We start from the raw sequence: 111,743 nt of genomic DNA, 5'->3' as shown, positions 1-111,743 counted from the left end.
AAGAATTCAATGGCATCGGCCAGGCCGTGCAGCAGAACCCGCAATTGAAGCAGCGGGTAATGAACTTGAGCCAGGGCGCGCCCAAGCAGTAAGGCTGGACCGGGGATTGTCCGGCCTGCGCCACGCGCCCCTGGGGTACGTGGCGCTTTTTATTGCCCGCGCCGTCCGTTCGTGCGCAGCGTGATCACAATTTTTATTGCCTGCGCCGCCTGTTCGTGCGTGGCGTGATCGCAGTATGCTGGCTGCGGTTCTCACCCCGAACACACCTTCAAGGAGCGCGGTATCTTGACCCCGGACCTTACCCTGTACGACTTGGCGGGCGCAGATGCGTCCCTACGTTTCAGCCCGCATTGCTGGAAGACGCATATGGCCTTGGCCCACAAAGGGCTGTCCGCCAAGACGGTGCCGTGGCGCTTCACTGAAAAGGAAGCCATTGATTTTTCCGGGCAGAAGCTCGTGCCGGTGCTGGTGCATGACACGCATGTCGTCAGCGATTCCTGGCAGATTGCCTGCTATCTGGAAGACACGTTCCCAGAACGCCCGTCGCTGTTTGGCGGCGTGGGCGGACGCGCGGTGAGCCTGTTTGCGAACAGCTGGGCCGACACCACGCTGGTGCCGGTGCTGGCGCGCCTGCTGCTGCCCGCCATCCATGGCCTGATCCACGAGAAAGATCAGGACTACTTCCGCGCCTCGCGCGAGAAGCGCTTTGGCAAGCTGGAAGACCTGCCCGCGGGTTACGCCGACCAGGTCGCCGCGTTGCGCGCCGCCCTGTTGCCGCTGCGTCACCTGCTGGGCAAGCAGCCGTACCTGTCGGGCAGCCAGCATGCCTATGCCGACTACGCGGTGTTTGGCATGTTCATGTGGGCGCGCTGCACGAGCCCCCTGGAACTGCTGGCGGAAGACGACCCGGTGTACGCGTGGCGCGAACGGCTGCTGGATGCCTTTGACGGCCTCGCGCGCCGCGCGCCCACCGCGGCCGCATGAACAGGTCAACCCGATCAATCAGCGCAATCAGGATGAACAGATCAACCCGATCAATCAGCGCACTCAGGTCTTCAGGCGATAACCCGTCTTGAAGATCCAGCGCACGCCGATCAAGCATGCCAGCAGGAACACGAGCGTCATGCCCACGCTGACCCCGACGCTCACGTCCGACACGCCGTAGAACGCCCACCGGAAACCGCTGACCAGATAGACCACCGGGTTGAACAACGTGGCGGTCTGCCAGAACGGCGGCAGCATCTTGATGGAATAGAAGGTGCCGCCCAGAAAGGTCAGCGGCGTGATGATCATCAGCGGAATGATTTGCAGCTTCTCAAAGCCATCGGCCCACACGCCGATGATGAAGCCGAAAAGACTGAACGTGACGGCGGTCAGCACCAAGAAACCCAGCATCCAGATCGGGTGCGCGATCTCGAACGACACGAACAACCGCGCCGTCGCCAGCATGATCAGCCCCAAAATGATGGACTTGCTGGCGGCCGCGCCCACATAGCCCATGACGATCTCTACGTAGGAAATCGGCGCGGAGTGGATTTCGTAGATGGTGCCCGAGAATCTTGGCATGTAGATGCCGAACGACGCATTGGCGATGCTCTGCGTCAACAGCGACAGCATGATCATGCCCGGCACAATGAACGCGCCGTAGCTCACGCCGTCGATCTCGACCATGTGCGAGCCAATGGCCGAACCAAACACCACGAAGTACAGCGACGTGGAAATGACGGGCGACAACACGCTTTGCATCAGCGTGCGCCAGGCGCGGGCCATTTCAAACAGGTAGATAGCGCGGATGGCGTAGAAGTTCATGATTGACCGTGTACCAGGCTGACAAAAATATCCTCAAGCGAGCTTTCCGATGAATTCAAGTCGGTGAATTCAATCTGGAGCCGGCTAAGGTCGTGCAGCAGCTGGGAAATCTGGCCGCCGCCCTGGTTGTCGTAGGTGTAGACCAGCTTGTAGCCGTCGGCCGACAAGTCCAGCTGATAGGCGTCAAGCGCGGTGGGAATGCCTGGCAGCGGCGCGGTCAGCGTCAGGCTCAGCTGGCGCTTGCCCAGCTTGGCCATCAGCGCGTCTTTTTCTTCGACCAGAATGATCTCGCCTTTGCGGATCACGCCGATACGGTCGGCCATTTCCTGGGCTTCTTCGATGTAGTGCGTCGTCAGGATGATGGTGACGCCGCTCTCGCGCAGGCGCCGCACCATTTCCCACATGCCGCGCCGCAGTTCGACGTCCACGCCTGCCGTGGGTTCGTCCAGGAACAGAATGGCCGGCTCGTGGGACAACGCCTTGGCGATCATCACGCGGCGCTTCATGCCGCCCGACAGCGCCATGATGCGGCTGTCTTTCTTGTCCCACAGCGACAAGTCGCGCAGCACCTTTTCGATATACGCGGGATTGGCCGGTTTGCCGAACAAGCCACGGCTGAACGTCACCGTGTTCCAGACGCTTTCAAAGGCGTCGGTGGAAATCTCTTGCGGCACCAGGCCGATCTTGGACCGCGCGGCGCGAAAGTCCGACACGATGTCGTGGCCATCGGCCAGCACCCGGCCGTCGCTGGGGTTGACGATGCCGCAGATGATGCTGATCAGCGTCGTCTTGCCCGCGCCGTTCGGCCCGAGCAAGGCGAAGATCTCACCGCGTTGAATTTCCAGGTTGACGCTTTTCAGCGCCTGGAATCCCGAGGCATACCGTTTAGATAAACCCTGAACTGAAATGACAGGCTGCACACGCGCCCCCAACTTGATCGATAGTCAGGGATTTTACCCGCCACGACGGGGGCCGCTTGGTCGGCGTGGCGGAACGCTGTGTTCGCGATTCGGGAATTACCGGCCCCAGCGCAGCACCAGCGGGTCCAGCCGGCGGGCGGTTTCCAACAGGCCCTGGCGGACTTCGTCGCGCATGGCGGGGAACGGATGGCGGGGCGCGTCGCACGCGATCACCCCGCCCGCCTGCATCAAGGCCTTGGCCGTCAGGATGCCGCCCTGGCGGTTCTCGTAGTTGATCAGCGGCAGCCAGCGCTCGTACAGGCGGTAGGCCTCGTCGCGCTGGCCCGCCCGGTGCGCCTGGATGATGGGGCGGATGCCGTCGGCAAAGCCGCCCCCCGTCATCGAGCCCGTGGCGCCTGCATCCAGGTCCGGCAGCAGGGTAATGGCCTCTTCGCCGTCCCACGGCCCTTCCACCGCCGCGCCGCCCAGCGCAATCAGGTCACGCAGCTTGGACGCCGCGCCCGCCGTCTCAATCTTGAAATACGACACCTGTTCGATCTCACGCGCCATTTTCGCCAGCAGCGCGGCCGACAGCGGCGTGCCCGCCACCGGCGCGTCCTGGATCATGATGGGAATATCGACCGCGTCCGACACCTGCTGAAAGAAGGCTTCGACCTGCGCTTCCGGCACGCGGATGGTGGCGCCGTGATACGGCGGCATGATCATCAGCATGGCCGCGCCCTGGTCCTGCGCGCGCCGGCTGCGCGCGGCGCACACGCGGGTGCTGAAATGCGTGGTCGTCACAATCACCGGCACGCGGCCCGCCACGTGTTCCAGAATGGCGCGCGTCAGCACTTCACGTTCGTCGTCCGACAGCACGAACTGCTCGGAGAAGTTGGCCAGAATGCACAGCCCGTCCACGCCCGAGTCAATCATGAAGTCCACCGCGCGTTTCTGGCTGGGCAGATCCAGCTCGCCTGACTCGGTGAACGGCGTGGGCACCACCGGGAAAATGCCCCGGTAGCGCGGCGTGGGGGTGGTCGTCGGGGTCGAGGTCGTGGTCGAGGTCATCGGCGTCGTCATGGCGGGCCTATTCGATGATGTTGAAATCGTTCAGGTACTCGGTCTTCAAGGTCAGGCCCAGGCCCGGCTTGTTGTCGTCCAGGTCGATAAAGCCTTCCTTGGCGACGGGCTCACCGTCGAAGATGTAGTAGAACAGCTCGTTGCCCACTTCCACGTCAAACATCGGGAAGTACTCGCTCATGGGCGAGGCCAGCGTGCTCATCGTCAGATGGTAGTTGTGCATCTGCCCCGCGTGCGGAATGACCGGCACGCTATAGGCCTCGCACAGCGCGTTGATCTTGTGCGCCGCCGTGATGCCGCCCACGCGGTTGGTGTCGTACTGCACGACGGACACGGCCTTGCGGTCCAGCAGCTGTTTGAACCCATACAAAGAAAACTCGTGCTCGCCGCCCGAAATTGGAATCGACGTCAGCTGATTCAATTCGGCATAGCCGTCGATATCGTCAGCGATGACGGGTTCTTCAAGCCAGCGCGGTTCGAATTTTTCCAGTTTGGGCAGAATGCGCTTGGCGTATTCCAGGTTCCAGCCCATATAGCATTCCAGCATCAGATCAGTGTCGTAGCCGATGACTTCGCGCACCGCCTCCACTGACTTCAAGTTTTCGGACACGCCCTTTTGCAAATGCGCCGGCCCGTAGCCAAAGCGCATCTTGAACGCGGTGAAGCCCTGGTCCAGATACGTCTGCGCCTCGTCCTGCATGGCCTTTAAGTCCGTGCGGTAGAGCTTGGAGTAATAGACCGGAATCTTTTCCTTCGTGCGCCCGCCCAGCAGCTTGAAGACGGGCTTGTTCACGGACTTGCCCAAGATGTCCCAGATGGCCAGGTCCACGCCCGAAATCGCCGCCATCGTCACGCCCTTGCGGCCCCAGGCGTGGGTGGCGCGGTACATGCGCTGCCAAAGGTATTCGTAGTCCCAGGGGTCTTGGCCCACCACCAGCGGCGCCAGGTATTGGTCGATGATGGCCTTGGCCACGCGCGGGGCCAGCGCCACATTGCCCAGGCCCACGATGCCGTCGTCTGTTTCCACTTCCACCACCGTCCAGCCGTGAAAGCGGAAGGTGCTCATGGTTTCCTGCTTGGAATACAGCAGGTCCATGGCGTTGGAGCAAAAATTGCCTTGCGGCGGCACGGTCTTGCCGGTCCATTCGAAGACGCGGGCGCGGACGGATTTGATCTTCATGGGGAATCCAACCTTATTGGGAAAGGGAACGATGCGACCGGCCCATGCGGCAGGCGATCAGAAAGGCTTGCCACGTGGCGTCCACATTCGCGCGGCCCTGGCCCGCGATGTCGTACGCCGTGCCGTGCGCGGGCGTGGTGATGGGTATGGGCAGGCCGCCCTGCACGGTCACACCGCGCGAAAAGCCCAGCAGCTTGATGGCGATCTGCCCCTGGTCGTGATACATGGTGACAATCGCCTGGAACTCGCCGGCCTGCGCCTTCAGAAAAATCGTGTCGGCCGGGAACGGGCCTTGAACCGCCAAGCCTTCAGCATTCAGCTCGCGCACGGCGGGCGCGATGATGTCGACCTCTTCGCGGCCGCACGTGCCGCCGTCGCCGCCATGCGGGTTGAACGCCGCCACCGCCACGCGGGGCGCGTCGATGCCGTTGGCTTGCAATGACCGGTAGATCAGCCTTGTGGCCGCCTTGATGCCGTCGATGCTGAGCGCGGCCGCCGCGTCCTTCAGCGGAATGTGCGACGACACGCGAGACGTCCACAGATCGCCCAAGGTATTGAATTCACAGAAATAGCCGGTGACGCCCAGGTACTGCGCAAAGTGGTGCAGCTCGTCGTCGTGCTTCAAGCCGCCCTGCTTCATGGCGTACTTGTTCAGCGGCGCGAAACAAATCGCGTCGACATGGCCGTCGCGCGCGGCGTCCATGCAGGCGTTCAGCACGCGCAGCACTGAGGCGCCGCCGGGCGCCTGCGCCTGGCCCACGGTGACCTGATCGGGCCGCACCGTGTCCATCGACAGCCAGGCGGGCAGATGGGTATCTGCGCGGTGGCGCACGGCGTCCAGGCTATCCACCGCTTGGGTCGCGACGGTCACGCCCGCCACGCGCTGGCCTGCTTTCCACAGCCACGCATCGCCCACCAGCACGATGTTGGCGTGCTCGCAGGCGTCGGGGCGCGCCAGCAGGCGGGCGATCAGTTCGGCGCCGATGCCGGCGGGGTCACCCAGGGTCAGGGCAATTACGGGGAGTTGCTGCGGCGTCATGCTGGTGTCATTCCACGGAAATGTTGTTCTTCTTGATGATGCCGGCGTAGCGCTGGTTCTCGCTCTTGTGGAACTGCGCAAACTGTTCCTGGCTCATCGGGCTAATGTCGGCGCCAATCGCCAGCAAGCGCGTCTGCGTTTCGGGCAGCGCCAGGATCTGGTTGACGTCGTCATGAATGCGTTTCTGGATGTCGGCAGGCGTGGCGCTGGGCATATAGATGCCGTACCAGGCGCTCATTTCCACGCCGGGCACGCCGGCTTCGGCCATCGTCGGCACGTCGGGCAACTGCGCATTGCGGCGTGCGCTCAGCACGGCCAGCGCGCGCACCTTGCCGCTCTTGATATGGGGGATGACCGACGACGCGGTTTCGAAGGCGATCTGCACCTGCCCGCCCATCAGGTCGACCATGGCGGGGCCGCTGCCGCGATACGGGATGTGCGTCATCTGCACGCCGGTGGCGTCCTTGAACAGTTCGGCCGCGATGTGCTGCGTGCTGCCCGAGCCGCTGCTGGCGAAGTTGTATTCGCCCGGCTTGCTCTTTAACAGCGCGATCAATTCCTGCACGGTCTTGGCGGGCACCTGGTTGTTCACGACCAGGATGTTGGGCACCGCGCCCACGAACACCACGGGGGTCAGGTCGCGGTCGTTGTCGTAGCCCAGCTTCAGCAGATGCGGCGCGATGGCGTGCGCGGTAGACACGCCCATCACCATCGTGTGGTTGTCGGCAGACTTCGCGGCCAGATCAGCCGCCAGCGTGTTCGACGCGCCGGGCTTGTTCTCGACGACCACGGTCTGTTTCAGCATCGGCCCCAGCCGGTCGGCCACGGCGCGCGCCATGGCATCCGTGCCGCCGCCAGGCGCCGAGCCCACCAACAGACGCAAAGGTTTCGTGGGCCAGCCGGCAGCTGGGGTTTGGGCGACGGCTGGGGCCGACGCCATTGCCGACAGGCACAGGGCGCCCGCCGCCATCGCGGCCAATACGCGGATCTTCATGGTTGTCTCCTTGGGGTTTTCTTTGCCACTGACGGGCATTTCTTATGGGTTCATCTTAGGGATTCGATTCGTTTCCGTAAAATGAAACTTTTGCACCAACCGTTCACTACAGGCGATCAATCATGGAACGCACCCTGAACGTCCCCGCGCTGTTGTCACGCTTGCGCATGCGGCAGATCGTGCTGCTGCTGGCCATTGACGAACGCGGCACGCTGCGCGCGGCCGCCACCCAGCTGAACATGACCCAATCGGCCGCCAGCAAAATGCTGCACGAGCTTGAGCTGGCGCTGGGCCAGCCGCTGTTTGAACGCGTGGGCCGCGGGCTGGCGCTGACGCCGGCCGGCGATTGCGTCATGGGCTATTTCCGCGGCATGCGCGGCACGGTGTCATCGCTGGCGCGAGAACTGGACGAGCTGCGGCTGGGCAGCGCAGGCAAGCTGTTCATTGGCAGCATCATGGCGGCGTCGCCCGGCCATCTGACCGACGCGCTTTTGCGGTTAAAGCAAACCTATCCGCTGCTGGCCGTGGAAATTTCCACCGGCACCAGCGATCTGCTGATCGCGCAACTGAACGAGGGCAAGCTGGATGTGGTGATTGGGCGCATGCTGACCGCGTCCGACCGCAACTACGTGTTCCGCCCGATCGGCGACGAAGCGCTGTCCGTGATCGCGGCGGTGGATCACCCGCTGGCTGGCCAGAAGCGCGTGAGCTTCGAAGCCATGCAGGACTATTCCTGGATTCTGCAACCGCAGGGGAGCCCCATGCGGGACGTGATCGAACAGGAGTTCCGGTCGCACAGCATTGCCCTGCCGCCGGGGCTGATTGAATCCGCGTCCATCCTCACGACGACCAACCTGGCGATGAAGTCACAGATGCTGGGCGTGATTCCGGAATCCGTCGCCAGCCGCTATGCGCGCCACGGCCTGCTGGCCATCCTGCCGTATCAGATCCAGCAGTCACTGACCGCGTTTGGCAGCATCGTTTCGCGCGACCGCCCACTTACCGCAGCCGGACAGCATTTTGTCGACTTGCTGCATGAAGATAAGCGATGATAAATGCGCGTTCGGCGCATTTTTGCCTGCCTGGCGCAGTACAATCGCCGATTGCGCTTTTTGCGTTGTTACCTTGAGGTCTATCCGTGAGTGCTCTGCCCGCCTGTCCGAAGTGCCAATCTGAATTCACCTACGAAGATGGCAGCACGTATGTCTGCCCGGAATGCGCGCATGAATGGTCGGCCCAAGACGCCGCGCCCGCCGACGACGATGCCCGCGTCTACCGCGACTCGGCCGGCAACGTGCTGCAAGACGGCGACACCGTCACCGTCATCAAAGACTTGAAGCTCAAGGGCTCGGGCGGCGTGGTGAAGATGGGCACGAAGGTCAAAAGCATCCGCCTGGTGGATAGCGACCACGACATCGACTGCAAGATCGACGGCTTCGGACAAATGAGCCTGAAGTCGGAATTCGTCAAAAAGGTCTGACGCGGCGCCGCCCGCTTTGCCGGTGCTGCCCCGCTCGCCTTGCGCCACGCGTGCAAGTTGCGCAACTTGCCCGGCATGAAAACCGGGCAAGCGCGCGCCACACCGCAATCACACGTCTTCGTCTTCTTCCTGCTTGGGCATCAAGTACGCCGTCAGCGTGCTGGACAGCCCCGCCATCACCCACAGCACGAAAAACGACACGGTGTAAAAGCCCACGCGCCCCGTGGGCACATGCCCGAAAATCGCCACATCCAAGGGGTCGATCAGCGCGAAGATCAACGCGCTGCCCATCGCGGCCGCCAGGAACGACGGCCACAAAATCCACATCAATGAACGCAGGCCCATCTGTGCTCTCCCTGCTTTACGGGTTGGCTTGCGCGGCGCGCGCGCCCTCGCTCGCCTTGGGTGCGGCCTGCTCGATCACCAGGCCGCGCTTGACCACGCCTTCCTGAATTGGCTCGTGGGTGAAGTTGCTGTACGCGAAGTAGATCGTGATGAAGCAGCCAATCATGGCGGCGGCAGGGCCCGCCATCAGAATCCAGGGCCAGGGCTCCTGGTACCAGGGCTTGGGCGACGGTGCGGTTTGGGCGAGGGTCATGGGAGTGTCCTTCAGGCTTAATCAGGGACGTAAAAACTGGCGGCTTCATCGGTCTCGATGGACCGGTTTTCGCCATCGTGGCCGCGCGCGCGCAGCGTGATGGAATGCGCACCGGGCTCAGCGCCTGCCGGCGCGCGAATCACCATCGGCACAAGCTTGTTGGAGGCGGCTTCCACTTCGACGGTGTCCGAGCCTTGGCGGCCAGCCATCACCGCCAGCCCAGGCATGCCGTCGGCCGACAGGCGCAGCCGCATCGGAGTGTCTGACGTGTTGATGATCTGCAAGCGGTAGACGTTTTCGATCTGCCCGCCCGCCACTTCACGGCCCAGCGCACCACGGTCACGAATGACGTCAACGCGCAGCGGGTTGCGCATCGCCAGCGACGCCACGAACGCCACGGCCAGAATCAGGATCAGCGTGCCGTAGATCAGCACGCGCGGACGCAGCAGATGCGAGCGCGCGCTTTGCGTGCTCAAGCCGTCGAGCATGGCGCGGTCTGACGTGTAGCGGATCAGGCCGGGCTCGTACTGCATCTTGTCCATGACCTGTTCGCAAGCGTCGATACAGGCGCCGCAGCCGATGCACATGTATTGCAGGCCTTCGCGGATATCAATGCCGGTGGGGCAGACTTGCACGCACAGGCTGCAATCCACGCAATCGCCCATGCCGGCGGCCTTGTGGTCCACCTTGCGCGAACGGCCGCCGCGGGGATCACCCCGCCGCTTGTCGTAGGTGACGACGAAGGTGTCCGGGTCCACCATCACGCTTTGGAATCGCGCGTACGGGCACATGTACTTGCACACGGATTCGCGCATGAAGCCCGCGTTGCCCCACGTGGCAAAACCATAGAACAACATCCAGAACCATTGCCACGGCCCCAGTTGCAGCGTGAAGAGTTCATGGCCCAGTTCACGGATGGGCGCGAAATAGCCGATGAAGGTCGAACCCGTCCACCATGCCAGCGCAATCCACAGCACATGCTTGGTGACTTTCAGGCGCGCCTTGCGCAGCGTCCACGGCGCTTCGTCCAGGCGGATGCGCGCAATGCGGTCGCCTTCAACCTTGCGCTCGATCCACATGAAGATTTCGGTGTAGACCGTTTGCGGACAGGCGTAGCCGCAGAACAAGCGCCCCGCCACTGCGGTGAACAGGAACAGCGCCAGCGCGGATATCACCAGCAGCACCGCCAGGTACACCACGTCTTGCGGCCACAACACCAGGCCAAACAAATAGAATTTACGCGCGCCCAGGTCGAACAGCACGGCCTGCCGGCCGTTCCATTGCAGCCACGGAAGGCCGTAGAAAATCAGCTGGGTGATAAACACGAACGCGATGCGCCAGCGGGCGAAATTGCCACTGACGGATCGCGGATAGATCTTGCTGCGCACCCCGGCCAGTGTCTGCTCCAGGGTTTCGGCCCCGGGGCGTGGCGGACGCGTATGCGGGCGCCAGGGCGGCGGGTCGCCGCCAGGCGGCGTGCCGACGCTTGCGGTTGACCCATCTTCCATATGCTGCTCCGTCCTGTAAGTCCGATGATGTGGGAGGCGCGCAAGGCGTCCTCCCACTTAAGTCCTGCTGACTGCGCGTTACTTGGCCACTGCCGCCGTGCTGGCCGCGGCCGTATCCACCACCGCCGCTTGCGCGCCGCCTTCCGGTTTGTTCGACAAGCCCCAGACCCAGGCCGTCAGCACCTTGATCTGCTCAGGATTCAGCACATGTTCCTGCGCCGGCATGCGGTTGTCGCGGCCATCCAGAATGGTCTTGACGATCGATGCTTCGGAACTGCCATACAGCCAGACGTCATCGGTCAGGTTGGGCGCGCCCACCAGCTGGTTGCCCTTGCCATCCACACCGTGACAGGCCACGCAGAAGTTGCCGAATTCGCGCTTGCCGCGGAACACGCGCACCGGGTCCGACGTCAGCCCGGACAACGACCGCACGTACTGCGCGATGTCGCCGGCCATCTTGGCGTCGATGGCGGCCTTCCAGGGCGGCATCACGCCATGGCGGCCCTTCTTGATGGTCTCCATGATGATTTCCGGCGTGCCGCCGTGCAGCCAGTCGCCATCCGTCAGGTTCGGAAAGCTGGGGCCGCCCTTGGCGTCAGAGCCGTGGCATTGCGCGCAGTTGTTCAGGAACAGGCGTTGGCCGATTTCACGGGCGCCCGGGTCCTGCGCAATCTGCGGCACCGTCATGGTTTCAAAGCGCGCGTAGATCGGGCGCACGGCCTCGGCCATCTTGGCCTGATGCTGCGCCACTTCTTCGGTGCTGCTGTAGCCCAGCTGGCCCTTGTACGAACCCAGGCCCGGCATGAAGAACAGGTAGCCCAGCGCGAACAAGCACGCCAGCAAGTACATCCATGTCCACCAGGTGGGGACCGGGTTGTTGAGCTCGGTCAGGTCGCCGTCCCAGACGTGGCCGGTGTCTTCGACCTGGCCGCTGGCGGGCTTGGCGCCCAGCCAGCGGCGCTGCGTGTACAGCAGCCACAGGCACCAGACCACGCCGCCCACGGCGACGACCGAGATGAAATATCCCCAGAAGCCATTAACGAAATCGCTCATGACCGATTCGCTCCATCTTGTTGTGCCTGGCCGAACTCATCGGGCAGGGCGAACGGCAGCATGGCCGATTCGCGGTTGGCGCTCTGGCGCCCGCGTGAGCAGGCCCACCAGACAATGCCGAAAAAGGTCGCCATCGAAATGGCGGTAACGATTGCGCTCAAGTAACCCAGCATGATCAGCCTCCCGTGGCCGCTTGCGCGGCAGGTTGCAAGGCGGACTGCGCGGTCGGCGCCGTCGCGGCCGGTGCGGTGGTGTCAGCGGCCTGCTTGGCTTCTGCAGCCTGCTTGGCCTTGCGGACACCGACGCCCAAGCTTTGCAGGTACTCGACCAGCGCGTCCTCTTCCGTCTTGCCTTCAATGGCCTTGGGCGCGTCGGCGATCTGCTGATCCGTGTACGGCACGCCCAGCATTCGCAGCGCACGCATGCGCTCGGCCACGTTCTCGCCGGTGATCACCGTCTTTTGCAGCCACGGATAGGCAGGCATGTTCGACTCGGGCACCAGCTTGCGCGGATCGCGCAAGTGGATGCGGTGCCAGTCGTCGGAGTAACGCTCGCCCACGCGCGCCAGATCGGGGCCGGTACGCTTCGAACCCCACAGGAACGGATGATCGAAGACCGATTCCGCCGCCGTCGAGTACGGCCCGTAGCGCTGCACTTCCGCAGCCAGCACGCGCACCTGCTGCGAGTGGCAGCCGACGCAGCCTTCGCGGATGTACACGTCGCGGCCCATCAGCCGCAGCGGGCTGTAGGGTTCAACGCCCGCGACCGGCTGGGTCGTGCTGTGCTGGAAGAACAGCGGAACGATCTGGACCAGGCCCGCAAAGGACACCACCAGGATGCTCGCGATGATCATCCAGCCAATGTTCTTCTCAAGCGTCTGGTGAGAAAAGAAGCCAGTTTTCTTGTTGGCCATGATGTCCTCTCGTCAAACAGTGGCCGGCACGGCGGGCGCGTCAACGACGGCGACCGGCGGGCGAGCGGCATGGGGATCGTCCAGCGGAATGGCGGGGTTGACCGGCTGCGCACCGCGCACCGTCTTCCACACGTTCCAGGCCATGACGAACACCCCCGACAGGAACAACGTGCCACCAAGCAAGCGGATCAGGTAGTACGGAACGCGCGTCTTCAGTTCTTCGACGAAGCTGTAGACCAGGGTGCCGTCGGGTGCGGTGTCGCGCCACATCAGGCCCTGCTGCACGCCGGCGATCCACATGGCGGCGATGTACAGCACCACGCCGATGGTCGCAATCCAGAAGTGCAGTTCGATGGCGCGCACGCTGTACATCTTCTCGCGGCCATACAGGCGCGGAATCAGGTAGTAGAGCGATCCAAACGAGATCATCGCGACCCAGCCCAGCGCGCCGGAGTGCACGTGGCCGATGGTCCAGTCCGTGTAGTGCGACAGCGCGTTGACGGTGCGGATCGACATCATCGACCCTTCGAACGTGGACATGCCGTAGAACGACAGCGCCGTCACCATGAACTTCAGGATCGGGTCGGTGCGCAGCTTGTACCAGGCGCCTTGCAGCGTCATGATGCCGTTGATCATCCCGCCCCACGACGGCGCCAGCAGAATCAGCGAAAACGTCATGCCCAGCGATTGCGTCCAGTCAGGCAGCGACGTATACAGCAGATGGTGCGGACCCGCCCACATGTACGTGAAGGCCAGCGCCCAGAAGTGGACGATGGACAGGCGGTACGAATAGATCGGGCGGCCAGCCTGCTTGGGCACGAAGTAATACATCATGCCCAGGAAGCTCGTCGTCAGGAAAAAGCCCACCGCGTTGTGGCCATACCACCACTGCACCATTGCGTCCTGCACGCCGGCGTAGGCCGAGTACGACTTCCACATCGACACCGGCATTTCGATGTTGTTGAAGATGTGGAGAATGGCGATGGTGAGGATGTACGAGCCGAAGAACCAGTTGGCTACGTAGATGTGTTTGGACCGGCGCTTGATGATCGTGCCGAAGAACACGATGGCGTAGGCCACCCAGACCAGTGTGATCAGGATGTCGATGGGCCATTCGAGTTCGGCGTATTCCTTGCTGCTGGTGAACCCCATCGGCAAGGTGATCGCGGCGGCGACGATGACGACCTGCCAGCCCCAGAACGTGAAGGCGGCAAGCTTGTCCGAGAACAGCCGCGCCTGACAGGTGCGTTGCACGACGTAGTACGACGTCGTGAACAGCGCGCTGCCGCCGAACGCGAAGATCACCGCGTTGGTGTGCAGCGGGCGCAGGCGGCCGTAGCTGAGCCATGCGGTGTCGAAATTCAACTGAGGCCAAATCAGCTGCGCGGCGATAAAAACGCCCACAGCCATGCCGACAATGCCCCACACCACCGTCATGAGCGCGAACTGCCTCACGATCTTGTAGTTGAAGGTATCGGCCTTGCTTGCGATTGCGGCGCAATCGTTCATCACCCTTCCCCTAAAGTAACAAATAGCTCCAGGCTTGAATGATGGGACACGTCACAGGAGTCGGCGTTGATATGGATCAAGCGCCAGAGGGCGCACGCGGGAACGCAGCGCGGGCACAACGAACCAAGGCCGCTTTCAAGAAAATTCCGTTGTTGCTCGGGCATGCCGCGCCAGTCCGCGCGCAGCGAACAGGCCGAACGCAATCGTGCTTAGCCGCGGCTGGCGGGGCCGCTGTCGTCGTCGCGCAAGATGGCGGTGCCGGCGCTGTCGGTGTCGTCGTACTGGCCATTGAAAACGGCCCACCAGAGCGACACGCCTATCACCAGCACAAACAGCAGCGACAAGGGCAAGAGCAGGTAGAGGATGGTCATGGCGCGGCGTCCAGCGCAGCGGGCGAAGCGGGCGAAGCGATCGCGCCCGACCAGTCGCGGCGGCACAAGCGCCACGAGTTATAGGCCACGGCCAATGACGACACCAGCATCGTAATGGCGGCCAGCCACGGCTGCACCCAGCCCATCAGCGCAAGCGGCGTCATGAGCAGGTGCCAGATCAGCGAGCCATACAGGTTCTGCCGCGCCTTGTGGCGCGCCTGTTGCAAGAGTTCGTCCAGCGCCGAATCGGGCATCGAGGKATGCGCGGCCAGCGCGGAGTGCGCGGACGCCATCGCGGTGGGCACCGCCATCGACATTGCGCAAGGGCAGCTCATGACCAGCAGCGCAACCATCACCGGAATGCTGTGCGCCGGGTCGATGTATGCCCAGCCGGCAGCGGCCGCCAAGGCCAGCGCCACCTGGATCATGACGAAGCGTGAAGCCAGCCGATCAGCGCGTGCGCCAAGGTCCAGCCGCTGCGCCTCGACGCGTTGATGGCGCTGCCCGCCCGCCGCACCGCCAAACGATTGGCGGGCGCACAGTTCCAGGTAGCGGGCGGTCAACAGAAAGGCCACGAACATCGTGACGGAATCAAAATAGACTTCGCCGCGCCCCGTCCAGGTGGCATGAACGCTGGGGATGAACGCGGCGACGATGCCCAGCGCCACCGGCACGTCCATGCCGGCGCGCCCGTGGCGCAGGTTGTCTCCAGCATGACGCCAGATCGGCCACGCTGAATACAGCACCACGGGGATGGTCAGCGCAAAGCTGGCCCAGTTCATCAGCACGATGGCCCAGTCCAGCGTTTCCAACGCATCGGCGGGCATGCTGTCGTGGCGCAGGTAGCCGGGCCACGCGAACATCATCACCTGCATCATCGCCAGCCAGGCCAGCGACAAGCGCACCAGGGCATGGCGGCGCTGCTGGCGGTCGGTATCTGACAGGCAGGCCGGGACGGCGAAGATCGATTTTGCTCGCATGCGCCGATGGTAACGAGCGCCCCCGCCCCCCGCCTTGATCTGGATCAAGCCGCTTTTTATGGCTTGCCTATGAACCGGATCAGGGGCGTTGCTGACGCAGCACGGCCACGACGGCGCGGATCAGCGTGGCCAGTTCGTCGTCTGTGATCGTCAGCGCGGGCGTCAGGTACACGACGTTGCCGAAGGGGCGCACCCAGACCCCGGCTTCGACCAGCCGCCGCTTCAAGGCTTCGCGGTCGGTGATGCCATCCAGCTCCACCACGCCAATCGCGCCCAGCACGCGCACATCGCGCACCCAGGGCAAGTCGCGGCACGGTTCCAGGCCGGCCGCCAATGCCTGGGACAGCGCCTGCGCCTGCGCCAGCCGGGGTTCGGATTCGAACAGATCCAGCGACGCATTGGCCGCCGCGCAGGCCAGCGCATTGCCCATGAACGTGGGGCCGTGCATCAGCGCGTGCGCCGGGTTGTCGGACCAGAAGGCGTCGAACACCCGGTTGCTGGCCACCGTGGCAGCCAGCGGCAGCGTGCCGCCCGTCAGCGCTTTGGACAAGGTGATGATGTCGGGCTTGATGCCGGCCTGCTCAAACGCGAACATCGAGCCCGTGCGCCCGAAGCCGGTGAAGATTTCGTCAAAGATCAGCAGCAGGCCGTGGCGGTCGGCCAGGCGGCGCAAGCGGCGCAGCACTTCCGGGTCATGCAGCAGCATGCCGCCCGCGCCCTGCACCAGCGGTTCGACGAGGATGCCCGCCAGTTGCGGCCCGCGCGTTTCCAGGAACTGGTCCAGCGCCGCCAGGGCGGCGTCATCGCGCGGCAGGTCCACGATGTCGTGCTCGGCCAGCATGCCGCGGTACAGGCTGTGCATGCCATCGTCGGGATCGCACACAGCCATGGTGCCGAACGTGTCACCGTGATAGCCGCCCCGAAACGCCAGAAAGCGGCTGCGGCCGCGCTCGCCCTGGTTCAACCAGAACTGCACCGCCATCTTCATGGCGACTTCCACCGCCACCGACCCCGAGTCGGTATAGAAGACGCGGTCCAGCCCCGGCCCCAGCAACCCGGCCAACCGGCGCGCCAGCGTCAGCGCGGGCTCGTGAGTCAGGCCGCCGAACATCACATGCGGCATGGCGTCCAACTGCGCGCGCACGGCCTGGGCAATGTGCGGGTGGTTGTAACCGTGACAGGCCGTCCACCAGGACGCCACGCCATCGATCAGGCTGCGCCCGTCGGCCAGTTCCAGCCGGCTGCCATGGCTGCGCACGACGGGCAGCGGTGGCGTCACCGTTTTCATTTGGGCATAGGGGAGCCAGATGTGGGGCTGGCCCTGGGCCACCCAGTCGGGCGTGTGCATGTTTGAGCTCCGAAAAAGCAGGCGCCGCCGCAGGCATTCCCGGCGCCGTGGACGCCGGAAAGCGCCGGGCGCGCCTCCACTACAATGGCCCGCATTCTACGGCTTGGCGCGGGCATTGCCCTGGCCCGGCCGCTGCCGGAACGATTGATGTCTAAGCTGGATTCCCTGTTTTTCTCTGAGTTGGCCGCCGCCGACACCCGCCGCGTACGCCGCCGCCTGCGCACCGCCACGGCTGCGCCGCCCGGGCGCATCGTGCTCAATGGCGCCCCCGTGCTGAACTTTTCCAGCAACGATTATCTGGGGCTGTCCAAGCACCCGCTGCTGATCGAGCGTGCGCGCGAATGGGCGGCCCGCCATGGTGCGGGCGCGCAAGCGTCGCGGCTCGTGTGCGGCAACCTGGATTTGCACGAACAGGTGGAAGCCAAGCTGGCCCGCCTGAAAGGCACCGAGGCCGCGCTGCTGCTGGCTTCGGGCTGGCAGGCCAACGCCGCAGTGCTGCCCGCCCTGCTGCGCGCCGCCGCAAGCCAGGGCGACATCGAGCTCTATGCCGACAAGCTCAACCACGCCAGCCTGCATCAAGGGTGCCAGGCGGCCGGGGTCAAGCAGATCCGGTTCCGGCACAACGACCTGGACCATCTGGAAAGCCTGCTCGCCGCCAAGGTGAAAGCGGGCGCGGGCACCGGCGTGGGCACCGGCGTGGGCACCGGCGTGGGCACCGGCGTGGGCACCGGCGCGGGCACCGGCGCGGGTACCGGCGCGGGCAGGGGCAAGCCCGTGTCGCGCTTCATCGTCACCGAAAGCGTGTTCAGCATGGACGGCGACCGCACCGACGTCGCCCGCCTGGCGGACCTGGCCGACCGCTACCAAGCCTTTGTCTACCTGGACGAAGCGCACGCGACCGGCGTGCTGGGACCCGGCGGCATGGGGCTGGCAGGGCTGGCCCCCGGGCGCATCGATCTGGCGATGGGCACGTTCAGCAAGGCGCTGGGCGGGTTCGGCGCGTATGTGGCCGGGTCGCGCGCGCTGTGCGACTACCTGATCAACACGTGCTCCGGCTTCATCTACACCACGGCATTGCCGCCCGCCGTGCTGGGCGCGATGGACGCCGCGCTCGACCTTGTGCCGACCCTGGACGCCGAACGCGCCCGGCTGGGTGCGAACGGTGACCGGCTGCGCGCCGCGCTGCAAGACATGGGTTTGGACACCGGCGATTCCTCCACGCAGATCGTGCCGGCCATCGTGGGCGACGAAGCGCGCGCGCTGGACATGGCGGCCAGCCTGGAACGCCGTGGCCTGCTGGCCGTGGCCATCCGCCCGCCCACCGTGCCGGCCGGCACCAGCCGCTTGCGCCTGACGCTCAGCGCGGCGCATCGCGACGCCGATGTCGCGCAGTTGATCGACGGCATCAAGGCGGTGCTGTCATGAGTACCCTGCGCCCCACCCTGCTCTTCGTTCACGGCTGGGCGTTCGACGCGTCCGTCTGGACGCCGCTGCGCGCCGCGCTTGCCGACTGGCCGCATGCTGTGGCCGACGCCGGTTACTTCGGCGCTACGCCCGCAGTGATTGATCCCGTGACTGGCCCCGTCATCGCCATTGGCCATTCGCTGGGCGTGATGCGCCTGTTGCGAAGCCTGCCGTCCAATTGCGTAGGCGTGGTGTCGATCAACGGCTTCCCGCGCTTTAGCGCCGCGCCAGACTTTGAGGCCGGCGTGCCGCGCCGCATGCTCGACCGCATGATGAAACGCTTGTCGGCCGACCCAGCCGCCGTCGTGCAAGACTTTCGCGAACGTTGCGCAGAGGCATCCGTATTAGGTGAACCGCGCCTGGAACCGCTCGCCCGCGACCTGGAAGCCTTGCGTGACGAAGACCAGCGCGACGCCTTGGCGGCGCTGCCCGTTCCGCTGCTGATCCTGGCCGGGGAAGACGACCCCATCGTTCCCGCCGCCATGACGCAAGCCGCGTTCGGCGGCCGCGTGGGTGACGAACGGCACGATCTGGAACACGGCGGCCATTTGCTGCCGGTGTCGGACGCCCCCTGGTGCGCGCGCCATATCGCCGGCTTCATCGCCCGCGTGGCGCCAGCGGCTTGATGCAAGTCACCCAACGCAATGCAGGGGTCGGCGCCCGCTTCGGCGCCGCCGCCCACCGCTATGAAGCGCATGCGCCCATCCAGCGCATCACCGCCGAACGGCTGGCCAGCGATATCGCCCGCTTGAACTTGCCCGCGCGCCCTCGCATCCTGGAAATCGGTTGCGGCACCGGGTTGCTGACCCAGGCCCTGGCGCGCCAGTTGGGTGCGGCAGACTGGACCATCACCGACATCTCGCCCGCCATGCTCGCCACCGCCCGAAGCGGCCCGGCGTTACCTGGCACCGCGCGCTACCGGGTGCTGGATGGCGAAAACCCCCAGGCGCTGGATGGCGAGTACGACCTGATCTGCTCCAGCCTGGCCGTGCAATGGTTCACGGACCTGAACGCGGGCCTTGGCCGACTCGCCGCGCGGCTGGCGCCCGGCGGCTATCTGGCCGTGGCCACGTTGGCGGCAGGCACGTTCGCCGAATGGCAGGACGCGCATCTGGCGGCGGGTTTCGTTGCCGGCACGCCACCCTACCCGCCGTGCCAGCTCATCCGTCCCGCCATGAGCAATCTGGCCGGTGGCGTGCGCAGCGAACGGCTGATACAAAATCATCCTGATGGCCTCGCTTTTCTGAAGGGCTTGAAAGGCATAGGCGCCACCACGCCCGCGCCCGGACGCCCGCCGCTCTCTGCGGCGGCGCTGCGCCGGGTGTTGGCGGCGTTTGACGAACAAGGAGCCACGGTGACGTATCACCTGGCCTACGGTATGTGGAAAAAATCGACGCATCGCCCCGCCGGGGTTTTCGTGACCGGCACTGACACCGGCATCGGCAAGACGCTGGTGTCCGCCATCCTGGCGCGCGCCTGGAACGCCGACTACTGGAAGCCGGTGCAGACTGGCGTCTCCGAAGACCCGGGCGACACCGACACCGTCGCCCAACTGGCGCAACTCCCGCCCGAACGCCTGCACCTGCCCGCCTACGTGCTGCAAGCGCCGCTATCCCCGTGGGCCGCGGCCACGCTGGAAGACACCGTCGTCGACGCCACCTCCATCGTGCCCCCCGCCACCACCGCCCCGCTGATCGTGGAAGGCGCGGGCGGCCTGTACGTGCCGATCGACGACACGCACATGATGATCGACCTGATCGCCCGCCTGGACATGCCCGTGGTGCTGGCCGCGCGCAGCGGGCTGGGCACCATCAATCACACATTGCTCAGCGTGGAAGCGCTGAAACGCCGCGGCATCCCAATTCTGGGCGTGGTAATGAGCGGCCCGCTGTCCGCCGGCAACAAGGAAGCCATCGAACGCTTTGGCGACGTCCGCGTACTGGCCGAGATCCCGCCCCTGGCGCACGTCGACGCGGCAGCCGTCGCAAAACTGGCGCAAAGCATCCCGCCACTGGACGAATGCCTGGCCGCGATAGGCGGCGCGCCGGCGGTGGCGGATTAAGGGGGACTACATCACCCCAGCGCCCCCCCTACCCGTAACGCCTCCGCCCTTTCCGGGGATATCCCTGCTTCCGCCAGCACGGCCCCGCTGTGTTCTCCGAACGCGGGCGCGGCGCTTGGGGTGCCGGGCGCGGTGCGGCCGAACTTGATGGCTTGGGCGAAGCCCTGGTAGCTGCCGACGACCGGGTGGGTGAAGGTCGAGATCATGTTTTCGGCTTGCACCTGCGGGAAGTCGAACATGTCTTCGACACCACGCGCGGCGGCGCAGGGGACGGCTTCGCCGAACCACGCTTCCCATTCCAGCGCGCTGCGGGCGCGCAACGCCTCGTGCAGGCGCGGCACGATTTCGTCGCGGTGTTCGGCGCGCTTGCGCACCGAGTCGTAGCGCGCGTTTGCGGCCAGGTCGGACAAGCCGGTTTTCTCGCACAGGGCTTGCCAGAAATGCGGCGTGTTCGCAGAAATGTACAGATAGCCCTCGCCCGTTGGATGAATGCCGGTGATGCCACCTGAGCGCATGTCGCGCCCGATGTTGCGCGGTTCGCCTTCGGCCCAGATCAGTCTTGCCGATTGCAGCGCCAGCGCGCTGCGCAGCAACGACACACCCACGAACTGGCCACGCCCGCTGCGTTCACGTTCGTAGAGCGCCGACKCCACGCCCGCCGCCACCATCGACGACGCGTAGTAATCCACGATTGATCCGTACAGGATCTCGGGCGGGCCATCGGCCTTGCCCTGCAACGCGCACATGCCCGTCATCGTTTGCAGCACCTGGTCGTAGCCGGCCTTGTCCTTCAAGGGGCCCTGCTCGCCATAGCCCGACACCGCGCAATAGATCAGGCGCGGGTTCAGCTCGGCCAGTTGCTCGTAGGCGATGCCCAGACGCGCGGGCACGCTGGGCCGGAAGTTGTGGACCAGCACATCCGCCTGCCGGGCGAGTTCATGCAGCACAGCCAGCGCGTCGGGATTTTTCAGATCCAGCACCAGGCCGCGCTTGCCCCGGTTCACGCCCAGAAAGGCGCGGCTTTCGGCGTCGAGCGTGGACGGATATTTGCGCAGGTTGTCGCCCGTGGGCGGCTCGACTTTGATGACGTCTGCGCCCTGGTCCGCCAGCAAGGTGCAGCCATAAGGGCCGGCGATGTAGGCGCTAAGGTCCAGCACGCGCACGCCCGCCAAGGGGCCGCCGGTGCTCTGCGCCGCAGTGGTTGCTGCGCCCGGCATCATTGCGCCTCCGCGGCGTTGACCAGACCCAGCCCCGACGCCGCACGCAAAATCGCTTCGGCGCGGCGCAGGAAGGGGCCATCGATCATGCGGCCGTCCACGACGAACGCTGCAACGCCCTTTGCAGAGGCCTCGCGCGCCGCCAGCACCACTCGGCCCGCGTGTGCGATTTCTTCGTCTGTGGGGCGAAATGCCGCATTGGCCAGCGCCACTTGTTTGGGATGAATGCAGCTCTTGCCCAGAAAGCCAAAGCTACGCGCCAACGCCGCTTCGGCGCGATAGCCCGCTTCGTCTTCGATATTGGCGAATGCCGAGTCATAGGCGAACACGCCCGCCTCCGCCGCGGCCATGCGCAAGGCGAACATGGCTTGCTGCACGGCGGCAGGTTCGCGGCGGCCAATGCCAGCCGGCTCGAACAAGTCGCCCAAGCCCAATTGCAAACCGGCCACGCTGGGGTGCGCCGCCGCCAAACTCGCCGCCCGCCGCAACGCGCGCGGCGACTCGATGTTCAGCAGCAAGCCCACCGCGTCATGCACGCCATTGGCGATTCGCGCCTGCTCGATCGCGCTGGCGGCCGCCACCACATCTTCTTCGCGTTCTGCCTTCGGCAGGTTCACCAGATGCAGCCCCGGCCGCACGACCGCCTGCACGTCCGCATGAAAGTGTCCGGAGTCCAGCGCGTTGACGCGCACGATCAGCGTCTTGCCCGACGCCGCCGCTTCCGGCCCCGCGAGCATACGGGCCAGATGGCCGCGCGCTTCGTCCTTGCGCGAGTCGGCCACGGCGTCTTCCAGGTCGAACGACAGGGCATCGGCGTCGCCATTGAAGGCCTTGGCGAACAACTCGGGACGCGATCCCGGAACGAACAGTTTGCTTCTCATGCTTGCACTCTTTGGGGAATGGGAATCGGGACCGATGACGCGCTTACTGGATGGAGATGTTGCGGTCGCTCGCCACCTGTTTCCACTTGGCCGCATCGGCCCGGACCAGGTCTGCGAATTGCGGCACGGTCAGTTCGGCCGGCACCGCGCTTTCCTCGGCGAACATGGCGCGCATCTTCTGGTCGTTCACGATGCCGCGGATTTCGGCGTTCAGCTTGTCCACCAGGGGCGCAGGCGTGCCTGCCGGGGCCAGCACGCCCCACCAGAGTTCCACCGCGTAGCCGGGCTGGCCTTCGCCTATCGTGGGCAGCGCCGGATAGAACTGCGAACGCTCAGGCGACGTCACGGCCAGCACGCGCAGCTTGCCGCCCTTGAGCAGCGACGCCGTGGACGCAAAGCTGCCAATCACAAAATCCACGCGCCCACCCGCCAGATCATTCAGCGCATGCGACATGCCCTTGTAGGGCACATGCGTGAAGGAGGTTTTCTCGCCGCCGGCCAGAATTTCGCTGGCCATCTGGTTGACCGAACCCAAGCCGGCGCTGCCGTAGGTCAGCTTGCCGGGTTCCTTGCGGCCTGCGGCCAGCAGATCGGCCATGGACTGATACGGCGAATCCTTGCCCACCACCAGCGCCATCGGGCTGCGCGCCAGCATCGCCACGGGCGCAAAACTGCGCACCACGTCGTACTTCAGATTGGTCTGCACGGCGGCGTTGGTCGTCAACGTGGACGACGACAGCATCAGCACCGACCCATCCTTGGGCGCGCGCGCCACGTATTCCGCGCCAATTGCGCCGCCCGCGCCGGGGCGGTTTTCGACGATGACGGTGGTGGACAGCTTGGCGCCCAGCTTCTCGGCCAGCACGCGGGCGAAGACGTCGTTGCTGCCGCCTGGCGGAAACGGCACCACCATCGTGATCGTGGCCGGCACGGCGGGTGCAGCTTGCGCCACGGACACGCCCGGCGCGCCCAGCGCCACGGTCAACGCCAACGCGGGCAATAAGGCGGCGCGTGCGCCGGCCAGGATCTTGTTCATGCGGTGTCTCCTCGGTTGCGGTCTGGCCGGCGTGGAATGCCTGGCGTTCAGCCGCTTGTCGTTGTGGTTGAAGCCGATACTAGGACGCCGCTCTGGTGATATAAAGCGAGGATTCTTAAAACACTACGTGAGGATTTCTGATGAAGATCGAGTCTTTCCGTACGCTTAACGCCGTGCTGCGCGGCGGCAGCTTTGCGGCGGGTGCGGCGGACATGAACCTGTCGCCCAGCGCGGTCAGCCTGCAAATGAAGCAGATGGAGGAATACTTCGGCCAGCCGCTGTTTGACCGTTCGGCGCTACAGGTGCGGCCCAACGCGTTTGCGGCCGAGGTGGATGCGGTGTTGCAAGAGGCGCTGTCGCGTCTGGACGAATTGCGCCGGCGCAGCACGCCCGCCGTTGAGGGCCGCGTCCGCCTGGGCACGATCGAACCGTTGCAGGTCACGCTGCTGCCCCCGCTGCTGCGCAAGCTGCGCGAACGCTATCCGCTGCTGGACGTGCGGCTGGTGCGCGGCCGCGCCACGGAGCTGACAGAAAAATTGAAGCAAGGCGAGATCGACGCGGCCATCATCACCCAGCCGGAAACGGGCGGCTCGCGCCGGCTGGCGTGGACGCCGCTGTTTCGTGAAACGCTGGTGCTGATTGCACCGCCCGATTCGCGTGAGACGCGCGTGGCGGAATTGTTCCAGCAGTACGAGTGGATTCGTTTCGACAAGACCACCATCGGCGGGCGCCTGGCCGCGCGTTATGTGGCGCAACACGCCCCGCACGCGCGTTGCCGCATCGAAATGCAATCGCTGGCCGCGTTGACGGCGCTGGTGTCCGCCGGGCTGGGCGTGTGCGTGTTGCCGGAACCCGGGGCCAACTTGCTGGACGTGCACCCGGTGCGCGTGCTGCCGCTGGGCAAGCACGCCCCTTATCGCCAGATTTCATTCGTCTGCCGCCAGACCGACCAGGACAACCGCCTGGTGCAAGCGCTGCTGGAAGGCGCAAGGCCGTAGCACATCGGCCTTGGACACCGGACTTGGACACCGGGCTTGGACACAGGCCTTGGACACCGCCCTCGTTTCCCGATGGCCCATCGCCGCTGCGCCCCTGAGGGTCTGCGTCCTACGCCTCGCCTTCCACCTTGGCCATGTCGATGAACGCCCGCAACGCCGACGACACGCGCCGTTGCCGCGGGTAATACAGCATGAAGCCGGGAATGGACGGGCACCAATCTTCCAGCAGCCGCACGAGCTTGCCGGCGGCCAGCAATTCCGTGACGTAGGTTTCCGGCACGCTGCCAATGCCGATGCCGTCCACCGCGGCGCGCACCTCGGCGTGCACATCGCTCAGCGAAATGCGGCCCGCCACATCCAGCTCGATCGCCACGCCGTCCTTTTCGAATTCCCATTTATAGAATCGCCCGCTGGCAAAGCGATAGCGCACGCATTCGTGCTGCATCAAATCATTGGGATGCCGGGGCGGTTCACGCCCTTGAAGATACGCGGGCGACGCCACGACCGCCACGCGCAGGCGCGGGCCGATCTGCACGGCCACCATGTCTTCGGGAACGGCCTCCAGCAAGCGCACCCCCGCATCAAAGCCCGAGGCCACGATATCGACAAAGTTATCGTCTTCACCGATTTCCAGCCGGATATCCGGGTACGCCGCTAAAAAGCGCGCCGCAAACGGCATCAACAACAGGTAGGACGCCGCGCGCGAGGTGTTGATGCGCAGGGTGCCCGACGCCGACCCGCGAAACTGGTTCATTTCTTCGAGCGCATCGCCCAGGTCATGCAGCACGGGCAGCATGCGCTCGGCCAGCCGTTGGCCCGCGTCGGTCAACGCCACGCTGCGCGTCGTGCGGTTGAACAGGTTCACGCCCAGCCGCTCTTCCAGGCTGCGGATGGCGTAGCTGACGGCGGAGGTCGACAAGCCCAGTTCTTCGCCCGCGCGGCGAAAACTACAGTGACGGGCGACGGCGGCGAACGCGGCCAGGTGGGATAGGTTATCGGGCAGCATGATTGTGCTATTTCATCGAACAAAGCATGCGGAAATTCTAGCTTGATCCCGGGTTTCCACAGGAATATTGTGAACGCCTGCTTAACAAATTCTGTCGAGATACCCCATGATTCAAGCCCGTGGCTACGCCGCCCACAGCACCGATACCCCCCTCGTCCCGTTCAGCTTCACCCGCCGCGAGCCGGGCGACGACGACGTGCTGATCGACATTCTGTACAGCGGCATCTGCCATTCCGACTTGCATCAGGCGCGTGGCGACTGGGGCAACTCCGTCTACCCGATGGTGCCGGGCCACGAAATTGTGGGCCGCGTCACCCAGGTCGGCAAGAACGTCAGCAAGTTCAAGACGGGCGACTACGCCGGCGTGGGCTGCATGGTGGACTCCTGCCTGCACTGCAAGGCTTGCCGCCTGAACCTGGAGCAATACTGCGAGGAAGGCGCAACGCTGACCTACAACGACAAGGAACGCGGCAGCGACCAGCTGACCTTCGGCGGTTACTCCGACCGCATCGTCGTGAAGGAACACTTTGCGGTGAAGGTGTCCGACAAGCTCGACCTGAAGGCCGTGGCCCCGCTGCTGTGCGCGGGCATCACGACCTATTCCCCGCTGCGCCACTGGAAGGTCGGCCCGGGGCAGAAGGTGGGCGTCATCGGCCTGGGCGGCCTGGGCCACATGGGCGTGAAGTTCGCCCACGCAATGGGCGCGCATGTCGTCATGATCACCACGTCCGCCGACAAGGGGCGCGACGCCAAGCGGCTGGGCGCCGACGACGTGCTGGTGTCGCGCGATGCCGACGCGATGGCAGCGCACGCCGGCACCTTCGACTTCCTGCTGAACACCGTGCCCGTCAGCCATGACGTGAACCCGTACCTGGCGCTGCTGGGCTTGAACGGCACCATGGCGCTGGTCGGCGCGCTGACGCCGCTGGACCCCATCCCCGGCGCCAACCTGATCATGGGCCGCAAGTCGATTGCGGGCTCGGCCATCGGCGGCATGGAAGAAACGCAAGAGATGATGGACTTCTGCGCCGAACACGGCATCGTCAGCGATGTGGAAATGGTGCCGATCCAGTCCGTCAACGAGGCCTACGAACGCTTGATCAAGAACGATGTGAAGTACCGCTTCGTGATTGACATGGCTTCGCTGGCGGCTGAACAGCCGCTGGCCGCATAGGGCAGCGTAGCGCGGCATAGGGCAGCGTAGCGCGGCATAGGGCAGCGTAGCGCGGCATCGAGCCTGCGCTGCCGAGGCCGGCGGCGCACAAGGGGCCGCGCGCCGCAGGCCGACGCTTCAGGGTGAAAAAAAAGGGTGCCCGAAGGCACCCTGAATCCACCCTACAACAGCACCTACAACTGCAAAGCAACCCCTTCAATCATGTGCGGAAGGCTGCTTTAAGCCACCTTCTGCGTCTTGCCGTGTTCAAACTGGGCCTCTTCCGTCGAGCCGGTCAGCGCGGTGGTGGAAGACTGGCCGCCTTCGATCGTCTGCGTGACGGCGTCGAAGTAGCCGGTGCCCACTTCGCGCTGGTGCTTCACGGCGGTGAAGCCCAGGTCGGCGGCGGCGAATTCCTTCTGCTGCAATTCCACGAAGGCGCTCATCTGGCGGCGGGCATAGCCGTGGGCCAGTTCGAACATGCCGTAGTTCAGCGCATGGAAGCCGGCCAGCGTGATGAACTGGAACTTGTAGCCCATGGCGCCCAGCTCGCGCTGGAACTTGGCGATGGTGCCGTCGTCCAGGTTCTTCTTCCAGTTGAACGAGGGCGAGCAGTTGTACGCCAGCAGCTTGCCCGGGAATTGGCGATGGATGGCGTCCGCGAACTTGCGGGCGTATTCCAGGTTGGGCGTGGACGTTTCGCACCAGATCAGGTCGGCGTACGGCGCATAGGCCAGACCACGCGAGATGGCCTGGTCGATACCGGCCTTGGTGCGGAAGAAGCCTTCCACAGTGCGCTCGCCAGTGATGAACGGGCGGTCGTTTTCGTCGACGTCGCTGGTCACGAGATCCGCCGCGTCGGCGTCAGTACGGGCCAGCAGCACGGTGGGCGTGCCCATCGTGTCGGCGGCGAGACGGGCGGACACCAGCTTGGCCACGGCCTCGCGGGTGGGCACCAGCACCTTGCCGCCCATGTGGCCGCACTTCTTCACGGAAGCCAGCTGGTCTTCAAAGTGCACGCCCGAGGCGCCGGCGTCGATCATGGCCTTCATCAGTTCGAAGGCGTTCAGCACGCCGCCGAAACCGGCTTCGGCATCCGCCACGATGGGCGCGAAGTAATCGATGTAGCCTTCGTCGCCCGGGTTCTTGCCTTCCATCCACTGGATCTGGTCGCAGCGGGCCAGCGAATTATTGATGCGGCGAACCACTTGCGGCACCGAGTTGGCGGGGTACAGCGACTGGTCGGGATACATTTCGCCGGCCAGGTTGGCGTCACCGGCAACTTGCCAGCCAGACAGGTAAATCGCCTTCAGGCCGGCCTTGACCTGCTGCATGGCCTGGTTGCCCGTCAATGCGCCCAGCGAATTCACGAAAGGCTCGCTATGCAGTTGCTCCCACAGACGGGTCGCGCCACGCTGGGCCAGCGTGTGCTGCACGCTGATGGAACCGCGCAGGCGGATGACATCTTCGGCGCTGTAGTCGCGCTTGATGCCCTGCCACCGGCTGTTCTCGGCCCAGTCTTTCTGCAGATTGCGGATTTCGGTTTCGCGATTGCTCATGGTGATGCTCCTGGTCAGTGATGAGAAGACTTCAAAAGATTCGCGTCTTGCATTGCGTGAATCGTTGGACAAAGTCTATGCCTCTGCTGCGGAGCAATGCGGGCTTATGTCTTATAGAAGATGAAAAATGTTTTGCTTATAAATCATTAACTTATAAGTGAGGTTTCGCATTGCGAAACGATATTGTCATCTGTGAAATGCGCCCTCGTTGCATAGCAGCAGGAACTTTCACATGACGAGACTTACATTTCATAATGCGAAAAAATGCCGGTTTTTGAAGCGCCTACAATGCCTCCATTCCGATGATTTCCATGGTTTCGCTATGACCCTGTCTCACGGCCCGCTGGGCCAGAGCGTGGCCTACGCCTCGCAATACGACCCGTCCCTGCTCTTTCCCATTGCGCGTTCGCACAACCGCGCGGCGCTGAATCTCACCGCCGGCAGCCTGCCCTTTACGGGCGTGGACTTGTGGAACGCCTATGAGCTGTCGTGGCTGGACGCCAAAGGCAAGCCGCGCGTCGCCATGGCGACGTTCTCGGTGCCGGCCGACAGCCCCAACATCATCGAGTCCAAGTCGTTCAAGCTCTATCTGAATTCGTTCAACCAGACGCGCCTGGTGAATTCGGCCGCGTTGCGCGGGCGACTGGAACGTGACCTGAGCGCCGCCGCGGGCGCGCCCGTGGGCCTGGATTTTTTCCTGCCGCAGCGCTTTTCTGAATTGCAGATGGGTGAGATGGACGGCATCTACATCGACAAGCTGGATATCGAAATCGATACCTATGAGCCCGCGCCCGAGGTGCTGCGCACGCGGCCCGGCTATGTGGTCGAGGAAACGCTGGCCTCGCGCTTGTTGAAGTCGAACTGCCCGGTCACCGGGCAACCTGATTGGGCCAGCGTGCAAATCCGTTATCGCGGCGCGCCCATCGACCGCGAATCGCTGCTGCGCTATGTGGTGTCGTTCCGCCAGCACGCTGAATTCCACGAGCACTGCGTGGAACGCATCTTCAGCGACATCATGCAAGCCTGCGCCCCCGAACAACTGACCGTCTACGCGCGCTATACGCGCCGGGGCGGGCTGGACATCAACCCGTGGCGCAGCAACTTCGAAAGCGCGCCCCCGGCCGACGTCCGCACCGTCCGCCAGTAAGCACGCGTTGCCCGGCCCGGCCCGGGTGAACGTGGCGGCCTCACCGTCATGAAAGAACGGACACAGCGTCGGCTCGCCCTGAGCCGGCACCGTTGATCTGCGGCAAATCGTGCCGCCGACAGCGGCTTGCTGACAAGCAGTTACAGAACGCCTGCTTCGAATCGATATCGTTTATTGTTGCCCCGGCATCCAGGCGGGCCTTCGGGCCCGCCGCCACATCCGAACCGCAGTCATTCAACTCCCCACAGGAGGCCGTAATGCAAGTCCGTGATTGGTTTGTCGAGCGTCAACCCGAATTTGCCCAGTGGCGGCAAGACATCCATGCCCACCCCGAATTAGGGTTCCAGGAACACCGCACCGCGGAAGTCGTGGCGTCCAAGCTGGCGCGATGGGGGCTGGAGGTGCATCGCGGCGTAGGCCGCACCGGCGTGGTGGGCGTGCTGCGTGGCGAACGCGCAGGCAAGCGCAGCATCGGCCTGCGCGCCGACATGGACGCGCTGCCCATGCAGGAGAAAACCACGCTGCCCTACCGTTCCACGCACGAAGGCAACTTCCATGGCTGCGGACACGACGGGCACACGGCCACGCTGCTGGCCGTGGCGCTGCACCTGTCGCAGAACCGCGATTTCGCGGGCACCGTCAACTTCATCTTCCAGCCCGCTGAAGAAACCCTGGCCGGCGGCGCGGCGATGCTTGAAGACGGCCTTTTCACCCGCTTTCCCTGCGACGAAATCTACGGCCTGCACAACAATCCCATGGTCGGCAAAGGGCGCGTCGCCGTACGCGAAGGCGCGTTGCTGGCGGCCTGTGACGGCTTCACCATCCGCGTGCATGGTGTGGGATGCCACGGCGGCATGCCGCAGCAAGGCAACGACCCAGTCGTCATCGCCAGCCAATTGGTGGGCATGCTGCAAACCGTGGTCAGCCGTTCGCTGGACCCCTTGGTGGCGGGAGTGCTCAGCGTGGGCATGATGAACGGCGGCACCGCGCGCAACGTCATCCCCGACCTGATGGAGCTGCAAGGCACGGTGCGCACGCTGAGCATTTCCGCGCGCGAAACCGCCTTGCGCCGCGTGCGTGAAATCTGCGACGGCCTGGCGGCCAGCCACGCCACCCGCATCGATTGCGAATTCGACCTGGGCTGCCCGCCCACCATCAACGCGCCCGGCCCCACCGCCACGGTGGCCGCCGCCGCCGCGCGCGTGGTCGGCCAAGACCTGGTTGACGCGCAGATCACGCCGCTGATGGCGTCCGAAGACTTTTCGTATCTGCTTCAGGCGTGTCCTGGCGCGTACTTCTTTGTCGGCCAGGACGGCCACTTCTGCCACCACCCCGAGTACGACTTCGACGACGACATTCTGCCCATCGGCGCAAGCGTCTTCGTTGAGATCGTGCGCGACCGGCTGAGCTGACCCGCTCCCGCCTTTTTCGCGTCTCGGGTCTGGGCTGACCGCCCTTCCCCCCTTTTTTGAATCCCCGGAGCGTGGCGCTCAAGCGCCGCGCTCTGTGCCCCCTTGCGCCTTCGCCGCGCCTGCAGGAGTCCCTGATGACGTCTGTTTCCGCTTCCTCTTACACCGTTTCCGCCAGCATGCGCCGCCGCGTGGTCATCGCGTCGGTGCTGGGCAATGCCTTCGAATGGTTCGACTTCGCCATCTACGGCATGTTCGCCACGATCATCGCAAAGCTGTACTTCCCCACCGGCGACAACGAAACGTCGCTGCTGCTGGGGCTGGCCACGTTTGGCGTGGCGTTCGCCGTGCGTCCGATCGGCGGTTTGGTGCTGGGTTTGTATGCCGACCGCTACGGACGGCGCCGCGCGCTGTCTTTGATGATCTTGATGATGGCGGGCGGCACCGCCATGATCGGCGTGCTGCCCACTTACGCGTCCATCGGCGTGGCCGCCAGCGTGCTGATGTTGGTGGCGCGGCTGATCCAGGGCTTTTCGGTAGGCGGCGAATACGCCAGCGCCAGCGCCATGCTGGTGGAATTCGCCCCAAAAGGACGCCGCGGCCTGTATGGCAGTTTTCAGATGTGCTCGCAGTCGTTGGCGTTTTCAATTGGCGCGGGCGTGGTGCATCTGCTGTCGTCGAACCTGTCGACGGCGGACCTGGAAAGCTGGGGCTGGCGCATCCCATTCCTGTTTGGCGTGCTGATCGGCCCCATCGGCTATTACCTGCGCACGCAGGTGGATGAAACGCCCGAGTTCCGGCGCTTTCAGGACCAGCGCGTCAAACCCCAACAAACCACGTTCCGCACCTTGTTCTCGCGCTACCCGCGCGAGCTCATCGGATCGTTCTGTATCGTGGTGACCGGCACGGCGTCCAACTACGTCATGTTGCTGTACCTGCCCATCTTCGCCGTGCGGGAATTGGGCCTGACGATGGGCGACGCGCAACTCAGCAGTGCGCTGGCCGGGGCCTTGCTGCTGGTGCTGTGCCCCTTGTCGGGCGCATTGTCTGACCGGCTCTCGCGCCGTGCGCTGATGCTGCCGGCCACGCTGGCCTTTGGCATCGCCACCTGGATCATGATGGCGCGCGTGCTGCACAACCCGTCCTTCGCCACGCTCGTGCAAGCGCAATTGCTAGCGGCGGCGTGCATGGGATTCATGTGGGGGCCGACGCCCGCGCTGATGACCGAAATCCTGCCCGTCAACCTGCGGTCCACGGGCGTATCGCTGTCATACAACCTGGCGGTGATGTTGTTCGGGGGCCTGGCGCCGTTCATCAATACGGCGGTGATCCAGTACACCGGCAACCGGATGGTGCCGGCATATTACGTGGGCTTGTGCGTGGTCATCGGACTGGCGGGCTTGTTGTTGCTGGGACGGCGAGGCGCCCCGCCCGCCGACAATTTGATGCCGCTGATGCAAACGCGCTAGTCAGGACTCGTCAGGATTGGACGCCGCCACGTCAAACGCGGCAGCGGGCATAGAGAAACGGCGCACCCTCGGGTGCGCCGTTTTGGCTTTCAGGCAAGGCGGGACGTATCAGGAACGCGCCACCGCGCCGCCCGCCGTCATCGGCTCGGCGCGACGCGCCTGCACCGCGATCCATTGCGCCAGGAAGGCCGCAGCCGTGAACGCCACGCCAGCGCCCACCCACGGACCCTGCCGCATGCCGGCGTCCAGCAGCAAACCAAACGCCAGCGGCCCCAGCGCCGAGCCCACGTCCATGCCCGAATACACCAAGCCGTAAACAGAACCCGTCGACCCCTTGGGCGTGACGCGGCGGATCAGCATGTCGCGCGACGGCGCGGCCACGCCCGAGCAGAAGCCGGCCAGCGCGACCACCGGCGCGGCAAACGCGGCCGGCACCAGACCCAGCGCCAGCACCACGAGCGTCAGGCCCGCCAGAATCAACGCCACCATCACCGTGCGTTCGGTGCGCGGGTTGGCCGACACCAGGAAGCCGCCCGCCGCCATGCCCACGGCCGACGCCACCATGTAGCCGGACAAGGCCGAACTGGCGGCCACCTTGGACAAGTCGTACAGCTGGCCCAACAGCGGAATCGTGTAGTTCTGCACCGACGACAGCGCAATCGACGTGCACGCAAAGAACAGGAACGCGCCCCACAACGCCGGCTTGGACAGCAAAGTGCTCAACGTGGTCAGCACACCTTCCTGCGGTTTGGCGGCGGCCGGCTTGGCGGATTTGGCGTCCGGCTGAACCTCCAGCGGCGACGGGCCGCCGATGAGATTACGGCCGATCACCGTCAGCAGCAGCACCGCCGCCACCAGGCCCGCCGCGCTATAGGCCGCCACACGCCAGTCAGCCAGCAAAGTGATGGTGGTGATGAAGACCGGCGTCAGCGCCCAGCCCAGGTTGCCCGTCAGCCCGTGCGCCGAAAACGCATGGCCCAGACGCGGCGCGGTAATCCGATGGTTGATGATGGAATAGTCTGCCGGATGGAACACCGAATTGCCGATGCCGCCCACCACGGCCGCGGCCACCAGCATCGTGTAGCCCGTGGCCGACCCGATCAGCAGGCCCGACACCACAAAGCACGCCAGCCCGAACCACAGCACCGGCCGCGCGCCGATGCGGTCCACCACAAAACCCGATGACGCCTGGCCGATGCCCGACACCACATAGAACGTGGACACCAGCAAGCCCAGCCGGGCGAAGTCCAGCCCGAACTCGTTGCCCAGCGATACGTACAGGGAAGGCAAGACCAATTGGAAGAAATGCGACGAGGCGTGTGCAACGCCAATCAGCAGGATGATTTTCCAGTCGCGCCGGCGGACGTCGGCATCCGAAGGCATAGGGGTGGCAGCGGTGTTCATTGCAGAAGGCCGCGGGCAGCGGCGGAAGGCGCCCGCCAAAGGCGGTGCAAGGTTGTCTCCGGCAACGTCCGGAAGAACCGGGCGTTGTGTGCTTGGCGACGTGGTCCGGCAGGCCGGCCGATCGCTCTTGGAATATCTCGGCGGCCGTGTTGCGCGAGCCGGGCCGCCGGGGTGTTGCAAAACCAAGGGTGTTGCAAAACAAACATGGCCAGTACTTTCGTACCAGCCATGGAGATGCATTTACAGCGCTTTCTCGCGGATGGCGGGCCAGGCGCGTTGCAGGTAATACAGCATTGACCAGACCGTCAGCACCGCCGCCACGATGATCAGCACATCACCCAACAGCTTGGTGCTGATGCCGTAGACCGGCTGGTTGTACAGCAGGCACGGAATCGCCACCATCTGGGCGGCGGTTTTGAATTTGCCCAGGCGGTGCACGGCCACGCTGGCGCTGGCGCCGATCTTGGCCATCCATTCGCGCAACGCCGAAATGGTGATTTCGCGGCCGATGATGATCAGCGAAATGAAGGCGTCGACGCGGCTCAAGTCCAGCAGGACGATCAGCGCCGCGCACACCATCAGCTTGTCGGCAACCGGGTCCAGGAACGCGCCAAAGGCCGAGGTCTGGTTCCAGCGGCGGGCCAGCCAGCCGTCGAACCAGTCGGTCAGCGCCGCGATGATGAATGCCCAAGCGGCAAAGCTGTCACGCGTGGGAACCGACATCCAGCTCTCGGGCAGGTAGAACAGCCCGACCACCAGAGGAATCATGGCGATGCGCAGCCATGTCAGGATAATGGGTACGTTAATTGGCATAGTGTCCGTATGCTACATCAGCCGGGTGACACTGGCTGTATCGAAGCCTTGGCATGACCGCCCGCTGGCCGCATGGGCGAATCGGGCTACCCACGCAGCGCCTCGTAAATGCGTTCGGCCAAATCCTGGGAAATGCCATCCACCGAGGCCAGATCTTCGATGCTGGCCGAGGCCACGCCCGAAAATCCGCCGAAACGGGCCAACAAACGTTGACGCCGCCGCGCGCCCACGCCTTCAATTTCCTCCAGCCGCGACACATTGCGCGTCTTGGCGCGCCGTGCCCGCATGCCGGTGATGGCGAAACGGTGGGCTTCGTCGCGCACCTGGGCGATCAGCATCAGCGCGGCAGACTCGCCGCCCAGCGCCACCGGGGGCCTTTCGTCGGCGAACACCAGCGTTTCCAGGCCTACCTTGCGCCCTTCTCCCTTAGCCACGCCCACCAGCGTCTGGATGTCCAGCCCCAACTCCACGAACACCTTGCGGGCCACTTCGACCTGGCCCTTGCCGCCATCGATCAGCACCAGGCCCGGCATTGGCGCGTCACCATCCGCCACCTTGGCGAAACGGCGCGTCAGCACCTGGCGCATGGCGGCGTAGTCGTCGCCCGGGGTGATGCCGGCAATGTTGTAACGGCGGTACAGGGATGGCTGCATGTCGTGGTGTTCGAACACCACACAGGATGCCTGCGTCGCTTCGCCCGCCGTATGGCTGATGTCGAAACATTCGATGCGCAACGCGTCCAGCGCGGCTTCATCGGTATCCAGGTCCAGCGCCTCGGCCAGCGCCAAGGTGCGGCCGGCGCGGGCGCCCGATTCGGTCAAGGCGCGGGCCAGCGCCATTTCGGCATTCTTGCCCGCCTGTTCTAGCCACGACCGGCGCGCGCCCTGAGGACGCGTCAACAAGCGCGACGGGCGGCCGCCCGCCTGTTCGACCAGCAGACCGATCAGGTCAGGGTCGGGCAAGGCGTGGGAACAGACCAGCACGGGCGGCATGGCGTTGTCGGTGTAATGCTGCGCCACGAAGGCTTCCAGCACTTGCGGCGCAGCCTCGCCCTCGGCGTGCGTCGGAAAGAAGGGCTTGTCGCCCAAGTGGCGGCCGCCGCGCACCATCGCCAGGTTGACGCAGACTTTGCCGCCCGCCACCGCCACGGCAATGATGTCGGTGTCTTCGCCGCTGGTGTTCTCCATGGTCTGCTGATGCAGCACGCGCGCCAGCGATCCCATCTGGTCTCGCAGCGCCGCGGCTTCTTCAAAGCGGAGTTCACCGGCCGCCTGCTGCATGCGGGCTTCGATTTCGCCCATGACTTCCTTGGCCTCGCCATTCAGAAAGCGCACGGCGCGCTGCACGTCGCGTTCGTACTCGGCGGCCTCGATGGCGCCCACGCACGGTGCCGAGCAACGCCCGATCTGATGCAGCAGACAGGGCCGCGAGCGGTTGGCGAAGACGGTGTCTTCGCAGGTGCGCAGCCGGAAGACCTTTTGCAGGATCTGGATGGTTTCGCGCACCGCCCAGGCGTTGGGAAACGGGCCGAAATACTGGCCGCGCTTGTTCGTTGCGCCCCGGTAGTAGGCAATGCGCGGCCATTCGTGGCCGGTGATCAGCAGGTAGGGATAAGACTTGTCGTCGCGAAACAGGATGTTGTAGCGCGGCTTCAGGCTCTTGATGAGGTTGTTTTCCAGGATCAGCGCTTCGGCTTCCGAGCGCGTGACGGTGACCTCCAGCCGCGCCACCTTCGACACCATCTGGGCGATACGGGGGCTGGCCAGGTTCTTCTGGAAATACGACGAGACGCGCTTCTTCAGGTCGCGCGCCTTGCCGACATACATGACTTCACCGGCCGCATCCAGGTGCCGGTAGACACCTGGAAGATGCGGCAGATCAGCCAGGAACGATTTGAGATTGAAGTCGTCGGGCATTCTGATAGCGGCTTTCAGCCTGCAAGGTGTCCCAGTCGGGCGCATCGAAACGCGGCATGAGGCGGCGGATGCGTTCAACCGATTCGGGAGCATGGTCGAACTTCAGGCGCGACAGCAGATCGTCGGCCAGATCGGGGCGGTTGCACACCAGCACCATATCGCAACCGGCGCGCAGCGCGGCGTTGGCGCGGTCCAGGATGTCGCCCGCAACCGATGCGCCTTCCATCGTCAGGTCGTCCGAGAACACCACGCCGTCATAGCCCAGGCGCTTGCGCAGAATGTCCTGCACCCAGCGCTTGGAGAACCCCGCGGGATGCTTGTCGACCTTGGGGTAGATCACATGCGCGGGCATCACGGACGGCAGCACCGCGTCGCCCAGCCAGGCGTACGGCGCGGCGTCGTCCTTCAGGATGTCGTCCAGGCCGCGCGGGTCCACGGGGATTTCGTGGTGCGAATCCGCGCCCACAAAACCATGGCCCGGGAAGTGTTTGCCGCAAGCCGACATGCCGGCCAGCGCCAAGCCCTGAACCAGGGCGCGCGACAGCATCGTCACCACGCGCGGGTCGGAATGGAAGGCGCGATTGCCGATGACTTTGCTGACGCCGTAATCCAGATCGAGCACGGGCGTGAAGCTCATGTCCACCCCGCAGGCGCGCAGCTCGGCGGCCAGCACATAGCCGGCTTCGGTCGCCAGGCGCATGGCCTGAAGGGGGTCGCGGTCCCACAACGCGCCCAGGTCGCGCATCGCGGGCAAGGCAGTGAAACCGTCTTCGCGGAAGCGCTGCACGCGGCCGCCTTCGTGATCCACCAGGATCAGCAGCGGTTCCTTGCGGGCTTTGTGAATCTGGCGAGTCAGCTTGGTCAGCTGCTTGCGGCTTTCGAAATTGCGGGCGAAAAGAATCACGCCGCCGACCAGCGGATGGCGCAGGCGCGTCTTCTCTTCTTTTGTCAGCGTGAAGCCCGCCACGTCGACCATCACGGGGCCGGGGGGCAGGCCACCCTTGGATTTCTTCTTGGCCATGAGGCTGTCCTTATGTTCAGGTATGGCAAGCCGGCGCCGCGCAAGGCGGTGGCTCAGGGCTTGCGTTCGACCACCACATACGCGGCGGCCATGTCGGATTCGTCGGTGATGGATACATGCGCGGCGCCGAAACGCTGCGTGTACCAGTCGAGCAGCTCGGGCGCGATGACGAGTACCGGGCGTCCGCCCGGCGCGTTCAGCGTTTGCACGCGCCGCCACGTCATGGGCATGCGCATGCCCAGGCCGATCGCTTTGGAAAAGGCTTCTTTGGCGGCAAAGCGCGTGGCCAGAAAGCGCAGGCCGCGCACCGGGTCGCGGGCGCGGCGCGCATGGAATTTCTGCAACTCTTCCACGCCTAGAATCTTTTCGGCGAAGCGGTCGCCGTGGCGTTCCAATGCGCGCTCGATGCGGTCGATGCGCAGCAAGTCCATGCCGATGCCGGCGATGGCGCCAGCGGGCGCGGGGGTCTTGGGCGTGTCAGACATGGGCATCAACCAAAAACAACGCCGCCAAAAACGCGGCGCGGGGTTTCATCATCCAGCCTGCCGTCACAGGCCGCGCAGCGCTTGCAGCCGGGCCTGCACCATCAGCGCTTTCATGTCGCGCACCGCCTTTTCCCAGCCATCAAACACCGCCTGCGCCACGATGGCGTGGCCGATGTTCAGCTCGGAAATACCGTCAATGGCGGCAATGGGCGATACGTTGCCCACATGCAGGCCGTGTCCGGCGTTCACGCGCAGGCCATGACGCAAGCCTTCGGTGACGGCCAGGCGGATGCGCTGCAACTCGGCCTGGGCGGCGTCGCCCTGGGCTTCGGCGTAGGCGCCGGTATGCAGTTCGATGACCGTGGCGCCAGCCTTGGCCGCCGCGGCGATCTGCACCGGGTCCGCGTCGATGAACAACGACACGCGAATACCGGCTTCGCGCAGCAAGGCCACGGCGTCCGTCACCGGCCCCATGGCGCCCGCCACTTCCAGGCCGCCCTCGGTCGTGAGCTCGGTACGCTTTTCAGGCACCAGGCAGACGTCGTTGGGTTTGACGGCGCAGGCAATTTCCAGCATTTCCGCCGTGATGGCGCATTCCAGATTCATGCGCGTGCGCAACTGCGGACGAATGGCGTAAACGTCCGCGTCTTGAATGTGGCGGCGGTCTTCCCGCAGATGCAGCGTGATCAKGTCGGCGCCGGCATCCTCCGCGCGCAGCGCGGCGGCCACCGGGTCCGGGTACACCGTATGGCGTTGTTGCCGCAACGTGGCAACGTGATCGATATTTACACCAAGTTCTATCATTGAGCGGTCGTCGTCACTTTGGTCGGTTCTTTCGTGGTTTCTTCCCAGCCGCCGCCCAACGCCTTGTAGAGCTCCACGCGGTTGATCAGCGCGGCCAAACCGGTTTGCACCAGCGAAAGCTGGGCATTGAAGAAGTCTACCTGAGCGGTCTGCACTTGCAGGTAGCTGTCGATGCCATTGGTATAACGCAGATTCGACAGTTCCAGCGTGCGCGAGGACGACTCCTGCAACGCGCGTTGCGCATCAAGCTGCGCGCCATACGTGGCTTCGCCCGCCAGCGCGTCCGACACTTCGCGGAACGCCGTCTGGATGGTTTGCTCGTATTGGGCCACGGCGATGTTGTCGCGCGCCTTCGCCAGATTCAGCCCTTCGCGGATGCTGCCACCCGCAAACAGCGGCGTCGTGATCGACGGCGAGAAGCTCCAGTACCCCTGGCCACCCTTGAACAGATCACCCAGCGACGGGCTGGCCACGCCCAGCAGGCCGGTCAGCGAAATCGTCGGGAAGAAAGCTGCGCGCGCCGCGCCGATATTGGCGTTGGCGGCCTTCAACTGGTTTTCTGCGGCCAGAATATCGGGCCGGCGCTCAAGCAGGTCAGACGGCAGGCCGGACGGCACCGTCGCCAGCAACTGGTCGCGGCCGAACGTGGCGGGCGCGGGCAGGTTTTCCGGCAACGGCGTTCCCACCAGCAGCACCAGCGCGTTCATGGCCTGCGCACGGGCACGGGCCAATTGCGCCAGGTCAGACGACGCCGTATCCAGCAGCGACTTCGACTGGTTCAAATCCAGTTCCGACGCCACGCCGCCATCGAAACGGCGCTTGACGAGGTTGTAGGATTCCTGGCGCGAGGCCAGCGTGCGCTGCGTCAAATCCAGCTGAACTTCGGCCGCGCGCAGGTTGAAGTACGACTGCGCCACGGAACCAACCAGCGTGATCTGCACGCTCTTTTGCGCCTGTTCGGTCGACAGATACTGCTGATACGCCGCTTCGGACAAATTGCGCAAACGGCCGAACAGATCGATTTCGAAGGTCGTCAGGCCGATACCGGCCTGATAGGAACTGGAAATCGAACTGGAATCGGGGCCGCCTGCCCGCATGTTGGCGGGCAAGTGCTGGCGCTGGCCCTGAATGCCGGCGCCGATGCTCGGCCACTGCGCGCCGCGCTGCACGCCGTACTGCGCACGCGCCTCTTCGACACGCTGCACGGCCACGCGCAGGTCGCGGTTGTTCTCAAGCGACAAGGCGATCAGGCTTTGCAGGCGCGGATCGCGGAAGAACTCGCGCCATCCCAGGTCGGCCGCGGGCGTGCCGTCTTGCGGCATCACCGACGTCGACGGCTGCGTGCCCAGCGTTGAAGGGTTGTTGTACGCGCCGTACTGCACCTTGGGCTGGTCGGGCCACGCGCCCGTAACCGGCGCATCGGGGCGCTTGTAGTCAGGCGCCAGCGAGCAGCCGGCCAACGCCACCGCCACGAAGGCGGACAAAGCGGTCTGTTTGATCATCAGGGCTTTCATGCCTTGCCCTCCGGGCCACCGTTGGGTTGTGCGGGAGTTTGCGCAGCGTGGGACGAATCAGCGGTGGGTTCGCCAGCCGCCTTCTTGGCCGCCTGCTCTTCTTCCCAGGCCTTCAGTTCAGCGCCCAGCAGACGCGGGCGGGTCTTGAACAGGCCCAGCACCACGACGAAGAACGTCGGCACGAAGATGACGGCAAACGGGGTGGCGGCCAACATGCCGCCCAGCACGCCCAGACCCACTGCGCGCTGGCTGGCGGCGCCTGCGCCCGTGGCCATCGCCAACGGCACCACGCCCAGAATGAACGCCAGCGACGTCATCAGAATCGGCCGGAACCGCAGCCTTGCGGCTTCCACCGCAGATTCATATAGCCCCATGCCCCGCGCGTACTGATCCTTGGCGAACTCCACGATCAGAATGGCGTTCTTGGCCGCCAAGCCGATCACGGTCACCATGCCCACCTGGAAGTACACGTCGTTCGACATGCCCAGCGCGCTGACCAGGGCCACCGCACCCAACATACCCAGCGGCACCACCAGCATGACCGAGATCGGGATGGCCCAGCTTTCATACAGCGCGGCCAGCACCAGGAACACGATCAGCAGCGAGAGGCCCATCAGGATGGGCGCCTGGTTACCCGCTTGGCGTTCCTGATACGACAGCCCCGTCCACTCGTAGCCGAAGCCTTGCGGCAACTGCGCGACGAGGTTCTGCATTTCCTCCATGGCCTGGCCCGTGGTGTAGCCCGCCGCGGCGCTGCCGCCGATACGCATGGACTCGTAGCTGTTGTAGCGCACCACCTGCACCGGACCCTGCACCCAATCGGCCGTGACAAACGTCGACAGCGGCACCATCCCGCCTTGCGTGTTGCGCGCGTTCAGCTTCAGGACGTCAGACAGCTGCATGCGGTACGGCGCATCGGCMTGGACCCAGATGTTCTGCATCCGGCCCATGTTCGGGAACTTGCTCAGGTAGGCCGAGCCCACCGCCGTCGAGATCAGCGATGCCGCCTCGTTGAAGTCCACCCCCAAGGCTGCTGCCTTGTCGCGGTCGATGTTCAGCGTCAGTTGCGTGCCCGCCGCCAGACCGGTGATGCGGACTTGCGACAGCACCGGGCTCTTCATTGCCGCGCCCATCAACTGGCCCGTGGCAGCGGCCAGCGCCTCGGAGCCGGCCGCACCGCGATCCTGCAAGCGCAGGTCGAAGCCCGTGGCGTTACCCAAGGACGAAATGGCGGGCGGCACCAGCGTGAACACCTGCGCATCGTGAATGCCCATCAACTGCTTCTGGAAGGCATTGAAGGCGATGGCGCCGGCGGAATCCTGGCGTTCCTTGCGGTCTTTGAAGTCTTTCAGCGTGGTGAACGCAATAGCGGCGTTCAGGCCGTTACCGTTGAAGCTGTAGCCCTGCACGGCGATGACGTTTTCCACCGCGGGAATGTTGCGGAAGTATTCCTCGACCTGTTCGATGACCTCAACCGTACGGTTGGCGCTGGCGCCCGTGGGCAGCTCGATGTTGCTGATCACGTAGCCCTGGTCTTCTTCGGGCAGGAACGACGACGGCAGACGCAGGTACAGCCAGCCCAGCAGCAGCACCAGCACCAGGAAGGCCAGCATCATGCGGCCGCCCTTGTGCAGAATGCGCGATACCCAGTTCTGATAACCGTGGGTGGTGGCGTCGAACTTGCGGTTGAACCAACCGAAGAAACCTTTTTTCTCGTCGTGGTGACCCTTGGCCACCGGCTTGAGAATGGTGGCGCACAACGCCGGCGTGAAGGTCAGCGCCAGCAGGGCCGAGAAGAAGATCGACACGGCCATGGCCACCGAGAACTGACGGTAGATCACGCCCACCGACCCGCTCATGAAGGCCAGCGGCAGGAACACCGTCACCAGCACCAGCGTGATGCCGACGATGGCGCCGCTGATCTGCGGCATGGCTTTCTTGGTGGCCTCTTTTGGCGGTAAGCCTTCGGTGGCCATGATGCGCTCAACGTTTTCAACCACCACGATGGCGTCATCCACCAGAATCCCGATGGCCAGCACCATCGCGAACATGGTCAGCACGTTGATCGAGAAGCCCAGCCCCAGCATCACCGCGAACGAACCCAGCATGGCCACCGGCACGACAAGTGCCGGGATCAGCGTGTAGCGCACGTTCTGCAGGAACAGATACATCACCAGGAACACCAGCACCATGGCTTCGGCCAGGGTGTGCAGCACCTGCTCGATGGACACCTTCACATAGGGTGCGGTGTCGTAGGGGATGGCGTACTGGATGTTGCCCGGGAAGTACTTGGACAGCTCTTCCATCTGTTGGCGCACGCCCTGGGCGGTGGCCAACGCGTTGGCGTCCGGCGACAGCACGATGGCGAAAGCGGCCGTGGGCTTGCCGTTCAGGCGGGCCCCGAATTGATAGTTGTCGGCGCCCACTTCGATACGGGCGACGTCGCGCAGCAGCACCTTGGAACCATCGGTGTTGGCGCGCAGGACGATCTTGCCGAAGCCTTCCACCGTGCTCAGCTGGCCGTTAGCCGTGACGGTGGCGGTGATGCGCTGCGACTCCGGGTTGGGCGGCGAACCGATGCTGCCGCCAGAGATCAACACGTTCTGGCCCGAGATCGCCTGGTTGACTTCGGACATGCTCAGGTTAAAGCCCACCAGCTTGGCGGGATCGACCCAGATGCGCATCGCGCGCGGCGCAGCGAACAGCTGGAACTGGCCCACGCCGGCCACACGCGAGACCGGGTTCTGCACGTTGCGGGTGATGTAGTCGGCCAATGCCGTTTGATCCAGCGAGCCGTCTTCGGACGACAACGTCACGATCATCAGGAAGCCGGTACTGGTCTGCTCGTATTGCAGGCCCTGCTGTTGCACGGCCGCCGGCAACTGCGCAATCACGTTGGACACGCGGTTCTGCACGTCCACCTGCGCCAAGTCGGGGTTGGTGCCCGGGGCGAAGGTGGCGGTGATCGTGGCGGTGCCGTAGGAATCGCTGACCGACTCGTAGTAGATCAGGCCCTTGGCCCCGTTGAGCTTGTCTTCGATGATACTGGTGACCGATTCCGCCACTTCCTTGGCCGATGCGCCAGGGTAGGTAGCGGTAATCGTGATCGCCGGCGGGGCCACGTCGGGGTATTGCGCCACCGGCATGTTCGGGATGGCCAGCACCCCCGCCAGCAGAATGAACAGGGCAACTACCCAGGCGAAAATTGGTCGATCAATGAAAAATTGCGGCATGTGGGCTGACTCTGAAAGCGATGCTCACCAAAGGGGAACGCGGCGCTGGTTGCGCCGCGTGCCGCTCAAGATTTCTGGCCTGCTGCCTTGTCCTGCTGGGCAGGTTCGGCAGGCTTGGGCGATTGCTCGGGCGCGGCCGGCTTGGCGCCGGGTTGCGCCGCGGGCTGAGCGCCGTTCGCGGGGGCTCCGTTCTTGTTCCATTGGCTGACCTGCACCGGCGCGCCTGGGCGGATTTTCTGGAAGCCTTCGACCACGACAACGTCGCCTGCCTTCAGGCCGCTGGTGATCAACCAGTTGTTCTTGATGGCGCCGCCGGTGGTGACGGGCAACTGGGAAATCTTGTTGTCCTTCACCAACATCAGGCTTTGCGAGCCGTCGGCCGTGCGTTGCAGCGCCTGCTGCGGCACGACCAGCGCCTTGTCATCCACGCCCTGCTCCAGCCGCACGCGCACGTACATGCCGGGCAGCAGGATGCCGTCGGGGTTGGGCACTTCGGCGCGCAGGTTCACCTGGCCCGTGGACGGGTCCACGGTGATGCCGGTGAACAGCAGCTTGCCGGCGTGCTCGTATTCCGTGCCGTCTTCCAGCACAACGGTGGCGCGAGCGGTGTCTTTGCCGACCTTCTGCAATTGGCCGCTGGCGAATGCACGGCGCAGCGTCGCCAGTTCGGCAGTGGACTGCGTGAAGTCAACATAGACCGGGTCCAACTGCTGCACGGTAGCCATTTGCGTGGCGGACGTGGCTTCCACCAGTGCGCCTTCGGTGACCAGCGGCTTGCCGATGCGGCCCGTGATGGGCGACGTGACATCGGTGTAGCCCAGGTTGATGGCCGCATTGTCCTGGTTGGCCTTGGCGGCCGCCACCGAGGCATCGGCCTGGCGGAACGAGGCCACGGCGTTGTCGTATTCCTGCTTGCTGACGGCGTTGGCCTTGACCAGCGGCGCATAGCGGTCTGCCAGCAGCTTGGCGCTGAACAGATTGGCCTGCGCCTGCTTCAACTGCGCCGTCGCTTGATCGTAGGCTGCCTTGTAGGGCGCCGGATCAATCTTGAACAGCAGTTGGTTTTCTTTGACGTCACCGCCTTGCTCGAAGGCGATTTTCTGAACGATGCCGGTAACACGCGAACGGATCTGCGCATCACGCACGGCATCCACGCGGCCGGGCAATTCAGAAACGATGGGCGCGCGCTCGGGCTGCACGGTAATGACGCTGACTTGAGGCATGCCGGGATTCATCTGTGGCTTTTCGCCGCACCCTGCCAATATCAGCGCGAGGACGCCACCGGAAACAGCCAGACCTGAAACACGTTTAGGCGAAAACCGCATTGAAACCCCCGCGCATAGCGTAGTGACCCGTGAATAGCCCAATAATGTAACTCAGTTATTGGGGAAATCACGTATTTTCAAGCCGTACAACGATGCGCGGGAGAGACAAATCCGTAACAGCCTCAGCAGTTGGGAAGCGCTCTGAGATTGCCCAGGAACACGTAACCCACGCCGTGCACAGTATGCAGCGGCAAACGGGCGCCTGTCTGCAGGACTTTGCTGCGTAGCCGGCAAATCGCCACATTGAGCGTGCGCATATTGGTGCTCTGGCGCACGGCCATCAACGCTTCGCGGCGCAATTCGCGATGCGGGCTCTGCAGCAGGCAGACAAAACACGCGCGTTCAATTTCGGTCAGGTCGATACGCGCGCCGCTGGGCGCCAGCAGCGTCCACCCTTGGTACATCAGGCTCCACCAGCCGTCGACCCGGTCGGTCGCAAGCGCGGCAGGGGCATTGACGGTGATGGACGGCGGCAGGCGCGCGCCGCGTGGCGAGGGTTGATCCAGGCGGGCAAGCGCATCAGCGGCAGGCGCGTGAGGCGTAGGTGCGTGAGGGGCGAGCGCGTGAGGAGCAAGCGCGTGAGGGACATTCATGGCAGGTCTCCATCGGGCCAGCCCCGCCTGGCGTGGCGGCAGCCGGAACCCGGAACAAGGTTGCTGTTTGTCCCTGAAGACTACCGGTGTGAACGGCTTCTGGCTGCCGAATGAGCCAATTATCAGACCAGTCTTACGCGCCCTGCCTTTCTCTTTCTTTGTGCGCCCTATCTGTTTGTGGCGACCCGGCCTGTTTGTGCCGACCCTGCCTATTTATGCGTGCCGTTGCGATGAATATCGTGCGTCACAAAGCAGCTGTTCTCGGTGGGCCGCGCCAGAATGCCGGGCTTGGCCAGCGTTTGGCGGATGTCGGCCAAACCGGATTCCCAGTGCTCGCGCATGGCCTCGGTGCCGAATTCGTAGTCCTTGGAGTAACGCTCCAGGTGCTTGGATTCGTAGATGAGGTTGATGATGTTGGTGGCGGGCGTATGCGACAACTTGCGGATGTCGGCGAACTCGGGCGCGTTGCGTTCGGACTCGGGCAGGCGCTCAAGCAGCCGCTGCAAGCCATGGCGCAACTTCAGCACCCGCCGCAGCTGATCCGTGACAAGGCGGGTTCGGCTGGAATACTGAATGTCTTTTTGGCGCTCGGCCACTTCTTCAAGCGAAGTCGGCAACCCGCCACGCGCAGGCCATAAATCAACCTGAAACGCCAAGGTGTCGCGCATGTTGTCGTTGGTCAGCACCTGCGCCAGCGGCGTGTTCGACACGATACCGCCGTCCCAATAATGCTCTCCCTCGATCTCCACCGACGGAAAACCCGGCGGCAAGGCGCCGGAAGCCATGATGTGCTCGGGGCCCAGCTTATCGGTCTGGCTGTCGAAATAGGCGAAGTTGCCACTGCGCACATTCACCACGCCGAAGCTTGCGCGCACCTTGCCGCTATTGAGCACATCGAAGTCGACGAACTGGCGCAACGTGGCCGCAAGCGGCGTAGTGTCGTAAAAGCTGGTGGACGCCGCCCCCCGGCCGCTGGCCCAGTACGGCGGCGGGAAGCGCGGTTTGAAAAACCCCGGCTGCCCTGAAAATAGCGCCTGAAAGGCAGACAGCTGGCCGTTCATGGCCGGCGAGCCGAAGCCGAAGGGAATGCCTTCGAACATGCCCGCCAACGTGTCGCCCCACGGCACCGAGGCAAAACCGGCCGGGCGGCAAATACTTTCCCAGAAGCCACGCAGCCGCTCAACGCGTTCGTCTTCGGGCGAGCCCGCGATGATGGCCGCGTTGATCGACCCGATGGAAATGCCGGAAATCCAGTTGGGCCGAATGCCCGCTTCGTGCAAGCCTTGGTACACCCCCGCCTGATAGGACCCCAGCGCGCCCCCGCCTTGCAGGACGAGGGCAACGGTTTCGTAGGGAGGCGTATCGCCGGTATCGGTGGACGGGGCCTTGCGGCGAGTGGTCATTCGGCTACCTCTGGCTAGGGTTTGCTTTTGTCCGGCACTTGCGGCGCGGCGACGCCGGCCCGGAACGGATACTTGGCGAAGATTTGCGCCACCGCCTTGTCCACGTTCTGCGAGGTGTTGGCGGTATCGGGATTCTGCACTTCACCCACCGCCACGCCTTCCCACACCAGCTGCTTGCGGCGGGGATCGACCAAGTCGATATTCAGCGTGCCTTCGGTGTATTGATAAACGTCGTCGCCCCAGCCGTAGCCGGGCCAGCCGCCGTAGAACCCCGTGCGGTAGCCATAGTAAGGCCCCATCGGCGGCGCGGCCGGCGTGACTTGGGTTTTTTGCTGGAGCTTGGCGCCGAAGTTGACGAGCAGATCCGGGTTGGCGGCGCTGTACGTATAACCGCGCATCTCCATCTGGCCGCGCGTGGCGTCCTTGAGCCGTTCGGTCAAGAGGCTGCTGTAGCCCGCCTTGTCAGTGCCTAGCGGGTTCATGAAAGCGAATGTCCGGTATTGGGCAAAATCCGCCTGGTGATCGTAATCGCCCTTCACGGTGGGGCCTGATGCGCAGGCCGCCAGCAATGCCGTCATGGAACCGGCCGTCAACCATTTCAACGCTGGAAACGCTTTCATGTCGATTTCTCCGAGAGCTCAAGGCTTGGACATAGTGCCGCGAAGCCCGCAAAGTTTCAACAGAATCTCATTCGCATCCCCCCGCCTGCCGTCCATTACACTCGCAGCTGATTCATCCCCCTGACACAGACCCAAACCAGCATGTTGGAACTCGACGGCTCAATCTGGTTTCGTTCCGGCGCCCAGACCTGGGGCGGAAAGAACCGCATCGACCTGCTCTCCCAGATCGACGCCACTGGCTCGATCACGGCGGCTGCGCGCGCCGTGGGCATGAGCTACAAGGGAGCGTGGGACGCCATCGACGCCATGAACAATCTGGCGGGTGAACCGCTGGTGGTACGGGCCGCAGGCGGCAAAGGCGGCGGCGGCACGCAGCTGACCGACCGCGCGCGCCGCCTGATCGGCACCTTTCGGGCGTTGGAAGCCGAACACCGGAAGTTCATGGACTACCTGACGCGCGCAGGGCTGGACGCCAGCGGCGACATCGACCTGATGAGGCGTTTCATGCTGAAGACCAGCGCGCGCAATAAATTTCTGGGCACCGTCGTCGAGATCCGCACGGGCGCCGTCAACGACGAAATCCTGTTGCGCATCGCGGGCGGCCATACCGTCACCGCGACCATCACGCGTGAAAGCACGACGGAATTGGGCCTGGAGCCGGGCAAGGAAGCGATTGCGCTGGTGAAGGCGTCCAACGTGATCGTCGGCGCACCGGGCTCGGGCCTGCGGCTGTCGGCCCGCAACCAGTTGCTGGGCAAGATCAGCGCGGTGCGTCCGGGCGCCGTGAACAGTGAAATCCTGATCGCCATGGACGGCGGCGCGACGATGGTGGCGATTGTCACCAACGACAGCGCGACGGAACTGGGCCTGGCCGAAGGCGAACCCGCCGTGGCGATTTTCAAGGCGTCCAGCGTGATCCTGGGCGTGCTGGACTGACGCACAACGCGTCAGCGGTCCGGTCAGACGTCCGATCTAACGCCCAATCCGCAGCCCGCATCCATCCCCCGGGATCAAGCCCGATCAAACCCCCGGGCCATCCGCACGGCGGCGCACCTTGCCGTCGCGCACTTCGAACACTTCATCGGCGAGCGCATCCACATCCGCCGGGTCATGCGTGATCAGCAGCATCGGCACGTCCAGCTGCCGCTGCAGCGCATTCAGTTCCTGGCGCATCTTGCCGCGCAGTTGTGAATCCAGCGCAGAAAACGGCTCGTCCAGCAGCAGGATGTCGGGCTGCAACGTCAGCGCGCGCGCCAGCGCCACGCGCTGCTTCTGCCCGCCCGAAATCTCGTTGGGATAACTGCCGATGATGGCGCCCAGCTCAAACGCATCCACCCAGCGTTTGGCCTCTGGCGCCACGCCGCGCCTGGGCGGGTTGAGCCAGCCGCGCCGCAAGCCGAACGCGATGTTCTGCGCCACCGTCAGATGGGGAAACAGCGCGTAGTCCTGAAACAGATAGGCCACGCGCCGCGACTGCGTTGGCAGGCTGACGCCCGCCTGGCTATCGAACAGCACGCGCCCGTTGATATCGATGCGGCCAGCGTCCGGCCGCAGCAACCCCGCCACCGCGCGCAAGGTCAGGCTCTTGCCCGCGCCCGACGGCCCGAACAAGGCGATGCGCTTGGACGACGACGTGAAGGCCACGTCCAGCTCAAATTGGCGGTCGCCCGACACCATGCGCTTGGCGACCTGGATGTTGATGCTCATCGCCCGCCCCCGTTGCGTTGACCCGCCCCGACAGGCACAAGCTTGCCCGCCACCAGCAACACGATGACGCAGGTGACGGACGTGACCAGCACCAGCAGGTTCGCGGTGTGATCGTCGCCTGCCTGCACGGCTTCGTAGATGGCCACCGACAAGGTCTGCGTGCGGCCCGGCAAGTTGCCCGCAATCATCAACGTGGCGCCGAACTCGCCCAAGGCGCGGGCGAACGCCAGCAGCACGCCGGCCGCAATACCGCGCGCCGCCAACGGCAAGGTCACACGGAAGAACACGCCGGCTTCGCGCACGCCCAACACCCGCGCCGCATTCTCAAGCTGCGGGTCCACGTTTTCAAACGCCGCGCGCGCCGACTTGAACACCAGCGGAAACGCCACGACGGATGCTGCGATCACCGCGCCCTGCCACGTGAACACCAGCTCGATGCCCCAGCCCGCAAGCGTTTCACCGATGACGCCGCGCCGGCCCAGCAAGACCAGCAGGTAATAGCCCAGCACGGTGGGCGGCAAGACCAGCGGCAGGGTCAGGATGGCGTCCAGCAGATCGCGCCCCGGCCAGCGCCATCGCGACAAGCCGAACGCCGCGGCGGTACCGGCCACGGTCGCCAACAATGTTGCCCAGCCCGCCACCTTCAACGAAAGCAGCAGCGGCACCCAAACCGGATCTGTCATCAGTTCAACGCATCAGCAATATCAGGGCTTCTGAAAGCCGTAGCGCGACAGAATAGCCTGCCCTTCGGGCGACAGCACATAGGCGACGAAGCTATCGGCTTCTTTCGCCGCGGCTTCACGCGTGGTCACGGCAATGGGATACGTCACGGGCGTTTGCGACGGCACGCGCACCGCCACCTTGACCTTGTCAGGCATGACGGCGGCGTCTGTTGCGAACACAAAGCCCGCGTCCACTTCGCCGCGCGACACGTAGTCCAGGCTTTGGCGCACGTTCTGCGCCAGCACGCTCTTGGCTTGCACCGCCGTCCACAACCCGGCGGCTTCAAGCGCGCCCTGGGTGTAGCGGCCCACCGGCACCGAGGCCGGGTTGCCATAGGCGATGCGCTTGATGTCGTCGCGCGTCAGGTCTTTCAGCGCGGTGATGTTGGCCTTGCTGTCCGTGGGAACGATCAGCACGATCTGGTTGGCGGCGAAGTCCACGCGCGAAGCAGGCTTGACGGCCTTTTCTTCCACGGCCTTGTCCATCGCTTTCTGGTCAGCCGAGGCGAACACATCCGCGGGCGCACCCTTCACGATCTGCTGCAGCAGCACGTCGGACGCGCCGAAATTCAGCACGACCTTGGTGCCGGGATGCGCTTTCTCGTAGCCTTGCGCCACTTCCTTGAATGCGTTGGTCAGGCTGGCGGCGGCGGACACCACCAGGTCACCCGCGTGGGCGCTCGCGCCCCACAGGGTGGACAGCGCCAGGGATAGCGCCAGGGACAGGGCCAACGGCGGGCGTTTGCAGGACATGATTTTCTCCTCGGGTATCGCCATATCGGTAACGAAATATATAGAGGTATATAACGCTCGTCAATTTGCTTCCCGGCGGCCATTGCGCCAGATCAAACGGGCAAAAAATGGGGGAATATCAGCCGCGCGCGACCGTGGTGACGTGTACCGATTCCGGCGCCAGCGCATCTTGCAGCCAGGCCAGCGCCAGCTCGGGCTGCGCCGTGCCGCACATGAAGATGTCCAGCGCCGCGAACTGGTGTTCGGGCCAGGAATGGATGCTGATATGCGATTCGCTCAGCATGACCACGCCCGTCACGCCCGCGCCTTCGCCAAAGTGGTGGAAATGCGCACTCAGCACATGCGCGCCGGCGGCCTGCGCCGCGCCGATCAATTGCGCTTCCAACGCGGCGGCATCCGTGAGCCGCGTGGCAGGCACGCCGCGAAAATCCGCCAGCACGTGGCGGCCCGGAGTGGCATGCACCGTCACTTGTGCGATCCGCCCGACGACCAGCCCGAACTGCCGGACGAGCTGCTGCCCCAGCTGCTGCTACTGCTGCTGCCGCCGCTCACGATACGGGCGCCGGGCGAACTGGCGCCCGTGGCCGCCAGCACCACCACCACCGCATAGACGGCATAAAGGAACTTGCCCATCGTCCTAGTCGTCCTTTCCGGAAAACTTGTCCGCCAGCTTGGCGGGGAACCACAGGAACGCCAGCCCGATCAGGACTGGAATAAAGCGGCCGTTCAAGATATTGCTCATGTTCAGGAACACCATGCCGATCGTCGCGATCCAGGCCCATTTGCCGTAGCCGCCGCGCTTGCCGCCCATAGGTAGCGACTTCTGCTTGGCCAGCTGGGCGTCGCCAAACCACTCCGCCAACTGCGCCGGGGCGATGGGCGCCGACGCCGACCAGCCGAGTTCGTTGGCCGCGAGTTCACGCGTGAGCTTCAACGTGCCGGCCTTGTAGTCGGTGATCTTCGTGGTGTCGCCCGCCTTGACGCGCCAGTTGAACGCGCCAAGCGGCACCTCGACCCGCGAGGTGTAGTCGTACAGCTTCTGGTACAGCTTTGACCGCCAGCGCACGCTGGTGGCGTTATTCAGGCTGGGCCAGGTGTCGCAGACCTGCACGCGTTCCCAGCCTTCGTCGGTTTCCACCAGCCAGATAAAGCCTTTGGCCGGGTTGAACAGCAGGTACTCGATCCAGTCGGACGGTTCGTCGGGATCGGGGTCTGCGCATTTCATCAGGCCGATCAGCGTGTAGCTGGCGCCGTCGATCTTGGCCACCGCGCCCAGCGACAGCGTGGTGGTGATCGCCTTGACCTTGTGGCCCTTGGCGATGACTTCGGCCGTGGGGCCCGAGCAATCTACCGCCGATGCGCACGACGGGCAGACAACGTGGGTGGCCATGGCCGCCACGAAGCTGATCGGCGCGCCGCAGTTGGGGCACTCCAGCGCCTTGATCTGGCCACGGAAGCGGCCCGCGGTTTCCTCGACCTGCTCGTTGGTGCGCAGCGACCCCGCCTGCATGGCGGACAGGTCGAAGGCTTTGCCGATATAGAGTTCGGGTTCGGGCGCGTCGGAAAAATCCAGCGTGAGAAACGCGTCCAGGCTGCGGTAGTCCGCCACCTTTGCTTCCCAGCCATCGCCCGGCACAAACGGCAGTTCGCCCTGCGCACCACCCGCCTGCGCCGTGCGGACATCGGCGGCGACAAAGCGCTGGCCATCCAGCTTGAGCTCGTCGCCTGGCGAAATGTCGGTGAACGCTGGCATGCCTTGCAGGGACTTGACCTTGCGGCGGCGCGTGACGGCGTACTGGCCCGACGCGTCCGACAACCAGCCGTCGGAGCCATCTTCGAACCACACGTACCACTCGTTCCAGAAGCCCTCGTCAAAGCGCAGCTGGATGCGGCCGATGACGTCAAAACGCTTGCTGTCGAACTTGCCCGTCGCGCCCAGGCACAAGGGCGAATAGTCTTCCAGCACATCGGCCATCTCGCCAATGCGCTTGACCGATTCGGCATCCTTCAACAAGGTGCTGCGGCAAGCGCCGCAAACCGCCATGACGGATGCGGTGGACGTGAACTTGACCGGGGCGCCGCACTGCGGACACAGAACCTGCTGCATAAGTCCTTAGCTGGTAAGTTTCTTCAGCACTTCGGCCTTGGCCGAATCGTAGTCAGCGGCGGTGATCAGCCCTTTGTCCAGCAAGTCCTTCAGCTGTTGCAGGCGCGCGACCGGGTCGGCGCCGGCCGCAGCGGGCGCGGCTTGCTGCGCGGGCTGCGGCTGTTGCTGCGGTTGCTGTGGCTGCTGCGGCTGGCCCTGCCCCACGCCCAACCCCGCGGCCATCGTCTGGCCCAGCGCGGCGCCGGCCGCCAGGCCCGCGCCGATGCCGGCAATGCCGCCTTCGTTCTGCGCGGCCAGCGGAATCGACGTCGCAGTCTGGTACTGGGTGAACTTGCCCAGGTCGCCCGCCATGCCCATCGAAATCCGCGTGTCCAGCGCCTTTTGCAGCTCTTCGGGCAGGGACACGTTTTCAACGGTGAAGTTGTCGAGCTTCACGCCATAACGGTCGAACACCGGGGCCAGCTGCTCGCTGATGCTTTGCGACATCAGCCCCTGGTTACCCGCGATATCCAGGAACGGCACCTTGGAGCCGCCCAGCGCCGTCGTCATCGCGGCGACCACCATGTTGCGCAGCTGCGCTTCCAGGTCGTCCACGGTGTACTCATCACGCGTGCCGCTGATTTCGCGATAAAACTTGGCCGGGTCGGAAATCTGATACGAATACACGCCGAATGCGCGCAGGCGCACCATGCCGAATTCGCTGTCGCGCAGCGTCACCGGCTGCGCCGTGCCCCAGCGCCGGCCCAGTTGCAGGCGCGTGCTGAAGAAGATCACGTCCGACTTGAAGGGCGACTCGAACAGCTTGTCCCAGTTCTTCAGGTACGTCAGGATCGGCAGCGTTTGCGTCGTCAGCTTGTACATGCCGGGGCCGAACACATCGGCCACCTTGCCTTCGTTGACGAACACCGCCATTTGCGATTCCCGCACGGTCAGGCTGGCGCCGTACTGGATTTCGAAATCCTGCATCGGATGGCGCCAGGCGAGCACGCCGTCGCGATCCTCGTTCCATTGCAGGATGTCAATAAACTGCTTGCGAATAAATGAACCGAGACTCATGGCAAGTTCTCCCGTGTCAGATCGGATGACGCGCGCCGGCCGTCAGGTCAGGCAGGCGGCGTTGACGACGCCTGCGGCCAGCGAGATCGAACCGATCAGGCCGCCCATGGCGATATTGTTTTGTTCGATGGCCTCGTTCATGCCGCGTATGGCCTGGGCGATCACGACATACACCACGATCTGCACCACCATGGCGGCGGCGCCCCACACCAGGAACATCACGAAGCTGGCGTGCACGGCAATACTGGAGCACAGCGTGAAGCTGAAACCGACCAGCGCGCCGCCGTAGGACAGCACCGCTGCGATGTTGCCTTCGCGGATCAGGTCGAATTCTTTGTAGCGGGTCACGGCGGTGTAGACCGCGGTGAAAACGCCCAGCATGACAAGCGCCGAGACGATATAGATCAGATAGGTCACCGCCGGATGCATCGCTTCTCCCATTGCCACCCTCCTAATTGCGCGCAGTATATACGCGGCGTTCGATATACTGCGAACGCATTTTTCGCTCCGGACACCCCATGCGCGACCGCGTTCTCATCCTATCGGTATTGATCGTTGCTTCCTGCGGTTTGGGCTATGAGCTCATCAGCAGCGCGCTGGCCAGCTATTTACTGGGGGATTCCATCCTTCAGTTCTCGTCCGTCATCGGCTGCTATTTGTTCGCCATGGGCATCGGTTCGTGGTTGTCAAAATATGTAAAAGACGAAGACGTTTTGAATCGGTTCATCGACGTCGAACTGCTTGTTGCGTTGTTGGGCGGCGTGTCCGCCGCCGTCTTGTTCCTGGTTTTCGCCTGGCTGTCCGCGCCCTTTCGCGCGGCTTTGTATGTGGGCGTCTTCGTCATCGGCCTGATGGTCGGCATGGAGATCCCGCTGGTGATGCGCGTGTTCAACCAGCGCAAGGCCGAATTCCGCGAGATCGTCAGCCGCGTGCTGACCTTTGACTACCTGGGCGCGCTGGCCGTCTCCCTGATCTTCCCGCTGCTGCTCGCCCCCAAGCTGGGCCTGCTGCGCACAAGCTTTCTGTTCGGCATCCTGAACGCCAGCGTCGCGCTGTGGACGACGTGGCTGTTTCGCGCCGAGGTCCGCCGGCCCGGCGAAAAAGCCATCCGCGCCTGCGTGGTGATCGGCTTTCTGGCGCTGGGCTTCATCTATTCCACCGCGATGACGGCCTGGGCTGAAAAGGGCCTGTATGGCGACGATGTGGTGCACGCCGAAACCACGCCGTATCAGCGGCTGGTGGTGACGCGCTGGCATGACGACCTGCGCCTGTACATCAACAACAACCTGCAATTCTCGTCGCGCGACGAACATCGTTATCACGAGTCGCTGGTGCATCCGGGTTTGCAGACGCTGCCCTGGGCGCGCAACGTGCTGGTGCTGGGCGGCGGCGACGGGCTGGCGGTGCGCGAAATCCTCAAATACAAGAACATCGAACACGTGACGCTGGTGGATCTGGACCCGGCGATGACGGGCTTGTTCTCGCGCTCGGAGCCGCTGGTGGCGTTGAACCAGGGCTCGCTCAAAGACCCGCGCGTTACCGTCATCAACGACGACGCCGGCCGCTGGCTGGAAACGCACGCAGAGGTCTATGACTTCATCGTGGTGGACTTTCCCGACCCGTCCAACTTCGGGCTGGGCCGGCTGTACTCGGTGCCGGTCTACCATCTGATGGCGCGCCACCTGGCCGAAAACGGCTACATGGTGATCCAGTCGACGTCGCCCTACTTCGCGCCGCGCTCGTTCTGGAGCGTGGACGCCACGTTGAAGGAAGCGGGCCTGAACACCTGGCCGTACCACACCTATGTGCCATCGTTTGGCGACTGGGGTTTCATTCTGGCCAGCAAGCGGCGCGACTACACGCCGCCTGACAAGATCACCGTGCCGACGCGCTATCTCGACCCGGCCACCACGCGCGAACTGTTCCACTTCCCCGCCGACATGCCGGCGCTGGCGATGCCGCCCAACCGCTTGAATGAGCAGTCGCTCGTGCGCTATTTCGACGAGGACTGGCGCAAGGTTATCCGCTGATGCGCCGCCGCAGCTTCCTGCTGGGCGCAGCCACGGCAGCGGCCGCCGGCACCGCGGGCTGGTATCGGTCGCGCATCGTCGAAACCCCGCCCAGCGTTCACTACCCGGGCATGCAAGCCGGACACGCCTTGCGCGATGGCGCAGCGTTGCCCGCGCCATCCGCCCACTATCAGCACAACGTCGCCATCCTGGGCGCGGGGGTGGCCGGCCTGTCATGCGCGTGGAAGCTTGCGCGCGAAGGCTTTACCGATTTCGTGGTGGTGCAAGGCCCGGAATTCGCAGGCAATGCGGCGGCGGGCAAGCGCGATGAGCTGGACTACCCGCTGGGCGCGCATTACCTGCCGCTGCCTTCGATGGCGTCTACCCATGTGCGCGAGATGCTGTCCGACTTCGGCATCATCGAACGCGGCGCGGGTGACGTGCGCCCGACTTACGACGAAGCCCTGCTCGTCCATTCGCCGCAAGAACGGCTGCTGCGCAACGGGCGTTGGGAAGAAGGCCTGCTGCCCATGACCGGGCTGCCGGACGAAGACGTGGCGCAGCATCACCGCTTTCTGGCGCTGATCGACCGGCTGCACACGCAGGTCGGCAACGATGGCCGCAAGGTGTTCTGCATTCCGCTTGTGCTGTCATCGCAAGACCCGGCGTGGCGCGCGCTGGACGCCATCACCTTCAAACAATGGCTGGCGCGCGAGGGCTATACGTCGCCCGCGCTGCACTGGTATCTGAACTACTGCTGCCGCGACGATTACGGCGCGCAGTACGACGTGGTCTCGGCCTGGGCCGGCCTGCACTACTTCGCCAGCCGCGACGGCCACGCCGCCAACGCCGGCGAAGGCGCAGTGCTGACGTGGCCGGGCGGGCTGGCCGTGCTGGCCGCCCGCATGCGCGACGCCATCACCCAGAAGCTGGGACACAACCGCTGGCTGATTCCGGGTACGGCGGTGCGCCTGGACGAGACGGCCGCCGGCCCGCGCGTGACGTGCATCACGGGCATGACTGACACCCAAGCCCCCACCGCCGCCTACACGCTGCAAACGCGGCGCACCGTCTGCGCCATGCCCTTGTTCGTCGCGCAGCGCATCCTGCCCGACATCCGCGCCTACGGTTACGACCCGGCCGTACACACGTCATCGCACGCACCGTGGCTGGTGTCCAACTTCGTGTTGGAAGGCTATCCGCTGGAAGCCCCCGGCGAACCGCTGTCTTGGGACAACGTCGTCTACCAAGGCCGGGCGCTGGGCTATGTCGTGTCCACACATCAGCTGCTGCGCGTTGCGCGATCGCCCCGCACGGTGTTCACCGCGTATCACGCGCTAAGCGGGCAAACGCCGCAAGCCGCACGGCGATGGCTCACCACGGCAAGCCCCGAAGCCTTGCGCGACGAAGCAGCCGCTGATCTTGTCGCCGCCTACGGCAGCGAGTTCTGGCGCAACGCGCGGCAATTGGACATCACCGTGCGCGGCCACGCCATGGCCTCGCCGCTGTGCGGTTTTTTGTCCAACGCGGGCTTGGCCGCGCTGCGCGAGGTAGATGGCCCGGTGCTGTTCGCGCACGCCGACCTGTCGGGCTATTCCGTGTTCGAAGAAGCGTCGTGGTGGGGCGTGGTGGCGGCGGGCCGCATCCTGGGGCAGAAACCGGCCAGCTAACGGCGCATCCCAAGGAAGGACTGCAATACAATCCCCGGCCTTGACGCTTCGAATAAAAAATCATGGGAAAGCACGTCATTGTTCTGGGCGCGGGCATCGTCGGTGTCTGCTGCGCATTGGAGTTGTTGCGCCGTGGCGCCACGGTCACCTTGGTCGACAAGCGGGAACCGGGCATGGAAACGTCAATGGGCAACGCGGGCGTGCTGGCGCGCAGCTCGCTGATGCCGTTCAACCACCCGGGCCTGTGGGCGCAACTGCCCCGGCTGCTGAAAAACGATACCGTCCAATTCCGTTATCGCCCCGCGTTCCTGGCAAAGCATCTGGGCTGGGCGACGCGCTTCCTGCTGAACGCCCGGCCCGCCGTCTTCCGCGAAACCGTCAACGCGCTGGACGGGCTGATCCGGCTGTCGGCCCCTGAACACCTGAAACTGCTGGACGAAGCGGGCGCGCGCGATCGCTTGCGCGATACGGGCTGGGTGTTCCTGTACCGCAGCGAGGCTGCGTGGAATGGCAGCGAGCTGGCGCGCAAGACCTTTGCGCAATACCAGGTGCCCACCCAGACGCTCAGCCCCGCCGAGCTTGCCCAGATGGAACCCGCGCTGGCGCCCATCTTCCATCGCGCCTTGTGGATTCAAGGTTCGTATTCGGTGGATGATCCGCATGCAGTTGTGGCCGCGTATGCTGACCTGTTCCTTCAAGCGGGCGGCACGCTCAAGCGCATGACCGCCACCGGCGTGCGCCGCGACGGCCAGCGCTGGACGGTGCAAGGCGCGCAAGACTCGGAATCGCTATCCGCGGATCAGGTGGTGGTGGCGCTGGGCCCGTGGTCCAAGGCGCTGCTGAAAACCACGGGCATCGACTTGCCCATGGCGTTTGAACGCGGCTATCACATGCATTACCGCGGCGCGGACGGCGCGCGCGTCAGCCGGCCGGTGTATGACACGGGTGGCGGTTATGTGTTGTCGCCGATGGCGCGCGGGCTGCGCTTGACCACCGGCGTCGAACTGGATGCGTGCGACGCCGCCCCACGGCCGGCGCAGCTGGAGCTGGCGGAATCGCGTGCGCGCGAAGCCTTTCCGTTAGGCGAACGGCTGGATGCATCCGCCTGGCTGGGCCGCCGCCCCACTCTGCCCGACAGCCGCCCAATGATTGGCGAAGCGCCCAAACATCCCGGCCTGTGGCTGGCGCTGGGGCATCAGCACATCGGCTTCAGCACCGCGCCCGGCACGGCGAAACTGCTGGCGGAATTGATGATCGATGGCCGTGCTACGGCCTTGCACCACGCGTTCCGGCCCGGCCGTTTTTTGTAAATTGCGCTTCGAACCTGGCGCGGGCTGCCGGCGTAAAGCCGGTCAGCCCGGGGCTGCTTCAACCCAGCAGCAACGCGTCGTCCGACAGCTTTTCACCGCGCACGCGTTCAAACATTTGCAGCAGGTCAGGCACGTCCATGCCGCGGCGCTCGTCGCCCGACACGTCCAGCACCACCTGGCCCTGATGCAGCATGACCGTGCGGTCGCCCACGTCCAGCGCCTGACGCATGCTGTGCGTGACCATCATCGTCGTCAGCTGGTTTTCGGCGACGATGCGCGCCGTCAGCTGCAACACGAAGTCCGCCGTGCGCGGGTCCAAGGCCGCCGTGTGCTCGTCCAGCAGCAGGATGCGCGACGGCTGCAAGGCGGCCATCAGCAAACTCACTGCCTGACGCTGGCCGCCGGACAACAGGCCAATGCGGTCGGTCAGCCGGTTTTCCAGGCCCAGGCCCAAGGTGGCCAGACGTTCGCGGAAGCCGTCTTTCATTGACGCCTTCACCGCGCGGCCAAAGCCGCGCCGCACGCCGCGCATCTGCGCCAGCGCCATGTTTTCTTCAATGGTCAGGTCTTCGCAGGTGCCGGCCATGGGGTCCTGGAACACGCGAGCCACGCGGCCGGCGCGCGCCCACACGGGCTGACGCGTGACGTCCACGCCATTGATGTCGATGCGGCCGGAATCAATCGGCAGGTCGCCCGACACGGCGTTCAGGAACGTGGACTTGCCCGCGCCGTTGGAACCAATCACGGTCACGAACTGGCCCGACGGAATTTCCAGCGACAGGCCGCGCAGCGCGCGGGTTTCGATGGGCGTACCCGCGTTGAAGGTAATTTTCAGATCTTGTGCGGACAACATATCAGCGCCCCTTCTTGCCGACCAGGCGGCGCTTGAGCATCGGAATGACCAGGGCGAACGTGACCAGCACCGCGGTAACCAGGTTCAGGTCTTGCGCCTTCAGGCCGATGAAATCGCTATTCAACGCCAGCGCGATGAAGAAGCGGTAAACGATGGCGCCGATGATGACGGCAAGTGTCGCCAGCACCAGCTTGCGCGACGGCAGAATGCTTTCGCCGACGATCACCGCCGCCAGACCGATCACGATGGTGCCGATGCCCATCGAAATATCGGAACCGCCTTGCGTCTGTGCGAACAGCGCGCCCGCCAAGGCAACCAGCGCGTTGGACAGCGCCATGCCGCCCAGAATCATGCGGCCCGTATTCACGCCTTGCGCGCGGGCCATGCGGCCGTTGGAACCGGTGGCGCGCACGGCCAGCCCGGTCTGCGTGGCGAAGAACCAGTCCAGCGCCAGCTTGGCCAGAATCACAATCACAATCAGGATCAGCGGGCGCGCCACGTAATCAGCAATCCAACCCGGCTGCAAAATGGTGAACACCGTAGGTTCGGTGATCAGCGGAACGTTGGGCTTGCCCATGATGCGCAAGTTGACCGAGTACAGCGCAATCATCATCAGGATGCTGGCCAGCAGATCCATGATCTTCAGCTTCACGTTCAGCCAGCCCGTGACCAGCCCCGCGGCCGCGCCGGCGAAGGTGGCGATGATGGTGGCCGAAAACGGATCGGTGCCCGACGCGATCAGCGTGGCACAGACGGCGCCGCCCAGCGGGAAGCTGCCGTCAACGGTCAGGTCGGGGAAGCGCAGCAGGCGAAAGGAGATAAACACGCCCAAGGCCACCAGGCTGAAGATCAGCCCGATCTCCAACGCGCCTAACAACGAGAACAATGACATGGGTTAAATCCAATCAGGGTAAGGATGGTGCATATTAAAGACTTGAAACGTCGGGTTTCTTGCGTTTGGGGGTCAGTTTTACCCCAGCTTTCGCAACAAACGTTTCCCGGCGCGTCATTTTCGCTTTTTTTCTGCCAAAGCGCCGCCACGCCTGCGGATTGGGCCGCAAGCGGAGTTGGTCAAGCGCATCGGTGAAAAAAAACCCCGCGCACACCTAGCAGGTATGGCGGGGTTTGTGCGGCGCCGTTTTACTTCACAACCACGGCGGCCGACTTGATGATGGCGTCAGACAGCGTCACGCCTTGCTTGGCGGCGGCGCCCGGGTTCACGTAGAGCTCAAGCTTGGAGACCACTTCCGACGGGATGGCGCCGGGCTTTTCGCCCTTCAGGATGCGAACCACCACCTTGCCCGTCTGCACGCCCAGGTCGCGGTAGTTGATGCCCAGCGCAGCAATGCCGCCGCGCTTGACGCTGTCGGTGTCGGAGGCGATCAGCGGGATCTTGGCGTCGTTGCCCACCTTCACCAGCGATTCATACGCCGAGACGACGTTGTTGTCGGTGTTGGTGTAGATGACGTCGACCTTGCCAATCAGGCTGCGCGCGGCGGATGCCACGTCAACCGAACGCGGGGCGGCGGCTTCCACCAGGCTCATGCCCGACTTCGGCAGAATTTCCTGAAGCTTCTTCACCACCACCACCGAGTTGGCTTCGCCCGGGTTGTAGACGATGCCCACGCGCTTGGCGTTGGGAACGATTTTCTTGATGAGTTCAACCTGCTTGTCCAGCGCCAGCAAGTCGGACACGCCGGTCACGTTGGTGCCGGAAGCATCCATGCTGGACACCAGTTGGGCGGCAACGGGATCGGTCACGGCGGAATACACCACCGGCACGTCCTTGGTTGCGGCGACAACCGCCTGGGCCGACGGCGTGGCGATGGCGACGATGGCGTCGGGGCGGTCGCCGACGAACTTGCGGGCGATCTGCGCGGCGGTGCCGTTGTTGCCCTGCGCGCTTTGGTATTGCCACTTCAGGTTCTTGCCGGGTTCATAGCCGGCTTGCTTCAGCGCGTCTTGCACGCCGTCGCGCACGGCATCCAGCGCCGGGTGCTCGACGATGGCGGTCACCGCCACCGACTTCTGCTGCGCGGACACCGGCGCGGCGATAGCCATTGCCAGCGCCATGGCGCCAACCGTCAGAAAATGTTTTTTTCCGATCAGCATTACTTAGCTCCTTGAACCCTTGGTATATGTTCGTCGGGTATTTGTTCGTGGTTACGGCGGCGCCGGCGGCTTCCCGACGGCTTGCGCAGGCCGTAAAGCCGTATAGTCTAACTTGCCGCCACGCAAAAGAATTTGGGGGGAATCCCTGAAATGGTGCATGCCGGAAGTGGCGCGCCCCACGCCGGGGCACGCGGCGCCAATATACTAAATCCGCGCGGCCGCCCTTGCTCCAAGACCGGCCGCCGCATCCAAAGGCCTCATCATGATCAAACGCGCATTGGGCCGTTCCGGCCTGCAAATTCCCCCACTCACTTTCGGCGGCAACGTCTTCGGCTGGACCGTTGACGAGGCCGGCACGTACTCGCTGCTGGACGCGCTGGTGGATGCCGGGCTGAACTTCATCGACACCGCCGACGTGTACTCGCGGTGGGTGCCGGGCAACCAGGGCGGTGAATCTGAAACGCTGATCGGCAAATGGCTAAAGCGTTCCGGCAAGCGCGACCGCGTGATGATCGCCACCAAGGTCGGCATGGAAATGGGGCCCGACGCCAAAGGCCTGGCGCCCGCCTACATCCGCCGCTCGCTGGATGCCTCGCTTGCCCGGCTGCAAACGGATTACGTGGACCTGTACCAGTCGCACAAGGATGATCCCGATACGCCGCTGACCGATACGCTGGCCGAATACGCCAAGCACATCGAATCGGGCAAGGTACGCGCCATTGGCGCGTCAAACTACACGGCCGTGCGCCTGTCGGAAGCGCTGATCACCGCCGAACGCCACGACCTGCCGCGCTATGAAAGCATCCAGCCGGAATACAACCTGTACAGCCGCGAGCCCTTCGAGTCTGGCCTGCAAAGCCTGGTGAAGACGCAGCAGATGGGCACCATCAACTACTACGCGCTGGCCAGCGGCTTTCTCAGCGGCAAGTACCGCAGCGCCGCCGACGTCAGCAAGAGCGCGCGCGGCCAGAAGATTGTGGACACGTATCTGAACGAGCGCGGGTTCCGCATCCTGAAAGCGCTGGACGAGGTTTCGGAAGACGCCGGCTGCACGCCTGCGCAGGCGGCACTCGCCTGGCAGATCGCGCAGCCCGGCATTACCTCGCCGATCGTCAGCGCAACGTCGATCGCCCAGCTGGACGAACTGGTCAAGGCCGCCAGCCTGACGCTGACGCGTGACCAGTTGGCCAAGCTCAGCCAGGCGAGCGACTGGCGATAGCACGTTGACTAGAAGCGCTGCGTCAGCGTGAGCAGCGCGGTTCGGCCTTCGCCATAGAAGACCGAGTTGTAAAAGCCCATCGAGCGGTAGTACTTCTTGTCGGCCAGGTTGCGCACATTCAGCTGCAACTGCGTCTTGTCCGTGAAGTTGATCTGCGCCATCAGATCAAACAACGCGTAGGGTTTCTGCACGATCGAACCGGACTTCAGGCCGTAGTACGTCTGTGCGCTGGTCTGGCTCTGCCAGCGCACGCCGCCGCCCACCGTCACCTTGTTCAGCGCGCCGGGCAGACGGTACGCCGTGCTCAGCTTCAGCAGCTGTTCGGGCTGGGTCGTCTGCACCTTCTTGCCGTTGTTGTCCTTGGACTGGCGATACGTATAGCCCAGGAATACGTTCCAGCCCGGCATCACTTCGCCCGCCACTTCGGCTTCGAAGCCGCGCGTGCGCGTGCCGTCCAGGATGTAATACCAGCCGTCGTCGTGCGCGTAGTCGTAGCCGCCGTACTCGGCCACATCTTTCTGATCGGTTTGGAACACCGCAACGGATGCGTTCACCCGGCCATCCAGGTACGCCGCCTTCAGGCCCATCTCGTAGTTGTGGCCATAGGCTGGGCCGGCCATGTCCCACGTCTGCGTTTTCACCATCTGCGGCTGGAAGATGTTGGTGTAGCTGGCGTAGGCGGTGTAGGTGTCGTTCAGGTCATAGGTCACGCCCACATAAGGCGTGACTTCGGAGTACGTGTGCGAATAGCCCGTCACGCCCCCGCTGGTTTCGGTGGATTCCCAACGGGTCCAACGCGCGCCGGTCAGCAGATGCAGCCGCTCGGTCAGGCCCAGGCGCAGCGTGCCGTAGATGCCCGTCTGCTTGTTGCGGTTGGTTTGCGACAGCGCCAGGATGTCCCAGTTGGGCGCGGGCCAGTCGCCCGTCCAGTGGTGGACGTCGGGAATGGGATAGGTGTCCTGATCCGTCGTGTCCCAGCTTTGGTTCCAGGCCTTGATATCGGAATGCGAGAAGCCGACGTTGAACTGATGCTGCCGGCCAAACGCATCGAAGCCGCCGTCCATCGAACCGCCCACCACGTTCTGGTCGCTGCCGCCCACGAATTTACGCAGCAATGGCGGCGTGGAAAAGCCATCGATGGTGACGGGCACGTCTGATGTGAACAGCAGCGGCGCGTCAAACTTGTTTTCCAGGCGCGTGAACGACAAACGCGCGTTCCAACCGTTGGCGAAGCCATGGTCCAGCTGCGCGAAATACTCATGCGAATCGGTGTCCCAGCGCGACCACTTCGCGCCCATGGCCTGGCCCTTGGGCCAATCGATCGGCTTGCCATCGGCATCGAGTGCCGGCAGCCCGCCCCAACTGATGCCGCTGGGCCGCGTGCGCTGCACCGATGCGCCCAGGCTGACCGTGGTGGCGTCGGCGATGTCGGCCTCGACAATGCCGTAGAGCACGTCGCGCTTTTTCTTGTAGAGGTCCATCGTGTCGCCGCGCCGTTCCTTGGCGCCGACGATGCGCCCGCGCACCGAGCCCGACTCATTGAACGGCGTGGACAAGTCCACTTCGCCGCGATAGGTGTCTTCGGTGCCGGCCGACAATTTGATGTCGCCCTGGAACTCGCGGGTGGGACGCTTGCGGATGAAGTTCACCGAGCCGCCTGGGTTGCCCGTGCCGCTCATCAGGCCGGTCGCGCCGCGGATGATTTCCACGTGGTCGTAGATGACCGGGTCCAGGTTGCTATCGCCAAACTGGTAGAGGCCGTTCAGCGGCTTGACCACGCCGTCGAACTGGAACGTGTCCATGGAAAAGCCGCGCGAGTAATACGTCAGGCGCTCGGACTCCGCCTGCTGCACGTTCATGCCGGTGGCGTTTTCCATGACGTCGCGCACGGACGTGATGGAACGGTCGTCCATTTGCTGGCGGGTCAGCACGCTGGTGGATTGCGGCGTTTCGCGTTGGGACAGCACCAGGCCGTTGGCTGACCGCATCCAGTCAGCGGTGTAATCGCCCGTGCCTTCGGTGGTGGCGCCTGCGCCCAGCACCACCACCGGCGCCAACTGCGTGGCCTGCGGGCCGCCCGCGCGCTGCAATTGGTAATCCCCATCGGCGCGGCGCACGGCTTCCAGGCCCGTCCCCGCCAACAGGGCCGCGAAGCCCTGGTCGATGTCGTATCCGCCTTGCAGCCCGGCCGACTCCATGCCTGACGTCAGCGCCGGGTCGAACGACAGCAGCACCTGCGTCTGCTGGGCGAAGCTGGACAACGCGGCGCCGAGTGCGCCGGCCGGAATGGTCACGGAATGGCGGATCGTATTGGCGGCGCGGGGTTGCGCCTGCACCGTCGTGGGTGACAGCGCGGCGCCCGCCATGGCGGCCAGCACCAGCGCGGCAAACGCCTTCAAGCGCAAACCCGCTGGCGCTGAGCAATGAGAGGGGAAAAACGGCAGAGACATTTCGTTGGGTTCCAGGCGAAGAAAATCGAGGCTTCACCCGTATGCCAATCGAGAATGCAAAAGTGACAGGGCCGCGCAGAAAATTCTTTGAATCACCCTCGCGGGCGGATCGTTACCCAGTAGCGTGTGAACCGATCGACGCGCACGGGCAGCGCGCGTTCAACGGCGGCCAGGATGCGGTCGGTGTCGCCCAGCGGGTACGAGCCCGAGATACGCAAGCCCGCCACGGCCGGGTCGCACACAAGCCTGCCCTTGCGATGCCGGCTGAGCGCATCAACGAAGGCATCCAGCCGCATGGCATCGGCGTACAGCGCGCCTTGCACCCAGTCGTCGGCATGGGGCGCGGGGCGGGCAGCTTGCACCGCGCGCGCATCAAAATGCGTGCCGGCGCCGGCGTCCACCACGCGCGCCGCGCCCGCGCCGCCTGAGATCGGTTCGATTCTGACGGCGCCGTCGGTCACCGCCACCCAGGCCTCGTCGTCCAACAAGCGCACGACAAAGCGCGTGCCTAGCGCGGTGATGCGGCCCAGGGGCGTGGCCACGACCAAGGGCCGCGCAGGCACGTGCGGATCGGCGTGCGACGCAATATGCAGCTCGCCCCGGCGCAACACGATCTGGCGAAGCAAACCGTCAAACCGCACGTCGGCCGCGCTGTCCGTGTTCAGGCTCAGCACCGTGCCGTCGGCCAGCGTGGCGACGCGCCGTTCCCCCACCGATGTGGTGAAGTCGGCGCTCCAGGCGCGCCACGGCAAGCCCGCCGCCGCCAGCCCGCCCGCCCCCAGCACCAGCGACAAGGCCTTCAGCGCCTGACGCCGGCCACGGGATGGCAGGCGGTCCAGCGCCGCCAAACCGGCTTGGGGGTCAACCTGACCGAATTGGCGTCCCAACATTTCCACGCGTTCCCATGCCAGGCGATGCAAGGGGTCGGCGTCGATCCAGCGGCGACAGGCCGCGCCGTCGGTCGGCGTGGCCTCTTCGGCGCCCAGGCGCACAAACCAGTTGCTGGCTTCTCGGATGACGGCGGGCGGCAATTCCACCCGCCCCGTGGCGCGCGCGCTCACCACGCCGCCAGGCAATGCTGCATGGCGCGCGCCAGATACTGGCGCACCGAGCTCACCGACACCGCCATGCGTTCCGCGATCTCGCCGTGGCGCAGCCCTTCCAGCTGCGACAGCAGAAACGCCTTGCGCACCTTGGCGGGCAGCCCGTCAAGCAAACGGTCGATTTCCAGCAGCGCTTCCAATGCCAGGGCGCGGCGTTCGGGCGAAGGCGCGTGCGCGTCCTCCACCAGCGCCAGGCTGTCCAGATAGGCGCGTTCGATATCGCGGCGGCGAAACAGATTCACCATCAAGCCGTGCGCAATGGTCGTCAGATACGCGCGCGGCTCGCGCAGGGCGCGCGTGTCGTCCTCGCGGACCAGCACTTTCAGATAGGTGTCGTGGGTCAGGTCGGCCGCATCGAATGGGCAGCCCGTCTTTCTGCGCAGCCAGTCGCGCAGCCAGGATTGATGCTGAATATAGAGCCCTTCAATGGGCGCAGGCGTACCGCTTTGATTCATGACGTTCGACGGACCGGAAAGCAGATTTACCAATGATAACGATTATCAATAGTAATATGAATCCGGTCCGGCAAACGCATCAATCCAGCTTCACCCCGGAATCTTTCACGACTTTCGCCCAGCGATCCACCTCGCTATCGACGAACTTACCGAAGTCAGCGCCCGTCAATGTCGGCACCGCAGAACCGTTACCGGCCCAGGTTTCCTTGAGCTTCGGCGTGTTCAAGGCCTTGGTGATTTCCACCGCCATCTTGTCGACCGCTTCCTTCGGCGTGCCGGCGGGCGCCCAAATGGCGTACCAGGTCGACACGACGTAATTCGGCACGCCTGCTTCGGCGGCGGTCGGCACGTCGGGCAACGAAGCCGAGCGTTCGGTCGCGGCCACGGCCAGGGGCTTGATGACGCCAGCGCGAATATGGCCTGACGACGACCCCAGCCCGTCAAACGCCAGATCCACCTGGCCGCCGATCAGCGCCGACAACATAGGTCCTGCCCCCTGATATGGCACATCAACCAACTTGATGCCGGTCTGCATGGCAAACAATTCGCCCGCCAGGTGATGCGTGCTGCCCTTGCCGGCCGTGCCGAAGTTGATTTCGCCTGGGTGCTTCTTGGCGTAGTCGATGAATTCCTGCAAGGTCTTCACTGGCAGCTTGCTGGCGTTGATGACCACCACCTGCGGCGGCTGCGCCACCAGCGCAACGGGCACGAAGTCCTTCTGGATGTTGTAGTTCAGGCTTTTGTACAGCGACGGGGCCAACGCGTGATGCGCGCCGCCCATGAAGAAGGTGTAGCCGTCGGGCCGGGCCTTGGCGGCCACGCCTGCGCCCACCGTGCCGCCTGCGCCGCCCTTGTTGTCGATCACCACCGTCTGGCCAAGCTGCATGGTCAGTTGCTGGGCCAGCGGACGGGCAAAGGTATCCGTGCCGCCGCCTGCGGGGAACGGAACGATCAGCGTGATGGGGCGCTCAGGCCATTGCGCGGCGGCCACACCGCCAACACTCAGGGCTGCCACGGCGAATACGGCTGCGGCGGTCGTGCGAACTCTCATAGTGTCTCCTCTTGCTGCATCATGGGGACGGCGCGGTTATGTGCGTCTCGTCTCTTGGATTTTTTATGGAATGAAGCTGCCAGGACTGCGTTCACATTGAATGGGGATCGTCTCCTTGGGATAAAAAAATGCCGGCCCCTGGGGACCGGCATCTTCGCCTGGCGTTAAAGCGCCTTGTACGTTTCGCGCAGCACGTTCTTCTGCACCTTGCCCATGGTGTTGCGCGGCAGCTCGCCCACGATGTGCACGCGCTTGGGCACCTTGAAGTTCGCGATGCGTGACTTGAGCTCAAGCTGCATCGCCGCGGCATCCAGCGACACGCCGTTCTTGGGCACCACCACCGCCACCACGGCTTCGCCGAAGTCGGCGTGCGGCACGCCGATCACTGCCGATTCCGCCACGCCGGGCATGTCGTCGATCAGCGTTTCGATCTCTTTCGGATAGACGTTAAAGCCGCCCGAGATGATCAAGTCCTTGCTGCGGCCCACGATGGACAGGTAATCGGCCGGCACGTCGCGCCCAGCGGATTCGCCGCCCCAGCGGCCCACGTCGCCCGTTTTGAACCAACCGTCTTCGGTGAATTCTTCGCGCGTCTTTTCCGGCATGCGCCAGTAGCCCGAGAATACATTGGGGCCGCGCACCTGCACGTTGCCGATTTCACCCGGCGCCAAGGCGATGCCCGCATCATCCACCACGCGCACCTGCACGCCCGGCAGCGCACGGCCGACGGTGCCGGCCAAACGCTCGCCCAGCTTGGCGTCGTAGGGGTTGGACGTCAGCATGACGGTTTCGCTCATGCCGTAGCGTTCCAGAATGGCGTGGCCGCTGCGCTGTTCGAAGTCGGTAAACGTTTCGGCCAGCAACGGCGCCGATCCCGAAATGAACAGGCGCATCTTCGCGCACACGTCGCGGGTAAAGCGCGGGTCGGCCAGCAGACGAACGTAATACGTCGGCACGCCCATCATCACCGTGCTTTGCGGCAGGTAATGCAGCGCCTGATCGGCGTCCAGCTTGGGCAGCCAGATCATCTTGGCGCCGGCCAGCAGCGCGCCGTGCGAGGCCACGAACAAGCCGTGCACGTGGAAGATGGGCAGCATGTGCAGCAGCACATCGTCTTCGCGCCAGCCCCAGTATTCATGCAGCACCTGGGCGTTGGCGGCCAGGTTGCCATGCGACAGCATCGCGCCCTTGCTGCGGCCGGTGGTGCCGGACGTGTACAGAATGGCGGCCAGGTCATCGGCCTGCCGGACCACGGTGGTGAACGTTTGCGGCAGGCTGCCGGCGGCCTCCAGCAAGGTGCCGGTGCGGTCTTCATCCAGCGTGTAAACATGCGCGCAGCCCGCCTTGTCAGCGGCGCGTTGCACCCAGTCGCGGTTCTTGCTGGCGCACACCACCACGGCCGGTTCGGCATTGCCCAGGAAGTATTCGATTTCGGATTCGCGGTACGCCGTGTTCAGCGGCAGGTACACCAGCCCGGCGCGCAACGTGGCCAGATACAGCAGCAGCGCTTCGGGCGATTTTTCCACCTGCACCGCCACGCGCGAGCCTTCGGGCAAGTCCAGCGACATCAGCAGGTTGGCCAGGCACGCGGTGGCGCGGTCGATGTCATCCCAGGTGTATTCCAGGTCGGGCGTTTCCAGCGCGACTTTGCTGCGGTCCTTGGGAAAGCCGCCTTGCAGGACGGCATAGAGGTTGGCGTTGCTCACCTTGGTCAATCTCCGGAAAAGGAAGGGTCTACGCCGGCCAGGAAAGCGCGCACGCCTTCCTTGTGGTCCCGGCTGTCGGCATAGGAGAAATAATCTTGATATTCGGCTTCGGTCAAGGCGCCGCCTTGGGCGAGCCTTGCGGACAAGCGTTTATTGATGCGGGCGGCGATGGGTGCGCCCTGCGCGATGCGCTCGGCGCTGCGGCGGGCCGCGTCGGCCACCTGCTCATCCGGCACGATGCGCGTCAACAGGCCCAGGCCGAGCGCTTCGTCGGCGCCGAACACGCGGCCTTCGAGCAGGATGGCGAGCGTGGCGGCGCGCCCGGCCAGCGCCAGCAGGCCGCGCATTTCGTCGGGCGCCATGGGAAAGCCCAGCCGGTTGATCGGCACGCCAAAGCGGGCGGATGCGCCGGCAATGCGCAGGTCGCACTGGCTGGCGATTTCCAGCCCGCCGCCCACGCACACGCCTTCAATCTGAGCAATGACAGGATGCGGGCATTGCGCCACGGCTTGCAGCGCGGGCGCCAGGATGTCACGGTGATAGCGCTGCACGCCGGCCATGTTGGCGCGCTGCTGCGGGAATTCGCGGATATCCGCACCCGCCGCAAAATTGCCGCCTTCGCCGCGCACGATCACGCAGCGCAGGCTGTCATCGGCGGCCAGCTGCGTGAACACGTCGCGCAGTTGCCCCCACATGCCCACCGTGATCGCGTTCAGGCGCCCGGGGTGCGATAGCGTCACCCAGGCAAAGCCCCCTTCGCGTTCCAGCCGCACGCGGCCAGCGTCGTCTTCCTTCATGTCCCCTGCCCTTCTTATGGATGGATGGCGCCGTGTATCCGGCGTTCAGCCCACGCGTCCCACGCCCCGGCTGACCTGGGGCTTGCCTTCACCCAGACGCGCCAGGTTGGTATCGAGCTCGTCCAGGTCATACAGGTAATTGACCATCAGCGCGCACGATTGCTTGAGACCCTTGGGCGACGTGTCCGCCGCCCAGTTCAGGCGTTCGATGCGCGCGCCATTGCCCAAGTGAAAGCGCGCCACGGCGTCCACTGGCAAACCGTTCTTCATGGATTGCAGATACGTCGCCGCCAGCTTGAAGCTCGCGCGCTTGACCACATCGGACGCCTTGCCCTGCGCGGCCGTGGCCAGGCGGGCGACCCAACGCTGGCCGTCCGGCACGCCTTCGCGCTTGCGGTCCTTGGCGCGCGACTTGTCTTCGCGCACGATGGCTTCCACGGCGTCAGCATCCAGCTTGCCCAGCCAATCCGAGAACCCGGGAATCGGCGACAACGTCGCGAACGCCTTCAGCTTGGGCAGCTCTTCCAGCAATTGTTCCACCACGCGCTTGAGCAGGAAGTTGCCAAAGCTGATGCCCTTCAAGCCCGGCTGCGTATTCGAAATGGAATAGAAGATTGCCCAGCGCGCCTTGTCCAGATCCTGCGGCGGCAGCGTGCTGTCCAGCAGCACCTGCACGTTGTCGGCCATCTGGCTGGCGAAGGCGACTTCCACAAAAATTAACGGCACACCCGGCATTTGCGGATGGAAGTAGGCGTAGCAGCGGCGGTCGGGCGACACGCGGCGGCGCAGATCATCCCAGGATTTGATCTCGTGCACCGCTTCATACAGGATCAGCTTTTCCAGCAGCGACGCGGGCGAATCCCACGTCAGCGGACGCAGCTCCAGCAGGCCCACATCGAACCACGCCGACAGCAGCGCTTCCAGTTCCTTGTCCAGCCCCTGAATGCCGGATACCTGCTTGCGCCAGCGCACCATGTCGGCCCGCAATTCCACCAGGAAGCGCAGGCCCTGCGGCAAGCCATTGAATCGTTTGAAGAGGCGCGTGCCCTCGCCGCCGTCGCCCGCGTAAGTTGCGCGCACCTGCGCCAAGGCGGCCAGCATCAGCCGGCGGTCTTTGCCGTCGGCCGCGCTGTATTGCTCGCACCAGCGGCGCGCCAGCTTGTTGGCGGCTACGTCGGTCAGGCGCGCTTCGAACAGGCGCCGGACTTCGGATTCGCTGGGCAGGCGGCCGCGTTCCCACAAGCGGCCCAGCCGCGTCATCAGGCTGGCGCTTTCGGCCGCCGTTGCGGCGTCAATCAGTTCGGCCTCGGGCTCAGGCGTGCGTGCGCCCCGCGCGGGCGCGAGATTGGCGGGGTCGGACATGGGCGGGCTCCTGGATAACGATGGGATCGGATAACGCCGGATCGGCGGCGTCTTCATTGGCCAACACGCGCAGCGCTTCCAGCTGCCGCATCAGATGGGTGTGGGCGAGCGCCTGCGCGGCTTCGCTGTCATGCGCCTTCAGCGCGTCGAAAATGGCCAGGTGTTCGGTGCAGGATTGCTGGATGCGCCCCGGCCGCGCCAGGCTGCGGTGCCGCGACAGGCTCAGCACCTTGCGCAGATTGCCGACCATATCGGACAACCATTGGTTGCCGGCCAGCGCCTGCACGGCTTCATGGATCAGGTAGTTGGTTTGGTAATAGGCGTCGATGCGGCCGGCCTGGGCATGGCCCGCCAGTTCGGCGTGCAGCGGCTCCAGCGCCGCCAGCTCCGCGTCGGTGGCCTTGCGGGCGGCCTCGAAGGCGCAGCGCCCTTCCAGCATGGCCATCAGCGGGAAGATGTCTTCCAGATCTTGCGTGGACAGTTCATTGACGAAGCAGCCGCGGCGCGGCTCCAGCCGCACCAGCCCTTCGGTGGCCAGCACTTTCAGGGCCTCGCGCAGCGGGGTGCGCGAAATGCCCATTTCGCCTGCCAGCCGAAGCTCGTCAATCCATTCGCCATTGCTGAGCGCGCGCGCATGGATCATGGCGCGCAAACGATCCGCGACTTCCAGGTACAGGGCTTGACGGACGATGGGTTGGCTCATGGATGAACGGCTTGAACTGCGCCGTAATTCATAATTATGAATAAGGCCATGATAGAGCCCGCCACGGAAAAAGGTAAACCCCCTTCCGCCCCCGTACCTACCCTAATAGGGAAACACGCCCGGCAGAACGCCGGGCGATGGTCTTAGAAATGCAGCACGCCGTCCACGGCGTGGCGGGTCAGCGCCCGCGCCCAGCGGCGCGCCGGCAGGCCGTACTTCGATTCCACGACCTCGGCCCGCGCCAGCAGGTCTGCCGGGGTCACGGCCAGGCGCGGCCCGGAAAAGGCCAGCACGATCTGGTTGCCCGCGTCGACCTCGGGCAGCAGCAGCACGCGGTCGTCAAACGCCTTGGACAGGTTGTCGATGTTCTTGCCAAAGCTCTCGTGGCGGCCGAACAGGTTCACGGCCAGCACGCCGACATCACCCAGCACACGGCGGCAATCGCGGTAGAACTTCACGCTGTCGCGCACCGGCCCTTCGGCGGCCGCGTCGTACAGGTCAACCATCAGCACCGGGCAACGCCCCGCGTTCATGGGGTCGGCCACCCAGGCGCCCGCGTCCGCGTGCTCGACTTCCAGCCGGTTGGCCCCCGGCAGCCGGAAGAACATGTGGCAGGCCGCCGTCACGCGCGGATTCCACTCCACCGCCAGCAAGGGGCTGCGCGTGTGCTTGACGCAGTACCGCACAAGCGACCCCGCGCCCAGGCCCAGCATGCCGATGGCTTCTTCCTTGGGCGGCTCCAGGAACAGCAGCCAGGCCATCATCTGGCCGGTGTATTCCAACACCAGTTCCGACGGGTTCTTGATGCGCATGGCGCCCTGAACCCATTCGGTGTTGAAGTGCAAATAGCGCACGCCGTCCACTTCGGACAGCGTCGGCTGATCAAGTTCAGAGGGGAAGTTCGATTTATGCATGGCGGGATTGTAGGGCGGACGCCGCGCGGCGTCAGGCACGGCGGCCCCGCTCACGCCGCTATTGCCGCGCCGCCTTCCCAGATTCGTTCCAACAGTTCGGCGCAGGAGGCTTGCGCATGCAGCGCCGCCGCCAGCCGCAGCACGCGCTTCAGATACAGATGCGCGTCACATTCCCACGTGACGCCCATCGCCCCATGCGTCTGGATGGCGTTTTGCACGGCGCGGCGGCCGCCTTCAACCGCCAATAGCGGCACATAAAGCGCATCGAGGTCCGCGTTTTCGGAACCCGCGTCGTGCGATGCCACCGCAGCCATGCCGGCCAGCCGGGCGTCATCCAGCGCCATCCAATCGTCCGCCAGCCGATGCTTGATGGCCTGGTTGGCGCCGATGGCGCGGTCGAATTGACGGCGTTCCTGCGCGTAGGCCGCCGCCATATCCAAGGCCGCCGCGGCCGCGCCCAACAGTTCGGCCGAACGCAGCAGCGTCAGCCGGGTTCGCAAGCGGCGCGCGGTTTCCGTGCCAATGGGCAGTTCGATGCGGTCCAGAACGTCAGGCCGCGCCACCACCGCCACGGGCATCGTCGGGTCCAACCCCGCCAAGCCGCCAACGGGCGCGTAGCGTTCCAGCAGCAAGGCGTTCGGCCCCGTGCACCGTACGGACAACGCCGACACGCCCTCGCCCGCGCCCTCGATGAAGATCGACCCATCGGGGCGCACCGAGGCGTCTGCAAAATAGCGGTCGCCCTGCATCACTTCACGCGCCCACTGCGCGGCCAGCCCCTTGATGCCCGCATCAACAAGCGTAGGCAGCACGACTATGTTGGCCACAAGCGGCAGGCTCAGCAGATGACGGCCGGCCGCTTCGGCGACTACCCACGCGTCGGACAGACCCAGCCCCAAGCCATCCTGTTCGGCAGGCGCCAACAACGCCGGCCAGCCTTGCGCGGCCAACTCGCGCCATTGCGCCAGACGTTCAGCGTGCGTGCGCGCCGCCGCATTGCGCGCCAATGACAGCGGATGGCGTTCGGACAAATAGCGGCGCGCCGCGTCTTGCAGCATGCGCTGGTCTTCAGTCAGCAGAAAGGTCATGGTGATGTGGCTACGGGATTCAGATCGGGTTTCAAATCGGGCTTCAGATCGGGTTTCAAAATTTGGGCAAGCCCAGCATCTGCTCGGCAATGATGTTGCGCTGGATCTCGGAGGTGCCCGCCAGAATGGTCTCGGCGCGCGACCACAGATAGGCGTGTGTCAGCGCCGCGGCCTGCTCGTCGGCGCCGTCCGTCAGGCAGGCGGATTCGCCCAGCAGCTGCATCGACAGTTCCAACAAGCGCTGATGCGCTTCGCTCCAGTGGATCTTGGTGGACGAACCCTCAGGCCCCGGCGGATCGCCCCGCATGGCGCCGGCCAACGCGCGCTGCGACTTCAACGCCAGCACATGGCTGTCCGCCGCCAGCCGCGCCCACTTGTGGCGCACGGAAGCTGACGAGGCTGGCACATGGCCATAGGCGTCGGGGCGCAGCGCCAACTGGCGCACCGTGCCGAGTTCTTGCGCAAAACGCACCAGACGCGGGATGAAGTAGGTGCCGCGTTCGAAACTGGCGGCCGCCATCGCCACCTTCCAGCCCTGGTTCTGTTCACCCAGCAGCAAGTCCGCCGGCACGAAGACATCTTCGAAGAACACTTCGCAGAACTCGGCCTCGCCCGTGATCTGGCGGATGGGCTCGACCCGCACGCCGGGGCTGCGCATGTCCACCAGCAAGAAGCTCAAGCCTTTGTGCTTGGGCGCTTGCGGGTCGGTACGCGCCAGCACGAAGCACCACTGCGCGCGGTCGGCAAACGACGTCCATATCTTGTGGCCGTTCAGCCGGTAGCCGCCGTCAACGGCCTCGGCGCGGGTGCGCACGGAGGCCAGATCGGACCCCGCGCCCGGTTCCGAATAGCCCTGGCACCAGACTTCGCGGTTGGACAGAATGCCGGGCAGGAAGCGGGCCTTTTGCGCGTCGGTGCCAAAGTGCAGCAAGGTCGGCGCCAGGATGCCGTGGCCAATCAGATTCACGCCCAACGGCGCGCCGGAACGCGCGTGCTCTTCATGAAACACGGCTTGGCGAGATAGCGGCAAGGCCTGTCCGCCATGCGCCTTGGGCCAGCCCAAGCCCGACCAGCCGTTGGCGCACAAGGTGTCTTCCCAGGCGCGGCGAAAGTCCAGGTCGCGCGGGGCCGCGCCGCCCGGCCAGTCCCGGGCGAACCGGGCATAGGCCGAGGCCAGCCACGCGCGCAACGACTGCCGAAAGGCCGCGTCGTCAATCGCTGCGCTGTCGCACGCGGTGTTGCCTACGGGGTCGCACGCGGTGTTGCGTGCGGATTGCACTTCACTCATTCCTGCTACTCCAGACGAATATTCGACTCGCGCGCCACCTTGGCCCACGTGGTCACGTCCTGCCGGATGAAAGCGGCAAACGTCTTGGGGTCGCTGCCGATGATGTCCAGCCCCAGCCCCACAAACTGCGCCTTCACATCGGGCTGCTCCAGAATCTGCGCCAGATTCTGATAGAGCTTGTCGATCACCGGTTGCGGCGTGCGGGCCGGCGCCACCAGACCCAGCCACGGCATCGCGGAATAACCCGGCAGACCTGAGCCCGCCACCGTCGGCAGATCCGGCACAGACGCCGACGGCCGCGTCGTGGTGACTGCCAGCGCGCGCAGCTTGCCGTCCTTCACGAAGGGGCCGGACGAAGCCCAGGCGTCGAACATCACCTGAATGCGCCCAGCCACCAGGTCATTCAGCGCGGGTGCGCTGCCCTTGTACGGAATGTGCGCCATCTGCACGCCCGCCATGCTGTTGAAGAGTTCGGCCTCCAGATGCGTGGAGCTGCCGGTGCCCACCGAGCCGTAGCTGACCTTGCCGGGGTTCGCCTTCAGGTAGGCGATGAGTTCGCCTACGTTCTTGGCGGGAATCGACGGATGCACCTCCAGCACGTGCACCACCGACGCCACCTGGCTGACCGGCGCGAAGTCCTTGATGGGGTCGTAATTGACCTTGGCGTAGATGCTGGGCGCGATGCCCAGCGACGAAGCCGCCATCAGCAGCGTGTAGCCATCGGGCTCGGCGCGCGACACGTAGTCGGACGCGATCATCGTGCCGCCGCCCGGCTTGTTTTCGACGATCACGGTCTGGCCCAGCTTGGCGGTCAGGCGCTCGGCCAGCAGCCGGCTCATGATGTCCGCCGCGCCGCCCGGGGAAAACGGCACCACGATGCGCACGGGCCTGCTGGGATACGGGTCCTGAGCGTACGACGGGTTCGCGACGCCAATGCAGGCCAGCGCGACGCCGGCCAATAGTCTCTTCATCATGCTTGTCTCCTCCTGGGGATGCGCTGCGCGGATTGCGCGATGGCGCTACGGGGTTGCGGGCAGGATCAGGGCGTCCAGTACCGCAACGCCTTGTCCCGCCTCTTTGATCAGCAAAGGATTCACTTCAATTTCCGCCACGTGGGCGGGCGCGGCAAGCAGCGCATTGCCAATTGCCACGATGCTGCGGCACGCCGCCGCCAGATCGGCGCGGGGCTTGCCCCGGTAACCGTCCAGCAGCGCAAACGCCTTGAGCTCATGCAGCATCTGCAAGGCGATGTTCTCGTCCACCGGCAACAAGCAATGGCTGGTGTCTTGATAGATCTCGGTCAGCACGCCGCCCAGGCCCACGGTCAGCACGGGTCCGAAGACGGGGTCGCGCGTGGCGCCCACGATCAGCTCTGCCACGCCGCGCTCCATCTTCTGCACCATCACGCCGTCGATGCGGGCGTCCGGCTGCGCTTGCGCGGCGGCTTGGCGAACCTGATCGAACGCGGTGCGCACGGCGGCGGCGTCGGCCAGCCCCAAGGCCACGCCGCCCGCTTCCGTCTTGTGCGCGATGTCGGCGCTTAGGATTTTCAGGGCTACGGGGTAGCCGGCGGCTTGAGCCTCGGCCACGGCTTCGTCGGCATCGCGGGCGCAATGCACGCGCGCCTGCGGCAAGCCAAACGCCGCAACATACGCACGCGCGTCGGCTTCGTTGCAGGGCAACGGCGGCACCGGCACCGTCTCAAGCGGCGGCATCGGGGCAATGCGCGGCTTCCCACGCGCCTCGCACCACAACAGATACGGCGCCAGCGCGGACACGGCCTGGCCCAGGTCATCGAACACGGCCACTTCGGCCTCGCGCAAGGCGGCGCGGCTTTGCGCAAGGCCCGTGTCGATGGCGATGAACAGGCGTTGATGCTGGCGCGACGCCTCGGCCAGCGCGTCCGCCATGCGGTCGAGCATGTAGCCGGGCGCATAGACGACGACCGCGTCAATCGCGTCTGTCGTCGCCAGCGCCTGCAGCACGGTGCGCACGAAAGCAGGATCATTGACCACGTTGCCGGTCACATCCACCGGGTTGCCCACCATGCCGTAATCGGGAATGCCGCCGCGCAACACGGCTTGCAAGGCCTCGGGCAGATCAGGCAAGTCCAGGCCCGCGCCGATGAATTTGTCGGCCAGGATGGCGCCCAATGCGCCCGACATCGTCAGCACCGCCACGCGTTTGCCCGCGCTGCGATGGCGCAGCGTGGCCAGGCTGGCCAGGTGCGCCATCTGGGCGAAGTCCGATGCCTCGATCACATTCAATTGCCGGAACGCCGCCGCGTACACGCGCCGGTCGCCCGCCAGCGCAGACGTGTGCGAACGCACGGCCTGCGCGCCCTTGTCGGTATTGCCAGCCTTCAACGCAATCAGCAATTTGCCTTGGCGTTCAAGCTCGCGGCAGGCGCGCACGAAGCGTTCGCCATCGCGCAGCTGTTCGATGTAGCCCAGCACGATTTCCGTCTGCGGGTCAGCGGCTAGATATTCCAGGTACTGCGAAAAATCCAGGCACGCTTCGTTGCCGGTGTTGATGAAGTGCGAGAACGGCAAATCCAGCTTGCGCGCGATGGCGTACACCGCTGCGCAGACGTTGCCGCTTTGCGTCAGCAGGCTGACGACGCCTGGGCCGCTCTGGGCGGGCGCGGTTTTAAAAACCGACGCAAACGCCGTGTGCGCCTGCGTGTTCAGGTTGGCAAAGCCCATGCAGTTGGGGCCGGCCACCGCCATGCCGCTTTCCGCCACGAAGGCTTCCAGTTCGTCTTGCAAGCGCTGGCCGTCGCCGCCCGCTTCCGCGAAGCCGGCGGCGTACACGATGGCCGCGCGCACGCCCTTGGCATGGCAGCGGCGCAGCATGGGCGTGACGTCGGCCGCGGCAATGGCCAGCACCGCCAGGTCTACGGGTTCAGGCACGGCTTCGATGTCGGGCCAGCAGCGCTTGCCGAACACTTCCTGGTACTTGGGGTTCACCGGATAGATGCCGCCCGCGTAGCCAAAGCGCGTCAGCAATTCCAGCGGCATGCCGCCGATGCGCCCCGCGTTGGCGCTGGCGCCGATCATGGCGATGGACCCCGGATTCAGCAAACAATCCAGCGCGGCCCTCATGCCGTTTCGCCCTTCTTGTTGCGCTGGATGGCTTGCGCCAGCCCGCGCTCGCGCACCGCTTGAAACTCTTCGCTCAGGTGCGACAGCTGGTGCGTGTCGAAGTGCGCCGACAACGCCGTGCGGAAACCCTGCGCATCGGCCGTGCGGTTCAGTGACCGCTTGATCAGCCGCAGCCCGAACGGCGGCGCCTGCGCAATACGGCGAGCCAGCGCCAAGGTGGCTTCATCCAGTTCGGCTTCCGGCACCACGCGGTTCACCATGCCGATGCGCAAGGCTTCCTGCGCGTCGACCTTCTCGCCGGTGTAGAGCATTTCCTTGGCCTTGCGCAGCCCCATCACCCAGGGATGGATCAGCACTTCGGTGGCGGCGGCGGCCAGCGTGTGGCCCACCGGATCAGAGAAATACGCGGTGTCGGAGCAGACCACCAGGTCGCACATATTGGCGACCATGAAGCCGCCCGCGACGCAGGCGCCTTGCACCTGGGCAATGGTGGGCTTCGGGAAATCCCAGATGCGCAGGCAGTAGCCGTAGTAACGGCGCGACTCATAGTCCCAGCGTTCTTCCACGGTGAAGTCGGCGCGCTTGGCCTGCGCTTCCTTCAGGTCATGGCCCGCCGAAAAGTGCGCGCCGCGTCCGGCCAGCACCACGACCCGCACGGAATCGTCTTGCTCGGCCCGCGTCAGGGCGTCATCCAGTTCGTCCAGCATCTGCTGGCTTTGGGCGTTGCGCGCAGATTCGCGCGCCAGGCTGATGCGGCATACCGAGTCGAGCCGTTCGACGGCAAGGGTGGCGTATTCCATAGTCTCCTCAACGCTTGCTATGCCCGCGCTCGACGGATGGCGCGGATCGATTGGATTGAATTAACGCACCTCAAATCCTAGAATACAAAATATTCAATCAACCTTTCCCATAATATGAACAAATCGACCGCAACGGGCGGAACCCAAAGCATGCGGCGCGCGCTCGGCCTGCTGCGCGTGCTGGCGCAGCACCAGGAAGACGGGCTGGATCTGCAAGGCGTCATGAACGCGACCGGGCTTGAGCGCTCCACCGCGCATCGGCTGCTGAGCTGCCTGCTGGAAGAACAATTCGCCGAACGCGACAGCAGCACGCGCCGCTACCGGCTAGGCGTGGATTCCATGCAGTTGGGGTTTGCGGCGTTGCGGCGCACGCCCCTGCTGGACGCGCTGCGCCCCTTCGCACAAAAGCTCGCGCGGCTGTCGGGCGACACCGTGTTTCTGGTGATTCGCCAGGGCGACTACGCGCTGTGCCTGCTGCGCGAAGCCGGGTCGTTTCCGGTGAAGGTGTTCACCATTGACCAGGGCGAACGCCGCTTGCTGGGCGTGGGCGCGGGCGGCCTGGCGCTGATGGCCAGCCTGCCCGATGAAGACATCTCCGCGCTCTATGCGCGGCATGCGGCCAGCTACGCGCAGATCGGCGTTTCCAGCAGCGCGTTGATGAAGGCCGTGAAACAGACACGCGCCACCGGCCATGCCGAAATCGTAGACACGATCACGCCAGGAGTTTCAGGCGTGGGCGTGGCGTTTCCGGTGTCGGAACTAACCTGGGTAGCGTTCAGCTTCGGCGCCATCAGCAGCCGGCTGGACGCGCCAAGACGCGCGGAGATGGGCGCGTTGCTGCACGCCGAATGCCTGGCGTGGGCGCGGGACTATTTGGGGGATGCGTAACGCATCGGGGCGAGTCGAAAAAAAGCGGCCTCCGCCGTAACTGGCGGAGGCCGCTTGGGTTCAAACGCTTAAATGCGTTCGAAGATCGCGGCGATGCCTTGACCGCCGCCGATGCACATCGTCACCAGCGCGTAGCGCCCGCCCACGCGTTGCAGCTCGTGCAGCGCCTTGACGGTGATGATCGCGCCGGTGGCGCCGATGGGGTGGCCCAGGCCGATGCCGCTGCCGTTCGGGTTGACCTTGGCGGGGTCCAGCTTCAGTTCGCGCGACACTGCGCACGCTTGCGCGGCGAAGGCTTCGTTGGCTTCAATGACGTCCAGCTGGTCCACCGTCAGGCCGGCGCGCTTGAGCGCGGCTTGCGTGGCCGGCACCGGGCCGATGCCCATGATGTCGGGGTCAACGCCCGCGTGGGCGTAGGCCACCAGACGCGCCAGCGGTTTGATGCCGCGCTTGGCGGCAACCGACGCGTTCATCAGCACCACGGCGCCCGCGCCGTCGTTCAGGCCCGACGCGTTACCCGCGGTGACGGTGCCGTTCTCTTTCTGGAAAACCGGCTTCAGCGTGGCCATGGTGGCGGCCGACACGTCGCGGCGCACGTGCTCGTCGGTGTCGAACACGACTTCGCCCTTGCGCGTCTTTTGCACGACGGGAACGATCTGGTCGCGGAAGTAGCCCGCGTCGATGGCGGCGGCCGCCCGGCGGTGCGATTCGGCGGCCAGCGCGTCCTGGTCCTGACGGCTGATGCCGAACTTGGCGGCCACGTTTTCAGCGGTAACGCCCATGTGCATACGGCCGAACGGGTCGGACAACGCACCCGTCATCATGTCCAGCATGACGCTGTCACCCATGCGGGCGCCCCAGCGCTGCGACGGCACGATGTACGGTGCGCGGCTCATGCTTTCGGCGCCCGCGCCGATGGCGATATCGGCATCGCCCAACAAGATGGTTTGCGCTGCCGACACGATGGCCTGCAAGCCCGAGCCGCACAGGCGGTTGACGTTGAAGGCCGGGGTTTCCTTGGCGATGCCCGCGTTCATGGCGGCCACGCGCGACAGGTACATATCGCGCGGTTCGGTGTTGATGACGTGGCCGACCGCAACGTGGCCGACCTCGTCACCCTTGACGCCTGCGCGTTCCAGCGCGGCGCGGATGACAGTGGCGCCCAGGTCGCACGGCGGCACGTCTTTCAGCGCGCCCCCGAAGTCGCCAATGGCGGTGCGGACGGCCGAAGCGACGATGACTTCATTCATGGTGTTTCCTCCTTGTAATGCGCTCCATCATACTGCCGCCCACCCTCGCTTTGCCTAGGCCCGTACTCAAACCCGCCCCCTGTTTGCCTGGCCTGCATTCATGCGCGCCCGCTCTCTGCCTAGCCGCCAGACGGGCGTCCCGCTTTGCGCGCGGCGCGTTGTGCGATGAAGTTTTCAACCGCCTCCGCGTGCGCGGGCGTCTTGTGGGCCAGGGCCTGATAGGCGGCCGACAGCTCCAGCAAATGGTCCAGGCGGGCATGCTGGCTTTCACGCAACAGGCGTTTGGTCAGGCGCACGGCGTCCGGCGAATTGGCCGCGATGCGGCTGGCCAGCGCGTGCGCGGCGGGCAGCAATTCCGTGGCCGGCACCACGCGCGACACCAGCCCCCAGTCCAACGCCGTTTGCGCGCTGATGGCGTCGCCCGTGAACGACATCTCGGCCGCCCGCGCCATGCCGATCAAACGCGGCAGGAACCAGGCGCCGCCGTCGCCGGGAATCAACCCCAGCTTCACGAAGCTCTCCGCGAACGATGCCCCTTCGGCTGCGATGCGCACGTCGCACATGCACGCCAGGTCGCAGCCCGCGCCGATGGCGGCGCCATTCACGGCGGCGATCGTCGGCACTTCCAGCGCATGCAACGCCAGCGGCAAACGCTGGATGCCGTGCCGGTATTCCTGACGCAACGCGGCGCTGCCCACCTCTGGGCCAATCTGCCGCTGCATGTCGTTGATGTTGCCGCCGGATGAAAACACATCGCCTGCCGCCGTCACGATCAGCACCCGCACGGCGGGGTCGCGTTCAATGCGTGCGAACACCGCCAGAATCTGGTCCACGATGTCGCTGCCGGTCAGCGCGTTGCGCGTAGCGGGGTCGTCCAGCGTCAACGTTGCAACGCCCTGCGCGTCCAATTCGTAATGCACACGTTCCGTCATGCCCGCTCCTGATAGTGAAAGGGTTGATCGCCCCAGCGTAGGTGCAGGCGTTGCTTGCCGTCCAATATTAGTTTTCGCGCGGGTGATACGAGATTCGTATCGGAAAGCCCAAAAATAATATTGGACGCGCACGGCCGCACGCCGCGATAGTGCGCTTTCGAGCCCCCCGGCCAAGCGCCGGCCCGCACCGGAGCGCCTCATGATCGACACGCTGGAACTCACTGCCATCCCCGCCGCCGACGAAGCTTTGCGCGCCGAGGTGCGCGACTTCCTGGCCGAGACGCTGGATGGCCTGGAACCCGATGAACGCGCGCGCTCGTGGATGGGGTTCGATGCAGGCTTCAGCCGCCAACTGGCCGAACGTGGCTGGCTCGGGCTGACACTACCGCGCGAACACGGCGGCGCGGCGCGCGGACATTTCGCGCGCTTCGTGCTGTCGGAAGAACTGCTGGGCGCGGGCGCACCGGTATCGGCGCACTGGATCGCCGACCGCCAAAGCGCACCGCTGATCTTGAAGTACGGCACGCCCGCGCAGCAGGCGTTCTACCTGCCCCGCATCTGCCGCGCCCAAGCCTTCTTCTGCATCGGCATGAGCGAACCCGGCTCGGGCTCGGACCTGGCCAGCATCCGCAGCCGCGCCGAGCCCACCGCGAACGGCTGGCGCTTGAATGGCAGCAAGATCTGGACAACCAACGCGCACCGTTCGCACTACATGATTGCGTTGGTCCGCACGTCGGGTACGGCAGAAGACCGGCATCAGGGCTTGTCGCAAGTCATCATCGACCTGTCGCTGCCCGGCGTGTCGATCCGCCCCATTGAAGACCTGGCGGGCGACGCGCATTTTTCGGAAGTGTTCTTCGACAACGTCGAGTTGGCCGACGACGCGCTGATCGGCCAGGAAGGCGCGGGCTGGGCGCAAGTGAATGCCGAGCTGGCGTTTGAACGCAGCGGGCCGGAACGTTTGTATTCCAGCATCGCGCTGCTGGAGTGTTGGCTGACGCATTGCCGTCGCCGTTTGGGTCCCACGAGCCCCGCTGATATGGCAGACCACCAGAACGATCATGCCGTGCTGGGCAGCATCCTGTCGCAGATGGCGGTGCTGCGCGCCCTGTCCGTGGCGGTGGCGGGCAAGCTCGCGGCAGGCGCCAGCCCTGCCGTCGAAGCCGCGCTGGTGAAGGACCTGGGCACAGCGCTGGAACAACAGATTCCACGCCTGATCGGCGACGCGCTGGGCCGCCATCCCAATACGCCGATTCCCTTGCCACTGTTGCGCACGCTGGCGTACCTGGAGCAGGTGGCGCCCACGTTCTCGTTGCGCGGCGGCACGCGCGAAATCCTGCGCGGCATCATCGCGCGCGGGCTGGGACTTCGATAAGGACGATGACCATGGACACCTTGCTTGGCGACGCCGCCGAACGCCTGTTTGCCCAAACCTGCACGCCTGCCCTGCTGCGCGCCGCGGAACAAGGCCATAGCATTGCCGCCGCGTGGCAGGCCTGCGAAGACGCAGGCTTTGCGGATGCGCTGGTGCCCGAAGCGCAAGGCGGCGCGGGCCTGGATGTGGCCGACGCGCTGCCCGTGGTGTTGGCAGCCGGGCGGCATCTGTGCCCCTACCCCATCGCGCACACCGTGCTGGCGCGCGCCTGGCTCGCCCGCGCCGGACACGCCGTGCCAATGGGGTCCATCGCCATCGCCGCGCAGGGTTTGTCGATGCAGCAGGATCGCATGACAGGCGTGAACGTGCCTTGGGTGCGCGTTGCGGACTATGTTCTAGCGCAGGCTGACGGGCACGTCTGGCTGCTGCCTGTTGCGGCCGGCTGCGTCGCGCCCAACGGCGTGCACGGCAGTCTGGATGGCGAAGCGTCTTGGGCGATGGCTGCGGCCGTCCGCGTGGATGGCGAAGCGGCCGGGGCATCACGTATTGCCAACCGGGCGCATGGCGACGCCCCGTTGGATGAACTCGCCGCCATCGCCTATGCCGGCCTGATGGCCGGCGCCATGGATCGCGTGTTGGCGATGACGCTGGACTATGCCAACCAACGCACGCAATTTGGCAAAGCCATCGGCCGGTTTCAGGCGGTGCAGCAACAGATCAGCGTCATGGCAGAACACGTGTGGGCCGCGCGCATGGCGGCGCAACTGGCGTTTCAGGGGCGCGGCGGCCAGCCGCAAGCGTTGATGGCCGCATTGGGCAAAGCGCGCACCAGCCAGGCCGCACCGCTTGTCGCAGACATTGCGCACGCGGTGCATGGCGCGATCGGCATCACGGCGGAATTCGACTTGCAGTGCTACACAAGACGGCTGCGCGACTGGCGTCTGGCGGGCGGCTCGGAATCGTATTGGCACGCGCGGATTGGCGCGGCGGCGTTGAGTAGCCATCACGATGCGCTGACGTATCTGCGTACCGAACTCCAAGGGGCGGCGGGCTGACCGCGAAGCGCCGGAGAGCAACGTCCCGGATAGCAACGTCCCGGATAGCGAAGAGCATGATGCCAACGGACCCGATACCGAAGGGATAGCACCGATGCCGAATCCGATACGCGGGCCGTATCATCCTGGGCAACCCTCGCCCCGGACCGCCCCCATGGATTTTCGCCATCTGCAGCAGTTCCTGGTTCTTGCCGACACGCTGAACTTTCACCGCGCCGCCGAAAAGCTGCACATGTCGCAGCCGCCGTTGTCGGTGTCGATCCGCAAGCTTGAAGATATGGTGGGCGTGCCGCTGTTTGTGCGCGGACGCCAGGGCGTGCAGTTGACCGAAGCCGGCCTGGCCGCTCGCGACGAAGCGCGCCGCGCGCTGTTCCATGCCGAGCAGTTCCGGCTCGCGGCACGCGCGGGCGCGGCGGGCGAAGGCGGCACGGTGCGCGTGGGCTTCGTGGGTTCCGCCACGCACGGCATCCTGCCGCGCATCCTGCCCGCGTTTCGCCAGCGTTATCCTGGCGTGACGGTGGTGCTGCGCGAAGCCACGTCGATCCGCATCATGCAGGACCTGGCCGAAGATGCGTTGGAAGTCGGCATCGTGCGCGTGCCGGTGGCCATGGGCTCGAACGTTCGCTTAACCCCCCTGACCACCGAGAATTTTGCGCTGGCCGTGCCCAAGGGCCATCCGCTGGCGCGCCGCGGCCGCATCCGTCTGGCCGATCTGGCGGACGAGGCCTTCATCATGTACACCGCGACAGAAGCCGCGGGGCTGCGCATGGCGGCCATCAACGCGTGCCAGTTGCGAGGCTTCACGCCCCGCATCACGCAGGAAGCCGTGCAGGTGCAAACGCTGCTGAGCCTGGTTGAAAGCGGCTTGGGCGTGGCGCTGGTGCCGGCGGGCAGCCGGCGCCATCCCGGCCCCAATGTGGTCTACAAGACGCTGGCGGACTTTCCGGCAGACGCATCCATCGGCATTTCCCTGGCGTGGAACCCCGACATCGAACGCAGCGCCGCCCGCAACCTGCGCGAATTGGCCAGCCTGTCGTTCCGCGACAAGGGTGTCAAATAAGCGGCGCCGCGCTTGCGGCAAGATGGCCCGCAGGCTTAGGATGGAGCATGGTTGCGCCGCAGCGCCCCGTCAGACCGAGGGCGCGACGCGCGGCCGGCGTTTGAACCTTGTCAGCGATCCGGGAGCACATCGTGAAATCAGTTGCTGAGATTCTTAGGGAAAAGTCGAACAATTCCGTCGTGACGGTTTCACCGGATTCTTCGGTGTTTGACGCCATCAAGACCATGGCCGAACGCAGCATCGGCGCCGTCGTGGTGGTGGAGGGCGACACCGTGCTGGGCATGCTCTCCGAGCGCGACTACGCCCGCAAAGTCGTTCTGCAAGACCGCTCGTCGCGCAGCACCAAAGTGCGGGAAATCATGACCGACTCGGTCTATTACGTGGGCCCCACCGACACCCGGGAACACTGTATGGCCATGATGACGGAACGACATTTCCGTCATCTTCCGGTCATCGAAAACGAAAAACTGATTGGTCTGTTGTCCATTGGCGACTTGGTCAAGGACATCATGAGCGAGCAGAAATTCATCATCCACGAGCTCGAACGCTACATCAGCGGCGGCCACGGCTAGTTGTCTGGCGAGTTGTCCGGCGAGTTCTCTCCCGAGCCGCCACCGCTAGCCGCCACGGCAAGTGGCGGCCATGACCCTGGCGGCTAGCCCGCCGCCAGTATCCGCGCCGCCGGCACGATCAGCCCCATGCCGGCTGCCAGCAACAGCACGAACACCATGCGCTTGACGGTCTTCATCGACCCGGCCGTGCTGTAGCGGCGCGCCACCCACGTCACGCCAATCACCACCGGCAAGGCCTGCAAACTCAGCCAGAATGACGACGCCATGAACGCGCCCTGCCCGGTCACCAGCGTCAGGCGCACCACGGCATTCAGCGAAAACAGCACCAGCAGGCTGTTGCGGATGGACGCCAGCGGCAAGGGCTGGCGGTACAGGTGATACACCATGGGCGGCCCGGCGCTTGAGAACAAACCGCCCAGCACGCCGGAAATTCCACCGAAAAATACGAAGGATGCTTTGGACGACAAGCGCTCCAGCGGCTTGGCGCGCGCCACCAGCAAGATGGCACAGGCCAGAATCGTGACGCCCAACAGCAGTTGCAGCAAGACCGCCATCGATCCGCTGATCCACGTCAGCGCGGCAACCCCGGCACCCACGCCCACCAGGCTGGCGATCATGGCCGGCCGCATCAGCGACCAGTTCACTTGCGGCTTGGCCCGCGCCAGCGTCACGGCGGCGTTCACCAGCGACAACACGCTGACCACATTGGCCACTTCCGACACCGACGCCAGCTGGAACACCCCCGACAAACCGAGAAGCACGAGTCCGAACGCAAAGCCGGTCATGGTCTGGGCATAGGTGGCGAGCGCCACGCAGGCCAGGAACAGCAAGTGGTGGGAGATACTCATGCGCTTGGAGGGTTTGGGGTCGCGGCGATGATATCACCGGGGTGCTGACCACCCGCCCAACGCGGGCGGGTGAACATGCCGAATCACATATCTTGTCACAACTGGAAGCGTCCCCGAACCCGGCCGCTGCGCGCTGCCGCTATCCTTGCCGCCCTGTCCGTCCTTGCCGGAAAGCTCGCGCTCAGAATGACGCCCAAACACACCACGATCAACACGGTAACCCTGACCTGCTCGACTTGCGGCAGCGCTCAGTTCACCAAATTGGCTCCGAACGAATACCGCTGCAATCACTGCCACGCGCTGACGCTGGTAGAAGATGACGTTGCCCAGCGGCTGGAAAAGATTCTGCGCGGCATGCAGCAGCCCGCGCAGCACACGGCGATCAAGCCCGGGGCGCTGGCTGCGATTGCTTTCGTGGTGGTGGCCGCGGTGGTCGTGCCGCTGGTGATATCGCTGGTGTCATCAAACCGGACATCGACGCCGTATCGTGCGCCTGCCGTGGCGCCGCCAATCGACGCCTCGCTGGTGAAGCTGACCGATGTGCGCGAGATCCAGACGCGCGGCAGCAAAGAGTTGGTCATGATGATGCGCAACGAAACGGGCAAGAAGATCGACCCGCCACGCGTCACGGCCACCTTCTTCCAGGGGGAGCTGACGCTGACGTCGTCCTGGGGTTCGATCTCGGCGCGTTCCCTGCAGCCAGGTGAATACGCGCCCTTGCGGATCTCGGTGCCGGGCAAGGCCTATACGCGCTACACGCTGCAGGTCGCAACCCCTGCGCCCGCCCGCGGCAAGCCCAACGATGTGGTGGCCAGCAGGGTGCAGCTGGTAAAGAATGATGGCGCGTACCGGCTGGTGGGATTGTTGAAGAATCAAGGACATGGCGACGCCAACAGCACCCAGATCACCGTCATCCTGTATGGCGAAGATGGCGCCATGATCGGCACCGGCAACGGCTACGCCGCCGCGGGTACGCTCGCGCCGGGCGCGGTGACGGCGTTCGATGCGCGGTGCGAAATGTTCGGCGACGGCAAGGTCGCGTCCTACGACTACATGGTGCAAAGTGAAAGCTGATCGTCGCGGCGCCCAGCCGCTGTCCTGGCCGGCCAAGGCCGTATTGGTGCTGATCATCCTGGCGGCCGCCGGATTTGCATTGACGAAGTACACCGCCGCCGGCCCCTGGGCCATGCGCAAACTCGGCATGCAAGACGCGCCGGCCAACGACGCGCCCAACGTGGAAGCTACAAAGGTGGAACCGCCCAAAGTGGCCGCCCCCGCCACCCGTATGGTGCGGGTCAGCCCGGCGGATGTGCGCGTGATCGACCATGTGCGCCTGACCACCGAAGAACTGCTGGACCCCGGCTTTGCGCTGTTCGACACCAAAGCGCTGACCTTGTCCGCGCCGCGCCGGCTGCTGGACGAAATCGACCGCCCGATCATGTACGCGGAAGTCGTCAACACCAGCCCGGACTATGTGGCCTTGTCGCCTCAGGCGCAGATCACCGTGTTCGATGGCTCGACCCCGCTGAAGGTCCGGCAGGACTGGACCCTGCCCGCCTATCTGTATCCGGGCGAGCGCGTGCCGGTGGCGCTGGTCGGCGGCAACTACGAACGCTACACCGAGGTCAAGACCGACTGGATGCCCGCCAAGCGCGCCGCCCTGCCCGGCCCCCGGCCCAAGCTGGATATTTCCGTCGACAACACAGAGGCCGGCGTCGGCACCGGCACGCTGAACTTCAGCTACCGCTACCGTTACAAATACGTCACCGTGACGGGCCGCGTGCGCAACGAGGACCAGGCAGAAGTGAACAACGTGCGGGTCTGGGTCAGCCTGTACGACGCGCAGGACAAGCTCAGCGGCGCCAGTTTCAAGGAACTGCGCCTGCCCAAGCTGCAACCCGGCGAAAGCGCCCCGTATGAGGTCATCGTGAAGCAGTACGGCGGGAATTTTGCGCGGGTTGGCGTGGTGTACGACGTCACGGCGCGCTAGCTCGCCCCCGCCCAATCCCCTGCCCAACCCCCAGCGCGCGCCCTGCGCGCCCCCTACGCTCGCCCCGCGCCGCGCCTGCGCGGCCCCGCTCTGCGTCGCCGTAACGCAACAGCTATCGGCTCAGGTCTTATATAAGATATAAGACATTTGCTAGCGACTTCTGTTGCCTCTACAATTCCGGTCGAAAACCCTTCTTCCAACCCGACTTTGAGCAGGCCTCACATGCTGGATAACTACCGCCAACACGTTGCCGAACGCGCGGCTCTGGGGATTCCCCCGCTGCCCCTTACGGCTAAACAAACCGCTGAACTGATCGAACTGCTGAAGAACCCGCCCGCTGGCGAGGAGCAGAATCTGGTCGAACTGCTGACCTACCGTGTGCCGGCCGGCGTGGACGATGCCGCCAAGGTCAAGGCGTCCTACCTGGCCGCCGTGGCGCTGGGCAAGGAAGCTTGTGCGCTGATCAGCCGTGCCAAGGCGACGGAACTGCTGGGCACGATGCTCGGCGGCTACAACATTGGCCCGCTGGTCGACCTGCTGGACGATGCTGAAATCGGCACCATCGCCGCCGATGCGCTGAAAAAGACCCTGTTGATGTTCGACGCCTTCCATGACGTGAAGGAAAAGGCTGACAAGGGCAACGCCAACGCCAAGTCCGTGCTGCAAAGCTGGGCTGACGCCGAATGGTTCACCAGCCGCCCGGAACTGCCGGAAAGCCTGACCATCACCGTCTTCAAGGTGCCTGGCGAAACCAACACCGACGACCTGTCGCCGGCGCCTGACGCCACGACCCGCCCCGACATCCCGATGCACGCCCTGGCGATGCTGAAGAACAAGCGCGACGGCGCCGCGTTCGAACCGGAAGAAGACGGCAAGCGCGGCCCGGTCAAGTTCATCGAATCCCTGAAAGAAAAGGGCCACCTGGTCGCCTACGTGGGTGACGTGGTTGGCACGGGTTCGTCGCGCAAGTCGGCCACCAACTCGGTGCTGTGGTTCACGGGCGAAGACATCCCGTTTGTGCCGAACAAGCGCTTTGGCGGCGTGTGCCTGGGCAACAAGATCGCCCCCATCTTCTACAACACGATGGAAGACGCCGGCGCGCTGCCGATCGAACTCGACGTTTCCAAGATGGAAATGGGCGATGTCGTCGAACTGCGCCCCTACGATGGCAAAGCGCTGAAGAACGGCGAAGTCATCGCTGAATTCGAAGTGAAGTCCGACGTGCTGTTCGACGAAGTGCGCGCCGGTGGCCGCATTCCGCTGATCATCGGCCGTGGCCTGACCAGCAAGGCGCGTGAAGCGCTGGGCCTGGCGCCGTCGACGCTGTTCCGCCTGCCGAAAGACCCGGTCGACACCGGCAAGGGCTACACGCTGGCTCAGAAGATGGTTGGCCGCGCCTGCGGTCTGCCGGATGGCAAGGGCATTCGCCCGGGCACCTATTGCGAACCGAAGATGACCTCGGTCGGCAGCCAGGACACCACCGGCCCGATGACCCGCGACGAGCTGAAGGATCTGGCTTGCCTGGGCTTCTCGGCTGACCTCGTGATGCAGTCGTTCTGCCACACCGCCGCCTACCCGAAGCCCGTGGACGTCAAGACGCACCACACGCTGCCGGAATTCATCAGCACCCGTGGCGGCGTGTCGCTGCGTCCGGGTGATGGCGTGATCCACTCGTGGCTGAACCGCATGCTGTTGCCCGACACCGTCGGCACCGGCGGCGACTCGCACACCCGTTTCCCCATCGGCATTTCGTTCCCGGCCGGTTCGGGCCTGGTCGCCTTTGCCGCCGCCACCGGCGTGATGCCGCTGGACATGCCGGAATCGGTGCTGGTCCGCTTCAAGGGCAAGCTGCAACCCGGCGTCACCCTGCGTGACCTGGTCAACGCCATCCCGCTGTACGCCATCAAGCAAGGCTTGCTGACGGTGGCCAAGCAAGGCAAGAAGAACATCTTCTCGGGCCGCATCCTGGAAATCGAAGGCCTGCCGGACCTGAAGGTCGAGCAAGCTTTCGAACTGTCGGACGCTTCCGCTGAACGTTCGGCCGCCGGCTGCTCGGTGTTCCTGAACAAGGAACCGATCATCGAATACATCAACAGCAACATCGTGATGTTGAAGTGGATGATCGCCAACGGCTACGAAGACGAACGCACGCTGGGCCGCCGCATCAAGGCCATGGAAGCCTGGCTGGCTGACCCCAAGCTGCTGGAGCCGGACGCCGACGCCGAATACGCCGCCATCATCGACATCGACCTGGCCGACGTGCATGAGCCCATCGTGGCCTGCCCGAACGACCCGGACGACGTCAAGACGCTGTCGGAAGTGGCTGGCGCCAAGATCGACGAAGTGTTCATCGGCAGCTGCATGACCAACATCGGCCACTTCCGCGCAGCCTCCAAGCTGCTGGAAGGCAAGCGCGACATCCCGGTCAAGCTGTGGGTGGCCCCGCCCACCAAGATGGACGCCACGCAACTGACCGAAGAAGGCCACTACGGCGTCTTCGGCACCGCTGGCGCGCGCACGGAAATGCCGGGCTGCTCGCTGTGCATGGGTAACCAGGCACAAGTGCGCGAAGGCGCGACCGTCATGTCGACCAGCACCCGCAACTTCCCGAACCGTCTGGGCAAGAACACGAACGTGTACCTGGGTTCGGCCGAGTTGGCCGCCATCTGCTCGAAGCTGGGCCGCATCCCGACCAAGGACGAGTACATGGCCGATATGGGCGTCATCAACAAGAGCGGCGACCAGATCTATCAGTACCTGAACTTCGACAAGATCGCGGACTACAAGGACGTGGCGGACGTGATCGAGGTGTAAGCCTTGCACGCTAGCCAGGCGTCTTAGCCTGCATGCAGTACGAACGACGGCCCCGGAGCAATCCGGGGCCGTTTTTCTTTGCAGGTCGTTTTCTTTGCAGGTCGTTTTCTTTGCAGGCCGCTTTCTTTGCAGGCCGCTTCCTTTTGGGGCCGAGTTTCGGGCAGAGGGTTTCAGCAGTTGCTCCCTTAACGCCCGAGCAAGCATCCGAACAGGAAACTTTTCCGACGATACGTTTTCATACAATCGCGGTACCTTGTGACACTTGCCCGGCGCAGCATCCCGTTTGCGCCCCGAACCTGAGGAGGAAGCCCGCCAATGACCCGGCTTTTGCTGCCGCCGCTGCTACTGCTGGCGCTTGCCGGTTGCGCCACGGCGCCGCCATCGAACCCCGAGAATATTTGCGCGATCTTCCGAGAAAAGCCGGACTGGCACGACGCCGCCCTGAAGGTGCAGAAGAAATGGGGCGCCCCCGTCCCGGTGCCCATGGCGATGATGTACCAGGAGTCGTCCTTCAAACAGGACGCCGTGCCGCCCCGCTATTACTTCCTGGGCATCATTCCCTGGGGCCGCGTCAGCTCTGCCTATGGCTACGCCCAAGCCAAGGACGAAACCTGGGCCGACTACAAAAAAGAAGCCGGCGGATGGGGTTCCAGCCGCGACAACTTCGCCGACGCGCTGGACTTCATGGGCTGGTACATGAGCAAGTCACAACGCATCAACGGCGTGTCCAAGTGGGACGCCTACGGCCAGTACTTGAATTACCACGAAGGCTGGACCGGCTACCGCAACCGCAGCTACGACCGCAAGGCCTGGTTGAAAACGGTGTCGCAAAAAGTGCAGGCACGCGCCGAGAAATTCTCGTCGCAGTACAAGAGTTGCGAAGGAGATTTGACGCGCGGAGGGTGGTTTTGGTGAGGGGATAGAGGAATCCCGTGAGCAATTGATCCTTATACAAAAATTTGTATAATCGCCGCATGAGCGTCCTCAAACTCGTCACCTTTTTAGGTACGGCACTTGACGAACTGCGGGCCTTTCCACTGCATGCACGACGCGACGCGGGGCATCAGATAGATCAGGTACAGCGCGGCTTGGAGCCGGACGACTGGAAGCCTATGACAACGATCGGACCAGGGGTCCGTGAAATTCGGCTTCGGGAAGAGTCGGGCGCGTTCCGCGTGATATACGTCGCAAAATTTGCCAAAGCTGTCTATGTCTTGCATTGCTTTTAAAAGAAGGCGGCAAAGACAGGAAAGACCGACCTGGATCTGGCGGCCAGACGATACCGCGATCTGTTGAAGGAGCTAGGCCTATGAGCAAGCAACAATTCGCCAGTGTGTGGGATGCCATTGAAGACACCCCCGCCGAAGCTGAAAACATGAAACTGCGCTCAGAACTCATGGTGGCGCTGAAGCATCACATTGCCCGATCGGAGATGAGCCAACAGCAAGCGGCGCAGCTGCTCGGCGTTACGCAACCGCGCGTGTCAGACCTGATGCGCGGCAAGATCAACCTGTTTGGCCTGGACGCCCTGGTCAATATGGCAACCGCCGCGGGCCTGCATGTGCAGATGACGATTCAAGAAGCCGCCTGAGCACCCGCTTGCTTTCCTTCAAATAAAAATCCCGGCACCAGGCCGGGATTTTTTGTTGCATACCGGTCAAAGCCGGCTGCGATCAGAAATCCATGCTGGCTGACAGCAGGAACGTGCGCGGGCCGCCCAGTACCAGGTAGCCGTTGCCGGGGTATCCGCCGACCGACGACCAGTAGTTGCGGTTGGCGATGTTTTCCACGCGGGCGCGCAGCGTCACGACGTGGCCGTCGATGTCCGTCATGTAGCGCAGGCCGGCGTCAAAGCGGGTCCAGCCGGGCACCTTGAGGGTGTTGGCGTCGTTCGCGTAAGACGAACCGGTGTAGACGACGCGGCCGTCCACGGCCAGGCCTTGCACGCCGGGGATGTCCCATTCCACGCCCATGTTGGCCTGAAAGCGCGGCACACCGATCACGCGGTTGCCGTCCAGCGAGGCGTTGCCGGTGGAACGCTGCTCGGCATCCAGCCACGTCAAGCCGCCCAGCACGCGCACGCTCTTGATGGGCTCGCCGTAGACGGTCAGTTCCGCGCCTTGGTGACGGTCTTTGCCGGAGGTGGTCAGCTCGTTGCTGGCGTTGTACATCGCGCGCGGCTTGTCGGTGGAGAACAAGGCCAAGCCCGCGCCAAGCCCGTCACCTTCGTACTTCACGCCGATTTCCTTTTGCTTGGACACGTACGGTTGCAGGCTTTGGCCGACGTTAGGCACCGGCTTGCCGTTCGCGTTGGCAGGCGCGGTCGGCCCCGCGACCAGGGCTTCGATGTAGTTGGCATACAGCGACACGCTGGGCGCCACCTTGAAGACGATACCGGCGGCCGGCGAGTTGCGGCTGGCGTCATAGGCGCCGCTTTCCTTGCCCGTGTTGTAGGCGTAATCACGCTGCGACAAGCGTTGATGGCGGATGCCCAGGGTCAGCAGCACCTTGTCGTCCAGGAACGACAGGGTGTCGCCCAGGGCGTAGCTGCTCATGCGCGTACGGCCTTGCAAGGCAGGGTTATCAATATCGTTGCCACGCAACGCTCCCGCGCTGAAGGCGGGCTTGTCGTAGGAGATCGGGTCATAGATGTTGGTCGGAAACGTATTGCCGAAATCCATGATGTAGGCGTTCTTCTTCTTCAGATCGAAGAAGGACGCCGACGCAACGATTTCGTGGCCGACCGGGCCGGTGCGCACCTTGGCGCGCAGGCCGAATTCGCCCGTGTTGACGCTGTCTTCACGGGTGTTGTCGAAGCGATAGAAATTGCCCGCGCCCGTGCTGCCGTTCGTCAACGTGACGTTGCCCAGCGAGTTCGCTTCATCGCTGCGGCGGAATCCGTAGGCTGCCCAGCCGGTCAGCTTGTCGCTGAAGTCATGTTCCGCGCGCAAGGTGCCGAACACATCGCGTTCGTTGGAGTACGACCACGGTTGCGCGTAGTTGGAGCTGGCGTCCGGTGCGTCGGGCACGGTGGTGACGCCCGCGCCCAGCGTCACGTTCGGACGCGCGCGCTTGAGCTTGTTTTCCTGCCAGCCGATATCCCCCGACAAGCGCGTATCCGCCGAGCGCCAATCAATGCCCAGCGACACCAGGCTGGTGCGGGAATGTTCATCATCAATCGCCGTATCACCGCTGCGTTGCGCGGCGTTCAGGCGGATGCCAGTGCTGTCGTCCGGGCCAAAGCGGCGGGCGATGTCGGTGGACAACTGAAACTGGCCGCCGCTGGAAATACCGGTCGTGACGCGCGTCAGCGGATCGTTCGGGGCGCGCTTGGGCACCAGGTTGATCACGCCGCCGATACCGCCGCCGCCAGGGGTGGCGCCGGTCAGGAATGCCGTTGCGCCGCGCAGCACTTCCACGCGTTCGAACAGTTCAGTGGCGATGTACTGGCGCGGCAGCAGGCTGTACAGGCCGTTGTAGGCCACATCGTCCGAGCTCAGGATGAAGCCGCGAATGAAGTACGACTCCTGGAAGTTACCGAAGCCGCGCGCCACGCGCACGCCGGAGTCGTTTTGCAGCACGTCGCCAACGCTGCGTGCCTGCTTGTCCTGGATCAGCTCGTTCGTGTAGCTGGTGATGCTGAACGGCGTGCTCAAGTTGTCTTGCGTACCCAGAATGCCGACCCGGCCACCGGTGGCGACTTGGCCGCCCGCGAACGGGGCCGACAGGCCGCCTGCCGACGCGTCCGCGCTGGCTTCGACCTTGATGGCTTCCATGGATACGGTAGCGTCGCCAGATTGGGCAGCCGGAGCCGTCTGGCCATAGGCTGCGCCCAGGCACGGAAGCGTGGCCGCCACGCAAGCTAGAGTTCTGATTTTCATATCGGGATCGATGGGCTAGAGAATGCGCGTCACCGCGCGAAGAAACACCAAATCCCGATGGGGTCACGCGCGGAAAACGGCTTATCTCCTTGCACTACCGCAAGGCTGTACAACGGCCCTGCCGAGCCCGTTCACCATGGGGTATTGAGGTCTGACGACGAAAATGTTATCAAACCGAGAATCATTCTCATACCATTTCCAACGCAGGAAAACCCGCCCGTTGCCCGGCCGCAACAAGTTGGGTTCGTTAAGGTCAAGGTCAGGATCAGGCGGCTAAATCGGGCTGCAACCGGCCAAAATCACCCGCCTCGAAAGCGGTTTCCGACTGGGTCAGACCGCGTCGGGCTGGCTTGGCGGCCGCATGGGGCTGGCCCGAAGCGGCTTCGATGGCGCCGCCCGCAATCAGCACGAAATGCACCGGCGCCCTGCCCGCCATCAAGACCAGCACGCCATGTTCGTCGTCAACGGACGCCGACGCGGCCAGGGCCGAGCCAGCGTGCACCACAGCGAAATCCGGGTCACCGCCCGGCCGTTTCGGCAAGGCCGGTGCGCCCGTCAGGCGATGCCTGGCGCGTACGCCCACCTCCCCCTGCACGGCATAGATCCAGGCATTCCACCCCGGCGCCAACGGCACCAGTTGCGTCGCTCCGGGGCGCAGCCAGGCGTCCAGCAGCATCAGGGGGTCTGGCGTGGCCAGCGGCGATTGCCAGCCGCTATGGCTACCCGCCGCCACGCGGATACGGCCCGCGTCGGTCTGGATGACGGGCATCTCCCAGCCCCGCAGCAACGCAATGCCTGGCGCTTGGGCGGGCTGGCGGTCTGACAGCTTGATCCCGATGCGCAGCCCGTGCAGCCGCGCCTGCGCCTCGGGCCGGTGTACCCGCAGAATCCCCTGGCCCGCCTGCGTCCAATGCAGGTCGCCCGCCCGGATCTCGTGGTCGTCCTTGGTGCTGCCCAGGCTTTGCATGACGCCCTTGGAGTCCTCCAGCAACAGCGTCGCGGCGCACAGGCCGGGGGCCGGCTCAGGCGCCGTGGCAGGCCCTGTCATGACGAAGTGGTCCACGCTGACCACTGGCGACGGGCTGCGGGAAAAATCGGTGTGGCGGAACGGGCGGACGGTGCAGGCGTCGCCCGCGGACTGGACCGGGCTGGCAACGACGTTACTGAGATGGATAGTCAAAAAAGTGCTGCCTGGGGAAGTGGTAACGCTGGCTGACGCCAAGCTTATGAGTTCCACCTGGCGGACAGTAGAGGCCAATTTCAGGAATAGTTGTCCTGTCTTGCAGGACAATTCGCTCCTTTTTCGTTCGCGCCCAGCTGAAACCCCCATGCAATCGCACATTCATCACGTCGACGACCTGCTGCTCTTTAGCGAGGTCGTTGAAAAAGGCGGCTTCTCCGCCGCCGCGCGTGTGTTGAATATGCAACGTTCGAAGCTCAGCCGGCGCGTGGCCGAGCTGGAAGCGCGCCTGGGTGTCCGGTTGCTTCAACGCAATACGCGCCGGGTATCGCTGACCCCGATGGGCGAACAGATCTATGTGCATGCCCAGACCATGGCCCGAGAAGCCCGCACGGCGTTCGACCTGGCGGCGTCCATGGGCGACACCCCCAGCGGCCTGCTGCGCATCACCGCGCCGTCTCCGCTGGCTGTGACCTTGTTGGGGGACATGGTGGCCCGCTTCTGCATGGCGAACCCCGGGGTACGGGTGCTGCTGGATACGCGTGACGAAATCATCGACCTGGTCGGTGAAGGCTATGACCTGGCGTTTCGCGCCATGAGTTCGGCGCTGACGGACTCCCGGCTGATCGGCCGTGAACTGGCGCTGGTGCCGCTGACGCTGCTTGGCGCGCCAGCGCTGGCCCAGGCGCGGCCGCGCCACCCCCGCGACCTGGCCGCCCTGCCCTTGCTGGCGCACGCCACGCAAGACAACCGCCACACGTGGCGCTTTACCGGGCCGGCTGGGGAAATCGAGACTTTGGAATTCCAGCCGCGCTGCCTGAGCAGCAACATGGCCACGCTGCGTTCGATGGCGCGCAGCGGGCTGGGCGTGGCGCTGCTGCCGCACTACCTCAGCGCAACCATGATGGCCAAGGGCGAACTGGTTCCGATTCTGCCCGGCTGGCAGGCCGCGCCATCACGCATCTACGCCATCATGCCCGCCCGCCGCGGCGAGCCTCTTGCGCTGCGCCGCTTTCTGGAACTGGCGGCGGCGGAGCTGCCCGTGTTGCTGGCTTGATGCGCTTGCTTGATGTGCGGGCCGGGTGCGCTTGCTTGATTTGCGGGCCGGGTGCGCTTGCTTGATGTGCGGGCCTGATGCGCTTGCTTGATGCTCGGGCCGGACGTGTTTGCCTGATCACCGTGACCCGACCCCGCATCTAATCCAGCTTGATGTGATTCGCCTGAATGACGGCGCCCCACCGCTCGCGGTCTTCCGCCACGTAGCGGTCGGTTTCCGCCTGATCACGCGGCGCCTGGATCACCAGCCCCAAGGTCTGGAAACGTTCGCGGAAATCCGGTTGCGCCATGACGCGCGCAACCGCCTCCTGCAAGGCTCGCCCTTCGGCGGCCGGCGTCGCTTGCGGCACGGCGATGCCAAACCAGGTGGCTGCGCGGAACCCCGGAAAGCCGCTTTCCGCCACCGTCGGCACATCGGGCAGCACGGGCAGGCGTTCCGCCGTCGTTACCGCCAAGGCCTTGATTTTGTTCTCTTTCACCAGCGGCAGCGACGTGCTGATCACATCCACCATCAGTTGCGTGTCGTTGGCCATCAGCGAGCTCAAGGCCGGCGCGCTGCCGTTGTACGGGATGTGCGCAATGTCGACGCCGGTGCGCGACTTGAGCAATTCCGTCGCCAGCTGCAAGGGGTTGCCAATGCCCACCGACGCATAGTTCAGCTTGCCCGGACGCGTCTTGGCGTAGCTGACGAATTGCGCCAGCGTGGTGGCCGGCACCGCGTTGTTCGCCACGACCACCAGCGGCAGTTCAGCCACCACCGACAGCACGCGGAAATCGCGCGCGGCGTCGTAGGCGATCTTCTGATAAAGCATGGGGTTCAGCACCATGCTGGCATTGCTGGCCAGAAACAGGGTGTAGCCATCGGGCTGGGCGCGGGCCACCTGCGTGGCCGCAATCATCGTGTTGGCGCCCGGCTTGTTCTCCACCACGACGGGCTGGCCGAGTTCGCGCGACAGGCGCTCGGCCAGCACGCGCGACAACTGATCCGCCGCGCCGCCCGGCGTATACGGCACCACCAGCTTCACCGGGCGGTCAGGGAACGCCGCCAGCGCTTGGGGTGCAATTGCCGCGCAAGCCAGCACGGCGGCCGCAGTGCGGCCCAACCAACGATTCATTTTCAACATGCTTGTCTCCCGAGTCTTGAACGACTCTTGTAGTGGGTACTGCTGGGGTATTGCTGGGGTATTGCTGGGGTATTGCTGGGGTGTTGGCCTGACGTTCGCCGCTACACCTTGCGCGCCTGCCCCTCCCAGAACTCGGCGCGCAGGCGGCGTTTGGCGATCTTGCCGTTGTCGTCGCGCGGCAAGGCCGGGCGCAGTTGCAGGTCGCGCGGGATCTTGTAGCGGGCGACGCGGCCAGCCAGCCATTGCAGGGCGTCCTGCACATTCACCGTGGCGTCCGGCGCGGGTTGAATCAAACCCAGCAAGCGTTCCCCAAACTCGGCATCCGGCACGCCAAATACGGCGCAATCAGCCACGCCCGGGTACTGCGTCAGGTGGTGTTCGATTTCGGCGGGATAGATGTTCACGCCGCCGGAAATCACCAGGTCCGATTCGCGGTCGCACACGAACAGATAACCGTCTTCGTCCACATAGCCCAAGTCACCCAGGCCGATCAGGCCGTCGCGCTCGACGGCCTGGCGGGCCTCGGGGTGATTGCGGTAGGTGAAGTCGGCGTAGGCCGGCTGGCGCACGTAGATGCGGCCGACCTCGCCGGGCGCACAAAGCGACCCGTCTTCGGCATACACGCGCACCTGCGCCGGCCCGATGGGCCGCCCCGCGCTGCCGGGCTTGGCCAGCGCCTCGTGGGAGTCAATTACCGTCACCATGCCTGCCTCGCTGGACGCGTAGGTTTCATGCACCACGGGGCCTAGCCAGTCGATCATGGCCTGCTTGAGTTCAGGTGCGCACGGCGCCCCCGTCGACGCCACGAAACGCAACGACGACAAGTCGAACGACGCTCGTGTGCGCGCATCCAGCTTCAGCAGCCGCACATACATGATGGGCACGAGATAGATGGTGTCGATGCGATGCTGTTCGATCAGGCGCAACACCTCGATGGGATCAAAGCGCGCGGTCAGCACCAGCGTGTCGCACACGCGCAGCGCCACCTGGGCGAAGACGCTGGGCGCGCTGTGATAGACCGGCGCGGGCAGCAAGGCGCGGCATCCGGGGCGCAATCCGTAGGCTTGTTCCACCACGGCTTCGACGGCCGCCAGGTGCTCGGGCAGACGCGCCACCGGAAACGGCTGACGCACCACGCCCTTGGGCCGGCCTGTGGTGCCCGAGGTGTACGCCATGTGCCCGCGGGGCGCGACGAGCGGCCCGTCGTAGCGCGACTGCGCATTGCGCCAGGTTTCGTAGTTGTTGGCTTCGAAGTCGTTGGCTTCGGAATCGTTGGGGTCGGACTCGTTGGGGTCAGACTCGTTGGGGTCAGACTCGTTGGGGTCGGACACGCCGGCGGCTACATCAATGTTGCCGGCCACCGACTTCCCGCCGCCCATCACCCGCAGCGCGGGCAGCCCCTTGGGCAGCGCGGTCCAGACCTGCCGCCACAAATCGTCTTCGGCAATCACCAGCTTGGCGCCGCTATCGGTCACCAGAAACGCCACTTCCTCGGCCGTGTAATGCCAGTTGATCGGGCAGTAGTAGCAGCCCAGCCGCTTGCAGGCCTGGATGATTTCCAGATACGGCATGCCGTTGCGCAGCAGCACCGCGATCACATCGCCTTCGCGCACGCCCATCGCCGCCAGCCCGGCCGCCACTTGCTCGCCGCGCGCAACCAGCGCGTCACGGGTCAGCTCAATGCCGCCCGCAATGATGCGCCCGCTCATGCCGGCTTCCCGGCGCGCTGCGCCTTGTCTTGTGCGGTGCGCGCCTCGATCGCGGCGCGGGCGGCCGCCCAATCGTCGTCGCTCCATTCGAAGTACTGCTTGAAGTACGCGCCGTTGGCCAGGTAGTCGCCGCCGTCCAGCGCAATCGTCTGGCCGTTGATCCAATCGTTGCCCGGCCCCAGCAGGAACGCGGCCAATTCGCCGATGTCGTGCCCGGTGCCCAGACGGCGCATCGGATTTTGCTGGGTCAGCGCGTCCTGGCCATCGCCGTTGGGGCGCAGCCTTGCGGTTGCGCCTTCGGTGGGAATCACGCCGGGCGCGATCGCGTTCAGGCGGATACCGTGGCGGCCCCATTCCACCGCCAGCGACTTCGTCATCGCGTCGATACCCGCCTTGGACATGGCCGACGGCACCACGAACGGCGAGCCCGTCCAGACCCACGTCACCACAATCGACACCACCGCGCCGTGCGTGCCGGTCTCGATCCAGCGCTTGCCGACCGCCTGGGTCATATAGAAGGTGCCGCGAAACACCGTGTCGGCGATGGCGTTGAAGCCGCGCGCCGACAGCTTCTCAGTCGGGCTGATGAAGTTGCCCGCGGCATTGTTGATCAGGCCGTCCAAGCCGCCATGCTCGCGCCAGATGCCGTCCACCATGGCGTCCACGGCGTCGGCATCGCGGATGTCGACGGCATGCGCATGGGCCTGGCCGCCGTAGCGGGCGCGCAGCGTGGCCGCGGCAGCTTCAACGACCGACAGCCGGCGGCCGCACAGGTGCACGGTGGCGCCCAGCGCGGCCAGTTGTTCGGCCATGGCGTAGCCCAGCCCGGTGCCCCCGCCTGTGACCAGGACGCGCTGACCGCGGAACAGATCCGCGCGGAACATGCTTTGGACCATGGGGTTGTCTCCTTTATGTCGATATGGATTTGCTTTGGACCGAGAGTATCAACGCCAATATTCCGCGACAATCCTTCGGCTTGCGTAAACTATGTTTCCTCACAGGCAACAATCGATGACGCCCATGTCCGCCTTGCCCGCGCTAGACCTGAACCTGATCCAGCTGTTCGTCACCATCGTCGAAGCCGGCACGCTCAGTGAGGCGGCCTTGCGCCAGGGCGTGACGCGGTCGCACGTCAGCCGGAATCTGCAAAAGCTGGAGCGCGCGTTCGGCGCCCAACTGATCCGGCGCACCACCCGCCGCCTGGAACTAACGCAGCAAGGCACGGTGCTGTATGAGCACGGCGCGCGCATGTCGCGCGAGGTGGAATCGGCGCGACATGCGCTGCAGAAGCTGGGCGCGGAACCCACGGGCCATGTGCGGCTGTCCTTGCCCACCGGCCTGGGCGAGCTGGACGCGCTGCGCCCGCTGCTGGTGCGATTTGCGCTGGAACACCCCAGCCTGAGCCTGCGGGTGCTGTTCTCCAACCGTGTCAGCGACCTGATTTCGTCAGAAATCGACGTGGCGCTGCGGGTGATTTCGACGCCGCCGCAGGACTACGTGGCCCGCGAGCTGGGCGAAGTGAAATGGCATCTGTGCGCCGCGCCCGGCTACTTGCAGCGCGCGGGCAAACCCGCCCACCCGCGCGACCTGGGCCGGGTGGATTTTCTTTGCCCGCCTGGCCCCAAGCCACAAACGACGCTGCGCCTGACCCGCAAAGGCCAGGTTTACGAAGCCAAGCTGGCGCCCCGGCTGCAATCCGAATACTTCCCCTTTCTGGCCCAGGCCGCGCGCGACGGCGCCGGCATCGCGCTGCTGCCCGCCTACATCGTGCAGCCCGATCTGGAAGCCGGCCGGCTCATTGAAGTGCTGCCGGCCTACAAGGCGCAAGGACCGGGCGACAAGTTGTTCATCCTGACGTCCCCCACGCCCTACCCGTCGACCGCTCAACGCGCGCTGGTCGACTTTTTGAAATCCGAGCTGGAACCGCTGTTGCGCGGCTTCCTGGCCTGATCTGAAATTTTCCTGACCGCCGCCACGCCACGGTAGAACTTCCCTGTTAAAAACGCGGGGTCTTGCAGGCTTGGCTCATGTCCGCCAAAGTAGGGGTTTTGCAGTGCGGGGAGTGCCATCCCGGTGCCTTGCCGGAACTCGGACGGAACTTTGACGTGCGCCCCAAGTCTTATATAAGATATAAGACATGCAGCCGCGCAAGGGCTTGTCTCCCCTACAATGACAACCGCGCAAAATCGCCAGAAAATGCCGCCTGCGCCTGGGCACATACAGTCGGGCAAAACAACGGAGTCCATCATGCCGCACAACACTCTAGACACCCTCAAGAACTTCAAGATCGGCAATAAATCCTGTCAGTACTATTCGCTGCCGGCGCTGGGCAAGTCCCTCGGCATTGATGTGCAGCGGCTCCCGGTTTCTATCCGCATCGTGCTGGAATCCGTGCTGCGCAACTGTGATGGCAAGAAGGTCACTGAAGAGCACGTGAAGCAGCTGGCCAACTGGCAAGCCAACGCCCGCCGCGAAGACGAAATCCCCTTCGTCGTGGCGCGCGTGGTGTTGCAGGATTTCACCGGCGTGCCGCTGCTGGCTGACATCGCCGCCATGCGCTCGGTCGCCGACAAAATGGGCAAGAGCCCCAAGAGCATTGAGCCGCTGGTGCCGGTTGACCTGGTCGTCGACCACTCGGTCATGATCGACTACTTCGGCACCAAGAACGCGCTGGACCTGAACATGAAGCTGGAATTCAAGCGCAACCAAGAGCGCTACCAGTTCATGAAGTGGGGCATGCAGGCGTTCGACACGTTCGGCGTCGTGCCTCCGGGCTTTGGCATCGTCCACCAGGTCAACCTGGAATACCTGGCGCGCGGCGTGCACCAGGACAAAAAGAACAACGTCTATTACCCCGATTCGCTGGTGGGCACCGATAGCCACACCACGATGATCAACGGCATCGGCGTGGTGGGCTGGGGCGTGGGCGGCATCGAAGCCGAAGCCGGCATGCTGGGCCAGCCCGTGTACTTCCTGACGCCCGACGTGGTGGGCGTTGAGCTCAAGGGCCAGTTGCGCGGCGGCGTCACCGCCACCGACCTGGTGCTGACCATCACCGAAATGCTGCGCCGTGAAAAAGTGGTGGGCAAGTTCGTTGAATTCTGCGGCGAAGGCACCGCCAGCCTGACCGTGGCCGAACGCGCCACCATCGGCAACATGGCGCCGGAGTACGGCGCCACCATGGGCTTTTTCCCCGTTGACGAACGCACCATCGACTACTTCCGCGGCACCGGCCGCACGGAAGCTGAAATTGCCGCCTTTGAAGCCTATTTCAAGGCGCAGAAGATGTTCGGCATTCCGGCCGCCCAAGACATCAACTTCACCAAGCTGCTGACGCTGGACCTGTCCACCGTCGCCCCGTCGCTGGCCGGCCCGAAGCGCCCGCAAGACCGCATCGAAATCGGCAACGTCAAGAACACGTTCATCGACTTGTTCTCCAAGCCGGTCGCTGAAAACGGCTTCAACCAGCCCGCCGAAAAGCTGGCCGAAACCTTCACCACCAGCACCGGCACCAAGATCAAGAACGGCGACATCCTGATTGCCGCCATCACGTCTTGCACCAACACGTCGAACCCGAACGTGCTGCTGGCCGCAGGCCTGTTGGCCAAGAAGGCAGTGGAAGCCGGCCTGAAGGTGCCCAAGCACATCAAGACCTCGCTTGCGCCCGGATCGCGCGTCGTGACCGACTACCTGACCAAGACGGGCCTGCTGCCCTACCTGGAAAAGCTGGGCTTTGACGTGGCCGCCTACGGCTGCACCACCTGCATCGGCAACGCGGGCGACCTCACGCCGGACCTGAACGAAGCCATCACCGGCAACGATCTCGTCTGCTCGGCCGTGCTGTCTGGCAACCGCAACTTCGAAGCGCGCATCCACCCGAACATCAAGGCCAACTTCCTGGCCTCGCCCCCGCTGGTGGTGGCGTACGCGCTGGCCGGCACCGTCACGCGCGACCTGATGACCGAGCCGGTTGGAAAGGGCAAGAACGGCGACGTCTGGCTGGGCGACATCTGGCCCACGTCCGAAGAAGTCGAAGCGCTGATGAAGCATGCGCTGGACCCGAAGGTGTTCGAGGCCAACTACGGCCAGGTCAAGAGCAACCCGGGCAAGCTCTGGGAAAACATCAAGGGCGTCAGCGGCGACACCTACAACTGGCCCGACTCCACCTACATCGCCGAACCGCCCTTCTTTGAAGGCTTCGACATGACGCCGGCCGCGATGCCCACCGTCAAGAACGCGCGTGCGCTGGGCGTGTTTGGTGATTCCGTCACCACCGACCACATCTCGCCCGCCGGTTCCATCAAGGAAACCTCGCCCGCAGGCAAGTGGCTGAAGGAAAACGGCGTCATGAAGGCCGATTTCAACAGCTACGGCTCGCGCCGCGGCAACCACGAAATCATGATGCGCGGCACGTTTGCCAACGTGCGCATCAAGAACCTGATGATCCCGTCGTTGCCGGATGGCAGCCGCTTCGAAGGCGGCGAGACCCTGTTCCAGCCTACCGGCGAACAGATGTCGATCTATGACGCCGCCATGAAGTACGTGGCCGACGGCACGCCCACCGTGGTGTTCGGCGGCGAAGAATACGGCACGGGCTCGTCGCGTGACTGGGCGGCCAAGGGCACGCAACTGCTGGGCGTGAAGGCCGTGATCACCCGCAGCTTCGAACGCATCCACCGCAGCAACCTCGTCGGCATGGGCGTGTTGCCGCTGCAGTTCAAGGGTACGGACAGCGTGCAGTCGCTGGGCATCACGGGCGAAGAAACGTACGACATCTCGGGCCTGGAAAACGGCATCAAGCCGATGCAGGACGTGACGCTGACGATCACCCGCAAGGATGGTTCGAAGCAGGACGTAACCGTGCTGCTGCGCATCGACACGCCGATCGAGGTTGACTACTACCAGCACGGCGGCATCCTGCCCTTCGTGCTGCGCCAGTTGCTCGCGGCCTAAGCACGTTACTGCGCCGCACCGCGCCGAGCGCGATGCAAAAAGCCCCGGAGCCGCCAGGTTCCAGGGCTTTTTTACTGGCGAAAAACGGTCGGCGTCTGCCGCCGAACGACTACGCGCCAGTCGCCTAAGGGATGCGCCTTAGTCGTCGAACTGATACGCGTCCATCGCCAGCGCGCCGTACGAAATCTCGTCGTTCAGACGCTTGGCCGATGCGCCCGCCGCGCCCAGCGCCACATACAACGGCATCAGGTGATCGTCGTGCGGATGGGCCTGCAACGCGCCCGGCGCCTGCGCCTGCCAGTCCAGCAGCGCCGGCACATTGTGCTCGGCCAGATTGCGCGCATACCACTCCTGAAACGCCGGCACGTACGGCACCGCCGGCGCATTCTGCGGCATGCGGACATGGCGCAGATTGTGCGTCAGCGAACCGGACCCGATGATCAGGATGTCTTCATCACGCAGCGGCGCCAACGCCCGCCCCAGCGCCAGCTGGCCCGCGGCATCCCGGCCCATGTCCAGCGACAACTGCACCACAGGCACGTCCACGTCGGGATACAGGTAGCGCAACGGCACCCAGGCGCCGTGGTCCAGCGGACGGCGCGGGTCGCGGTCGGCGGCAATGCCCGATTCGGCCAGCAGCGCCTGCACGCGCGCGGCCAGCTCGGGAGAACCCGGCGCGGCATATTGCAGCGTGTAGAGTTCCGGCGGGAAGCCGCCAAAGTCATGCCAGGCCACCTGTTGCTCACGGGTGGACAGGGCCAGGCCCTCGCCCATCCAGTGCGGCGACACCACCAGAATGCCGCGCGGCTTGCGGCCTTGCGCAGCGCTCCAATCCGCCAGCACGGGGCCGGTCAGGCCCGGTTCAACGGCCAGCATGGGCGAGCCGTGGGAAACAAAAAGCGTAGGCCAACGCATGCCGAAGCCTCCAGAGAATAAGTTGATGGAAGCATTTTCGGCTGTTTCCAATCAGCAATAAACCCCCGCAGTGGGGATAATCTGTTGTCATTCCAGCACTAATGTGCCGAAGCGTCCGCCTCGCTCGCCGCATTGCCCTATTACCAGGCAATGCCGCGCCGTCATGCCGGTGCGCGCGGCGGGCGTTAAACTACGTCGTTACACACTTACTGGACGTCCCTCGAAGTTATGGCCCGATCCCGCAGCCAATCCGCTCCCCGCATGACCCGTGACGCTACCCGCCTGGTTGCGCTTGCCCAAGCGCTGAACCGCTCGGGCAGCCGCGTCGAAGACGTGTTCTGGGAGAACCAGCTTGGCGAGGCGATCCCCAAGCTGCTGAAGGCCGGGCAGGATGCCCCGCTGGAAGCGGCCCTGGACCACCTCGCGCAAAGCGACATAGGCGCTTACGAGGTCTTGATCGAGCAGGCCGAAACCCTGTCTGAATCGATGAAGATCGAGAAAAACGGCGTCCAGTACGACGTATTGCTGATCGTCGCGCCCATCGTCGCCTGGACCCGGTACGCCATTCCCACCGGCCCCGTTTCCGCCACCGCCCAACAGGCGCTGCTGGCCCAGTTGCATGGCCATGTGTTGTCCAGCCAGGCCCGCACCGCGCTGATGCCCATGCTGGTCAGCGTGGACCAGATGCCGCGCACCTTCGGCGAAACGTGGCAGTGGTTGCAACGCCTGGGTTCGCAGGCGCTGGGCGCCGAAACGACGAAGCCGACGCTGAACACCGAAATCGAAACCGCCAACATGCTGGCCGACACGCGCTACATCATCGGCGCGGTGGCAGTGCCCGAAAACGCGCCGATCTTCCGCTGGCAGGAAAGCATGGGCGACGCCGACGCCACCCGCGACGCCTGCCAGGCACAATGGGCCGAGCAGGCGCAGCCCACGCTGGCCGCGCTGCTGCCGGGCTGCGGTTTCGAAGCGCTGTTGCCCGACGCCTATTACGTCAGCAACCGCGAAGCCGACCGCCGCGTGCGCCCGCTGTCGCTGCGCGCCGCCATCAGCTGGCTGGAAGGCGCGGTCAGCCTCGAAGCCTCGCAATTGCGCGCGGTCGTGGCCGGCTGCGGTGAAAGCCGCATCGACGAATACCGCATCAGCTTCACGGCACGCAGCAGCAACGACGTCTACTACGGCTGCGTGTGGCCGCTGTACGGCCGCGAAGAAGAGCTGCCGTCCGAAGAAGGCCAGCCCGATGTGGTCGACGAAATCGCCGCGTTGCTGAAGGAATACGGGGTCACCGAAGTGCGCCGCATTCCCGGCGTGCTGCCGGCCGAGTACTGCGAAGATTGCGGCGCGCCCTACTTCCCCAATCCCCTGGGCGAGCTGGTGCACGCCGAACTGCCCGAGGACGCCGAGGCCGCGCCCGCCAAGTTCCACTAAGCGGCCATGCAAGCGGACATCTTCTGCCGGGTCGTCGACAACTACGGCGACATCGGCGTGTGCTGGCGGCTGGCCCGCCGGCTTGCGCAAGGCCGTGGCTGGGATATCCGCCTGTGGGTCGACGACCTGGCCAGCTTTGCACGCATCCAGCCGGGCATCACCGTGTCAGCCCCCCGCCAGCAGTTGGGCGGGGTCGACATCGTCCATTGGTCCGACACGCCTGACCCGGCCCTGACCGCCCGCGATGTCGTCATCGAAGCCTTTGCCTGCGACCCGCCGCCCGCGTTTCTGGACAGCATGCGCCAAACGCATCCTGCCTGGATCAACCTGGAATATCTGAGCGCGGAAGCCTGGGTGGAAAGCTGCCACGGCCTGCCCTCGCAGCGGCCCGACGGGCTGGTCAAGCACTTCTTCTTTCCGGGTTTCACGGCAGCCACCGGTGGCCTGCTGCGTGAACCCGGCCTCACCGCCGAGCGCGACGCGCTGCAAGCGTCGATAGACCAGCAAAATGCCTTCCTGCGCACGCTAGGCGTGGACGAGGCCGTGCTGTTGCGCCGGCAAGACGGCGCGCGCACGGTGTCTCTGTTTTGCTACCCTTCCGCGCCGGTCGATGCGCTGGTGCAGGCCCTGGCGGCGGACCCGCGCGCAAGCGTTCTGCTGGTGCCAGAGGGCATCGCCCCCGGGCTGGAAGCGGCCTGTTCGGCGCCCGGCGCGCCGCTGCTGGCGCGCCTGCCGTTCGTGGCGCAACCGGATTTCGACCGCTTGCTGTGGAGTTCGGACCTGAACTTCGTGCGCGGCGAAGATTCCTTCATCCGCGCCGCCTGGGCCGCCCGGCCGCTGGTGTGGCAGATCTACCCCCAAGACGAAAACATCCATCTGGAAAAGCTGGATGCCTGGCTGGCCCGCTATCCGGCCCCGGATTCCGCCCACGCGCTCATCCGCGCCTGGAACCAGCCGGAAACCGGCCAAACACAAGCAACGGCCGCCGAAGCGCTTGCGCCCGCAGCATGGAAAGCCTGGGCCAACGCCGCGCGCGACTGGGACGCCAGCCAGGCCGCGCGCCCGGATCTCGCCGAAAATCTGGCCGACTTTTGCGCAGACTTGGCCAAGAAACGTTAGAATAGAGAGTTTTCTGAGTCGCCCTGAATGTGTCGGGCCTCAACTATGACGCCTCCCGGGGTGTGCATGAAACGTCGCGAGCTTGGGTAGCCATCAGCAACACGCTACCGAGCGCCAGCGGTTTTTTGCAAGCACGGCGAGTGCACCTATCACCCCCGGAGTTTTATCGATGAAAACCGCTCAGGAATTGCGAGTCGGCAACGTGGTCATGGTCGGCAAGGACCCCCTCGTGGTCCAGAAAGCCGAATACAACAAGTCTGGCCGTAACGCTGCTGTTGTGAAGCTGAAGTTCAAGAACCTGCTGACCGCCTCGGCCAGCGAATCGGTCTACAAGGCCGACGAAAAGTTCGAAGTCGTTCAACTGGATCGCAAGGAGTGCACCTACTCCTACTTCGGCGACCCGATGTACGTCTTCATGGACGAAGAGTACAACCAGTACGAAATCGAAGCCGAAAGCATGGGCGACGCCCTGAACTACCTGGAAGAAGCGATGCCCGTGGAAGTGGTCTTCTACGACGGCCGCGCCATCTCGGTTGAACTGCCCACCACGCTGGTCCGCGAAATCACCTACACCGAACCCGCCGTCCGTGGCGATACGTCGGGCAAGGTCACGAAGCCGGCCAAGATCAACACCGGCTACGAACTGAACGTGCCGCTGTTCTGCGCCATCGGCGACAAGATCGAAATCGACACCCGCACGAACGAATACCGCAGCCGCGTCAACAACTGATCCGGCAGCAGGTACGAAAAAGCCAGGCCCTATTTTCAGGGCCTGGCTTTTTTTTTATGTCTGCGCATATCGCCGCGTGAAGGCCGGCAACGCTTGCCAACGTTTACTGCAAGCGTTCGTCGTCCAGAAAATCCGGCACGGCCATGACGTCGATACCGTCTTCGGCCAGCGATTGCCGTTCTTCCTGCGTGGCCGTGCCGCGAATGGGCCGCTCATCGGCGTCGCCATCGTGGATGCGGCGCGCCTCTTCGGCAAAGCGCGGGCCCACGTTTTCGGTATTGCGCAACAGCGCGCGCACCTGCTTCATCACCAACGCCTGCACCGCCGCCATCTTCTCGGCATCCGACGCGCCAGCCGGCACGGCGGGCGCTTGGGCCGCCGGGGCGTGCAGGTGCGACACATTCAAACGCGGGGCCGACAGGCGCTTGGTAATGGTGGCCGACCCGCACACTGGGCACGTGACCAGGCCACGCGCCGTTTGCGCGTCATAGTCTTCGTGCGAACCGAACCAGCCTTCAAAAATGTGGCTGTGTTCGCACTGGAGATCGAAAACTTTAAGAGCCATGGTGGCTATATGGGGTCCGGGCGCAAGATATCAAGCATCCACCAGCAAGCGCCATTCCCGCAGCGATGGGATAAAGGACACGGGCTTTCAAGAAAAAACGGGCCCGAAGGCCCGTCTTCGTCTTGGCGTAAGCCTGCGCTTATTTGCCGCGCTTGGACGCCGGGCTGGCGTCGATTTGCGCCTGCTGCGCCTGCAGGGAATCGATCTGGCGTTGCAGATCACGCAGTTGCTGACGCACATCCTTTTGCTGATCGGCCAAGGCGGTGGTTTCCTGGCGCGACTGTTCCTGACGCGCCGCCACTTGCTCTTCCTGCTGCATGCGCAGCGTGCGGTCGGCTTGCAGCGTGCTCAACTGCGCGCTGCGCGTGGCCAAGAGCTTCTCAGCATTGGCGTATTCGGCTTGCAGCTTGATGCGCTTGATGTCCACTTCGGCCAGCTCGGCCGATTGCGTCGTGAAAGCGCGGTACGTCGCTTCGGCCTGCTTTTCCGACACCGTTTTCAGCACGCGCCAGAAATCCTTTTGCTGAAACAGCGCGACGTAATACGTCAGGTCGTCCGGCTTGAACAGCAGGCTGGCGCCGTACGTGCCGTTGTAGGCGGTACGCAGCTCAGAAACCTGACGGTTCTGGATCAGGCCTTGCAATTCAGCCACGGTCGACGA

102 protein-coding genes and 1 pseudogene (2 of these 103 only partly in view) are annotated in these 111,743 nt (G+C 64.7%); 35 read left to right on the top strand and 68 right to left on the bottom strand.

Features of this window, described 5'->3' with window-relative positions; genetic code table 11:
* Both AC1DB0_RS16165 and AC1DB0_RS16160 read left to right on the top strand, forming a co-directional pair.
* On the top strand, positions 1 to 92 hold the end of the coding sequence (locus AC1DB0_RS16165; protein WP_054422105.1) for a DUF4168 domain-containing protein. The gene continues 307 nt to the left of window position 1, outside the view; only the last 92 of its 399 coding nucleotides appear in the window; its start codon lies beyond the left edge, outside the window; the stop codon is at positions 90 to 92.
* 193 nt (positions 93 to 285) lie between these two features.
* Positions 286 to 984 (top strand): glutathione S-transferase family protein, encoded by a 699-nt coding sequence (locus AC1DB0_RS16160; RefSeq protein WP_476757282.1) that lies wholly within the window; start codon positions 286 to 288, stop codon positions 982 to 984.
* 63 nt (positions 985 to 1,047) lie between these two features.
* Here AC1DB0_RS16160 and AC1DB0_RS16155 read toward each other — a convergent pair whose 3' ends face one another.
* From AC1DB0_RS16155 to AC1DB0_RS16130, 6 genes are all read right to left on the bottom strand, one after another.
* Positions 1,048 to 1,809, bottom strand: coding sequence for an ABC transporter permease (locus tag AC1DB0_RS16155; protein ID WP_006220442.1), 762 nt, complete (start codon positions 1,807 to 1,809; stop codon positions 1,048 to 1,050).
* A complete protein-coding gene (locus AC1DB0_RS16150) occupies positions 1,806 to 2,729 on the bottom strand; it encodes an ABC transporter ATP-binding protein (RefSeq protein WP_054422434.1) in 924 nt (307 codons plus the stop codon). The genes AC1DB0_RS16155 and AC1DB0_RS16150 overlap by 4 nt, the downstream gene beginning before the upstream one ends.
* Positions 2,730 to 2,825: 96 nt before the next feature.
* Positions 2,826 to 3,791 (bottom strand): dihydrodipicolinate synthase family protein, encoded by a 966-nt coding sequence (locus AC1DB0_RS16145; RefSeq protein ID WP_476757280.1) that lies wholly within the window; start codon positions 3,789 to 3,791, stop codon positions 2,826 to 2,828.
* Positions 3,792 to 3,798: 7 nt separating this feature from the next.
* Positions 3,799 to 4,971 carry an L-rhamnonate dehydratase gene (locus AC1DB0_RS16140; RefSeq protein ID WP_054422107.1) on the bottom strand — a complete coding sequence of 391 codons (1,173 nt, stop codon included), beginning with the start codon at positions 4,969 to 4,971 and terminating at the stop codon, positions 3,799 to 3,801.
* A gap of 13 nt (positions 4,972 to 4,984) precedes the next feature.
* A complete protein-coding gene (locus AC1DB0_RS16135; protein WP_476757279.1) occupies positions 4,985 to 6,010 on the bottom strand; it encodes a 4-hydroxythreonine-4-phosphate dehydrogenase PdxA in 1,026 nt (341 codons plus the stop codon).
* Positions 6,011 to 6,017: 7 nt separating this feature from the next.
* Entirely contained in the window at positions 6,018 to 7,004 is a 987-nt protein-coding gene (locus AC1DB0_RS16130; RefSeq protein ID WP_476757278.1) for a Bug family tripartite tricarboxylate transporter substrate binding protein, read from the bottom strand.
* Positions 7,005 to 7,126: 122 nt separating this feature from the next.
* Between AC1DB0_RS16130 and AC1DB0_RS16125 the strand changes: the two genes are divergently transcribed.
* A complete protein-coding gene (locus AC1DB0_RS16125) occupies positions 7,127 to 8,056 on the top strand; it encodes a LysR family transcriptional regulator (RefSeq protein ID WP_082386960.1) in 930 nt (309 codons plus the stop codon).
* 86 nt (positions 8,057 to 8,142) lie between these two features.
* Positions 8,143 to 8,484 (top strand): zinc ribbon domain-containing protein YjdM, encoded by a 342-nt coding sequence (locus tag AC1DB0_RS16120; protein ID WP_054422110.1) that lies wholly within the window; start codon positions 8,143 to 8,145, stop codon positions 8,482 to 8,484.
* A gap of 108 nt (positions 8,485 to 8,592) precedes the next feature.
* Here the strand turns inward: AC1DB0_RS16120 and AC1DB0_RS16115 are convergent, their stop codons facing one another.
* From AC1DB0_RS16115 to AC1DB0_RS16070, 10 genes are all read right to left on the bottom strand, one after another.
* On the bottom strand, positions 8,593 to 8,829 hold the full coding sequence (locus AC1DB0_RS16115; RefSeq protein ID WP_054422111.1) for a hypothetical protein: 237 nt from the start codon (positions 8,827 to 8,829) through the stop codon (positions 8,593 to 8,595).
* 16 nt (positions 8,830 to 8,845) lie between these two features.
* On the bottom strand, positions 8,846 to 9,082 hold the full coding sequence (locus AC1DB0_RS16110) for a FixH family protein (RefSeq protein ID WP_054422112.1): 237 nt from the start codon (positions 9,080 to 9,082) through the stop codon (positions 8,846 to 8,848).
* 17 nt (positions 9,083 to 9,099) lie between these two features.
* Positions 9,100 to 10,590, bottom strand: coding sequence for a cytochrome c oxidase accessory protein CcoG (gene ccoG / locus AC1DB0_RS16105; RefSeq protein WP_342067686.1), 1,491 nt, complete (start codon positions 10,588 to 10,590; stop codon positions 9,100 to 9,102).
* Positions 10,591 to 10,668: 78 nt separating this feature from the next.
* Positions 10,669 to 11,643: a cytochrome-c oxidase, cbb3-type subunit III gene (ccoP, locus tag AC1DB0_RS16100; protein ID WP_054422114.1), complete on the bottom strand. Its 975-nt coding sequence runs from the start codon at positions 11,641 to 11,643 to the stop codon at positions 10,669 to 10,671.
* A complete protein-coding gene (locus AC1DB0_RS16095) occupies positions 11,640 to 11,816 on the bottom strand; it encodes a cbb3-type cytochrome oxidase subunit 3 (RefSeq protein WP_054422115.1) in 177 nt (58 codons plus the stop codon). The genes ccoP and AC1DB0_RS16095 overlap by 4 nt, the downstream gene beginning before the upstream one ends.
* Before the next feature lie 2 nt (positions 11,817 to 11,818).
* Positions 11,819 to 12,556 carry a cytochrome-c oxidase, cbb3-type subunit II gene (gene ccoO, locus AC1DB0_RS16090; protein WP_427950631.1) on the bottom strand — a complete coding sequence of 246 codons (738 nt, stop codon included), beginning with the start codon at positions 12,554 to 12,556 and terminating at the stop codon, positions 11,819 to 11,821.
* Positions 12,557 to 12,568: 12 nt separating this feature from the next.
* Positions 12,569 to 14,065 (bottom strand): cytochrome-c oxidase, cbb3-type subunit I, encoded by a 1,497-nt coding sequence (gene ccoN, locus AC1DB0_RS16085; protein WP_175171310.1) that lies wholly within the window; start codon positions 14,063 to 14,065, stop codon positions 12,569 to 12,571.
* Between the two features lie 209 nt (positions 14,066 to 14,274).
* Positions 14,275 to 14,436: a cbb3-type cytochrome oxidase assembly protein CcoS gene (gene ccoS, locus AC1DB0_RS16080; RefSeq protein WP_082386961.1), complete on the bottom strand. Its 162-nt coding sequence runs from the start codon at positions 14,434 to 14,436 to the stop codon at positions 14,275 to 14,277.
* Positions 14,433 to 15,416: a hypothetical protein gene (locus tag AC1DB0_RS16075; RefSeq protein ID WP_476758701.1), complete on the bottom strand. Its 984-nt coding sequence runs from the start codon at positions 15,414 to 15,416 to the stop codon at positions 14,433 to 14,435. Before AC1DB0_RS16075 ends, ccoS begins: the two co-directional genes overlap by 4 nt.
* A 79-nt stretch (positions 15,417 to 15,495) precedes the next feature.
* Positions 15,496 to 16,764, bottom strand: coding sequence for an adenosylmethionine--8-amino-7-oxononanoate transaminase (locus AC1DB0_RS16070; RefSeq protein WP_054422119.1), 1,269 nt, complete (start codon positions 16,762 to 16,764; stop codon positions 15,496 to 15,498).
* 147 nt (positions 16,765 to 16,911) lie between these two features.
* Between AC1DB0_RS16070 and AC1DB0_RS16065 the strand changes: the two genes are divergently transcribed.
* From AC1DB0_RS16065 to bioD, 3 genes are read left to right on the top strand one after another with little or no spacing between them, the layout of a single operon-like run.
* On the top strand, positions 16,912 to 18,189 hold the full coding sequence (locus tag AC1DB0_RS16065; protein ID WP_476757275.1) for an aminotransferase class I/II-fold pyridoxal phosphate-dependent enzyme: 1,278 nt from the start codon (positions 16,912 to 16,914) through the stop codon (positions 18,187 to 18,189).
* On the top strand, positions 18,186 to 18,854 hold the full coding sequence (locus AC1DB0_RS16060; RefSeq protein ID WP_476757274.1) for an alpha/beta fold hydrolase: 669 nt from the start codon (positions 18,186 to 18,188) through the stop codon (positions 18,852 to 18,854). Before AC1DB0_RS16065 ends, AC1DB0_RS16060 begins: the two co-directional genes overlap by 4 nt.
* The gene (bioD, locus tag AC1DB0_RS16055) at positions 18,854 to 20,290 is read left to right on the top strand and encodes a dethiobiotin synthase (RefSeq protein WP_476757308.1); all 1,437 of its coding nucleotides are present in this window, start codon (positions 18,854 to 18,856) and stop codon (positions 20,288 to 20,290) included. The genes AC1DB0_RS16060 and bioD overlap by 1 nt, the downstream gene beginning before the upstream one ends.
* Positions 20,291 to 20,301: 11 nt before the next feature.
* Here the strand turns inward: bioD and AC1DB0_RS16050 are convergent, their stop codons facing one another.
* The 3 genes from AC1DB0_RS16050 to AC1DB0_RS16040 are packed head-to-tail and all read right to left on the bottom strand — an operon-like array spanning position 20,302 to position 23,424.
* Positions 20,302 to 21,510: a CaiB/BaiF CoA transferase family protein gene (locus tag AC1DB0_RS16050; RefSeq protein WP_476758700.1), complete on the bottom strand. Its 1,209-nt coding sequence runs from the start codon at positions 21,508 to 21,510 to the stop codon at positions 20,302 to 20,304.
* Positions 21,507 to 22,388: an HpcH/HpaI aldolase/citrate lyase family protein gene (locus AC1DB0_RS16045; RefSeq protein ID WP_054422122.1), complete on the bottom strand. Its 882-nt coding sequence runs from the start codon at positions 22,386 to 22,388 to the stop codon at positions 21,507 to 21,509. Before AC1DB0_RS16045 ends, AC1DB0_RS16050 begins: the two co-directional genes overlap by 4 nt.
* Positions 22,389 to 22,431: 43 nt before the next feature.
* Complete coding sequence (locus tag AC1DB0_RS16040; protein ID WP_175171316.1) at positions 22,432 to 23,424, bottom strand: tripartite tricarboxylate transporter substrate binding protein; 993 nt, start codon at positions 23,422 to 23,424, stop codon at positions 22,432 to 22,434.
* 140 nt (positions 23,425 to 23,564) lie between these two features.
* Here AC1DB0_RS16040 and AC1DB0_RS16035 point away from each other — a divergent pair, with 140 nt between their 5' ends.
* Entirely contained in the window at positions 23,565 to 24,422 is an 858-nt protein-coding gene (locus AC1DB0_RS16035; protein WP_054422124.1) for a LysR family transcriptional regulator, read from the top strand.
* Positions 24,423 to 24,531: 109 nt separating this feature from the next.
* On the opposite strand, the gene AC1DB0_RS16030 is transcribed toward AC1DB0_RS16035, so the two are convergent.
* Entirely contained in the window at positions 24,532 to 25,428 is an 897-nt protein-coding gene (locus tag AC1DB0_RS16030) for a LysR family transcriptional regulator (protein WP_054422125.1), read from the bottom strand.
* A 106-nt stretch (positions 25,429 to 25,534) separates the two neighbouring features.
* Between AC1DB0_RS16030 and AC1DB0_RS16025 the strand changes: the two genes are divergently transcribed.
* On the top strand, positions 25,535 to 26,602 hold the full coding sequence (locus AC1DB0_RS16025; RefSeq protein ID WP_054422126.1) for an NAD(P)-dependent alcohol dehydrogenase: 1,068 nt from the start codon (positions 25,535 to 25,537) through the stop codon (positions 26,600 to 26,602).
* Between the two features lie 218 nt (positions 26,603 to 26,820).
* Here AC1DB0_RS16025 and aceA read toward each other — a convergent pair whose 3' ends face one another.
* Entirely contained in the window at positions 26,821 to 28,140 is a 1,320-nt protein-coding gene (gene aceA / locus AC1DB0_RS16020; RefSeq protein WP_054422127.1) for an isocitrate lyase, read from the bottom strand.
* A 322-nt stretch (positions 28,141 to 28,462) separates the two neighbouring features.
* Between aceA and queF the strand changes: the two genes are divergently transcribed.
* The 3 genes from queF (at position 28,463) to AC1DB0_RS16005 (ending at position 32,165) form a co-directional block, all read left to right on the top strand.
* Positions 28,463 to 29,287 carry an NADPH-dependent 7-cyano-7-deazaguanine reductase QueF gene (gene queF / locus AC1DB0_RS16015; RefSeq protein ID WP_476757271.1) on the top strand — a complete coding sequence of 275 codons (825 nt, stop codon included), beginning with the start codon at positions 28,463 to 28,465 and terminating at the stop codon, positions 29,285 to 29,287.
* 257 nt (positions 29,288 to 29,544) lie between these two features.
* A complete protein-coding gene (locus AC1DB0_RS16010) occupies positions 29,545 to 30,699 on the top strand; it encodes an amidohydrolase (RefSeq protein ID WP_476757270.1) in 1,155 nt (384 codons plus the stop codon).
* A gap of 134 nt (positions 30,700 to 30,833) precedes the next feature.
* A complete protein-coding gene (locus AC1DB0_RS16005) occupies positions 30,834 to 32,165 on the top strand; it encodes an MFS transporter (RefSeq protein ID WP_217483397.1) in 1,332 nt (443 codons plus the stop codon).
* A gap of 108 nt (positions 32,166 to 32,273) precedes the next feature.
* Here AC1DB0_RS16005 and AC1DB0_RS16000 read toward each other — a convergent pair whose 3' ends face one another.
* From AC1DB0_RS16000 to AC1DB0_RS15945, 12 genes are all read right to left on the bottom strand, one after another.
* The gene (locus AC1DB0_RS16000; RefSeq protein ID WP_342067696.1) at positions 32,274 to 33,569 is read right to left on the bottom strand and encodes an MFS transporter; all 1,296 of its coding nucleotides are present in this window, start codon (positions 33,567 to 33,569) and stop codon (positions 32,274 to 32,276) included.
* A 240-nt stretch (positions 33,570 to 33,809) separates the two neighbouring features.
* The gene (pgsA, locus tag AC1DB0_RS15995) at positions 33,810 to 34,382 is read right to left on the bottom strand and encodes a CDP-diacylglycerol--glycerol-3-phosphate 3-phosphatidyltransferase (protein WP_054426407.1); all 573 of its coding nucleotides are present in this window, start codon (positions 34,380 to 34,382) and stop codon (positions 33,810 to 33,812) included.
* 86 nt (positions 34,383 to 34,468) lie between these two features.
* A complete protein-coding gene (uvrC, locus tag AC1DB0_RS15990; protein ID WP_054426410.1) occupies positions 34,469 to 36,298 on the bottom strand; it encodes an excinuclease ABC subunit UvrC in 1,830 nt (609 codons plus the stop codon).
* Positions 36,261 to 37,319, bottom strand: coding sequence for a beta-N-acetylhexosaminidase (nagZ, locus tag AC1DB0_RS15985; RefSeq protein ID WP_054426413.1), 1,059 nt, complete (start codon positions 37,317 to 37,319; stop codon positions 36,261 to 36,263). Before nagZ ends, uvrC begins: the two co-directional genes overlap by 38 nt.
* A 53-nt stretch (positions 37,320 to 37,372) precedes the next feature.
* The gene (gene acpS, locus AC1DB0_RS15980) at positions 37,373 to 37,804 is read right to left on the bottom strand and encodes a holo-ACP synthase (RefSeq protein WP_175171319.1); all 432 of its coding nucleotides are present in this window, start codon (positions 37,802 to 37,804) and stop codon (positions 37,373 to 37,375) included.
* Between the two features lie 63 nt (positions 37,805 to 37,867).
* Positions 37,868 to 38,608 (bottom strand): pyridoxine 5'-phosphate synthase, encoded by a 741-nt coding sequence (locus AC1DB0_RS15975; protein ID WP_476758699.1) that lies wholly within the window; start codon positions 38,606 to 38,608, stop codon positions 37,868 to 37,870.
* The gene (locus tag AC1DB0_RS15970; protein WP_447982129.1) at positions 38,605 to 40,122 is read right to left on the bottom strand and encodes an efflux transporter outer membrane subunit; all 1,518 of its coding nucleotides are present in this window, start codon (positions 40,120 to 40,122) and stop codon (positions 38,605 to 38,607) included. Before AC1DB0_RS15970 ends, AC1DB0_RS15975 begins: the two co-directional genes overlap by 4 nt.
* A complete protein-coding gene (locus tag AC1DB0_RS15965; protein WP_476758698.1) occupies positions 40,119 to 43,355 on the bottom strand; it encodes a multidrug efflux RND transporter permease subunit in 3,237 nt (1,078 codons plus the stop codon). The genes AC1DB0_RS15970 and AC1DB0_RS15965 overlap by 4 nt, the downstream gene beginning before the upstream one ends.
* 65 nt (positions 43,356 to 43,420) lie before the next feature.
* On the bottom strand, positions 43,421 to 44,680 hold the full coding sequence (locus tag AC1DB0_RS15960) for an efflux RND transporter periplasmic adaptor subunit (protein ID WP_346550603.1): 1,260 nt from the start codon (positions 44,678 to 44,680) through the stop codon (positions 43,421 to 43,423).
* Positions 44,681 to 44,802: 122 nt separating this feature from the next.
* Positions 44,803 to 45,273, bottom strand: a complete 471-nt coding sequence (locus AC1DB0_RS15955; protein ID WP_427948900.1) for a helix-turn-helix domain-containing protein — start codon at positions 45,271 to 45,273, stop codon at positions 44,803 to 44,805.
* Between the two features lie 209 nt (positions 45,274 to 45,482).
* A complete protein-coding gene (locus AC1DB0_RS15950; protein ID WP_175171323.1) occupies positions 45,483 to 46,676 on the bottom strand; it encodes a DUF3734 domain-containing protein in 1,194 nt (397 codons plus the stop codon).
* A 14-nt stretch (positions 46,677 to 46,690) separates the two neighbouring features.
* Positions 46,691 to 47,296: a DUF4136 domain-containing protein gene (locus AC1DB0_RS15945; RefSeq protein ID WP_054426424.1), complete on the bottom strand. Its 606-nt coding sequence runs from the start codon at positions 47,294 to 47,296 to the stop codon at positions 46,691 to 46,693.
* Between the two features lie 141 nt (positions 47,297 to 47,437).
* Between AC1DB0_RS15945 and AC1DB0_RS15940 the strand changes: the two genes are divergently transcribed.
* On the top strand, positions 47,438 to 48,232 hold the full coding sequence (locus AC1DB0_RS15940; protein ID WP_476757269.1) for a TOBE domain-containing protein: 795 nt from the start codon (positions 47,438 to 47,440) through the stop codon (positions 48,230 to 48,232).
* An 84-nt stretch (positions 48,233 to 48,316) separates the two neighbouring features.
* Here the strand turns inward: AC1DB0_RS15940 and AC1DB0_RS15935 are convergent, their stop codons facing one another.
* From AC1DB0_RS15935 to speD, 4 genes are all read right to left on the bottom strand, one after another.
* On the bottom strand, positions 48,317 to 49,003 hold the full coding sequence (locus AC1DB0_RS15935) for an ATP-binding cassette domain-containing protein (RefSeq protein WP_476757268.1): 687 nt from the start codon (positions 49,001 to 49,003) through the stop codon (positions 48,317 to 48,319).
* A complete protein-coding gene (gene modB, locus AC1DB0_RS15930; protein WP_342068019.1) occupies positions 49,000 to 49,686 on the bottom strand; it encodes a molybdate ABC transporter permease subunit in 687 nt (228 codons plus the stop codon). The genes AC1DB0_RS15935 and modB overlap by 4 nt, the downstream gene beginning before the upstream one ends.
* 21 nt (positions 49,687 to 49,707) lie before the next feature.
* Positions 49,708 to 50,478 carry a molybdate ABC transporter substrate-binding protein gene (gene modA / locus AC1DB0_RS15925; protein ID WP_476757267.1) on the bottom strand — a complete coding sequence of 257 codons (771 nt, stop codon included), beginning with the start codon at positions 50,476 to 50,478 and terminating at the stop codon, positions 49,708 to 49,710.
* A 118-nt stretch (positions 50,479 to 50,596) separates the two neighbouring features.
* On the bottom strand, positions 50,597 to 50,947 hold the full coding sequence (gene speD / locus AC1DB0_RS15920) for an adenosylmethionine decarboxylase (protein ID WP_054426434.1): 351 nt from the start codon (positions 50,945 to 50,947) through the stop codon (positions 50,597 to 50,599).
* Between speD and AC1DB0_RS15915 the strand changes: the two genes are divergently transcribed.
* Complete coding sequence (locus AC1DB0_RS15915) at positions 50,936 to 51,088, top strand: hypothetical protein (RefSeq protein WP_175171325.1); 153 nt, start codon at positions 50,936 to 50,938, stop codon at positions 51,086 to 51,088. The two genes, speD and AC1DB0_RS15915, sit on opposite strands and share 12 nt — an antisense overlap.
* Positions 51,089 to 51,115: 27 nt before the next feature.
* Here AC1DB0_RS15915 and AC1DB0_RS15910 read toward each other — a convergent pair whose 3' ends face one another.
* Genes AC1DB0_RS15910 through AC1DB0_RS15900 form a run of 3 tightly spaced genes read right to left on the bottom strand, consistent with a single transcriptional unit; the run spans position 51,116 to position 54,070 of the window.
* The gene (locus AC1DB0_RS15910; RefSeq protein WP_054426436.1) at positions 51,116 to 52,585 is read right to left on the bottom strand and encodes a DUF4178 domain-containing protein; all 1,470 of its coding nucleotides are present in this window, start codon (positions 52,583 to 52,585) and stop codon (positions 51,116 to 51,118) included.
* Positions 52,586 to 52,591: 6 nt separating this feature from the next.
* Positions 52,592 to 53,641 (bottom strand): SPFH domain-containing protein, encoded by a 1,050-nt coding sequence (locus AC1DB0_RS15905; protein ID WP_342068023.1) that lies wholly within the window; start codon positions 53,639 to 53,641, stop codon positions 52,592 to 52,594.
* Between the two features lie 42 nt (positions 53,642 to 53,683).
* Complete coding sequence (locus tag AC1DB0_RS15900; protein WP_054426731.1) at positions 53,684 to 54,070, bottom strand: DUF350 domain-containing protein; 387 nt, start codon at positions 54,068 to 54,070, stop codon at positions 53,684 to 53,686.
* A gap of 89 nt (positions 54,071 to 54,159) precedes the next feature.
* Between AC1DB0_RS15900 and AC1DB0_RS15895 the strand changes: the two genes are divergently transcribed.
* From AC1DB0_RS15895 to AC1DB0_RS15885, 3 genes are all read left to right on the top strand, one after another.
* Positions 54,160 to 55,671 carry a polyamine aminopropyltransferase gene (locus AC1DB0_RS15895; RefSeq protein WP_175171328.1) on the top strand — a complete coding sequence of 504 codons (1,512 nt, stop codon included), beginning with the start codon at positions 54,160 to 54,162 and terminating at the stop codon, positions 55,669 to 55,671.
* The gene (locus tag AC1DB0_RS15890) at positions 55,671 to 57,320 is read left to right on the top strand and encodes an NAD(P)-binding protein (RefSeq protein WP_476757266.1); all 1,650 of its coding nucleotides are present in this window, start codon (positions 55,671 to 55,673) and stop codon (positions 57,318 to 57,320) included. The genes AC1DB0_RS15895 and AC1DB0_RS15890 overlap by 1 nt, the downstream gene beginning before the upstream one ends.
* A 62-nt stretch (positions 57,321 to 57,382) precedes the next feature.
* On the top strand, positions 57,383 to 58,630 hold the full coding sequence (locus AC1DB0_RS15885) for an NAD(P)/FAD-dependent oxidoreductase (RefSeq protein ID WP_476757265.1): 1,248 nt from the start codon (positions 57,383 to 57,385) through the stop codon (positions 58,628 to 58,630).
* Positions 58,631 to 58,688: 58 nt separating this feature from the next.
* Here AC1DB0_RS15885 and AC1DB0_RS15880 read toward each other — a convergent pair whose 3' ends face one another.
* The 3 genes from AC1DB0_RS15880 to AC1DB0_RS15870 all read right to left on the bottom strand — a co-directional run bounded on the left by AC1DB0_RS15880 (position 58,689) and on the right by AC1DB0_RS15870 (position 61,595).
* Positions 58,689 to 59,483, bottom strand: a complete 795-nt coding sequence (locus tag AC1DB0_RS15880; protein ID WP_054426446.1) for an ABC transporter ATP-binding protein — start codon at positions 59,481 to 59,483, stop codon at positions 58,689 to 58,691.
* Position 59,484: 1 nt separating this feature from the next.
* Positions 59,485 to 60,375: an ABC transporter permease gene (locus AC1DB0_RS15875; protein ID WP_054426448.1), complete on the bottom strand. Its 891-nt coding sequence runs from the start codon at positions 60,373 to 60,375 to the stop codon at positions 59,485 to 59,487.
* Positions 60,376 to 60,623: 248 nt separating this feature from the next.
* On the bottom strand, positions 60,624 to 61,595 hold the full coding sequence (locus tag AC1DB0_RS15870; RefSeq protein ID WP_054426450.1) for an ABC transporter substrate-binding protein: 972 nt from the start codon (positions 61,593 to 61,595) through the stop codon (positions 60,624 to 60,626).
* 262 nt (positions 61,596 to 61,857) lie between these two features.
* On the opposite strand from AC1DB0_RS15870, the gene AC1DB0_RS15865 reads away from it, so the two are divergent.
* The gene (locus tag AC1DB0_RS15865) at positions 61,858 to 62,814 is read left to right on the top strand and encodes an aldo/keto reductase (RefSeq protein WP_054426452.1); all 957 of its coding nucleotides are present in this window, start codon (positions 61,858 to 61,860) and stop codon (positions 62,812 to 62,814) included.
* A gap of 8 nt (positions 62,815 to 62,822) precedes the next feature.
* Here the strand turns inward: AC1DB0_RS15865 and AC1DB0_RS15860 are convergent, their stop codons facing one another.
* The 14 genes from AC1DB0_RS15860 to AC1DB0_RS15795 form a co-directional block, all read right to left on the bottom strand.
* Positions 62,823 to 65,264: a TonB-dependent siderophore receptor gene (locus AC1DB0_RS15860; protein ID WP_447578217.1), complete on the bottom strand. Its 2,442-nt coding sequence runs from the start codon at positions 65,262 to 65,264 to the stop codon at positions 62,823 to 62,825.
* 92 nt (positions 65,265 to 65,356) lie between these two features.
* Positions 65,357 to 66,325: a FecR domain-containing protein gene (locus AC1DB0_RS15855; protein WP_476757264.1), complete on the bottom strand. Its 969-nt coding sequence runs from the start codon at positions 66,323 to 66,325 to the stop codon at positions 65,357 to 65,359.
* The gene (locus AC1DB0_RS15850; protein ID WP_054426733.1) at positions 66,322 to 66,822 is read right to left on the bottom strand and encodes a sigma-70 family RNA polymerase sigma factor; all 501 of its coding nucleotides are present in this window, start codon (positions 66,820 to 66,822) and stop codon (positions 66,322 to 66,324) included. Before AC1DB0_RS15850 ends, AC1DB0_RS15855 begins: the two co-directional genes overlap by 4 nt.
* 79 nt (positions 66,823 to 66,901) lie before the next feature.
* Positions 66,902 to 67,873, bottom strand: a complete 972-nt coding sequence (locus AC1DB0_RS15845; RefSeq protein ID WP_054426456.1) for a Bug family tripartite tricarboxylate transporter substrate binding protein — start codon at positions 67,871 to 67,873, stop codon at positions 66,902 to 66,904.
* A 164-nt stretch (positions 67,874 to 68,037) separates the two neighbouring features.
* The gene (locus AC1DB0_RS15840) at positions 68,038 to 69,579 is read right to left on the bottom strand and encodes a malonate--CoA ligase (protein ID WP_476757263.1); all 1,542 of its coding nucleotides are present in this window, start codon (positions 69,577 to 69,579) and stop codon (positions 68,038 to 68,040) included.
* A 5-nt stretch (positions 69,580 to 69,584) separates the two neighbouring features.
* Positions 69,585 to 70,376 (bottom strand): enoyl-CoA hydratase/isomerase family protein, encoded by a 792-nt coding sequence (locus AC1DB0_RS15835; protein WP_441371531.1) that lies wholly within the window; start codon positions 70,374 to 70,376, stop codon positions 69,585 to 69,587.
* Positions 70,377 to 70,421: 45 nt separating this feature from the next.
* On the bottom strand, positions 70,422 to 71,738 hold the full coding sequence (locus tag AC1DB0_RS15830) for a malonyl-CoA decarboxylase domain-containing protein (RefSeq protein ID WP_476757262.1): 1,317 nt from the start codon (positions 71,736 to 71,738) through the stop codon (positions 70,422 to 70,424).
* Positions 71,689 to 72,441, bottom strand: coding sequence for a GntR family transcriptional regulator (locus AC1DB0_RS15825; protein ID WP_054426460.1), 753 nt, complete (start codon positions 72,439 to 72,441; stop codon positions 71,689 to 71,691). The genes AC1DB0_RS15830 and AC1DB0_RS15825 overlap by 50 nt, the downstream gene beginning before the upstream one ends.
* Before the next feature lie 143 nt (positions 72,442 to 72,584).
* Positions 72,585 to 73,355: a class I SAM-dependent methyltransferase gene (locus AC1DB0_RS15820; protein ID WP_342066749.1), complete on the bottom strand. Its 771-nt coding sequence runs from the start codon at positions 73,353 to 73,355 to the stop codon at positions 72,585 to 72,587.
* 50 nt (positions 73,356 to 73,405) lie between these two features.
* Positions 73,406 to 74,443 (bottom strand): acyl-CoA dehydrogenase family protein, encoded by a 1,038-nt coding sequence (locus tag AC1DB0_RS15815; protein ID WP_454669382.1) that lies wholly within the window; start codon positions 74,441 to 74,443, stop codon positions 73,406 to 73,408.
* A gap of 55 nt (positions 74,444 to 74,498) precedes the next feature.
* A complete protein-coding gene (locus tag AC1DB0_RS15810) occupies positions 74,499 to 75,731 on the bottom strand; it encodes an acyl-CoA dehydrogenase family protein (protein ID WP_441371527.1) in 1,233 nt (410 codons plus the stop codon).
* A gap of 5 nt (positions 75,732 to 75,736) precedes the next feature.
* Positions 75,737 to 76,705 (bottom strand): Bug family tripartite tricarboxylate transporter substrate binding protein, encoded by a 969-nt coding sequence (locus tag AC1DB0_RS15805; protein WP_175171340.1) that lies wholly within the window; start codon positions 76,703 to 76,705, stop codon positions 75,737 to 75,739.
* Between the two features lie 45 nt (positions 76,706 to 76,750).
* The gene (locus AC1DB0_RS15800; RefSeq protein WP_476757261.1) at positions 76,751 to 78,835 is read right to left on the bottom strand and encodes an acetate--CoA ligase family protein; all 2,085 of its coding nucleotides are present in this window, start codon (positions 78,833 to 78,835) and stop codon (positions 76,751 to 76,753) included.
* Positions 78,832 to 79,635 (bottom strand): enoyl-CoA hydratase, encoded by an 804-nt coding sequence (locus tag AC1DB0_RS15795; protein ID WP_054426464.1) that lies wholly within the window; start codon positions 79,633 to 79,635, stop codon positions 78,832 to 78,834. The genes AC1DB0_RS15800 and AC1DB0_RS15795 overlap by 4 nt, the downstream gene beginning before the upstream one ends.
* A gap of 114 nt (positions 79,636 to 79,749) precedes the next feature.
* Here AC1DB0_RS15795 and AC1DB0_RS15790 point away from each other — a divergent pair, with 114 nt between their 5' ends.
* Positions 79,750 to 80,523 (top strand): IclR family transcriptional regulator, encoded by a 774-nt coding sequence (locus AC1DB0_RS15790; RefSeq protein ID WP_054426465.1) that lies wholly within the window; start codon positions 79,750 to 79,752, stop codon positions 80,521 to 80,523.
* 68 nt (positions 80,524 to 80,591) lie between these two features.
* On the opposite strand, the gene bktB is transcribed toward AC1DB0_RS15790, so the two are convergent.
* Positions 80,592 to 81,773: a beta-ketothiolase BktB gene (gene bktB, locus AC1DB0_RS15785; protein WP_054426466.1), complete on the bottom strand. Its 1,182-nt coding sequence runs from the start codon at positions 81,771 to 81,773 to the stop codon at positions 80,592 to 80,594.
* 119 nt (positions 81,774 to 81,892) lie between these two features.
* Positions 81,893 to 82,705 (bottom strand): crotonase/enoyl-CoA hydratase family protein, encoded by an 813-nt coding sequence (locus AC1DB0_RS15780; RefSeq protein WP_175171343.1) that lies wholly within the window; start codon positions 82,703 to 82,705, stop codon positions 81,893 to 81,895.
* Between the two features lie 199 nt (positions 82,706 to 82,904).
* On the opposite strand from AC1DB0_RS15780, the gene AC1DB0_RS15775 reads away from it, so the two are divergent.
* From AC1DB0_RS15775 to AC1DB0_RS15760, 4 genes are all read left to right on the top strand, one after another.
* Positions 82,905 to 84,080 carry an acyl-CoA dehydrogenase family protein gene (locus AC1DB0_RS15775; protein WP_476757259.1) on the top strand — a complete coding sequence of 392 codons (1,176 nt, stop codon included), beginning with the start codon at positions 82,905 to 82,907 and terminating at the stop codon, positions 84,078 to 84,080.
* 11 nt (positions 84,081 to 84,091) lie between these two features.
* A complete protein-coding gene (locus tag AC1DB0_RS15770) occupies positions 84,092 to 85,135 on the top strand; it encodes an acyl-CoA dehydrogenase family protein (RefSeq protein ID WP_476757258.1) in 1,044 nt (347 codons plus the stop codon).
* Positions 85,136 to 85,289: 154 nt separating this feature from the next.
* Entirely contained in the window at positions 85,290 to 86,195 is a 906-nt protein-coding gene (locus AC1DB0_RS15765; RefSeq protein ID WP_342066741.1) for a LysR family transcriptional regulator, read from the top strand.
* A gap of 131 nt (positions 86,196 to 86,326) precedes the next feature.
* A complete protein-coding gene (locus tag AC1DB0_RS15760; protein ID WP_054426470.1) occupies positions 86,327 to 86,767 on the top strand; it encodes a CBS domain-containing protein in 441 nt (146 codons plus the stop codon).
* An 83-nt stretch (positions 86,768 to 86,850) separates the two neighbouring features.
* On the opposite strand, the gene AC1DB0_RS15755 is transcribed toward AC1DB0_RS15760, so the two are convergent.
* On the bottom strand, positions 86,851 to 87,615 hold the full coding sequence (locus AC1DB0_RS15755) for a sulfite exporter TauE/SafE family protein (protein ID WP_175171347.1): 765 nt from the start codon (positions 87,613 to 87,615) through the stop codon (positions 86,851 to 86,853).
* Between the two features lie 186 nt (positions 87,616 to 87,801).
* On the opposite strand from AC1DB0_RS15755, the gene AC1DB0_RS15750 reads away from it, so the two are divergent.
* From AC1DB0_RS15750 to AC1DB0_RS15725, 6 genes and pseudogenes are all read left to right on the top strand, one after another.
* Positions 87,802 to 88,689, top strand: coding sequence for an FxLYD domain-containing protein (locus AC1DB0_RS15750; RefSeq protein WP_476757257.1), 888 nt, complete (start codon positions 87,802 to 87,804; stop codon positions 88,687 to 88,689).
* Positions 88,679 to 89,605 carry an FxLYD domain-containing protein gene (locus AC1DB0_RS15745; protein WP_476757256.1) on the top strand — a complete coding sequence of 309 codons (927 nt, stop codon included), beginning with the start codon at positions 88,679 to 88,681 and terminating at the stop codon, positions 89,603 to 89,605. Before AC1DB0_RS15750 ends, AC1DB0_RS15745 begins: the two co-directional genes overlap by 11 nt.
* A gap of 222 nt (positions 89,606 to 89,827) precedes the next feature.
* Positions 89,828 to 92,419, top strand: a complete 2,592-nt coding sequence (gene acnB, locus AC1DB0_RS15740; RefSeq protein WP_054426474.1) for a bifunctional aconitate hydratase 2/2-methylisocitrate dehydratase — start codon at positions 89,828 to 89,830, stop codon at positions 92,417 to 92,419.
* 315 nt (positions 92,420 to 92,734) lie between these two features.
* Positions 92,735 to 93,334 (top strand): transglycosylase SLT domain-containing protein, encoded by a 600-nt coding sequence (locus tag AC1DB0_RS15735; RefSeq protein ID WP_054426475.1) that lies wholly within the window; start codon positions 92,735 to 92,737, stop codon positions 93,332 to 93,334.
* A 59-nt stretch (positions 93,335 to 93,393) separates the two neighbouring features.
* Positions 93,394 to 93,732 (top strand): annotated as a pseudogene (locus AC1DB0_RS15730) (type II toxin-antitoxin system RelE/ParE family toxin).
* Positions 93,729 to 94,010, top strand: coding sequence for a helix-turn-helix domain-containing protein (locus tag AC1DB0_RS15725; protein WP_175171351.1), 282 nt, complete (start codon positions 93,729 to 93,731; stop codon positions 94,008 to 94,010). The pseudogene AC1DB0_RS15730 and the gene AC1DB0_RS15725 overlap by 4 nt, the downstream one beginning before the upstream one ends.
* A gap of 82 nt (positions 94,011 to 94,092) precedes the next feature.
* Here the strand turns inward: AC1DB0_RS15725 and AC1DB0_RS15720 are convergent, their stop codons facing one another.
* Positions 94,093 to 96,300, bottom strand: a complete 2,208-nt coding sequence (locus tag AC1DB0_RS15720) for a TonB-dependent receptor (protein WP_054426477.1) — start codon at positions 96,298 to 96,300, stop codon at positions 94,093 to 94,095.
* A gap of 265 nt (positions 96,301 to 96,565) precedes the next feature.
* Positions 96,566 to 97,480 (bottom strand): pirin family protein, encoded by a 915-nt coding sequence (locus AC1DB0_RS15715; RefSeq protein ID WP_342066738.1) that lies wholly within the window; start codon positions 97,478 to 97,480, stop codon positions 96,566 to 96,568.
* 148 nt (positions 97,481 to 97,628) lie between these two features.
* Between AC1DB0_RS15715 and AC1DB0_RS15710 the strand changes: the two genes are divergently transcribed.
* A complete protein-coding gene (locus AC1DB0_RS15710) occupies positions 97,629 to 98,537 on the top strand; it encodes a LysR substrate-binding domain-containing protein (protein ID WP_054426479.1) in 909 nt (302 codons plus the stop codon).
* 139 nt (positions 98,538 to 98,676) lie between these two features.
* Here the strand turns inward: AC1DB0_RS15710 and AC1DB0_RS15705 are convergent, their stop codons facing one another.
* From AC1DB0_RS15705 to AC1DB0_RS15695, 3 genes are all read right to left on the bottom strand, one after another.
* A complete protein-coding gene (locus AC1DB0_RS15705; RefSeq protein ID WP_054426480.1) occupies positions 98,677 to 99,660 on the bottom strand; it encodes a Bug family tripartite tricarboxylate transporter substrate binding protein in 984 nt (327 codons plus the stop codon).
* A 101-nt stretch (positions 99,661 to 99,761) separates the two neighbouring features.
* Positions 99,762 to 101,369: an AMP-binding protein gene (locus AC1DB0_RS15700; protein ID WP_476757254.1), complete on the bottom strand. Its 1,608-nt coding sequence runs from the start codon at positions 101,367 to 101,369 to the stop codon at positions 99,762 to 99,764.
* Entirely contained in the window at positions 101,366 to 102,253 is an 888-nt protein-coding gene (locus tag AC1DB0_RS15695; protein ID WP_054426738.1) for an SDR family oxidoreductase, read from the bottom strand. The genes AC1DB0_RS15700 and AC1DB0_RS15695 overlap by 4 nt, the downstream gene beginning before the upstream one ends.
* Positions 102,254 to 102,389: 136 nt before the next feature.
* Between AC1DB0_RS15695 and AC1DB0_RS15690 the strand changes: the two genes are divergently transcribed.
* On the top strand, positions 102,390 to 103,319 hold the full coding sequence (locus AC1DB0_RS15690; RefSeq protein ID WP_476757307.1) for a LysR family transcriptional regulator: 930 nt from the start codon (positions 102,390 to 102,392) through the stop codon (positions 103,317 to 103,319).
* 297 nt (positions 103,320 to 103,616) lie between these two features.
* A complete protein-coding gene (gene acnA / locus AC1DB0_RS15685) occupies positions 103,617 to 106,322 on the top strand; it encodes an aconitate hydratase AcnA (protein ID WP_054426483.1) in 2,706 nt (901 codons plus the stop codon).
* 138 nt (positions 106,323 to 106,460) lie between these two features.
* Here the strand turns inward: acnA and AC1DB0_RS15680 are convergent, their stop codons facing one another.
* Positions 106,461 to 107,237: a DODA-type extradiol aromatic ring-opening family dioxygenase gene (locus tag AC1DB0_RS15680; RefSeq protein WP_082387192.1), complete on the bottom strand. Its 777-nt coding sequence runs from the start codon at positions 107,235 to 107,237 to the stop codon at positions 106,461 to 106,463.
* A 228-nt stretch (positions 107,238 to 107,465) separates the two neighbouring features.
* Here AC1DB0_RS15680 and AC1DB0_RS15675 point away from each other — a divergent pair, with 228 nt between their 5' ends.
* The 3 genes from AC1DB0_RS15675 to efp all read left to right on the top strand — a co-directional run bounded on the left by AC1DB0_RS15675 (position 107,466) and on the right by efp (position 110,517).
* Positions 107,466 to 108,668: a DUF2863 family protein gene (locus AC1DB0_RS15675; RefSeq protein ID WP_054426486.1), complete on the top strand. Its 1,203-nt coding sequence runs from the start codon at positions 107,466 to 107,468 to the stop codon at positions 108,666 to 108,668.
* Between the two features lie 6 nt (positions 108,669 to 108,674).
* Entirely contained in the window at positions 108,675 to 109,787 is a 1,113-nt protein-coding gene (gene earP, locus AC1DB0_RS15670) for an elongation factor P maturation arginine rhamnosyltransferase EarP (RefSeq protein WP_476757253.1), read from the top strand.
* A gap of 169 nt (positions 109,788 to 109,956) precedes the next feature.
* The gene (gene efp / locus AC1DB0_RS15665) at positions 109,957 to 110,517 is read left to right on the top strand and encodes an elongation factor P (protein WP_006225610.1); all 561 of its coding nucleotides are present in this window, start codon (positions 109,957 to 109,959) and stop codon (positions 110,515 to 110,517) included.
* Positions 110,518 to 110,620: 103 nt separating this feature from the next.
* Here efp and AC1DB0_RS15660 read toward each other — a convergent pair whose 3' ends face one another.
* Positions 110,621 to 111,082, bottom strand: a complete 462-nt coding sequence (locus AC1DB0_RS15660; RefSeq protein ID WP_447578231.1) for a DUF1178 family protein — start codon at positions 111,080 to 111,082, stop codon at positions 110,621 to 110,623.
* Positions 111,083 to 111,221: 139 nt separating this feature from the next.
* Positions 111,222 to 111,743, bottom strand: the 3' portion of a protein-coding gene (locus tag AC1DB0_RS15655) for a DUF2968 domain-containing protein (RefSeq protein WP_054426489.1). It continues 189 nt past the right edge of the window; only the last 522 of its 711 coding nucleotides appear in the window; the start codon falls outside the window, past its right edge — the gene reads right to left on this strand; it ends in the stop codon at positions 111,222 to 111,224.

The organism is Achromobacter sp. 10T422 (assembly GCF_056394065.1).
This window is presented reverse-complemented; position numbering and strand designations above follow the sequence as displayed.

What these genes read in the sequence shown, in the direction of transcription:
- AC1DB0_RS16155 (WP_006220442.1), bottom strand. Translation starts at nt 1,809, where the DNA reads ATGAACTTCTACGCCATCCGCGCTATCTACCTGTTTGAAATGGCCCGC.
- AC1DB0_RS16145 (WP_476757280.1), bottom strand. Translation starts at nt 3,791, where the DNA reads ATGACGACGCCGATGACCTCGACCACGACCTCGACCCCGACGACCACC.
- AC1DB0_RS16140 (WP_054422107.1), bottom strand. Translation starts at nt 4,971, where the DNA reads ATGAAGATCAAATCCGTCCGCGCCCGCGTCTTCGAATGGACCGGCAAG.
- AC1DB0_RS16135 (WP_476757279.1), bottom strand. Translation starts at nt 6,010, where the DNA reads ATGACGCCGCAGCAACTCCCCGTAATTGCCCTGACCCTGGGTGACCCC.
- AC1DB0_RS16130 (WP_476757278.1), bottom strand. Translation starts at nt 7,004, where the DNA reads ATGAAGATCCGCGTATTGGCCGCGATGGCGGCGGGCGCCCTGTGCCTG.
- AC1DB0_RS16125 (WP_082386960.1), top strand. Translation starts at nt 7,127, where the DNA reads ATGGAACGCACCCTGAACGTCCCCGCGCTGTTGTCACGCTTGCGCATG.
- AC1DB0_RS16115 (WP_054422111.1), bottom strand. Translation starts at nt 8,829, where the DNA reads ATGGGCCTGCGTTCATTGATGTGGATTTTGTGGCCGTCGTTCCTGGCG.
- AC1DB0_RS16110 (WP_054422112.1), bottom strand. Translation starts at nt 9,082, where the DNA reads ATGACCCTCGCCCAAACCGCACCGTCGCCCAAGCCCTGGTACCAGGAG.
- ccoG (WP_342067686.1), bottom strand. Translation starts at nt 10,590, where the DNA reads ATGGAAGATGGGTCAACCGCAAGCGTCGGCACGCCGCCTGGCGGCGAC.
- ccoP (WP_054422114.1), bottom strand. Translation starts at nt 11,643, where the DNA reads ATGAGCGATTTCGTTAATGGCTTCTGGGGATATTTCATCTCGGTCGTC.
- AC1DB0_RS16095 (WP_054422115.1), bottom strand. Translation starts at nt 11,816, where the DNA reads ATGCTGGGTTACTTGAGCGCAATCGTTACCGCCATTTCGATGGCGACC.
- ccoO (WP_427950631.1), bottom strand. Translation starts at nt 12,556, where the DNA reads ATGGCCAACAAGAAAACTGGCTTCTTTTCTCACCAGACGCTTGAGAAG.
- ccoN (WP_175171310.1), bottom strand. Translation starts at nt 14,065, where the DNA reads ATGAACGATTGCGCCGCAATCGCAAGCAAGGCCGATACCTTCAACTAC.
- ccoS (WP_082386961.1), bottom strand. Translation starts at nt 14,436, where the DNA reads ATGACCATCCTCTACCTGCTCTTGCCCTTGTCGCTGCTGTTTGTGCTG.
- AC1DB0_RS16070 (WP_054422119.1), bottom strand. Translation starts at nt 16,764, where the DNA reads ATGCACACGCCCGACTGGGTGGCCCAGGGCCAGCCCCACATCTGGCTC.
- AC1DB0_RS16065 (WP_476757275.1), top strand. Translation starts at nt 16,912, where the DNA reads ATGTCTAAGCTGGATTCCCTGTTTTTCTCTGAGTTGGCCGCCGCCGAC.
- AC1DB0_RS16060 (WP_476757274.1), top strand. Translation starts at nt 18,186, where the DNA reads ATGAGTACCCTGCGCCCCACCCTGCTCTTCGTTCACGGCTGGGCGTTC.
- bioD (WP_476757308.1), top strand. Translation starts at nt 18,854, where the DNA reads ATGCAAGTCACCCAACGCAATGCAGGGGTCGGCGCCCGCTTCGGCGCC.
- AC1DB0_RS16045 (WP_054422122.1), bottom strand. Translation starts at nt 22,388, where the DNA reads ATGAGAAGCAAACTGTTCGTTCCGGGATCGCGTCCCGAGTTGTTCGCC.
- AC1DB0_RS16040 (WP_175171316.1), bottom strand. Translation starts at nt 23,424, where the DNA reads ATGAACAAGATCCTGGCCGGCGCACGCGCCGCCTTATTGCCCGCGTTG.
- AC1DB0_RS16035 (WP_054422124.1), top strand. Translation starts at nt 23,565, where the DNA reads ATGAAGATCGAGTCTTTCCGTACGCTTAACGCCGTGCTGCGCGGCGGC.
- AC1DB0_RS16030 (WP_054422125.1), bottom strand. Translation starts at nt 25,428, where the DNA reads ATGCTGCCCGATAACCTATCCCACCTGGCCGCGTTCGCCGCCGTCGCC.
- AC1DB0_RS16025 (WP_054422126.1), top strand. Translation starts at nt 25,535, where the DNA reads ATGATTCAAGCCCGTGGCTACGCCGCCCACAGCACCGATACCCCCCTC.
- aceA (WP_054422127.1), bottom strand. Translation starts at nt 28,140, where the DNA reads ATGAGCAATCGCGAAACCGAAATCCGCAATCTGCAGAAAGACTGGGCC.
- queF (WP_476757271.1), top strand. Translation starts at nt 28,463, where the DNA reads ATGACCCTGTCTCACGGCCCGCTGGGCCAGAGCGTGGCCTACGCCTCG.
- AC1DB0_RS16010 (WP_476757270.1), top strand. Translation starts at nt 29,545, where the DNA reads ATGCAAGTCCGTGATTGGTTTGTCGAGCGTCAACCCGAATTTGCCCAG.
- AC1DB0_RS16005 (WP_217483397.1), top strand. Translation starts at nt 30,834, where the DNA reads ATGACGTCTGTTTCCGCTTCCTCTTACACCGTTTCCGCCAGCATGCGC.
- AC1DB0_RS16000 (WP_342067696.1), bottom strand. Translation starts at nt 33,569, where the DNA reads ATGAACACCGCTGCCACCCCTATGCCTTCGGATGCCGACGTCCGCCGG.
- pgsA (WP_054426407.1), bottom strand. Translation starts at nt 34,382, where the DNA reads ATGCCAATTAACGTACCCATTATCCTGACATGGCTGCGCATCGCCATG.
- uvrC (WP_054426410.1), bottom strand. Translation starts at nt 36,298, where the DNA reads ATGCCCGACGACTTCAATCTCAAATCGTTCCTGGCTGATCTGCCGCAT.
- nagZ (WP_054426413.1), bottom strand. Translation starts at nt 37,319, where the DNA reads ATGGCCAAGAAGAAATCCAAGGGTGGCCTGCCCCCCGGCCCCGTGATG.
- acpS (WP_175171319.1), bottom strand. Translation starts at nt 37,804, where the DNA reads ATGTCTGACACGCCCAAGACCCCCGCGCCCGCTGGCGCCATCGCCGGC.
- AC1DB0_RS15970 (WP_447982129.1), bottom strand. Translation starts at nt 40,122, where the DNA reads ATGAAAGCCCTGATGATCAAACAGACCGCTTTGTCCGCCTTCGTGGCG.
- AC1DB0_RS15960 (WP_346550603.1), bottom strand. Translation starts at nt 44,680, where the DNA reads ATGCGGTTTTCGCCTAAACGTGTTTCAGGTCTGGCTGTTTCCGGTGGC.
- AC1DB0_RS15955 (WP_427948900.1), bottom strand. Translation starts at nt 45,273, where the DNA reads ATGAATGTCCCTCACGCGCTTGCTCCTCACGCGCTCGCCCCTCACGCA.
- AC1DB0_RS15950 (WP_175171323.1), bottom strand. Translation starts at nt 46,676, where the DNA reads ATGACCACTCGCCGCAAGGCCCCGTCCACCGATACCGGCGATACGCCT.
- AC1DB0_RS15945 (WP_054426424.1), bottom strand. Translation starts at nt 47,296, where the DNA reads ATGAAAGCGTTTCCAGCGTTGAAATGGTTGACGGCCGGTTCCATGACG.
- AC1DB0_RS15940 (WP_476757269.1), top strand. Translation starts at nt 47,438, where the DNA reads ATGTTGGAACTCGACGGCTCAATCTGGTTTCGTTCCGGCGCCCAGACC.
- AC1DB0_RS15935 (WP_476757268.1), bottom strand. Translation starts at nt 49,003, where the DNA reads ATGAGCATCAACATCCAGGTCGCCAAGCGCATGGTGTCGGGCGACCGC.
- modB (WP_342068019.1), bottom strand. Translation starts at nt 49,686, where the DNA reads ATGACAGATCCGGTTTGGGTGCCGCTGCTGCTTTCGTTGAAGGTGGCG.
- modA (WP_476757267.1), bottom strand. Translation starts at nt 50,478, where the DNA reads ATGTCCTGCAAACGCCCGCCGTTGGCCCTGTCCCTGGCGCTATCCCTG.
- AC1DB0_RS15915 (WP_175171325.1), top strand. Translation starts at nt 50,936, where the DNA reads ATGCACCGTCACTTGTGCGATCCGCCCGACGACCAGCCCGAACTGCCG.
- AC1DB0_RS15910 (WP_054426436.1), bottom strand. Translation starts at nt 52,585, where the DNA reads ATGCAGCAGGTTCTGTGTCCGCAGTGCGGCGCCCCGGTCAAGTTCACG.
- AC1DB0_RS15905 (WP_342068023.1), bottom strand. Translation starts at nt 53,641, where the DNA reads ATGAGTCTCGGTTCATTTATTCGCAAGCAGTTTATTGACATCCTGCAA.
- AC1DB0_RS15900 (WP_054426731.1), bottom strand. Translation starts at nt 54,070, where the DNA reads ATGCATCCGGCGGTGACCTATCTGATCTATATCGTCTCGGCGCTTGTC.
- AC1DB0_RS15895 (WP_175171328.1), top strand. Translation starts at nt 54,160, where the DNA reads ATGCGCGACCGCGTTCTCATCCTATCGGTATTGATCGTTGCTTCCTGC.
- AC1DB0_RS15890 (WP_476757266.1), top strand. Translation starts at nt 55,671, where the DNA reads ATGCGCCGCCGCAGCTTCCTGCTGGGCGCAGCCACGGCAGCGGCCGCC.
- AC1DB0_RS15885 (WP_476757265.1), top strand. Translation starts at nt 57,383, where the DNA reads ATGGGAAAGCACGTCATTGTTCTGGGCGCGGGCATCGTCGGTGTCTGC.
- AC1DB0_RS15880 (WP_054426446.1), bottom strand. Translation starts at nt 59,483, where the DNA reads ATGTTGTCCGCACAAGATCTGAAAATTACCTTCAACGCGGGTACGCCC.
- AC1DB0_RS15875 (WP_054426448.1), bottom strand. Translation starts at nt 60,375, where the DNA reads ATGTCATTGTTCTCGTTGTTAGGCGCGTTGGAGATCGGGCTGATCTTC.
- AC1DB0_RS15870 (WP_054426450.1), bottom strand. Translation starts at nt 61,595, where the DNA reads ATGCTGATCGGAAAAAAACATTTTCTGACGGTTGGCGCCATGGCGCTG.
- AC1DB0_RS15865 (WP_054426452.1), top strand. Translation starts at nt 61,858, where the DNA reads ATGATCAAACGCGCATTGGGCCGTTCCGGCCTGCAAATTCCCCCACTC.
- AC1DB0_RS15860 (WP_447578217.1), bottom strand. Translation starts at nt 65,264, where the DNA reads ATGTCTCTGCCGTTTTTCCCCTCTCATTGCTCAGCGCCAGCGGGTTTG.
- AC1DB0_RS15850 (WP_054426733.1), bottom strand. Translation starts at nt 66,822, where the DNA reads ATGAATCAAAGCGGTACGCCTGCGCCCATTGAAGGGCTCTATATTCAG.
- AC1DB0_RS15845 (WP_054426456.1), bottom strand. Translation starts at nt 67,873, where the DNA reads ATGAGAGTTCGCACGACCGCCGCAGCCGTATTCGCCGTGGCAGCCCTG.
- AC1DB0_RS15835 (WP_441371531.1), bottom strand. Translation starts at nt 70,376, where the DNA reads ATGAAGGAAGACGACGCTGGCCGCGTGCGGCTGGAACGCGAAGGGGGC.
- AC1DB0_RS15830 (WP_476757262.1), bottom strand. Translation starts at nt 71,738, where the DNA reads ATGTCCGACCCCGCCAATCTCGCGCCCGCGCGGGGCGCACGCACGCCT.
- AC1DB0_RS15825 (WP_054426460.1), bottom strand. Translation starts at nt 72,441, where the DNA reads ATGAGCCAACCCATCGTCCGTCAAGCCCTGTACCTGGAAGTCGCGGAT.
- AC1DB0_RS15820 (WP_342066749.1), bottom strand. Translation starts at nt 73,355, where the DNA reads ATGCATAAATCGAACTTCCCCTCTGAACTTGATCAGCCGACGCTGTCC.
- AC1DB0_RS15815 (WP_454669382.1), bottom strand. Translation starts at nt 74,443, where the DNA reads ATGACCTTTCTGCTGACTGAAGACCAGCGCATGCTGCAAGACGCGGCG.
- AC1DB0_RS15810 (WP_441371527.1), bottom strand. Translation starts at nt 75,731, where the DNA reads ATGAGTGAAGTGCAATCCGCACGCAACACCGCGTGCGACCCCGTAGGC.
- AC1DB0_RS15805 (WP_175171340.1), bottom strand. Translation starts at nt 76,705, where the DNA reads ATGATGAAGAGACTATTGGCCGGCGTCGCGCTGGCCTGCATTGGCGTC.
- AC1DB0_RS15800 (WP_476757261.1), bottom strand. Translation starts at nt 78,835, where the DNA reads ATGAGGGCCGCGCTGGATTGTTTGCTGAATCCGGGGTCCATCGCCATG.
- AC1DB0_RS15795 (WP_054426464.1), bottom strand. Translation starts at nt 79,635, where the DNA reads ATGGAATACGCCACCCTTGCCGTCGAACGGCTCGACTCGGTATGCCGC.
- AC1DB0_RS15790 (WP_054426465.1), top strand. Translation starts at nt 79,750, where the DNA reads ATGAACAAATCGACCGCAACGGGCGGAACCCAAAGCATGCGGCGCGCG.
- bktB (WP_054426466.1), bottom strand. Translation starts at nt 81,773, where the DNA reads ATGAATGAAGTCATCGTCGCTTCGGCCGTCCGCACCGCCATTGGCGAC.
- AC1DB0_RS15780 (WP_175171343.1), bottom strand. Translation starts at nt 82,705, where the DNA reads ATGACGGAACGTGTGCATTACGAATTGGACGCGCAGGGCGTTGCAACG.
- AC1DB0_RS15775 (WP_476757259.1), top strand. Translation starts at nt 82,905, where the DNA reads ATGATCGACACGCTGGAACTCACTGCCATCCCCGCCGCCGACGAAGCT.
- AC1DB0_RS15770 (WP_476757258.1), top strand. Translation starts at nt 84,092, where the DNA reads ATGGACACCTTGCTTGGCGACGCCGCCGAACGCCTGTTTGCCCAAACC.
- AC1DB0_RS15765 (WP_342066741.1), top strand. Translation starts at nt 85,290, where the DNA reads ATGGATTTTCGCCATCTGCAGCAGTTCCTGGTTCTTGCCGACACGCTG.
- AC1DB0_RS15755 (WP_175171347.1), bottom strand. Translation starts at nt 87,615, where the DNA reads ATGAGTATCTCCCACCACTTGCTGTTCCTGGCCTGCGTGGCGCTCGCC.
- AC1DB0_RS15750 (WP_476757257.1), top strand. Translation starts at nt 87,802, where the DNA reads ATGACGCCCAAACACACCACGATCAACACGGTAACCCTGACCTGCTCG.
- acnB (WP_054426474.1), top strand. Translation starts at nt 89,828, where the DNA reads ATGCTGGATAACTACCGCCAACACGTTGCCGAACGCGCGGCTCTGGGG.
- AC1DB0_RS15735 (WP_054426475.1), top strand. Translation starts at nt 92,735, where the DNA reads ATGACCCGGCTTTTGCTGCCGCCGCTGCTACTGCTGGCGCTTGCCGGT.
- AC1DB0_RS15725 (WP_175171351.1), top strand. Translation starts at nt 93,729, where the DNA reads ATGAGCAAGCAACAATTCGCCAGTGTGTGGGATGCCATTGAAGACACC.
- AC1DB0_RS15720 (WP_054426477.1), bottom strand. Translation starts at nt 96,300, where the DNA reads ATGAAAATCAGAACTCTAGCTTGCGTGGCGGCCACGCTTCCGTGCCTG.
- AC1DB0_RS15710 (WP_054426479.1), top strand. Translation starts at nt 97,629, where the DNA reads ATGCAATCGCACATTCATCACGTCGACGACCTGCTGCTCTTTAGCGAG.
- AC1DB0_RS15705 (WP_054426480.1), bottom strand. Translation starts at nt 99,660, where the DNA reads ATGTTGAAAATGAATCGTTGGTTGGGCCGCACTGCGGCCGCCGTGCTG.
- AC1DB0_RS15700 (WP_476757254.1), bottom strand. Translation starts at nt 101,369, where the DNA reads ATGAGCGGGCGCATCATTGCGGGCGGCATTGAGCTGACCCGTGACGCG.
- AC1DB0_RS15695 (WP_054426738.1), bottom strand. Translation starts at nt 102,253, where the DNA reads ATGTTCCGCGCGGATCTGTTCCGCGGTCAGCGCGTCCTGGTCACAGGC.
- AC1DB0_RS15690 (WP_476757307.1), top strand. Translation starts at nt 102,390, where the DNA reads ATGTCCGCCTTGCCCGCGCTAGACCTGAACCTGATCCAGCTGTTCGTC.
- acnA (WP_054426483.1), top strand. Translation starts at nt 103,617, where the DNA reads ATGCCGCACAACACTCTAGACACCCTCAAGAACTTCAAGATCGGCAAT.
- AC1DB0_RS15680 (WP_082387192.1), bottom strand. Translation starts at nt 107,237, where the DNA reads ATGCGTTGGCCTACGCTTTTTGTTTCCCACGGCTCGCCCATGCTGGCC.
- AC1DB0_RS15675 (WP_054426486.1), top strand. Translation starts at nt 107,466, where the DNA reads ATGGCCCGATCCCGCAGCCAATCCGCTCCCCGCATGACCCGTGACGCT.
- earP (WP_476757253.1), top strand. Translation starts at nt 108,675, where the DNA reads ATGCAAGCGGACATCTTCTGCCGGGTCGTCGACAACTACGGCGACATC.
- efp (WP_006225610.1), top strand. Translation starts at nt 109,957, where the DNA reads ATGAAAACCGCTCAGGAATTGCGAGTCGGCAACGTGGTCATGGTCGGC.
- AC1DB0_RS15660 (WP_447578231.1), bottom strand. Translation starts at nt 111,082, where the DNA reads ATGGCTCTTAAAGTTTTCGATCTCCAGTGCGAACACAGCCACATTTTT.